107 protein-coding genes and 2 tRNA genes (1 of these 109 only partly in view) are annotated in these 112,834 nt (G+C 63.4%); 63 read left to right on the forward strand and 46 right to left on the reverse strand.

The genetic code is table 11. From position 1 onward, the window contains the following. The 4 genes from LB547_RS01560 to LB547_RS01575 all read left to right on the forward strand — a co-directional run. Positions 1-161, forward strand: the 3' end of a protein-coding gene (locus LB547_RS01560) for a prolyl oligopeptidase family serine peptidase (RefSeq protein ID WP_140762721.1). 1,900 nt of this gene lie to the left of the window's left edge; 161 of the gene's 2,061 nt are visible here — the last part of the coding sequence; the start codon falls outside the window, past its left edge; it ends in the stop codon at positions 159-161. A gap of 67 nt (positions 162-228) precedes the next feature. Then, on the forward strand, positions 229-369 hold the full coding sequence (locus tag LB547_RS01565) for a capsid protein (RefSeq protein WP_140762723.1): 141 nt from the start codon (positions 229-231) through the stop codon (positions 367-369). 49 nt (positions 370-418) lie between these two features. Beyond that, a complete protein-coding gene (locus LB547_RS01570; RefSeq protein ID WP_140559631.1) occupies positions 419-1,798 on the forward strand; it encodes an aspartate aminotransferase family protein in 1,380 nt (459 codons plus the stop codon). A gap of 122 nt (positions 1,799-1,920) precedes the next feature. Continuing rightward, on the forward strand, positions 1,921-2,565 hold the full coding sequence (locus tag LB547_RS01575) for a cytochrome c oxidase assembly factor Coa1 family protein (RefSeq protein ID WP_140555061.1): 645 nt from the start codon (positions 1,921-1,923) through the stop codon (positions 2,563-2,565). Positions 2,566-2,836: 271 nt separating this feature from the next. On the opposite strand, the gene mmsB is transcribed toward LB547_RS01575, so the two are convergent. Together mmsB and LB547_RS01585 are read right to left on the reverse strand one after the other, a co-directional pair. Next, complete coding sequence (gene mmsB / locus LB547_RS01580; RefSeq protein WP_140623285.1) at positions 2,837-3,721, reverse strand: 3-hydroxyisobutyrate dehydrogenase; 885 nt, start codon at positions 3,719-3,721, stop codon at positions 2,837-2,839. 26 nt (positions 3,722-3,747) lie between these two features. Continuing rightward, a complete protein-coding gene (locus tag LB547_RS01585; RefSeq protein WP_140762726.1) occupies positions 3,748-4,914 on the reverse strand; it encodes an isobutyryl-CoA dehydrogenase in 1,167 nt (388 codons plus the stop codon). Positions 4,915-5,058: 144 nt separating this feature from the next. Here LB547_RS01585 and LB547_RS01590 point away from each other — a divergent pair, with 144 nt between their 5' ends. Further along, on the forward strand, positions 5,059-5,673 hold the full coding sequence (locus LB547_RS01590) for a dimethylsulfonioproprionate lyase family protein (protein WP_140762728.1): 615 nt from the start codon (positions 5,059-5,061) through the stop codon (positions 5,671-5,673). Positions 5,674-5,676: 3 nt separating this feature from the next. Further along, positions 5,677-7,152: a cobyric acid synthase gene (locus LB547_RS01595; protein ID WP_140685870.1), complete on the forward strand. Its 1,476-nt coding sequence runs from the start codon at positions 5,677-5,679 to the stop codon at positions 7,150-7,152. Here LB547_RS01595 and LB547_RS01600 read toward each other — a convergent pair whose 3' ends face one another. From LB547_RS01600 to LB547_RS01615, 4 genes are all read right to left on the reverse strand, one after another. After that, a complete protein-coding gene (locus LB547_RS01600; protein ID WP_140675723.1) occupies positions 7,153-7,569 on the reverse strand; it encodes a VOC family protein in 417 nt (138 codons plus the stop codon). A gap of 85 nt (positions 7,570-7,654) precedes the next feature. Continuing rightward, the gene (locus tag LB547_RS01605) at positions 7,655-8,494 is read right to left on the reverse strand and encodes a helix-turn-helix domain-containing protein (RefSeq protein ID WP_140762730.1); all 840 of its coding nucleotides are present in this window, start codon (positions 8,492-8,494) and stop codon (positions 7,655-7,657) included. A gap of 84 nt (positions 8,495-8,578) precedes the next feature. Further along, positions 8,579-8,746: a hypothetical protein gene (locus LB547_RS01610; protein WP_181169595.1), complete on the reverse strand. Its 168-nt coding sequence runs from the start codon at positions 8,744-8,746 to the stop codon at positions 8,579-8,581. 56 nt (positions 8,747-8,802) lie between these two features. Beyond that, entirely contained in the window at positions 8,803-9,588 is a 786-nt protein-coding gene (locus tag LB547_RS01615) for a TSUP family transporter (protein ID WP_140517245.1), read from the reverse strand. Positions 9,589-9,773: 185 nt separating this feature from the next. Here LB547_RS01615 and LB547_RS01620 point away from each other — a divergent pair, with 185 nt between their 5' ends. After that, positions 9,774-10,205 carry a TerB family tellurite resistance protein gene (locus LB547_RS01620; RefSeq protein ID WP_140495687.1) on the forward strand — a complete coding sequence of 144 codons (432 nt, stop codon included), beginning with the start codon at positions 9,774-9,776 and terminating at the stop codon, positions 10,203-10,205. 95 nt (positions 10,206-10,300) lie between these two features. Here LB547_RS01620 and LB547_RS01625 read toward each other — a convergent pair whose 3' ends face one another. The 5 genes from LB547_RS01625 to LB547_RS01645 form a co-directional block, all read right to left on the reverse strand. After that, positions 10,301-11,923 carry an ABC transporter ATP-binding protein gene (locus tag LB547_RS01625; protein WP_140762732.1) on the reverse strand — a complete coding sequence of 541 codons (1,623 nt, stop codon included), beginning with the start codon at positions 11,921-11,923 and terminating at the stop codon, positions 10,301-10,303. Continuing rightward, the gene (locus tag LB547_RS01630; RefSeq protein ID WP_140762734.1) at positions 11,920-12,789 is read right to left on the reverse strand and encodes an ABC transporter permease; all 870 of its coding nucleotides are present in this window, start codon (positions 12,787-12,789) and stop codon (positions 11,920-11,922) included. Before LB547_RS01630 ends, LB547_RS01625 begins: the two co-directional genes overlap by 4 nt. Then, a complete protein-coding gene (locus LB547_RS01635; RefSeq protein WP_140762737.1) occupies positions 12,786-13,733 on the reverse strand; it encodes an ABC transporter permease in 948 nt (315 codons plus the stop codon). The genes LB547_RS01630 and LB547_RS01635 overlap by 4 nt, the downstream gene beginning before the upstream one ends. Positions 13,734-14,034: 301 nt before the next feature. After that, complete coding sequence (locus tag LB547_RS01640; protein WP_140762740.1) at positions 14,035-15,513, reverse strand: ABC transporter substrate-binding protein; 1,479 nt, start codon at positions 15,511-15,513, stop codon at positions 14,035-14,037. A gap of 158 nt (positions 15,514-15,671) precedes the next feature. Continuing rightward, complete coding sequence (locus tag LB547_RS01645; protein ID WP_140762743.1) at positions 15,672-16,946, reverse strand: acetylornithine deacetylase/succinyl-diaminopimelate desuccinylase family protein; 1,275 nt, start codon at positions 16,944-16,946, stop codon at positions 15,672-15,674. A gap of 217 nt (positions 16,947-17,163) precedes the next feature. Here LB547_RS01645 and LB547_RS01650 point away from each other — a divergent pair, with 217 nt between their 5' ends. Continuing rightward, positions 17,164-17,592, forward strand: a complete 429-nt coding sequence (locus tag LB547_RS01650; protein WP_140665267.1) for a L,D-transpeptidase — start codon at positions 17,164-17,166, stop codon at positions 17,590-17,592. A 46-nt stretch (positions 17,593-17,638) separates the two neighbouring features. Here the strand turns inward: LB547_RS01650 and LB547_RS01655 are convergent, their stop codons facing one another. The 6 genes from LB547_RS01655 to LB547_RS01680 form a co-directional block, all read right to left on the reverse strand. Beyond that, positions 17,639-18,580: a lipid A biosynthesis lauroyl acyltransferase gene (locus LB547_RS01655; RefSeq protein ID WP_181175294.1), complete on the reverse strand. Its 942-nt coding sequence runs from the start codon at positions 18,578-18,580 to the stop codon at positions 17,639-17,641. A 39-nt stretch (positions 18,581-18,619) separates the two neighbouring features. Further along, positions 18,620-19,648 carry a zinc-binding dehydrogenase gene (locus tag LB547_RS01660; RefSeq protein ID WP_140521074.1) on the reverse strand — a complete coding sequence of 343 codons (1,029 nt, stop codon included), beginning with the start codon at positions 19,646-19,648 and terminating at the stop codon, positions 18,620-18,622. Between the two features lie 37 nt (positions 19,649-19,685). Continuing rightward, the gene (locus LB547_RS01665) at positions 19,686-20,957 is read right to left on the reverse strand and encodes a beta-ketoacyl-ACP synthase (RefSeq protein WP_140762746.1); all 1,272 of its coding nucleotides are present in this window, start codon (positions 20,955-20,957) and stop codon (positions 19,686-19,688) included. 41 nt (positions 20,958-20,998) lie between these two features. Beyond that, complete coding sequence (locus tag LB547_RS01670; RefSeq protein ID WP_140495697.1) at positions 20,999-22,186, reverse strand: beta-ketoacyl-ACP synthase; 1,188 nt, start codon at positions 22,184-22,186, stop codon at positions 20,999-21,001. Between the two features lie 17 nt (positions 22,187-22,203). Continuing rightward, positions 22,204-22,485, reverse strand: a complete 282-nt coding sequence (locus LB547_RS01675) for an acyl carrier protein (protein ID WP_010909964.1) — start codon at positions 22,483-22,485, stop codon at positions 22,204-22,206. Positions 22,486-22,788: 303 nt separating this feature from the next. Then, on the reverse strand, positions 22,789-23,337 hold the full coding sequence (locus LB547_RS01680) for a histidine phosphatase family protein (RefSeq protein ID WP_140517227.1): 549 nt from the start codon (positions 23,335-23,337) through the stop codon (positions 22,789-22,791). 263 nt (positions 23,338-23,600) lie between these two features. On the opposite strand from LB547_RS01680, the gene LB547_RS01685 reads away from it, so the two are divergent. From LB547_RS01685 to LB547_RS01695, 3 genes are all read left to right on the forward strand, one after another. Further along, positions 23,601-24,551, forward strand: coding sequence for an AEC family transporter (locus tag LB547_RS01685; protein ID WP_140521072.1), 951 nt, complete (start codon positions 23,601-23,603; stop codon positions 24,549-24,551). Between the two features lie 227 nt (positions 24,552-24,778). Further along, positions 24,779-26,236: an NAD-dependent succinate-semialdehyde dehydrogenase gene (locus LB547_RS01690; RefSeq protein ID WP_140555081.1), complete on the forward strand. Its 1,458-nt coding sequence runs from the start codon at positions 24,779-24,781 to the stop codon at positions 26,234-26,236. A gap of 85 nt (positions 26,237-26,321) precedes the next feature. Then, complete coding sequence (locus LB547_RS01695; protein ID WP_140762749.1) at positions 26,322-27,344, forward strand: aldose epimerase family protein; 1,023 nt, start codon at positions 26,322-26,324, stop codon at positions 27,342-27,344. Positions 27,345-27,347: 3 nt separating this feature from the next. Here the strand turns inward: LB547_RS01695 and LB547_RS01700 are convergent, their stop codons facing one another. Continuing rightward, a complete protein-coding gene (locus tag LB547_RS01700; protein WP_140495702.1) occupies positions 27,348-28,268 on the reverse strand; it encodes a sugar kinase in 921 nt (306 codons plus the stop codon). Positions 28,269-28,419: 151 nt separating this feature from the next. On the opposite strand from LB547_RS01700, the gene LB547_RS01705 reads away from it, so the two are divergent. After that, positions 28,420-28,869 carry a FixH family protein gene (locus LB547_RS01705; RefSeq protein WP_140495703.1) on the forward strand — a complete coding sequence of 150 codons (450 nt, stop codon included), beginning with the start codon at positions 28,420-28,422 and terminating at the stop codon, positions 28,867-28,869. 7 nt (positions 28,870-28,876) lie between these two features. After that, positions 28,877-30,076, forward strand: a complete 1,200-nt coding sequence (locus LB547_RS01710; RefSeq protein ID WP_140517218.1) for a cytochrome-c peroxidase — start codon at positions 28,877-28,879, stop codon at positions 30,074-30,076. 1 nt (position 30,077) lies between these two features. On the opposite strand, the gene LB547_RS01715 is transcribed toward LB547_RS01710, so the two are convergent. Next, positions 30,078-30,530, reverse strand: coding sequence for an Lrp/AsnC family transcriptional regulator (locus tag LB547_RS01715; RefSeq protein ID WP_140517216.1), 453 nt, complete (start codon positions 30,528-30,530; stop codon positions 30,078-30,080). Between the two features lie 165 nt (positions 30,531-30,695). Here LB547_RS01715 and putA point away from each other — a divergent pair, with 165 nt between their 5' ends. Further along, complete coding sequence (gene putA, locus LB547_RS01720; protein WP_140762752.1) at positions 30,696-34,307, forward strand: bifunctional proline dehydrogenase/L-glutamate gamma-semialdehyde dehydrogenase PutA; 3,612 nt, start codon at positions 30,696-30,698, stop codon at positions 34,305-34,307. Positions 34,308-34,335: 28 nt separating this feature from the next. Here putA and LB547_RS01725 read toward each other — a convergent pair whose 3' ends face one another. The 3 genes from LB547_RS01725 to LB547_RS01735 all read right to left on the reverse strand — a co-directional run bounded on the left by LB547_RS01725 (position 34,336) and on the right by LB547_RS01735 (position 37,393). After that, on the reverse strand, positions 34,336-34,650 hold the full coding sequence (locus LB547_RS01725; protein ID WP_023763446.1) for an antibiotic biosynthesis monooxygenase family protein: 315 nt from the start codon (positions 34,648-34,650) through the stop codon (positions 34,336-34,338). Positions 34,651-34,757: 107 nt separating this feature from the next. Continuing rightward, on the reverse strand, positions 34,758-35,201 hold the full coding sequence (locus tag LB547_RS01730; RefSeq protein ID WP_140559647.1) for a hypothetical protein: 444 nt from the start codon (positions 35,199-35,201) through the stop codon (positions 34,758-34,760). A 2-nt stretch (positions 35,202-35,203) separates the two neighbouring features. Continuing rightward, positions 35,204-37,393, reverse strand: coding sequence for a TonB-dependent hemoglobin/transferrin/lactoferrin family receptor (locus LB547_RS01735; protein WP_140762755.1), 2,190 nt, complete (start codon positions 37,391-37,393; stop codon positions 35,204-35,206). Positions 37,394-37,595: 202 nt separating this feature from the next. Here LB547_RS01735 and hemP point away from each other — a divergent pair, with 202 nt between their 5' ends. From hemP to LB547_RS01760, 5 genes are read left to right on the forward strand one after another with little or no spacing between them, the layout of a single operon-like run. Further along, the gene (gene hemP, locus LB547_RS01740) at positions 37,596-37,802 is read left to right on the forward strand and encodes a hemin uptake protein HemP (protein WP_140555090.1); all 207 of its coding nucleotides are present in this window, start codon (positions 37,596-37,598) and stop codon (positions 37,800-37,802) included. Positions 37,803-37,820: 18 nt separating this feature from the next. Then, the gene (locus LB547_RS01745; protein ID WP_140517206.1) at positions 37,821-38,882 is read left to right on the forward strand and encodes a hemin-degrading factor; all 1,062 of its coding nucleotides are present in this window, start codon (positions 37,821-37,823) and stop codon (positions 38,880-38,882) included. Between the two features lie 10 nt (positions 38,883-38,892). Next, positions 38,893-39,801 carry a heme/hemin ABC transporter substrate-binding protein gene (locus LB547_RS01750; RefSeq protein WP_140564118.1) on the forward strand — a complete coding sequence of 303 codons (909 nt, stop codon included), beginning with the start codon at positions 38,893-38,895 and terminating at the stop codon, positions 39,799-39,801. Positions 39,802-39,806: 5 nt separating this feature from the next. Beyond that, complete coding sequence (locus tag LB547_RS01755) at positions 39,807-40,907, forward strand: FecCD family ABC transporter permease (RefSeq protein WP_140685881.1); 1,101 nt, start codon at positions 39,807-39,809, stop codon at positions 40,905-40,907. Between the two features lie 9 nt (positions 40,908-40,916). After that, positions 40,917-41,705, forward strand: coding sequence for a heme ABC transporter ATP-binding protein (locus tag LB547_RS01760; RefSeq protein WP_140762758.1), 789 nt, complete (start codon positions 40,917-40,919; stop codon positions 41,703-41,705). Between the two features lie 60 nt (positions 41,706-41,765). Here LB547_RS01760 and rirA read toward each other — a convergent pair whose 3' ends face one another. After that, on the reverse strand, positions 41,766-42,227 hold the full coding sequence (gene rirA / locus LB547_RS01765) for an iron-responsive transcriptional regulator RirA (RefSeq protein ID WP_140495713.1): 462 nt from the start codon (positions 42,225-42,227) through the stop codon (positions 41,766-41,768). A gap of 397 nt (positions 42,228-42,624) precedes the next feature. Here rirA and LB547_RS01770 point away from each other — a divergent pair, with 397 nt between their 5' ends. From LB547_RS01770 to LB547_RS01780, 3 genes are all read left to right on the forward strand, one after another. Beyond that, positions 42,625-43,920: a DUF445 domain-containing protein gene (locus LB547_RS01770; protein ID WP_140762761.1), complete on the forward strand. Its 1,296-nt coding sequence runs from the start codon at positions 42,625-42,627 to the stop codon at positions 43,918-43,920. 69 nt (positions 43,921-43,989) lie between these two features. Then, positions 43,990-44,418, forward strand: coding sequence for a phasin family protein (locus tag LB547_RS01775; RefSeq protein WP_140495715.1), 429 nt, complete (start codon positions 43,990-43,992; stop codon positions 44,416-44,418). Between the two features lie 246 nt (positions 44,419-44,664). After that, positions 44,665-45,162 carry a MaoC family dehydratase gene (locus LB547_RS01780; protein ID WP_140555100.1) on the forward strand — a complete coding sequence of 166 codons (498 nt, stop codon included), beginning with the start codon at positions 44,665-44,667 and terminating at the stop codon, positions 45,160-45,162. Between the two features lie 35 nt (positions 45,163-45,197). On the opposite strand, the gene LB547_RS01785 is transcribed toward LB547_RS01780, so the two are convergent. Further along, positions 45,198-46,643, reverse strand: a complete 1,446-nt coding sequence (locus LB547_RS01785) for an MFS transporter (RefSeq protein ID WP_140623312.1) — start codon at positions 46,641-46,643, stop codon at positions 45,198-45,200. Between the two features lie 136 nt (positions 46,644-46,779). On the opposite strand from LB547_RS01785, the gene LB547_RS01790 reads away from it, so the two are divergent. After that, complete coding sequence (locus tag LB547_RS01790; RefSeq protein ID WP_140762764.1) at positions 46,780-47,670, forward strand: LysR family transcriptional regulator; 891 nt, start codon at positions 46,780-46,782, stop codon at positions 47,668-47,670. Between the two features lie 23 nt (positions 47,671-47,693). On the opposite strand, the gene LB547_RS01795 is transcribed toward LB547_RS01790, so the two are convergent. Beyond that, positions 47,694-49,094 carry a PLP-dependent aminotransferase family protein gene (locus LB547_RS01795; RefSeq protein ID WP_140762767.1) on the reverse strand — a complete coding sequence of 467 codons (1,401 nt, stop codon included), beginning with the start codon at positions 49,092-49,094 and terminating at the stop codon, positions 47,694-47,696. Positions 49,095-49,202: 108 nt separating this feature from the next. On the opposite strand from LB547_RS01795, the gene LB547_RS01800 reads away from it, so the two are divergent. Continuing rightward, positions 49,203-50,102, forward strand: a complete 900-nt coding sequence (locus LB547_RS01800) for a DMT family transporter (RefSeq protein WP_140521057.1) — start codon at positions 49,203-49,205, stop codon at positions 50,100-50,102. Here the strand turns inward: LB547_RS01800 and LB547_RS01805 are convergent. From LB547_RS01805 to LB547_RS01815, 3 genes are all read right to left on the reverse strand, one after another. Continuing rightward, positions 50,099-51,139, reverse strand: coding sequence for a zinc-dependent alcohol dehydrogenase family protein (locus LB547_RS01805; RefSeq protein WP_140495721.1), 1,041 nt, complete (start codon positions 51,137-51,139; stop codon positions 50,099-50,101). The genes LB547_RS01800 and LB547_RS01805 overlap by 4 nt on opposite strands. 133 nt (positions 51,140-51,272) lie before the next feature. Continuing rightward, positions 51,273-51,923 (reverse strand): maleylacetoacetate isomerase, encoded by a 651-nt coding sequence (gene maiA, locus LB547_RS01810; RefSeq protein WP_140517184.1) that lies wholly within the window; start codon positions 51,921-51,923, stop codon positions 51,273-51,275. A 4-nt stretch (positions 51,924-51,927) separates the two neighbouring features. Continuing rightward, a complete protein-coding gene (locus LB547_RS01815; RefSeq protein ID WP_140517182.1) occupies positions 51,928-52,626 on the reverse strand; it encodes a fumarylacetoacetate hydrolase family protein in 699 nt (232 codons plus the stop codon). Between the two features lie 226 nt (positions 52,627-52,852). On the opposite strand from LB547_RS01815, the gene LB547_RS01820 reads away from it, so the two are divergent. Further along, on the forward strand, positions 52,853-53,536 hold the full coding sequence (locus LB547_RS01820; protein WP_140762770.1) for a response regulator: 684 nt from the start codon (positions 52,853-52,855) through the stop codon (positions 53,534-53,536). A 9-nt stretch (positions 53,537-53,545) separates the two neighbouring features. Here the strand turns inward: LB547_RS01820 and LB547_RS01825 are convergent, their stop codons facing one another. Further along, positions 53,546-54,886 (reverse strand): hybrid sensor histidine kinase/response regulator, encoded by a 1,341-nt coding sequence (locus LB547_RS01825; protein ID WP_140495725.1) that lies wholly within the window; start codon positions 54,884-54,886, stop codon positions 53,546-53,548. An 8-nt stretch (positions 54,887-54,894) separates the two neighbouring features. Continuing rightward, on the reverse strand, positions 54,895-56,031 hold the full coding sequence (locus LB547_RS01830) for an FIST signal transduction protein (protein WP_140656516.1): 1,137 nt from the start codon (positions 56,029-56,031) through the stop codon (positions 54,895-54,897). 305 nt (positions 56,032-56,336) lie between these two features. Here LB547_RS01830 and LB547_RS01835 point away from each other — a divergent pair, with 305 nt between their 5' ends. The 5 genes from LB547_RS01835 (at position 56,337) to LB547_RS01855 (ending at position 63,007) form a co-directional block, all read left to right on the forward strand. After that, positions 56,337-56,825 carry a (2Fe-2S)-binding protein gene (locus tag LB547_RS01835; RefSeq protein WP_140495727.1) on the forward strand — a complete coding sequence of 163 codons (489 nt, stop codon included), beginning with the start codon at positions 56,337-56,339 and terminating at the stop codon, positions 56,823-56,825. 89 nt (positions 56,826-56,914) lie between these two features. Continuing rightward, positions 56,915-59,263: a xanthine dehydrogenase family protein molybdopterin-binding subunit gene (locus LB547_RS01840; RefSeq protein ID WP_140762772.1), complete on the forward strand. Its 2,349-nt coding sequence runs from the start codon at positions 56,915-56,917 to the stop codon at positions 59,261-59,263. A gap of 112 nt (positions 59,264-59,375) precedes the next feature. Further along, entirely contained in the window at positions 59,376-60,173 is a 798-nt protein-coding gene (locus tag LB547_RS01845; RefSeq protein WP_140521051.1) for an FAD binding domain-containing protein, read from the forward strand. A 192-nt stretch (positions 60,174-60,365) separates the two neighbouring features. Next, complete coding sequence (locus tag LB547_RS01850; RefSeq protein ID WP_140762775.1) at positions 60,366-61,388, forward strand: acyltransferase family protein; 1,023 nt, start codon at positions 60,366-60,368, stop codon at positions 61,386-61,388. Positions 61,389-61,627: 239 nt separating this feature from the next. Continuing rightward, positions 61,628-63,007 carry an OFA family MFS transporter gene (locus LB547_RS01855; protein WP_140495731.1) on the forward strand — a complete coding sequence of 460 codons (1,380 nt, stop codon included), beginning with the start codon at positions 61,628-61,630 and terminating at the stop codon, positions 63,005-63,007. A gap of 155 nt (positions 63,008-63,162) precedes the next feature. On the opposite strand, the gene LB547_RS01860 is transcribed toward LB547_RS01855, so the two are convergent. Beyond that, positions 63,163-63,657, reverse strand: a complete 495-nt coding sequence (locus tag LB547_RS01860; RefSeq protein WP_140495733.1) for a GNAT family N-acetyltransferase — start codon at positions 63,655-63,657, stop codon at positions 63,163-63,165. Continuing rightward, on the reverse strand, positions 63,654-64,412 hold the full coding sequence (locus tag LB547_RS01865; RefSeq protein ID WP_140762778.1) for a copper homeostasis protein CutC: 759 nt from the start codon (positions 64,410-64,412) through the stop codon (positions 63,654-63,656). Before LB547_RS01865 ends, LB547_RS01860 begins: the two co-directional genes overlap by 4 nt. A 199-nt stretch (positions 64,413-64,611) precedes the next feature. Between LB547_RS01865 and LB547_RS01870 the strand changes: the two genes are divergently transcribed. Together LB547_RS01870 and LB547_RS01875 are read left to right on the forward strand one after the other, a co-directional pair. Continuing rightward, a complete protein-coding gene (locus LB547_RS01870) occupies positions 64,612-65,040 on the forward strand; it encodes an SRPBCC family protein (protein ID WP_140495735.1) in 429 nt (142 codons plus the stop codon). Positions 65,041-65,160: 120 nt separating this feature from the next. Continuing rightward, entirely contained in the window at positions 65,161-65,616 is a 456-nt protein-coding gene (locus LB547_RS01875; protein WP_140762781.1) for a carboxymuconolactone decarboxylase family protein, read from the forward strand. A 69-nt stretch (positions 65,617-65,685) separates the two neighbouring features. On the opposite strand, the gene LB547_RS01880 is transcribed toward LB547_RS01875, so the two are convergent. The 4 genes from LB547_RS01880 to LB547_RS01895 form a co-directional block, all read right to left on the reverse strand. Further along, the gene (locus LB547_RS01880) at positions 65,686-66,132 is read right to left on the reverse strand and encodes a hypothetical protein (protein ID WP_140495737.1); all 447 of its coding nucleotides are present in this window, start codon (positions 66,130-66,132) and stop codon (positions 65,686-65,688) included. Between the two features lie 229 nt (positions 66,133-66,361). Next, the gene (locus LB547_RS01885; protein ID WP_140495738.1) at positions 66,362-66,793 is read right to left on the reverse strand and encodes a cupin domain-containing protein; all 432 of its coding nucleotides are present in this window, start codon (positions 66,791-66,793) and stop codon (positions 66,362-66,364) included. A gap of 107 nt (positions 66,794-66,900) precedes the next feature. Then, positions 66,901-67,251 (reverse strand): RidA family protein, encoded by a 351-nt coding sequence (locus tag LB547_RS01890; protein WP_140517162.1) that lies wholly within the window; start codon positions 67,249-67,251, stop codon positions 66,901-66,903. A gap of 70 nt (positions 67,252-67,321) precedes the next feature. Next, on the reverse strand, positions 67,322-68,668 hold the full coding sequence (locus LB547_RS01895; protein ID WP_224655884.1) for an NAD(P)/FAD-dependent oxidoreductase: 1,347 nt from the start codon (positions 68,666-68,668) through the stop codon (positions 67,322-67,324). 214 nt (positions 68,669-68,882) lie between these two features. On the opposite strand from LB547_RS01895, the gene LB547_RS01900 reads away from it, so the two are divergent. Both LB547_RS01900 and LB547_RS01905 read left to right on the forward strand, forming a co-directional pair. Further along, on the forward strand, positions 68,883-69,884 hold the full coding sequence (locus tag LB547_RS01900; RefSeq protein ID WP_181175287.1) for an ornithine cyclodeaminase family protein: 1,002 nt from the start codon (positions 68,883-68,885) through the stop codon (positions 69,882-69,884). Between the two features lie 142 nt (positions 69,885-70,026). After that, a complete protein-coding gene (locus tag LB547_RS01905; protein ID WP_224519170.1) occupies positions 70,027-71,031 on the forward strand; it encodes an aminotransferase class V-fold PLP-dependent enzyme in 1,005 nt (334 codons plus the stop codon). 6 nt (positions 71,032-71,037) lie between these two features. Here LB547_RS01905 and LB547_RS01910 read toward each other — a convergent pair whose 3' ends face one another. Then, positions 71,038-72,042, reverse strand: coding sequence for a LysR substrate-binding domain-containing protein (locus LB547_RS01910; RefSeq protein ID WP_140495740.1), 1,005 nt, complete (start codon positions 72,040-72,042; stop codon positions 71,038-71,040). Positions 72,043-72,195: 153 nt separating this feature from the next. Further along, the gene (locus LB547_RS01915) at positions 72,196-73,491 is read right to left on the reverse strand and encodes an amidase (RefSeq protein WP_181178014.1); all 1,296 of its coding nucleotides are present in this window, start codon (positions 73,489-73,491) and stop codon (positions 72,196-72,198) included. A 557-nt stretch (positions 73,492-74,048) separates the two neighbouring features. Between LB547_RS01915 and LB547_RS01920 the strand changes: the two genes are divergently transcribed. The 3 genes from LB547_RS01920 to LB547_RS01930 all read left to right on the forward strand — a co-directional run bounded on the left by LB547_RS01920 (position 74,049) and on the right by LB547_RS01930 (position 76,319). Further along, a complete protein-coding gene (locus LB547_RS01920; RefSeq protein WP_140495742.1) occupies positions 74,049-74,834 on the forward strand; it encodes a transporter substrate-binding domain-containing protein in 786 nt (261 codons plus the stop codon). Between the two features lie 74 nt (positions 74,835-74,908). Continuing rightward, entirely contained in the window at positions 74,909-75,631 is a 723-nt protein-coding gene (locus LB547_RS01925; protein ID WP_140495743.1) for an ABC transporter permease, read from the forward strand. A 1-nt stretch (position 75,632) separates the two neighbouring features. Continuing rightward, positions 75,633-76,319 carry an ABC transporter permease gene (locus LB547_RS01930; RefSeq protein WP_140495744.1) on the forward strand — a complete coding sequence of 229 codons (687 nt, stop codon included), beginning with the start codon at positions 75,633-75,635 and terminating at the stop codon, positions 76,317-76,319. A 449-nt stretch (positions 76,320-76,768) separates the two neighbouring features. Here the strand turns inward: LB547_RS01930 and LB547_RS01935 are convergent. After that, positions 76,769-76,843: transfer RNA gene (locus LB547_RS01935), tRNA-Asn, on the reverse strand. Between the two features lie 220 nt (positions 76,844-77,063). On the opposite strand from LB547_RS01935, the gene LB547_RS01940 reads away from it, so the two are divergent. Then, a complete protein-coding gene (locus tag LB547_RS01940; protein WP_140495745.1) occupies positions 77,064-77,324 on the forward strand; it encodes a hypothetical protein in 261 nt (86 codons plus the stop codon). Between the two features lie 55 nt (positions 77,325-77,379). Here the strand turns inward: LB547_RS01940 and LB547_RS01945 are convergent, their stop codons facing one another. Further along, positions 77,380-77,631: a hypothetical protein gene (locus LB547_RS01945; protein ID WP_140495746.1), complete on the reverse strand. Its 252-nt coding sequence runs from the start codon at positions 77,629-77,631 to the stop codon at positions 77,380-77,382. 221 nt (positions 77,632-77,852) lie between these two features. Between LB547_RS01945 and LB547_RS01950 the strand changes: the two genes are divergently transcribed. The 4 genes from LB547_RS01950 (at position 77,853) to LB547_RS01965 (ending at position 81,332) form a co-directional block, all read left to right on the forward strand. Continuing rightward, positions 77,853-77,926, forward strand: a tRNA-Cys gene (locus LB547_RS01950). Positions 77,927-78,016: 90 nt separating this feature from the next. After that, positions 78,017-78,685, forward strand: a complete 669-nt coding sequence (locus LB547_RS01955) for a protein-L-isoaspartate O-methyltransferase family protein (RefSeq protein ID WP_140495747.1) — start codon at positions 78,017-78,019, stop codon at positions 78,683-78,685. Between the two features lie 178 nt (positions 78,686-78,863). After that, positions 78,864-80,243 carry a TolC family outer membrane protein gene (locus tag LB547_RS01960; protein WP_140521260.1) on the forward strand — a complete coding sequence of 460 codons (1,380 nt, stop codon included), beginning with the start codon at positions 78,864-78,866 and terminating at the stop codon, positions 80,241-80,243. Positions 80,244-80,501: 258 nt separating this feature from the next. Next, positions 80,502-81,332, forward strand: a complete 831-nt coding sequence (locus tag LB547_RS01965) for a PopZ family protein (protein WP_140521041.1) — start codon at positions 80,502-80,504, stop codon at positions 81,330-81,332. Between the two features lie 192 nt (positions 81,333-81,524). Here the strand turns inward: LB547_RS01965 and LB547_RS01970 are convergent, their stop codons facing one another. Next, positions 81,525-83,069 (reverse strand): FAD-dependent oxidoreductase, encoded by a 1,545-nt coding sequence (locus LB547_RS01970; protein WP_140517150.1) that lies wholly within the window; start codon positions 83,067-83,069, stop codon positions 81,525-81,527. Positions 83,070-83,112: 43 nt separating this feature from the next. Between LB547_RS01970 and LB547_RS01975 the strand changes: the two genes are divergently transcribed. The 5 genes from LB547_RS01975 (at position 83,113) to LB547_RS01995 (ending at position 91,109) form a co-directional block, all read left to right on the forward strand. After that, positions 83,113-83,610 (forward strand): MarR family winged helix-turn-helix transcriptional regulator, encoded by a 498-nt coding sequence (locus LB547_RS01975; RefSeq protein ID WP_140517148.1) that lies wholly within the window; start codon positions 83,113-83,115, stop codon positions 83,608-83,610. Positions 83,611-83,869: 259 nt separating this feature from the next. Further along, positions 83,870-86,653: a valine--tRNA ligase gene (locus tag LB547_RS01980; protein ID WP_140762787.1), complete on the forward strand. Its 2,784-nt coding sequence runs from the start codon at positions 83,870-83,872 to the stop codon at positions 86,651-86,653. Positions 86,654-87,012: 359 nt separating this feature from the next. Further along, positions 87,013-88,242, forward strand: coding sequence for an OmpP1/FadL family transporter (locus LB547_RS01985; protein WP_140495753.1), 1,230 nt, complete (start codon positions 87,013-87,015; stop codon positions 88,240-88,242). A 307-nt stretch (positions 88,243-88,549) separates the two neighbouring features. Continuing rightward, the gene (gene ilvD / locus LB547_RS01990; RefSeq protein WP_140495754.1) at positions 88,550-90,274 is read left to right on the forward strand and encodes a dihydroxy-acid dehydratase; all 1,725 of its coding nucleotides are present in this window, start codon (positions 88,550-88,552) and stop codon (positions 90,272-90,274) included. Continuing rightward, positions 90,261-91,109 carry a tetratricopeptide repeat protein gene (locus LB547_RS01995; protein ID WP_140495755.1) on the forward strand — a complete coding sequence of 283 codons (849 nt, stop codon included), beginning with the start codon at positions 90,261-90,263 and terminating at the stop codon, positions 91,107-91,109. Before ilvD ends, LB547_RS01995 begins: the two co-directional genes overlap by 14 nt. 36 nt (positions 91,110-91,145) lie before the next feature. On the opposite strand, the gene LB547_RS02000 is transcribed toward LB547_RS01995, so the two are convergent. From LB547_RS02000 to erpA, 4 genes are all read right to left on the reverse strand, one after another. Then, positions 91,146-91,463, reverse strand: a complete 318-nt coding sequence (locus tag LB547_RS02000; protein ID WP_140517140.1) for a hypothetical protein — start codon at positions 91,461-91,463, stop codon at positions 91,146-91,148. 64 nt (positions 91,464-91,527) lie between these two features. Continuing rightward, a complete protein-coding gene (xth, locus tag LB547_RS02005; RefSeq protein ID WP_140495757.1) occupies positions 91,528-92,322 on the reverse strand; it encodes an exodeoxyribonuclease III in 795 nt (264 codons plus the stop codon). 7 nt (positions 92,323-92,329) lie between these two features. Further along, a complete protein-coding gene (locus tag LB547_RS02010) occupies positions 92,330-92,722 on the reverse strand; it encodes a VOC family protein (protein ID WP_140495758.1) in 393 nt (130 codons plus the stop codon). Positions 92,723-92,727: 5 nt separating this feature from the next. Next, positions 92,728-93,075, reverse strand: a complete 348-nt coding sequence (gene erpA, locus LB547_RS02015; RefSeq protein ID WP_140517138.1) for an iron-sulfur cluster insertion protein ErpA — start codon at positions 93,073-93,075, stop codon at positions 92,728-92,730. A gap of 126 nt (positions 93,076-93,201) precedes the next feature. Between erpA and LB547_RS02020 the strand changes: the two genes are divergently transcribed. The 14 genes from LB547_RS02020 (at position 93,202) to LB547_RS02085 (ending at position 110,112) form a co-directional block, all read left to right on the forward strand. Then, the gene (locus tag LB547_RS02020; protein ID WP_140762790.1) at positions 93,202-94,416 is read left to right on the forward strand and encodes a deoxyguanosinetriphosphate triphosphohydrolase; all 1,215 of its coding nucleotides are present in this window, start codon (positions 93,202-93,204) and stop codon (positions 94,414-94,416) included. Between the two features lie 62 nt (positions 94,417-94,478). After that, the gene (gene argS, locus LB547_RS02025; RefSeq protein WP_140762793.1) at positions 94,479-96,236 is read left to right on the forward strand and encodes an arginine--tRNA ligase; all 1,758 of its coding nucleotides are present in this window, start codon (positions 94,479-94,481) and stop codon (positions 96,234-96,236) included. Between the two features lie 103 nt (positions 96,237-96,339). Beyond that, positions 96,340-99,708: an SPOR domain-containing protein gene (locus tag LB547_RS02030; RefSeq protein WP_140762796.1), complete on the forward strand. Its 3,369-nt coding sequence runs from the start codon at positions 96,340-96,342 to the stop codon at positions 99,706-99,708. Between the two features lie 125 nt (positions 99,709-99,833). Further along, positions 99,834-100,853, forward strand: coding sequence for a beta-N-acetylhexosaminidase (gene nagZ, locus LB547_RS02035; RefSeq protein WP_140762799.1), 1,020 nt, complete (start codon positions 99,834-99,836; stop codon positions 100,851-100,853). Positions 100,854-100,913: 60 nt separating this feature from the next. Continuing rightward, on the forward strand, positions 100,914-101,717 hold the full coding sequence (locus LB547_RS02040) for a segregation and condensation protein A (RefSeq protein ID WP_140564220.1): 804 nt from the start codon (positions 100,914-100,916) through the stop codon (positions 101,715-101,717). Beyond that, the gene (gene scpB / locus LB547_RS02045; RefSeq protein WP_140521034.1) at positions 101,714-102,493 is read left to right on the forward strand and encodes an SMC-Scp complex subunit ScpB; all 780 of its coding nucleotides are present in this window, start codon (positions 101,714-101,716) and stop codon (positions 102,491-102,493) included. Before LB547_RS02040 ends, scpB begins: the two co-directional genes overlap by 4 nt. A gap of 179 nt (positions 102,494-102,672) precedes the next feature. Then, positions 102,673-102,894 (forward strand): twin-arginine translocase TatA/TatE family subunit, encoded by a 222-nt coding sequence (locus LB547_RS02050; protein WP_015317533.1) that lies wholly within the window; start codon positions 102,673-102,675, stop codon positions 102,892-102,894. An 86-nt stretch (positions 102,895-102,980) separates the two neighbouring features. Further along, positions 102,981-103,715, forward strand: a complete 735-nt coding sequence (gene tatB, locus LB547_RS02055; RefSeq protein WP_140738579.1) for a Sec-independent protein translocase protein TatB — start codon at positions 102,981-102,983, stop codon at positions 103,713-103,715. Further along, the gene (tatC, locus tag LB547_RS02060) at positions 103,712-104,575 is read left to right on the forward strand and encodes a twin-arginine translocase subunit TatC (RefSeq protein ID WP_140495766.1); all 864 of its coding nucleotides are present in this window, start codon (positions 103,712-103,714) and stop codon (positions 104,573-104,575) included. Before tatB ends, tatC begins: the two co-directional genes overlap by 4 nt. A gap of 375 nt (positions 104,576-104,950) precedes the next feature. Further along, positions 104,951-106,255, forward strand: coding sequence for a serine--tRNA ligase (gene serS, locus LB547_RS02065; RefSeq protein WP_140738576.1), 1,305 nt, complete (start codon positions 104,951-104,953; stop codon positions 106,253-106,255). After that, positions 106,255-107,013 carry a 5'/3'-nucleotidase SurE gene (gene surE, locus LB547_RS02070; RefSeq protein WP_140517122.1) on the forward strand — a complete coding sequence of 253 codons (759 nt, stop codon included), beginning with the start codon at positions 106,255-106,257 and terminating at the stop codon, positions 107,011-107,013. The genes serS and surE overlap by 1 nt, the downstream gene beginning before the upstream one ends. Further along, positions 107,010-107,663, forward strand: coding sequence for a protein-L-isoaspartate(D-aspartate) O-methyltransferase (locus LB547_RS02075; RefSeq protein ID WP_140495769.1), 654 nt, complete (start codon positions 107,010-107,012; stop codon positions 107,661-107,663). Before surE ends, LB547_RS02075 begins: the two co-directional genes overlap by 4 nt. Before the next feature lie 177 nt (positions 107,664-107,840). Continuing rightward, positions 107,841-109,370 (forward strand): LysM peptidoglycan-binding domain-containing M23 family metallopeptidase, encoded by a 1,530-nt coding sequence (locus LB547_RS02080; protein WP_140665125.1) that lies wholly within the window; start codon positions 107,841-107,843, stop codon positions 109,368-109,370. A 436-nt stretch (positions 109,371-109,806) separates the two neighbouring features. Next, positions 109,807-110,112: a hypothetical protein gene (locus tag LB547_RS02085; protein WP_140521031.1), complete on the forward strand. Its 306-nt coding sequence runs from the start codon at positions 109,807-109,809 to the stop codon at positions 110,110-110,112. Positions 110,113-110,196: 84 nt separating this feature from the next. Here LB547_RS02085 and LB547_RS02090 read toward each other — a convergent pair whose 3' ends face one another. After that, on the reverse strand, positions 110,197-111,072 hold the full coding sequence (locus LB547_RS02090) for an ATP-binding protein (protein ID WP_140762802.1): 876 nt from the start codon (positions 111,070-111,072) through the stop codon (positions 110,197-110,199). 287 nt (positions 111,073-111,359) lie between these two features. Between LB547_RS02090 and yajC the strand changes: the two genes are divergently transcribed. Continuing rightward, the gene (yajC, locus tag LB547_RS02095; protein ID WP_140495773.1) at positions 111,360-111,698 is read left to right on the forward strand and encodes a preprotein translocase subunit YajC; all 339 of its coding nucleotides are present in this window, start codon (positions 111,360-111,362) and stop codon (positions 111,696-111,698) included. 52 nt (positions 111,699-111,750) lie between these two features. Next, complete coding sequence (locus LB547_RS02100; RefSeq protein WP_140521029.1) at positions 111,751-112,818, forward strand: SecDF P1 head subdomain-containing protein; 1,068 nt, start codon at positions 111,751-111,753, stop codon at positions 112,816-112,818. The last annotated feature ends 16 nt before the right edge of the window (positions 112,819-112,834 follow it).

Below are 112,834 nucleotides of genomic sequence, written 5' to 3' on the forward strand. Positions count from 1 at the left end.
GCAAGATGGCCGCCCGCCTGCAGGAGGCCGGCCACGCCGGGACGCTCTTCTTCGAAGAGACCGAGGGCGGCCATGGCGGCCGCGGCGACCGCCGGCCGCAGGCGGCACAGGCCGCGATGAAGTACGTTTTCCTGCAGAGGACGCTGGGCGGGAAGGGCTGAACCGAAAGCCTTCGGACCGGAGCGAAGGGTGGTTCACCTCGAACCTTCTTTGCTCTAAGGTGCCTTCATGGCTCCCGTGGTGACATTGGCCGGCCTTTTCGGGGTTCGGGCATTTGGGGGCGCGGTGACGCCGTCGCTGCGCACGTTGCGCGCCGAGCTTTTGCGGCTTTGCGCCCGCATAGGCTATTCGCCACCCGCCGTCCTCTGAAGAATCCGCCCCGGCGCAGCCGGATTGGTTCCAGAGGAAGATCAGATCCATGACCTATCAGAATTATTCGCTGAAGCAGCTTCAGCAGATCGACGCCGCGCATCATCTGCATCCGTTCACCGACCATAGGGAATTGCGCGAGGCCGGATCGCGCATCATCACCCACGCCAACGGTCCCTTCATCTACGATTCCGAAGGGACGGAACTGCTCGACGGCATGGCGGGGCTGTGGTGCGTCAATATCGGCTATGGCCGCGACGAACTCGCCGAGGCTGCCTATGCGCAGATGAAGGAGCTGCCTTACTACAATTCCTTCTTCAAATGCTCGACGCCGACGCCTGTGCTTCTGTCGAAGAAGCTGGCGGAGATCGCGCCGAAGAATGTCAACCAGGTGTTCTATGGCTCGTCCGGCTCGGAAGCCAACGACACTGCGCTCAGGCTCGTGCGCCACTATTGGGTGCTCGAAGGCAAGCCGCAGAAGAACCGCGTCATCTCGCGCAAGATGGCCTATCACGGCTCGACCATCGCCGGCACGTCGCTCGGCGGCATGGACGCCATGCACAAGCAGCTCAACGGGGAGGTGCCCAACATCGTCCATGTGATGACGCCGTACGCCTATGAGCTGTCGCTGCCGGGCGAGAGCGATCATGATTTCGGCCTGCGCGCGGCAAAGGCGGTCGAGGACGCCATCCTCGAAGCCGGCGCCGACAAGGTCGCCGCCTTCATTGGCGAGCCGGTGATGGGAGCTGGCGGCGTGAAGATACCGCCGGCAAGCTATTGGCCCGAGGTACAGCGCATCTGCCGCAAATACGATGTGCTGCTGATGCTGGACGAGGTCATCACCGGCTATGGCCGCACGGGCGAATGGTTTGCCGCGCAGACGCTTGGCATCCAGGCCGACACCATCACCACCGCCAAGGCGCTGACGTCGGGCTACCAGCCGCTGTCGGCGCTGCTGGTCGGCGATCGCATTGCCTCGACGCTGATCGAGAAGGGCGGCGAGTTCAATCACGGTTATACCTATTCCGGCCACCCCGTGGCTTGCGCCGTGGCGCTGAAGAACCTGGAGATCATGGAGCGGGAGGGTCTGGTCGACCGCGTCAGGAGCGACACTGGGCCCTATTTCGCCAAGGCGCTGCAAGAGCGCATCGCCGGGCACGAGCTGGTCGGCGAGGTGCGTTCGATCGGGCTGATGGGTGCGATCGAGATCGTCAAGGACAAGGCGACCAAGGAGCGGTTCCTGCCGGCTGGAAGTGCCGCGGTTACCGTGCGCGACCATGCGATCGCCAACGGCATGATGCTGCGCGCCACCGGCGACACAATGATCCTGTCACCGCCGCTGATCTGGACCCGCGATACGATCGATATGGCCTGCGAGCGTATCGGCAAGGCGCTCGACCTGGCGCAAGCGGATCTGCGCAAACGGTAAAAGAAATGGCCGGGCGTTCGTGATCGAGACGCCCGGCCGCTGGCCCCAGACAGACTGAGGGTTCCGGTCGCCGGCGCTATCGGTTACAACCCGCCAAGGCAGTTTTGCCGACGGGGAACGCGATGGCCGGACAACCGCTCAACCAGCCCGCCGAAATCCCGGCTGAGCTCGATCGCTGGAATTGGGGCGCCTTCTTCCTCAACTGGATCTGGGGCATCGGCAACTCCACCTTCATCGCCCTGCTGGCGCTGATCCCGATCGTCAACATCGTCATGATCTTCGTGCTCGGCGCGCGCGGCAGCCGCTGGGCATGGCGGAACCGGGTGTGGCGCGATGCCGAGCAGTTCCGCAGAACGCAGCGCAACTGGGCGATCGCCGGTCTTGCCGTCTGGGTGCTTAGTATCGGGGGCTGCGCGACGATGGTCGGCGGCATCCCTTTCATGATCAAAGGCAGTGACGCCTATCACATGACCATGGAGGTCGTTCGCGCCGATACCCGGGTGAAAGCTGCTATCGGCGACGACGTGATCGCCAATTTCTGGGTCGGCGGCCATCTCAACGTCAACGCAGATGGGACGGGTGACGCGCAGTTCAGCATTCCCATCCACGGCGCCAAGGGAAAGGGCACGGTGTTTTCGCATCTTGTTCGCAATGCAGGCACGTGGAGCACGCACCTGCTCGTGGTCCGGGTCGAGGGCGCCGATGCGCCGATCGTGCTGACCAATGAAGATCACGTGCCGATCCCGAACGCGGCAATCGGAATATGAGGGATGTCGGATCCTGGAACGCAAAAACCGCGCCCCACCGGGAACGCGGCTTTGCCAGATACGCTTGGCGTTTCGCTACGCAAACACTTGGCGAAACTTACGGGCTCCGGTACGCGAGACCTGATCCGGAGCGCCGGGCGGACGCGATATCCGCCTCGCAGTCCGTTTTATAGGGACATCGTTACCGCGGAGTTATCGAGAGCTTAAGCAAACCTAAATTTTGCGGTTCTCCGGCGAGGCGTACGAAAGAAAAACGAGCTTTATCAATCGCTTATTGATTGGCGCCGCGCAGAAAATTTATGATCCCGGAAAAATCGGCGCCGGCATTCCCTTGCGCGTTGAACAGGCCGTAGAGCTGTGTCGCTTCGGCGCCAAGCGGTGTCACCGCGCCCGCGGCTTGTGCGGCTTCCTGCGACAGCTTCAAATCCTTCAGCATGAGCGCGGCGGCGAAGCCGGGCTTGTAGTCGCGGTTGGCGGGCGAGGTCGGCACCGGGCCGGGCACCGGGCAATAGGTGGTCAGCGACCAGCACTGGCCTGAAGAGGTCGAGGCAACGTCGAACAGGGCCTGGTGCGCCAGGCCGAGCTTTTCGGCCAGCACGAAGGCCTCGGCGACGCCGATCATCGAAATGCCGAGAATCATGTTGTTGCAGATCTTGGCCGCCTGGCCGGCGCCGTCGCCGCCGCAATGGACGATGCGCCCGGCCATGGGCTTCAGGATCGGCTCGGCGGCGGCGAAGGCGTCGTCCGAGCCGCCGGCCATGAAAGTCAGCGTGCCGGCGGCGGCACCGCCGGTGCCGCCCGAGACCGGCGCATCAACCGACAGCAGGCCGTGCTTTGCGGCGATGGCATGCGCCTTGCGCGCCGATTCGACGTCGATGGTCGAGGAATCGATGAAAAGCGCGCCCCTATTTGCCTTGGACGCGATCTCTTCGTAGACCGACAGGACATGCTTGCCGGCGGGTAGCATGGTGATGACGACGTCCGCGTCCCTCACTGCTGCGGCGGCATCGGCCATGATGACCACACCATGCTCGCGTGCAACGGTCAGGTTTTCGGGCATGAGGTCGAAGCCATTCACCGTGTGGCCTGCCTTGACCAGGTTTGCCGCCATTGGATTGCCCATATTCCCAAGGCCGATGAAGGCGATTGTGGTCATTGTGTCTCTCCCGGAGTTTGCACGCTTCAGCGACCGATCAACGCGCGGGCGATGATGACGCGCATGATCTCGTTGGTGCCTTCGAGGATCTGATGCACACGCAGGTCGCGCACCAGTTTCTCGATGCCGTAATCGTGCAGGTAACCGTAGCCGCCGAGCAGCTGCAGCGCATCGTTGGCGACGTTGAAACCGGTGTCGGTGACGAAGCGCTTGGCCATTGCCGACCATTTCGAGGCATCCGGTGCCTTGCGGTCGAGCTTGGAAGCGGCGGCATAAAGAAAGATGCGCGCCGCCTGCAACTCGGTTTCCATATCGGCCAGCCGGAACTGCAGCGCCTGGAACTGGTTGATCCTGGAGCCGAATGCCTTGCGCTCGGCGGTGTAGGACAGCGCCTTGTCGAGCGCCGACTGGGCCCCGCCAAGCGAACAGGCGGCAATGTTCAGCCGGCCGCCATCGAGCCCGGCCATGGCGATGCCGAAGCCGGCGCCTTCGCCTGACAAAAGGTTTTCGGCCGGCACCTTGCAATCCTCGAAAATGACCTGGCGGGTCGACTGCATATGCCAGCCCATCTTGTGCTCATTGGCGCCGAAGGAGAGTCCCGGCGCATCTTTCGGCACGACGATGGTGGAAATGCCTTTCGGTCCCTCGGCGCCGGTGCGCACCATGACGGCATAGATATCGCTGTCGCCGGCGCCGGAAATGAACTGCTTGGCGCCGTTCAGCACGTAGTCGCCGCCGCTCTTCACCGCCCGCGTCTTCAGGGCAGCGGCGTCCGAGCCGGAACCCGGCTCGGTCAGGCAATAGCTCGCCAGCCATTCCATGGAGGTGAGCTTCGGCAGGAAGCGCCGGCGCTGGCCGTCGTCGCCGAAACGGTCGATCATCGAGGCCACCATATTGTGGATCGAGATGAAGGAGGAAAAGGCAGGGTCGGCGTGGGACAGCGCTTCGAAGATCAGCACGGCGTCGAGCCGGCCAAGGGCGGAGCCGCCGACATCGTCCCTGACACAGATGCCGCCGAGGCCCAGCGGGCCGGTCTCGCGGATCACGTCGGCGGGGAAATGCTTGTTGCGGTCCCAGTCTAGCGCGTTCGGCGCGACGCGATCGGCGGCGAAGGCCTGAGCCATCTCCTGGATGGCACGCTGGTCCTCGTTGAGTTCGAACTGACTGGTGCTCGCATCGACCGCGGCGTCCATGGCGTGCTCCCTATATGCTGGCCAGCTGGCTCGCTGGCCTGTCGTTTTTGGCTTTGCGCGCGCACCAATCTAGACCAATGATGCCGCCGCGCAACCCGAGCCGCCGCGGAGCGGCTGTGCGTCAATGCATGTCCGGAGCAAGATGTGACGACAAAATTCGATGAGCTGCTAGAGCGGTTCCACGCCTATCTCGCTTCCGTGGATGACTTCCTGGTGCAGGATGCAGTGGCGCGCATAGGGTGGGATATGCCCGCCCGCGAGCTTGAACCGCACCCACTCGGCTGCCTGCGCCATCTCGATCGCGCCGCCGAATTGACGCCGGCGCGGACCAAGCAGCTGGTGCAATTTCTGGCGCAGGAGCGCGGCGAATTGCGCTGGGGCCAGACCTACGGCGAGTCGGATTTCGGCAAGGCGTTCATCGACAATTATGGCTGGCTCGAAGTATTCGGCACCCGCGGCCACTTCGCCAACGACGAGGTCGCCGCCGGCGTGCTGATCCTTGGGCCTGGTATCGTCTATCCCGACCACCATCATGTCGCCGAGGAGATCTATATCCCGCTGACCAGCGGCACCGAGTGGCGAATGGGCGAGGACAGCTTTCACAAGAGAGAGGCCGGCGAGGTCATCCACCACGCTTCTAAGGTCAATCACGCCATGCGCACCGGCAAGGAGCCGTTGCTGGCGCTCTATATCTGGCGCGGCGGGCCGCTGGCGCAGAAATCCACGATCACCGGGACCGCGACGCAGGGCAGGGGCTGAGCCATGGCTAAAGCCATTATGCTGCAAGGCACGGGTTCGGATGTCGGCAAGACCGTGCTGGTCGCCGGGCTGTGCCGCGCCGCGAAAAAGCGTGGGCTGAAGGTGCGTCCGTTCAAGCCGCAGAACATGTCGAACAATGCCGCCGTTGCCGATATTCCCGGCGACAACAGGGCTGGCGGCGGCGAGATCGGCCGCGCGCAATGGCTGCAGGCGATCGCCTGCGGCGTGCAGCCATCGGTTCACATGAACCCCGTGCTGCTCAAGCCGCAGACCGATGTCGGTGCGCAGGTCATCGTGCAAGGCAAGGTGTTCGGCGAGGCGCGGGCGCGCGACTACCAGGCGCTGAAGGGCCGGCTGATGGACGCGGTGCTGGACTCCTGGGGCAAGGTCGGCGAGGGCGCCGATCTCGTCATCGTCGAGGGCGCGGGCTCACCGGCCGAGATCAATCTCAGAAGCCGCGACATCGCCAATATGGGCTTTGCGACGCGTGCCGACGTGCCTGTCGTGCTGGTCGGCGACATCGACCGCGGCGGCGTCATCGCCTCGGTCGCGGGCACGCATCTGATCCTGCCGGAGGAAGACCGGCGCATGATCGTCGGCTACCTCATCAACAAGTTCCGCGGCGACGTCTCGCTGTTCGACGACGGCATCAAGGCGATCGAAGGGTTCACCGGCTGGCGCTGCTTCGGCGTCGTGCCGTGGCTGAAGGCGGCAGCGCGGCTGCCCTCGGAGGATTCGGTGGTGCTGGAACGGCTTGCCTCCGGGGAGTCGCGTGCGCTGAAGGTGGCGGTGCCGATGCTTGACCGCATCGCCAATTTCGACGATCTCGACCCGCTCAAGGCCGAGCCGCAGGTGGAAGTGGTATTCGTGCAGCCTGGAAAGCCGTTGCCGCAGGATGCGGGACTGGTGGTCATTCCCGGCTCGAAGTCGACGATCGGGGATCTGCTGAAATTTCGCGAAAATGGCTGGGACCGTGATCTTCTCGCCCATCGCAGGCGCGGCGGCCATGTCGTCGGCATTTGCGGCGGCTTCCAGATGCTTGGCCGCATCGTGCGCGATCCCGACGGCATCGAGGGCAGCGTCACCGAAGCGGAAGGGCTTGGCCTGCTCGACATCGAAACAGTGATGGAACCGGAAAAGACGGTGCGCAACGTCAGCGCCCGCTCGGTGCCGTTCGACCTGCCGCTCGAAGGCTACGAGATCCATCTCGGCCGCACCACCGGCCCGGACATGCTGCGGCCGTCGGCGATCATCAATGGCGCCGAGGACGGTGCGGTCTCGGCGGATGGCAAGGTGGTCGGAACCTATATGCACGGGCTGTTTGGCGCCGACGCCTTTCGAGGGAGGTTCCTCGAAAGCCTCGGCGTCAAGGGCGGCGGCATCGACTATCGCGCCGAGGTCGAGAGGGCTCTCGACGAGGTCGCGGCCCAGTTGGAGAGCCATCTTGACTGCGACGCGATCTTTTCGCTGGCGCGGTAGCTAGCTGCTCTTTTCTCCCGCCTTCGGCCAATAGGTGCCGAAGGACCAGACATTGCCCTCCGGGTCGCGGCAGATGAACTCGCGACTGCCATAGTCGCGGTCGGTCAATTCCTGGAGGATCGTGGCGCCTGCCTTCTTCGCCTTGGCGTAGGCGGCGTCTGCGTCGTCGACGGTGATGTAGATTGACTTGCCGCCGCCTGTGCCGGGTTCGCCAACCATTTTGCCGTAGTCGTCGTCGCGCGCGCTGCCGAGCATGATCATCGAGGAGCCGAAGACCAGTTCGGCATGGTGCACGACATCGCCTTCGCCGTAGCGAGCACGGATGCTGAAGCCGAAGGCTTCGCACAGCCAGCGGATCATTTTTGCGGCGTTCCTGTAACGCAAGGCGGGGTAGAGGCGGGGGGCTTCAGCGGGCATGGCAACTTCCTTCATTCGAGCTCATCGATGAACCCAGTCTGAGCGACAGCCGTTCCGGCGTCTTGAAGAAATGTTACCCGGGACTTCAGGCCTGTGCCGAACCCTCGATCGCGGTCGGTGTCTCGCCGGCAAGGTCGCGGAACTCACGCACCAGATGCGCCTGGTCGGCATAGCCGCAATCGGCCGCGATGTCGGCCCAATCGCAGGCTTGCTGCCTCGACAGGCCAAGCGCGCGGTTGAAGCGGACGATGCGCGACAGCGTTTTCGGGCCGATGCCGGTCGCGTCCGCGAATTTCCCCGCCAGATGCTTGCGGCTCCAGCCCAGCCTGTCGGCCAGTGACGAGACGCGCACGCGGCCGCCGGAGGCGAGGATCCTGTCATAGGCCCAGGCAACCCCGGCCTGCGTTTCCGGCGCATCGGCCAGCCGGGCGGCGACGAACATCTCGACAAGGGCAAAACGTTTGCTCCGGTCCGCCGCGTTGCCAAGCCGCTCGCGCAAGGCGACGCCTTCGATGCCGAGCACATCGTCCAGGCTGACCATGCGGTCGGTCAACCCGCTCATCGGCTGGCCAAAGAATCGGCGTGCGCCAAGCGGGGTGAAATTGACCTGGACGCAGCAGGCGCCGCCGAAGGATTCGATCATCACGGGTCCGGCATAGAGGCCGGCGGCGAAACTGGCGAAGCGATCATTGTCGCCGGGCGGCTTGCCAAGGCCGATGGCGAAAGGTTCGGCGAAGCTGATGACCAGAGGCACGGTAAGGGAGGCATATTCGACATTGCGGTAATGGCCGGGCGCCGTTTCGCGATAACCGCAAATGTCTGACACAATGCCCGCGAGGGCAGGGCTGGGAAGGCGCCGCCGCATCTCGAACCGCCCGGGGACTGACCGGTCCTGTTCCTCCTGACATGGCATCTCGATTGGCATCGACAGGACTCTAGCAGAGCCCGGACCCGAATCAAAAGCGCCCCGCTTTTGGCCGGGCGCTCCGAATTGCCTGAGATTTGAATGTCAGGCGCCGCGCATCAGGCAGCCGCCGGCACGCACGAGGTAAGCAATGGGCACGGTCCACACCGACGCGAGTGGATGAACGAAAGAGGCCGAGGGCGGCGAGAATGCCGATGAGGCGATGACAAGGGAGATGATGAAAACAATCTCGGTAGGTGCGCTGAGATTCATGTGCGGGTCCTCTCCTCGACATGATTCGAACAGCGGCATTCCATCAGGCGCGCGGGTCACACACCAATCAGGACGCGCAGCGGGTTCGCCGGGTCGGCCAGGAGCTTCGCCGCCAGAGCGACGCAGACGATGACAAGCAGCGGCTTGATCAGCCTGGCGCCGATGCGCATGGCCAGGCTGGCGCCGAGGCGGGCGCCGAGGAACTGGGCGACGCCCATCATCAGGCCGATCTTCCAGGAGATGACACCGACCGCGGCGAAGACGACGAAGCCGCCGATGTTGGAGGCGAAGTTGAGCAGCTTGGTGTGGGCCGTCGCCTTGAGTACGCCGTAGCCGGCAAGCGCGACGAAGGCCAGCATGTAGAAGGACCCGGCACCCGGCCCGAACAGGCCGTCGTAAAAGCCGATGGCCGGCACCAGCGTTATCCCGAACAGGAAGGGCGTCATACGTTCGGCGCGGTCAACGTCGGTCATGTTGGGCTTCAGGGCGAAATAGAGCGCGATGGCGATCAGCACCAGCGGCAGAAGCGCCCGCAGCAGATCGCCGGGCACGACCGTTGCCAGCAAGGCGCCGACGGCACCGCCGGCAAGCGCCAGCAGCGCAGAAGGCAGTTGCCGGCGAAGGTCGACATGGCCTTTCGCGGCATAGTGGATGGTCGCAGATCCCGAGCCGAACATGCCCTGCAGCTTGTTGGTTCCCAGCGCCTCGACCGGCGAGAAGCCGGCCAGCAGCAGTGCGGGAATAGTGATCAGCCCACCGCCGCCGGCAATCGAGTCGACAAAGCCCGCGGCAAAACCGGCGAAGGCGAGCATGGCGACGGATTCTAAGGTGAAGTCGATCATCAGGGAGAAATCAAGCCAGAGATGCTCCGGCTTCGATCACGAACACCCCGTTTGCGCAAGACCGATTTCACGCTACTTCTATCCAAGCGCGTCGCGCCTGGATTTCGCGTTGTGCTGTCATTATCCCAAAACCGCTGCGCTTTTTTGGGCTACATGGATTAGAGGAATCGGCAAAGGGGCTCCCGATGGCATTCGAACTGCTCGACCAGATACGCTCGATCTTCGATGGCGACCCCGGGGTGCGCAAGGTGGCGGACGACCCCGTGTTGTCGGCGGAACTTCTGATGCTGTTCCGCATGATCCTGGCTGACGGAACGGTCAGCGAGAGCGAGATGGTTGCCTTCCGGCGCATCTGCAAGGATGCCTTCGGCATTCCGGAAACCAGCATCGACGCCGTCATCGAATATCTCAACGAATTCGGCTACGAAACCAATGGCTCACAGGCCATCGCGCTGTTCCGCGACCTCGATGTCGAGCGGCGCAAGCAACTGGCGCAGCATATGGCCGAGATCGCCAAGGCGGACGCGCAATTGGCCGAGACCGAGGTGCGCCTGCTGCGCCGCACGCTCGACCTGCTCGACATCAGCCCGGTCGACGTGGTGAAATCTGAGCAGTAGGTTGATGGGATCCCAGCCGGGCCGGCTGTCTACGGCAGCCTCCGGCATTTGCGGCCTTTCACTCACACGGCGGATTCGCTTCGCGAACCGATCGCTCACCCCTGCTCCTGCATACGGCGTGCAATTGCCCTGTGCAGGTCCGGCGCTGCGGCGACAAGCGCCTTGGCCGCCTCGGATTGCGGGTGATCCAGCACCTCGCTCGTCCGGCCACGCTCGACGATCTGGCCGTCATGCATGACCAGCACTTCGTCCGTTATGGCGCGGGCGACGGTGAGTTCGTGGGTGATGAAGAGATAGGCGATGCCGAGTTTCTGGTTGAGCTCGGCGAACAGGTCGAGGATCTGAGCGCGGATCGAAACATCGAGCGCCGAAACCGGCTCGTCGGCGACGACCAGTTTTGGGCGGGTGATGATGGCGCGGGCGATCGACAGGCGCTGGCGCTGGCCGCCGGAAAATTCGTGCGGATACTTTTCCATGTCGTGCTGGTCGAGGCCGACCTCGTGCAGCGCCTGCGCCACCATCTCGCGGCGCTCGGCGCGCCCCGGTTTCCTGTCCAGCACGTGCAGCGGCTCGGCGACCAGTTTCTCGACCTTCTGGCGCGGATCGAACGAGCCATAGGGGTCCTGGAACACCACCTGCATGTCGCGCCGCGCCGGCTTCAGGTCCGCCTCGCTCTTGCCGGTGAGGGGCTCGCCGCGAAAGCGGATGGTCCCCGAACTCGGCCGGTCCAGCGCCAGGATCATGCGCGCCAAGGTGGACTTGCCGCAGCCGGAGCGGCCGACCAGCGCCACCGATTGGCCCGGCGCCATCGACAGCGACACGCCGTCGACGGCGCGGATATCAGGCGCGCGCCGGAACAGCGAGGTGCGCCGGCCTGGATAGTCGCGCGTCACGCCCTCCACCTCGAGCAAGGGCCGGGCTGCCGAGGCGCCATGCGGCCGGGCGCGGGCCGGCACGTGCATCGAGGCCAGCGCCAACTGGCGGGTATAGGGGTGGAGCTGTTCAGAGAGCGTGCGGGCCGTATCGCCGGCTTCCATGACTTCGCCCCGACGAAGAATGGTGATGCGATCCGCCATCTCGGTGACCACGGCGAGGTCATGCGAGATCAGGAGCAGGCCCATGCCGCTCTCCGCGACAAGGTCGCGCAAGAGGGTGAGGATTTGCGCCTGCAGCACCACGTCGAGCGCCGTGGTCGGCTCGTCGGCGATCAGCAGCTTCGGCTTCAGCGCGCAGGCCATGGCAATGACGACGCGCTGGCGCTGGCCGCCGGACAGTTCGTGCGGATAGCGCGACAGCGGGAATTTTGCCGACGGCAAGCCAACCCGGTCGAGCGTTTTTCGCGCCCGCTCTTCCGCCTCGGCGCGGCTCGCCTTGGCATGCCAGCGTATACCTTCGGCGACCTGCTCGCCGATGGTCTTGAGCGGGTTCAGCGCGGTCATCGGCTCCTGGAACACCATGCCGATATCGTCGCCGCGCAGGGCGCACATCTGATCCTCGCTTGCCGCGAGGATGTCGATGCCGTCGAAGGTGATGCGCCCGCTGGCACGCGCGGCATATGGCAAGAGCCGCATGACGCTCAGAGCCGTCATCGATTTGCCGGAGCCGGATTCGCCGACCAGCCCCATTACCTCGCCGGGCGCGATGGAGAACTCGATGCTCCGGAGGATCGGCGTGTCGCCGATCGCCAGCGACAGATTGTCGATTTCCAGCAGGCTCATCGTTGCCGCCGCGATTTCGGATCGAGGATGTCGGCGATGCCGTCGCCCAAAAGGTTCAGCCCAAGCACGGTGATCACGATCGCCATGCCGGGAAAGATCGCCATCCAGGGCGCCACCACCATGCGGGTCTGGGCGTCGAACAGCATGCGGCCCCAGCTCGGCATTGGCGGTTGGGCGCCAAGGCCCAGATAGGAAAGCCCGGCCTCGGCCAATATGCCGAGCGCGAACTGGATAGTGCCTTGCACCAGGAGCAAGGTGGCGATGTTGGGCAGCACATGTTCGATGGTGATCAGCGCCTTGCCCTTGCCCGCGGCGCGGGCGGCGAGGATGAATTCGCGCGGCCAGATCGCCAAGGCGCCGGCGCGGGCGACGCGAGCAAAGACAGGGATGTTGAAGATGCCGATGGCGATGATGGCATTAACGGCGCCGGGGCCGAAGATGGCGGTGATCATGATGGCCGACAAAAGCGCAGGGAAGGCGAAGACCAGATCGTTAATGCGCATCAGCGCCTCGTCGATGAGGCCGCCGCGCGCCGCCGCAAAAGCACCGAGCGGCACGCCGACGCCCATGCCGATGCCCACCGCGACCAGCGCCACGGCGATCGAATTGCGGGCGCCGACCATGATCATCGACAGGATGTCACGGCCGAAATGGTCGGTGCCGAACCAGTGCATCCAGGACGGCGCCAGGGTCTTGTCGGATATGACCAGCCGGGTCACGTCGTAGGGCGTCCAGACATAGGAGAGGATCGCCACCGCCGCCACGAACAATGTGACGGCGAAGCCGGCAAGAAACGAGCGGTTACCGAACGCCTTGACGAGGATGCCGCCCAGCGTCTCTTCGGGGATGTCGGGATGCAACATCATTGCCGGCTTCTGAGCCGCGGATCGACGACGGCATAAGAGAGGTCGACGACGAGGTTGACGGCGATGACCGCGGCGACCAGCAGCATGACGACGCTTTCCACGACGATCAGGTCACGCTGGGTGATCGCCTGGAACACCAGCCGGCCGAGGCCGGGCAGGTAGAAGACGTTCTCGATGATGATGGTGCCGGCGAGCAGGAAGGCGAATTGCAGGCCAAGAATGGTCAGCACCGGGATCATGGCGTTGCGCAGCGCGTGCCGCCACAAGACCACGCGGTAAGGCAGGCCCTTGGCGCGGGCGGTGCGGATATAGTCCTCGTTCAGCACCTCGATCAGCGCCGAACGGGTAACGCGTGCCAGGATCGCGGCCTGCGGCAGCGCGAGCGCCACAGCCGGCAGCAGCAGCGATTTCAGCGCCGGCCAGGCACCAGCCCCCCAGCCAGGAAAGCCGCCGGCCGGAACCAGCCGCAACCAGACGGCGAAGAGATAGATCAGCATCAGCGCGAACCAGAAATTGGGAATGGCGACGCCGAGCTGCGCGGCGCCCATCGCCGCTGTGTCACCCATCCGCCCGCGATGGTTCGCTGAAAACAGGCCGACCGGGATGGCGATGAGGGTGGATAGGGCGAGCGCAATCAGCGCCAGCGGCAGTGAGACGACGAGACGCTCGCGCACGAGATCGATGACCGGCACCGAATAGGTGTAGGAGCGGCCGAAATCCAGGCTGAGCAGGCCGCCGGCCCAGTGCAGGTAGCGCCAGGGCAAGGGCGCGTCGAGGCCCATCTGGTTGCGCAGCAGCTCGACCTGGTCGGCGCTGGCATTCATGCCCAGCATCAGCCGCGCCGGGTCGCCGGGCAGGATCTCCAGCACCGCGAAGACGACCATGGAGGCCAGCGCCAACGTGGCGGCGGCGATCGCGAGACGCCTGAGGAGGTAGGCGGTCATCGCTTGATCGGCCAACAGTCGAAATCGGCGCCGCCCCTCATCGCCCTGCCGGGCACTTCTCCCCCTATAGTGACGGGGAGAAGGACGCCTTCGCAAAGGATTTCGCCAATCTTCAGCGTTGCAGAAAGGGTGCCGAGGTTGCGGCCAGCCCCCTTCTCCCCGTCACTATAGGGGGAGAAGTGCCCGGCAGGGCGATGAGGGGCGGCGCAAACCTGAAGCGATCGTCCTGCGGCTCGGGTCAGGCAGCTTGGCAGGGCAGAGGGGGGTGCGGAGCGCAAGCGTCGCCTCTTGGCCAACGGCTTCACTCGTTCCACTTCACCTTGGTGAGATCATTGGCCTGGATCGGCGCGTTTTCCCACAGGCCCTGCAGCTTGGCGTCCCAGACGCCGACCTTGGGCAGTTCGTAGAGGAAGCCGACCACGGCGTCGTCGGCCAAGATCTTCTGTGCCTGCCCCAGCAATTCCTTGCGCTTGGCTTCGTCGGAGGTGACGTCCAGATCGGCGATCACCTTGTCGAAGGCCGGATTGTCGTAGTTGAAGTAATAATCCTTACGCGCATAGATACCGATGTCGTTGGGCTCGGTATGGGAGACGATGGTCAGGTCGTAGTCCTTCTGGGTGAACACCTGGTCCAGCCACTGCGCCCATTCGACCGGAATGATCTCGAGGTTGATGCCGACGTCACGGAGCTGCGAGGCAATGATCTCGCCGCCGAGCCTGGCATAGGTGGGCGGCGGAAGCTTCAGCGTCGCCTTGAAACCGTTCTCCAGGCCTGCTTCCTTCAAGAGTTCCTTGGCCTTGGCGACATCGTGCGGATAGCGGCCGGTGAGGTCGACGTAGTCCTTGTTGGCCGGCGACATATGCGAGCCGATCGGCAGGCCGAGGCCGGCCGAGGCACCGTCGATGATCGCCTTGCGATCGAGCGCGTAGGAGATCGCCTGCCTGACCAGCAATTTGTCGAAGGGCGGCTTCTTGTTGTTGATCGACAGGATGGTTTCGCCTTCGGTCGAACCGATCACCACCTTGAAACGCGGATCGTCCTTGACCTGCGCGAGACTGTCGGGATCGAAGAATGGGAACGCCTGGATATCGCCGGAAAGCAATGCCGGTACGCTAGCAGCGGCATCGGGCACGATGCGGAACTCGACTTTGTCGAGGTAAGCCGGCGTGCCCCAATAGCTGTCGGATTTCACCAGCGTGATCGAGGATCCCTTGGCCCAGCTCTGGAATTTGAACGGGCCGGTCCCGACCGGCTTTTCCTTGTTGGCGTCAGCGGATTTCGGCGAGACGATGACAGCATCGCCCCAGCCCATATTGTAGAGGAAGGATCCCTGCGGGTTCTTCAACGTCACCTTGACCGTTGCCGGGTCGACCACGTCGACCATATCGATGGCTGCGAACAGGGCTTTTTGCGCATTGACCGAATTGTCGGCGCGGGCGCGGTCGAGCGAGAATTTCACGTCGTCGGCGCTGAAGCCGGCGCCATCGTGGAATTTCACGCCGGTGTGCAGCTTGAAGGTGTAGGTCTTGCCGTCGTCGGAGATGGTCCAGCTTTCAGCCAAATCCGGCAGGACCTCGCCATTTGGCCCGATGCGGGTCAAGCCTTCGAACACGTTGGCGTAGAGAACCTCGTCGATTGCCGCGGCCGCGCCGGCGGTCGGATCGAGATGTGGCGGTTCGAGCGGGATGCCGATGACCAGATCGGTTCGCGCCGCCAGCGCGGGAGTGCCGACGGCCAGCGCCAGGACGGCCGCGGCCAGGATGGTTTTCCACAATTTCATCGTGCTACTCCCCGTGTGGTCAAACATGCGCTCAAACCGGGCGAATAGAAGCGTGATTTCGCACGGGAGTAAATTGCGTTTCGTGCCGCGCGGCGGCGTAGCCGGGAATGTTTTTCTCCGGACGGCCGCGTCGACCGTTGGCTCTTGCCCGTGCGGCGCTATCGGGCGCCGCGCAGCAGCACGTTGAGCCCGAACGCCATCACCTTGGCCGATTCCACCATATCCGAGATGCCGACCCATTCGTCAGGCCGGTGGGCGAGATCGAGAATGCCCGGGCCATAGGCGATGCAATCATAGACATGGCCGATGCGGGCAATGTGCTTCTGGTCGTAGGTGCCCGGTGAAATGACGTAGTCGGGCTCGCGATCGAAGATCGCGTGGACGCCTTGCGCGATTGCCTTGACGACCGGAGCGTCGCGTTCGGTCATCAGCGGCAGCACCTCCATCAGGTCACGGATCTCGTAGTCGAACTTTTGCCGATCGCGCTTCAGCCGCTCGAGAATGCCGATCACCTCGCCCTTGACCGTGGCGAGATCCTCTTCGAGCAGGAAGCGGCGGTCGATGGTCAGCCGGCAGGAATCGGGCACGTTGGGCGAGGGCAGGCCGGGCCGGAAATCCTCGGTCTGGCCGCCATGGATGGAGTTGATGTTCATGGTCGAACGCTTCGCCCCTTCGGGCACGACCGGCATGCGCGTCATCTTGCGGTCGAGCGCGGGGAACAATTCGTCCTCGAAGGCCTGCAGCACGGCGCCCATATGGCGCACCGCATTGTCGCCGAGGAACGGCATCGAGCCATGCGCGATTTCGCCCTTGGTCTCGATCTCGGCCCACCAGACGCCGCGATGGCCAAGGCAGATGCGGTCCTTGTTCAACGGTTCGGGAATGATGACGTGGTCGACCCTGGGTTTCGAGAAATAGCCGAGCCTCGCCAGATGCGCGACACCGCCGAAGCCGCCGGATTCCTCGTCGACCGTGCCTGATATCTCGATAGCACCGGGAAAATCGGGAAATACCTCCATGAAGGCTTCGGCCGCGATGATCGAGGAAGCCAGGCCGCCCTTCATGTCGCAGGCGCCGCGGCCGTAGACCTTGCCGTCCCTGACGATGCCGGCGAAGGGATCGACGGTCCAGCCGTCGCCGGCCTCGACGACATCGATATGCGAGTTGAAATGGACGCAGGCGCCAGGCGAGCGCCCATCGAAGCGAGCGACGACGTTGACGCGCGGGTAGCGGTCGGTGTCGCCGGGCGTGCCCTCGGCACGGATGAACTCGGTTTCGAAGCCGCTCTTCTTCAGCCGCGCGGCAAGAAATTCGGCGCATGGCCGGTACGCTTCGCCGGGCGGGTTGATGGTGGGAAAGCGGATCAGCTCGGCGGTCAGCGCGACGAGATCGTCACGCCGGTCATCGATCGCTTGGAAGAGTCGCTCGTTCATGGCCCGAGTTGAGCAGCGATCGGCGTCGTTTTGCAAGTCCGCTGGCAATTAGGCCGTTGCGGCGTGTCGTTACGGCAACTCTTGCGGGAATTCGTTCAAATTCGCTGCTTTGGATTGGCGAATTGGTCAAGGGTATATGTTATGCCGTTCACCTGTCATTAAAGAGATGAAAAACGACGTGAAGGCAGGCAAGGGGCAATCAAAGGGGTTTGATCGCATGAAAAAGACAGTTCTCATGGCAGCAGCACTTGTCACGATGCTGTTCGGTGCTTCGGTGCAGAGCTGGGCAGCCAGCCTCATTGCAAATATAGACGTGTCGTCGCAGACGATGACGGTCAGGTACGGCCAGGAGGTCTACCGGTGGAGCGTGTCCACGGCTCGGTCCGGCTACTTCACGCCGCGCGGCACCTACCGGCCGCAGCGAACGGCCCGGATGTGGTATTCGCGCAAATACGACATGTCGCCGATGCCTTATTCCGTGTTCTTCCACGGCGGCTATGCCATCCACGGAACGGGCGCGGTGAGGCAGCTCGGCCGACCGGCGTCGCATGGCTGCGTGCGGCTGCATACGGCCAATGCGGCGGCTTTCTACTCGATGGTGCGAGAAGTCGGCTTCGGCAACACGCGCATCGTCGTGAGGAACTGACTGCTAAGCCGGCCACTGTGTCGGAGGCGCATCGGACGGCTCCAGACTACGCGCTTCGGGTCTTTGCCTTGCGTCGCTTGCGGCTGATGTCCCATCTCTTGTGGAACCACATCCACTGGCCGGGATCCTCGCGCACCCAGCGCTCGACCACGTCGTTGAGAAGCTGGGTGGTGGCGCGCACGTCGACACTGCCATCGGCGGTGCGGGGCAATGTCAGCTTCTCTTCTATCTCGAGCCTGAAGCGATTGCCCGGCAGCCTGACGCAGCGCGCCGGGTAGACGTCGCAATCATAATGACGGGCAAGTGTGCCGAGCACGCGATTGCTCTGGCAGGGGCGGCCGAAGAATGTCGTTTCCAGGCCGCCCGTGAACTTCTGGTCGACAAGGACCCCGATATTGCCGCCGTTTTCCAATACCGAGGCGAGCGCGAACGAGGCGCCCGCCATCGAGGGCAGCAACGATCCCATGGTCGCGCGGCGCGTCGAGAGGATGTAGTCAGCCAGGTACGGATTGTTGGGCGGGCGAAACAGCGCGGTGATATTCATGCCGAAAGTAGCCGCCGCCACCGGCAGCAATTCAAAATTGCCGAGATGTCCGGTGAAGACGATGTGCGGCTTCTTTTCGGCCGCGATCTCGACGAAATGGTCTACTCCCCTGACCTCGACACGGCCGGGACTGGTGGCGGCTGGATCGTAGTCGAACAAGGCGTCGAGAAAGATGTATTCGGCGGCCAGACGCGCCATGTTGCCCCACATGTCGGAGGCGATGACCTGGATCTCGGCTTCGCTCTTGTGCGGATAGGCCTTGCGCAGATTGTCGACGGCCACATTATGGCGTCCGACCCATGGACCGATGCGGCGGGCGACGCGGTCGGCGAAATTCAGCGCGCTGTCGGGCGGCAGCAGGCGCAGCACCGAGATGATGATCATCGCAATGCGCGCGACCAGCCAGTGCTCGAACCGGCGCAATTGCCGGCCGTAGCGGAACATCAGGTCGCGGCGAAGCTTCTTCAACACAGAAGTCAGGGCCTAGACGACGCGTAGGATGATCTTGCCAAAGACGTCGCGGCCTTCCATGCGCTTCAGCGCGGCGTCGATGTCGTCGAAGCCGACTTCGGTATCGATGACGGGTGCGACCTGTCCCGCCGCCATCTTCTGCATGGCGTTAGCCATGTTCTCCATGCGGCAGCCGAAGGAGCCGAGCAGCTTCAACTGCTGCTGGAAGAGCTGCATCAGATTGACCTGCGCCGACACGCCGGACGTCGAGCCGCAGGTGACGAGTCGGCCACCGCGCTTCAGGCACAGCATCGAGCCGGCAAAAGTGTCGGCGCCGACATGTTCGAAGACGACGTCGACGCCCTTCTTCTTGGTCAGCTTGCGCACGACGCCCTCGAACCGGTCGTCACGGTAGTTGATGACATGATCGGCGCCGAGCGCCTTGGCCTTGTCTATCTTGTCGTTCGAGCCGACCGTGGTGATGACCGTGCAGCCCATCCGCTTCGCCAGCTGGATGGCGGCCGAGCCGATGCCGGATCCGCCGGCATGGACTAGGATCGTCTCGCCGGGCTCGAGCCTGGCATTGTCGAACAGCATGTGTTCGACGGTGCCGAAAGTGACGGGGGCGACAGCCGCGCCGATCTCGCTCACGCCTGGAGGGACGGGGACCAGCAGGCGCGCCGGCAGGTTGATCTTCTCCTGCGCGAAGCCGTCGAGGTGGAAGCCATGAACGCCCGAGACGTGTTCGCAAAGATTGTCGCGGCCTTCGCGGCAGGCACGGCAAAGGCCGCAGGTGCGCGCGCCGTAGATCGAGACCAACTGTCCCGGCAGCAGGCCGGAAACGCCGGGACCGACGGTCTCGACCTCGCCGGAGGCTTCCGCGCCGACGACCAGCGGCAGCTTGCGCTTGGCGAAAGCCATGCCGCGCCAGCCCCAGACGTCAATGTGGTTCAGCGCCACTGCCTTGATGCGCAGCGTCACCTCGCCGAGCGCGGGCGGCGGCGGGGGCGGCAGGTCCACCGTTTCAAGACGGCGGTCCTCGATAAGTTGCAGTGCGCGCATGGAGCCTGTCGGTTCTGTTCTAGCGGAAGTGGCTCGCTTAGACCGGTTCCCGCGCCATGACAAGGCAAGTGTTCTGGCCGCCAAAGCCGAAGGAGTTCGAAAGCACGGTGCCAACCTGCGCATTGCGCTTCTTGTTGGGCACGACATCGAGCACGATCGCCGGATCGGGATTGTCGTAGTTGATGGTCGGCGGAATGACGCCTTCGCGCATTGTCATCAGGGAAAATGCCGCTTCCACCGCGCCGGCGGCGGACAGCGTATGGCCGATCATCGACTTGTTGGACGAGATCGGCATCGAGCCGATCCGTTCGCCGAACACCGTCGACAGCGACAGGTGCTCCATCTTGTCATTTTCCGGCGTCGAGGTGCCGTGCGCGTTGACATAGTCGATCTCGTCCTCGCCCAGGCCGGCATCGGCGAGGGCGGCGCGCACCGCCGCGATCGCCGGCGAACCATCCGGCTTGGAGCGGGTGCGGTGGAAATCGTCCGCCTTTTCGCCGCAGCCGCGCAGAATGCCCAGAACGCTCGCTCCACGGGCGAGCGCTGCCTCCAGCGATTCCAGCACCAGAGCGCCGGAACCTTCGGCCAGCACGAAGCCGTCGCGGTCCTTGGAGAAGGGCTTGGAAGCCTTTTCCGGGATGTCGTTGTGGGTCGAAAGCGCCGACAGCAGCGAAAAACGGATCAGCGCCTCGGCGGTCGCCGAGCCGTCCGCGCCGATCGACAGCGCCCGGTCGCATTCGCCTCTGCGGATTGCCTCGACCCCAAGCTGGATGGCCGTGGCGCCGGAGGCGCAAGCGGTCGACAGCGTGATCGGCAGGCCGCGCGTGCCGAAACGGTCGGCGAGCCGGTCGGCGATCGACCCGAACTGCGTGGTCTCGAAAGTATCGAGCTCCTTCAGGCCGCGCGCCACCCGAAGCAGCCTTTCGGCACCGCCGTCGTGCTTGTCGGAATTATAGAGCGCGAACCGCTCATGCCAGTCGAGTTCGACCGGCGGCGAGGCCAGAAACAGCGGTCCGCCGAAGTCGCTGGAATTGAGGCCGGCTTCGGCAACGGCTTCCTGCGCGGCCGTCTCCGCCAGTTCGTATGTGAGGGGGCTGGCGCCCTTCGAGCTCGACGCAAGGAAATCGACCATGCCGGAAATGCGGGTGTTGAGGTGGTCGACAGGGAAGCGGGTGATCGGGTGGATGCCCGATCTGCCCGAGGTCAGCGCCGTCCAGTTGTCTGATTTGCCGGCTCCAAGGGAAGTAACCACGCCGATGCCTGTGACGGCAACGATCGGCCTGCCCATGTGATCTCTGAGATTGGCCATCCGGAAGCCCTAACCTTTGTCGTTGTATGTGGCTGGCCGCTCTATGCGGCGTTGACCAGCGCCATGCCCTCGAATTGGTGGTAGCCGATCGCCGTTGCAAGGACGCTTCTTGGAATGCCTTCGAACGGTTTCTCGGCAGCGGCATCGAAAACGGGGTAGGCGGCCTTACGGTCGACGGCGAGCGCCGCCAGCGCCACGGCGAAGGGAAACTGCGCTTCCTTCATGTGGCCGGTCAGCGTCGCGAAGCCACGCGCCGCGATCGCGGGATTGGCGTCGAATGCCGACTTCTCGGCGGAGGTAGCCGCGTGAGCGCCTGAGGCGCCAGACATGGTCAGCAAGCCGCCATTCGGCACGGCGGTCTTCTTGAGCAGCGCGGCGATCTCGGAATCGAGCTCGCCCTGCCGCCGCCTGGCACGGCCGGAGACGACCGGGCCGAGCTCGGCATAGATCTTGCGCCCCCGGCTTGCCGCGTGTTCGCGCTGCTCCAGCACCAGGAAAGCGCCGCCGGATCCCGACACCACGCCGCCACCTTCGGCGCCTTGCCGCTGCCAGACGGGCTTCCAGGCGCCGCGATGCAGGTAGCCGGCAAGCTCATAGCCGAGCAACATATCGGAATGTTCGGTCTGGAAGGCGCCGCCCACCAGTATATGCGTCGACTGGCCGGAACGAATGCGCGCGGCAGCCGTCTCGACGGCGGCTACGCCGGCGCCTTCCTCGCCCATGAAGGTCCTGGACGATCCCGTCACCTTGTGGACGATGGAGATGTTGCCGGCGAGCAGATTGGAAAGCTGTGCCAGGAACAGGGTGGGGCGCAGTTCGGTGGTGAGCTTCTCGTTGAGCAGCACGTCACGGTCGTTGCGGCTTTCCGAGGCGGCCAGGATGGCGGCATCGACCGCTTCGTCGCGCTCGCCGCCGCCGGCGGCCACGACCATGTCCATGGTCGTGCAGAGCTCGTCATTGCCCTTGATGCCGGCATCGTCCAGCGCAAGACCCGCGGCATAGGTGCCGAGCCTCTGCCAGGTTTCCATCTGGCGCTGGTCGCCGCGCTTGGCGATCTGCAGGTTCCAGTCGATCTCCGGCAGCGGATGGACGGTGTAGGGCGCGAAACGCTCGGCTTCGAGCACCGGCTTCTGATCCGGCTGAGTGAGCTTGCGCCAGTGTTCATCCGGGCCCTCTCCCAACGAGGAGACAAGGCCAATGCCGGTGATGACGACGTCGCGGGGGCTCATGGATGATCGGGTACGGATCAGGCGGTCTTGGCGGCGACCAGTGCGTCGATCTTGGCGCACAGGTTCTTCATGACAAAGTAATCGTCCGTCGAGGCCTTGCCGTCATTGACTTCCTGGGTCCACTTTTCCAGCGGCACCTTGATGCCGAATTCCTTGTCGATGGCGAAGACGATGTCGAGGAAATCGAGGCTGTCGATGCCGAGATCGTCGATCGTGTGGCTCTCGGGCGTGATGGTGTCGATATCGATCTCGCTGGTGTCGGCAATGATCTTGGCGACTTTGTCGAACGTGGTGGACAAGGGCTTTTCCTTCGGTTGCGGGCGGAATCTGTCCGCATCTTGTTTGGGCGCTGTCTAATCGGTTTTTCCCGGCAGGAAAAGGCCTGATACGCCGGGCGCAGATGGGTAGCGTGCCCAAGAAACGCAAGACGGGCCGCCGGTCAACCCGGCGCCCCCTCCATGGCTGGCGACCGCGGATGATGTTGGCCTCATTGTCGCGGCCCTAGCGCGGCATCTTTTTTGGGTGGTATTTTGGCAACATTACCTCTGTCGCAAGTCCTCATCGACGCGTGGCTGCTCGCGGATGCGCCGGTCGGCCCCGATTTAGAACGTAACCCGGCCGAGCACACGCAGACCGTCGCCCTGCGGCTCGACGACAACGGCTTCGCCCTCGCGCGGCGAGACGCCGGTCAACGCAGCGATATTTTCCAGATGAGTGACCATGACCAGGTTGTCAGAGCCGGAATAGGCGCGGATTTCCTTCATGATCGCGGCGATCTGGGCCGCCTTTTGCGCCGCGTCGCCCTTCAGCAGGTCGAGCGGCGCGAAAGGCTCCGGCTCGGTCTCGAAGGCGATGCGCGCGGTGTCGAGGCAGCGGCAATAGCGGCTGGACAGCACGCGCTCGATCGGCGCGGCGCGGGCGGCAAGCAAGGCGCCGATCTTGCTCGACTGCTGCTTGCCGCGTGCGGACAGATTGACCTGGGTGGCGCAGCTGTCGATATCAAAATTGGCGGGATCGGTGGTGCCGGTGACCATGGCATGGCGCAAAAGCACGACATGGCCGCCATCGCGCAGCAGCGCCCAGCCGGCATCCGTCGCATGCGCTGCAGCCGGAACGCCAAACAGGAACAACGCCAAGGCAAATCGGATCATCGTAATCCTTCCAGAAGCCGGGTACCGGCCACCCGCATATAGGGATCGGAAAGCAGGTACAAAGACAAGCGAAAGGCCTGCGGTCTCCGCGGTCTCACTTCTCCTTCGTCATCCGCTGCTTCACCAGATCGGTCTTCCGGTCGTGAGCGGGATGGGAAAAGTCCAGCCGTCTTCGGCGATGCCCCGCTTGGCAGAACAAATTCGGGGTCGAAGAAATTCGGGCGCGATTGCACCGCGACCTTGGCTCGCCTATCCCTGGAAAAATGTCTCCGCTTACCGAAACCGTCCTTTTCGTCTTCAGCCTCGTGGCGCTCGGCTACCTCGCCGGGTTCACCGGTTATATGAAGCCGGCGAGCGGCGAGGGGATATCCGATTTCGCGGTCAGCGTTGCGATGCCGCTGCTGTTGTTCCAGACGATGGTGAATGCCGATTTCCACGGGGTGGCACCGTGGTCGCTATGGGGGGCCTATTTCGCGGCGGTGGCAATCACCTGGGCCGCCGGCCATGTCGTTACCACGCGGATATTCGGACGCGACGCACGCGCGGGTGTCGTCGGCGGGGTGTCGTCGGCCTATTCCAATGTTGTCCTGCTCGGCGCGCCGTTCATTCTCGGCATATTCGGGCGGGATGGATTCGAGGTGCTGTCGCTTCTGGTTTCCGTGCATCTGCCTGTCATGATGATGGCTTCGATCGTGCTGTTCGAGATGTTCGGCCGCGGCGGCGGCGAGCATGTGCATCCCGTGCGCGTCGTCCGGAATTTCCTGAGGCGGCTGTTCATCAATCCGCTGATCATCGGCATTCTTTTGGGTCTCGCATGGCGCTTCAGCGGCATCCCGCTGCCCGAACTGGTCATGCGGCTGGTGGACGCGCTGGCCGGCACCGCCGGGCCGGTGGCGCTGTTCGCCATGGGGCTCAGCCTGCGCCGCTTCGGCATATCAGGCAATGTCCGCCCGGCGCTGGCGCTATCAACGCTGAAGCTGTTCCTGATGCCGGCGCTGGTTCTGATCTTCGTCTGGTTGCTCGGCCTGCCGCCCTTGACCGCCAAGGTAGCGGTCGTGGTGGCGGCGCTGCCATCCGGCATCAATTCCTATCTCATTGCCGTGCAGTTCAACACAGGCCAGGCGCTGGCTTCGAACCAGATGACCATCGCGACCGCGAGCGCGGTCGTCACCACTGCTTTCTGGCTCGCGGTGAGCGTGCACGTGTTCGGCTGACATGAATAAGACCGGGGTCTGAGCCGCTCGGCGTGAATCCGGTGACGCGATGTCTCAGCGGTGAAATCAAACCTCGGCTCTCGCCTTGCACTGGCATAACCCCTATATGCCATCTTGCGATTGCTTGCGGGGCTTTCCCTAGGATAAGAGCAATGGCCCCAGCGCCGATGCGCTAATCGAAGACATCCAGATAGCGGCCCGTCAGTGCGCCGAACGGAGGCTAGACCATGCTTCAGAAAACCAGCCATTTCATGCGCCAGGCCAATCTCATCAACGGCGAATGGGTGCAGGCCGACAGCGGCCAGACGGTCGACGTCACCAATCCGGCAACCGGCCTCAAGATCGGCACCGTGCCCAAGGCAGGCAAGGTCGAGACCCGCCGCGCCATCGAAGCCGCCGACGAAGCTTTCAAGACCTGGCGCAAGACCACCGCGCTCGAGCGCTCGAAGCTGCTGCGCAAGCTGCACGATGCCATGATGGACAATCAGGACGTTCTGGCGGAGCTCCTGACCATTGAACAGGGCAAGTCGCTGTTCGAATCGAAGGGCGAGATCGGCTCGGCCGCCTCCTACATCCTGTGGTTCGCCGAGGAGGGCCGCCGCACCTATGGCGATGTCGTGCCGTCGCCATGGGCGGACCGCCGCATCCTGGTCACCAAGGAACCGGTCGGCGTCATCGCCGCCATCACGCCGTGGAATTTCCCGTCCTCGATGCTGGCCCGCAAGCTCGGCCCGGCACTCGCCGCGGGTTGCACCGCCGTGGTCAAGCCCGCCTCGCAGACGCCTTACTCCGGTCTCGCCTGGGGCGCGCTGGCCGAGGAAGTCGGCTTCCCCAAGGGCGTAATCAACATCCTGACCGGTGCGGCCGGCGAAATTGGCGATGAGATCTGCGCCAATCCGCTGGTCAAGAAGATCACTTTTACCGGCTCGACCGAGGTCGGCAAGATCCTGATCCAGAAGTCGTCCGTCACCGTGAAGAAGGTGTCGATGGAGCTCGGCGGCAATGCGCCGTTCATCGTCTTCGACGACGCCGACATCGACCGCGCCGTCGCCGGTGCGATCACGGCCAAGTACCGCAATTCGGGCCAGACCTGCGTCTGTACTAACCGCTTCCTTGTCCAGGCCGGCGTCTATGACCGGTTCGTCGAGAAACTGGCGGCCGCCAGCGACAAGCTGAAGGTCGGCTCCGGGCTGGAGGAGGGCGTGCAGCAGGGACCGCTGATCGACGAGAAAGCGGTGGAGAAGGTCGAGGAACTGATCGCCGACGCGACTTCGAAGGGCGGCAAGATCGTCGCCGGCGGCAAGCGCCATGCGCTCGGCGGCTCGTTCTTCCAGCCGACCGTCATCGCCGATGCGACGCCCAAGATGCGCTTCATGAAGGAAGAGATATTCGGGCCGGTGGCGCCCGTCTTCAGGTTCGAGACAGAGGAAGAAGCGATTGCGCTTGCCAATGACACCGAATTCGGCCTCGCCTGCTATTTCTACACCGGCGATCTCGGCCGCGCCTTCCGCGTCATGGAAGGGCTGAAATATGGCATGGTCGGCGTCAATGAAGGCCTGATCACCACGCCGGAAGCACCGTTCGGCGGCGTCAAGGAGTCCGGGCTCGGCAAGGAAGGCGGACATCAGGGTATCGAGGATTACCTCGACACCAAATATGTCTGCATCGGCGGCCTCGGCCTCTGATAGACTGTCGCCGGGACAGGCAGGCCTGTGATCTGCCTGTCCCGGCTACGAAACGGGCCGTCTGGATCAACTGACGTTTGCGGGCATGGCAATGAAGGACGGCGAGGTTTTCGGCACCACCCAGGCGGGCGAACCGGTTCGCCGCTTCACGATCAGAGGCGGCGGGCTTAGCGCCAATATCCTCGGGCTCGGCGCGATCATCCAGGACCTGCGCCTAGCCGGCCACGACGCGCCTCTCGTGCTCGGCTATGACAATCTATCATCCTATGAAACCGACACGGCTTTCTTCGGCGCGGTCGTCGGCCGCTATGCCAACCGCATCCGCGACGGCCGTTTCACCATCGCCGGCAAGCGCTACCAGACCGAGCGCAATTTTCTCGACAAGCACACGCTGCATGGAGGCTCGCAAGGCTTTTTCCATCGGCCGTGGACGGTTTCGCTGCACGGGCGGGACTTCGTCACGCTGACGCTGCACGATCCCGACGGCACGATGGGCTTTCCCGGGGCACTCGACGTCACCTGCACCTACCGGCTGAAGATCCCCGGTACGCTCAGCGTTGAAATATCAGCGACGTGCGAGGAGCCGACGCTGTGCAATCTCACGCAGCATTCCTACTTCAACCTCGATGATGGCGGGACGGGCGACATCCTCGATCACCTGATGATGCTCAATGCCGGCGCCTATCTGCCGGTGGATGGCGAAATGATTCCGACGGGCACGGTGAAGCCTGTCGACGGCACGCCCTTCGATTTCCGCCAGGCGCGGCCGCTGCGCATGGAGACCGAAGGCGAGCAGCTTGCCTACGACCAGAATTTCTGCCTCGCCTCGGCGCGTGGGCCGCTCAAGCTGGCGGCGTGGGTGCAAGGAGCGAACTCCGGCGTCGAGATGGAACTGTGGACCACGGAGCCCGGCGTCCAGCTCTATACCGGCCAGTATGTGACGCCGCGCACGGGGCTGGAAGGGCGAAACCACAAAGCTTTCTGCGGTTTCTGCCTGGAGCCGCAAATATGGCCGGACGCGCCGAACCGGCCGTATTTCCCGCAGGCGACGCTGTGGCCGGGTGCGATCTACCATCACGTGACGGAATATCGGTTCCGGCTGCCCTGACCCTCAATCCGTTTCGAATGCCGCACGCAACGTCTCGAATGGCGCCAATGCGCCGCGAACCTGCACCACGCTGGCCGCGACACGGTGCGCGCGCTTTGTAGCCTCCGCAGGGGTGTGTCCGGCGAGACGCGCGGCGAGATAGCCGCCGTTGAAGGAATCGCCCGCGCCCGTGGTGTCGACGGGCGTGGCCACATGGATCGCCTGAACGTCCCGCAGCGTCCCGTTCTCGACGATCAGCGCCGGCTGTTCCCCGTTCTTGACCACGACTTCGCCGACCAGTTGCCCGAGCCGCCCAGCCGTTGCCTGTGGCGCTTCATCGCCGAACAGCATCTGCTCGTCCGGGAAAGTCGGCAATGCGATGTCGGTGACGGCGAGCGCCTCCAGGATCGCGGCTTGCGCCTCCTCGCGATCGCGCCACAGCCGTGGCCGGTAGTTGGGATCGAAGGCGATCAGCGACCCCGCGGATCGCGCCTCGGCCACGGCCGATAGCAACGTGGCGCGCGCAGCGGAGTCCAGAATTCCCAAAGTGATTCCGGAAAAGTAGACAAGCGCCTGCTTTTCAAGGCTTTTTGCCAACGCAGCCGGATTGGAGGCAAGCTGCCTGGCAGCCGCATCGCCGCGCCAATAGGTGAAGGAGCGTTCCGCGCCGGTCAGCGTGATGGCATAGAGGCCGGGCCGCGCCCCCGGGATAACAGGGCTTTCGCCAATGCCGATGCCATTGTCCGCGAAGAAGCCGATCTGGTCTTGCGAGAAAGGATCGTCTCCGAAAGCCGAGACGTAGGTCGCTGGCCTTCCACTCAGCGCATGCAGGGCCCACAGCGTGTTGAACGTATCGCCGGCAAATCCCATGCGCCAGTTCGAACCTGTTTGGCCCGAAAGCTCGATCATGCATTCGCCGATCGAGGCGACACCTTTGCCGATCATGATCCATCCCCTGTTACGATGCTGCTGTAGCTTTTTGGAGAGTAGAGCGCCATGCTTGGCAAGGGCGGTTTTTTCCGTCACCTGCGATTCCAACAGGTTTGGCGGGATGCGATCGGTGCGGCAAAACGTTATCCCCTGAAGAGGAACCGGCTTGGCTTCGATATGGCGTTATCTTTTGGCGGGTCTTGGTCTGGCAGCCTTGCTGGCTGGCATCCTGGCAGTGGTCTATCTGACCGCACCGCGAACCGCGCAGGTTGCCGGCCCGGATATCTCCCGAACCAAAAAGACCGAGAACGGATTGTTCATGGCGAGCTTCGCGCCGGAACGCGGCGTCGTCCGTCAAGGCGAACTGGAAGCCTGGCTGTTGACGTTGAAGACGATAGCCGGGACGCCGGTGGAAGGGGCCGCGATCGCGGTATCGGGAGGCATGCCGCAGCACCGCCACGGCCTGCCGACCAGCCCGCAAGCGACGGACTATCTCGGCGACGGGCGCTATCGCATCGAAGGCGTGAAATTCACCATGAGCGGCTGGTGGCAGCTGCATTTTGCCATCTCCGCGACGGCTGGGTCGGATACGGTCGTCTTCAACGTCGTGCTGTGAGCCGCAGATGAGGCGTCTTGCGCGCTTTTTCGTCTTGATGGCGATGGCCGTCCTTGCCGGCTGCGGCAAGCCGGACTTTTCCGATGCCGAGAAGAAGACCATCGCCTCGCTGGCGCTGTCGAGGCTGCCGGCGCTGAAACCCGACACCACCAACCGGTTCGCCGATGTCCCGGCCGCCGCTGCCCTTGGCTCGACGCTGTTCTTTGACGCCAGCATGAGCCGCGACGGCACGGTGTCCTGCTCGACCTGCCACAAGATCGACAGGCAGTTTCAGGACGGCCTGCCGCAGGCGGTTGGCGTCGGCCGCACGAACCGGCGTACCATGCCGCTCGCCGGCATCGCGCGCGATCCCTGGTTTTTCTGGGACGGACGGCGCGACAGCCTGTGGGCGCAGGCGCTGACGCCGCTGGAGAACCCCCTGGAGCAGGCGGGAAACCGCGCCGCCTATGCGCATTACATCAAGGCGCGCTTCGGCGACCGCTATGAGCGCATCTTCGGCCCGCTGCCCGATCTGTCCGACATACCAGCCAATGCCAGTCCGCTCGGCAGCGATGCCGAGAAGGCTGCATGGCGCGCCATGAGCGACCAGCAGCGTGACGCGATAAACGGGGTGTTCGCCAACATCGGCAAAGCAATCGCTGCCTTCGAACGCTCGATCGAGCCGCCGCAGGCCCGCTTCGACCGGTTCGCGCTGGACCTGGCGACCGGCGCCGAGCCGAAAGGCGACGCCGCCTTCTCCCGGGAGGAAATCCTCGGCCTGAAACTGTTCATCGGCAAGGCCAATTGCGTGACCTGCCACAATGGGCCGCGCTTCACCGACAATGGGTTCCACAACACCGGCGTGCCGCCGGTCAACGGGCTGCCGCCGGATCGCGGCCGCGTCGACGCGGTACGCCAAGTTCAAGCCGACCCGTTCAACTGCTTCGGCGCCTATCGCGATGGCGATGTCGGCGCCTGCGGCGAATTGCGGTTCATGGTCAAGGATGCGCCGGAATTGGTGCGCGCCTACAAGACGCCTTCGCTTCGCGGCGCGGCGACGCGGCCGCCCTACATGCACGCCGGTCAGTTTGCGTCGCTCGACGAGGTGGTGGCGCATTATGCCAAGGCTGCCCCCAGTGTGGAGGGGACATCCGAAATTCATCCGCTGGCGCTGTCGGACCGCGAGCGCGCGGCGCTGGTGGCGTTTTTGAAGACCTTGGCGGAATGAACTATCGATCCTTCACAGTCTCCATCGCCACGAAGGTCGAGGTCTGGGCGACATGGGGCAGGGCGGAGATGCGCTCGCCCAGCACGCGGCGATAGGCGGCGATGTCGCGGGTGCGGACCTTCAGCAGATAATCGAAGCTCGACGCCATCATGTGGCACTGTTCGATCTCCGGAACGGCTTGGACAGAGCGGTTGAAAGCGTCCAGCGCGGCGGACCGGGTGTCGGACAGTTTCACCTGGACGAAGGCGACATGGCCTTCGCCCATGCGCTCGCGATCGATAATCGCCTGGTAGCCCCTGATATAGCCGTCCTTCTCCAGCCGCTTCACCCGCGCCTGCACCGGCGTCTTGGACAGGCCGACCTTGGCGGCGAGCTCCGACATGGAAAGCCTGCCGTCGCTTGCCAGCGCCGACAGGATGTTCCTGTCGATGCGGTCCAATTGGTCTTCCCTCATCGAAAAATGCAGCCTTCTTCGGGTAGTTTGCGGTGATATGATAGATCGATCGAACTGCAATGTCGATTTCTTCAGACCGCCTGAAAATCGGGACTTGTGCTAGCTTGCGCCATTCGGTCCGGTGACCGCCGGCCCGCTCCCTTGTGCTTGCCAGTAGGACCCGCCATGCCAGCGCTCGACGCCATCCGCCAGCAAATCCGCGCCAACTATCTGCCCGACGAGGATCAGGCCGTGAAGCGGCTGGCCGAGGCGAGCGGCCTCTCGGCGGAGGACCGCCGGGCGATCTCTGCTCGTGCCGCCGATCTGGTGCGGGCGGTGCGCGGCTCGTCCGATCCGCGGCTGATGGAGGTTTTCCTGTCCGCCTATGGCCTCTCCACCAAGGAAGGCGTGGCGCTGATGTGCCTGGCCGAGGCGCTGCTGCGCGTGCCCGATACCGAGACGATGGACGACCTGATCGCCGACAAGATCGCGCCGCACGACTGGTCGGCGCATTCGGGCGGCTCGAGCTCCATCTTCGTCAATGCCTCGACCTGGGCGCTGATGCTGACCGGCCGCGTGCTCGACGAAGGCGAGGGCGGCATCGAAGGCACGCTGCGCGCCATGGTGCGCCGGCTGGGCGAGCCCGTCATCCGCAAGGCGGTGGCGGCGGCGATGCGCGAGATGGGCGAGCAGTTTGTGCTCGGCCGCACCATCGCCGAAGCGGTGAAGCGCGGCCGGCCGATGACACAGAAGGGTTATCTCTATTCCTTCGACATGCTGGGCGAGGCAGCCCGCACCGAGGCCGATGCGCTGCGTTACCACAAGGCCTACGCCGACGCCATCTCGTCACTCGATGCCGGTTCAAACGGGCCTGATATCCGCCACAACCACGGCATCTCGGTGAAGCTCTCGGCGCTGCATCCGCGCTACGAGGAAGCGCAGAAGGAAGAGATGCTGCCTGTCATGGCCGAGCGGCTCCTTTCGCTGGCGCTCGCGGCGCGCCATTCGCGCATGGGCCTCAATATCGATGCCGAGGAGGCCGATCGCCTCGACCTCTCGCTCGACGTCATCGAGCGCGTGCTTGCCGAGCCGGAGCTTGCAGGCTGGAACGGCTTTGGCGTCGTCGTCCAGGCCTATGGTCCGCGCGCTGCCTTCGTCATCGACTGGCTCTATGCGCTTGCCACGAAATACGATCGCACCATCATGGTGCGGCTGGTCAAGGGTGCCTATTGGGATACCGAGATCAAGCGGGCGCAGACGCTGGGGCTCGCCGGCTACCCCGTCTTCACCCGCAAGGTCAACACCGACGTTTCTTATCTCGCTTGCGCGAGAAAGCTTTTGTCGATGACCGATCGCATCTATCCGCAATTCGCCACCCACAATGCCCACACTGTCGCCGCCATCCTGTCGATGACGAAGAACCGTGAGAGCTTCGAGTTCCAGCGCCTGCACGGGATGGGCGAGGCGTTGCACGAGACGGTGCGTAAGGCCGAAGGCACGCGCTGCCGCATCTACGCGCCTGTCGGCGCGCATTCCGACCTGCTCGCCTATCTGGTGCGCCGGCTGCTGGAGAACGGCGCCAATTCATCTTTCGTCCACCAACTCACCGACGAGGATGTCGAGCCCGAAGACATCGCGCGCGACCCGCTAGAAGCGGTCGAGAGCCAAGGCCCCGCCGCCAATCCCGCGATCCCCCGGCCTGCCGTCATCTTCGGTGCAAGCCGCCGCAACTCGAAAGGGTTCGACATCACCGATCCGGTGACGTTGGCAGCGATCGACAAGGAGAGGACAGCCTTCGCGGGCCCTAACCGCTGGCACGCCAAGCCTATCACGCGCGCGGCCGGCTATGGCGAGCAACGCCCGGTCGTCAATCCCGCCAGGCCTTCGGAAGTGGTGGGCATGGTCAGCGAAGCCACCGCCAAGCAGGCGGCAACCGCCGTGCGCATCGCCGTCGAAGCGCAGCCAGCCTGGGCAAAGCGTCCGGTTGCCGAGCGCGCGGCCATCCTCAATCGCGCCGCCGATCTCTACGAGGCCAATGCCATCGAATTCTTCGCGCTGGCCACGCGCGAGGCCGGCAAATCGCTGGCCGACGGTGTCGCCGAAGTGCGCGAAGCCGTGGATTTCCTGCGCTACTACGCCACCGAGGCGAGGAATGCCGAGGCGGGCACCGAGGCGCGCGGCGTCATTGTCTGCATCTCGCCGTGGAATTTCCCCCTCGCCATCTTCACCGGCCAGATCGCGGCAGCGCTCGTCACCGGCAATTCGGTGATTGCAAAGCCCGCCGAGCAGACGCCGCTGATCGCCTTCCGGGCCGTCGAAATGCTGCGCGAGGCCGGCGTGCCGGAAGACGTTATCCAGCTTCTGCCGGGCGACGGCCCGTCGGTCGGCGGACCGCTGACATCAGATCCGCGCATTGCCGGCGTCTGCTTCACCGGCTCGACCGACGTCGCCAAGCTGATCGAGAAGCAACTGGCCGAGACAGCCGCGCCCGATGCCATGCTGATCGCCGAGACGGGCGGGCTGAATGCCATGATCGTCGATTCCACCGCGCTGCCCGAGCAGGCGGTGCGCGATATCCTCGCCTCCGCCTTCCAGAGTGCGGGCCAGCGCTGTTCGGCGCTGCGCGTCCTCTATGTGCAGAAGGATGTCGAGAAGAAGATGCTGGAGATGCTGAAGGGCGCCATGGAGGCGCTCAAGGTCGGCGATCCCTGGGCTATCTCGACGGATGTCGGTCCCGTCATCGACGACGAGGCGCAGGGTTCGATCCGCGATTACTGCACGACGATGGGTTTGCAGGGACGGCTGATCGCCAAGCTCGAAGCACCCAGGGATGGCCGCTTCGTCGCGCCGCATGTGTTTCGGGTCAAGGGTATCGAGGAGATGGAGCGCGAAGTGTTCGGGCCGGTGCTCCATGTCGCCAGTTTCGACGCCGATGAGATCGATGCGGTGATCGCCGCCATCAACCGCAAGGGCTACGGCCTGACGTTCGGTCTGCACACCCGCATCGAGGGTCGCGTCCAGCATTTCGTCGACGGGATCCATGCCGGCAACATCTATGTCAACCGCAACCAGATCGGCGCGGTCGTCGGCTCGCAGCCGTTCGGCGGCGAGGGGCTGTCCGGCACCGGGCCCAAAGCCGGCGGACCGCATTATCTCCGGCGCTTTCGCAAGGGACCGGAGGCAGGCACGCCTGTTGGCGACGGCCACAAGGTGACGGCGACCGAACTCGCCGACAATCTGCCCGATCCCGCGCTTGGCGGCTGGTCGACGCGGCCGGACCGCATCGCCATCCTGCGCAAGCACCTGCGAGGCAAAGGTGCCGCGGCGATCGGTGCCGCCGCCGCAATCGATTTCGGCCAGGTCGACCTGCCCGGGCCGACCGGCGAGGCCAATACACTGTCATTGGCGCCGCGCGGCCGGGTGCTGTGCTTGGGACCGGACGGCGACACGCTGCTTGCGCAGACGATCCAGGCGCTCGCCGCCGGCAACGCGGTGCTGGCGGTGGCGCCAGGCGCGCCGGCGGCGCTTTCGGCGCTGACCGGCAAGGGCCTGCCGCTGGCGGCGATCGACGGCCGCCCCGATCCGGTTGAGGCGCGTTCGTTACGCGTCGACGTCGTCGCCTTCTCGGGGACGCCGGAGGCGGCGCGCATCGTGCGCAAGGTGATCGCCGAACGCTCAGGGCCGATCGTGCCGCTGGTCAGCGAAGTGCTCAACCCCGCGGCCTATGCGCATGAGCGGGCCGTCTGCGTCGACACGACCGCGGCGGGCGGCAATGCCAGCCTGCTTGCTGCCACTTAAGGACGCCTTTCCGGCGGGCGAGGTCGTTTCAGGCGCCCTCGACGACCGAAAAACCCTCGAACTGGGGATGGCCGAGATAATGGACCTTCGTCGTGCCGACATTCCTGTGGGCCGCGCGAAAATTCTCCGACTTGGTCCAGGCGACGAAATCGTCGTGGCTTGCCCAGACCGTGTGTGAGGCAAACAGCGTATAGCCTTCGGTCTCGTTGACTGGGCCGCGCAGCAGATGGAACTCCCGGAAGCCCTTCATTTCCGCAAGGCTGGAATCACGGTTTTTCCACACGGCCTCGAAATCGGCTTCCGAGCCGTTCTGCACCTTGAAGCGGTTCATGGCGATGTACATGAAGTTCCTTTCGATTTCCTGGACTGAGACGGGTGGTTCCCGATTGGTACGTTCAGAAAGGCCTGCTTGCGTGCCGCAGGCATGCCGCACGCAGCCCCACGCCGTGCTCAGACCCCGAAGGCGATGCCGGTCTTGGCATCTGTCTTGAGTTTTCGCATGCAGGTGTTCGGCTCGACGCCGGTGCCGACGCATTCGGTCGCGCTGTTGATCAGCACGCGGCTGACCTTGGCGCAGTTGGTGCCAGCGAGATCGAAGCGCGTCACCTTCGTCTTGCCGGCCGGCAGGTCCTTGAAATCGAGCACGGTCAGGCGGTCGACGACGCCGGCGTCGTTGAACAGGGCGATCTCGAACGCCGCCCTGGAAAGGTCGGCGCCGAGATTGTTGGTGACCACGAAGGTCAGGCGGCAGCCCTTTTCGGAGGGTTGCGCGCCATTGAGTTCGAGGGCAAGAGCAGGCGCCGGCGCGGACTCTTGTGCCCACGCCGGAACCGCTGCAAGCGACATCGCCAGCGCCGAGGTCAGCAGACGAAGGGATGCCGTCAAGTTCGTCATCATCATCCTCCAAATCGCATCGTTGCCGCCAGCTTCAGCGTTATGCCCGGTTCATAGACCGCGACCGTGGTGCTACCGTTCAACGGATTGGCGTATTTGACATCGAACAGATTGTCGGCGCGGAAATCAACCTTCAGACTGTCGGTCGCCTGGTAGCTGGCGAAAGCGTTGACCAGCGTATAGTCCTCGGCGATCGGGTTACCCTTGGGCTTGCCATTGTACTGCACCTCGCCGCCGACAGTGAGTTTGTCCTCGAGGAAGCGCAGGCCGAGCTGCGCGGTGACCTGCGCGGACGGTATCGTGGCAAGGTCCGCCCGATCGCCTTCGTAGGATATGGTGTGACCATTGATGATGGAGGCGGAAAGTCCGGCGTAGCCCCATGCTGCATCATAAACGCCTTCCATCTCGAAGCCGTTGATCTTTGCCTTGGCGAAGTTCTGGTACTGGAAGCAGATCGGAATGCCCGGCCCCAAGGGGCAGCCACTGGTCGGATCAAAGGCCGACAGCGTAACGCCGTCAATATAATCGTCGACGTCGTTGTTGAAATAGGCTGCCTTCAGCCGAAACGCGTCGCCGGACTCGAGAACGTCGTTCTGCTTGTAATTGACACCGAATTCGACGGTCTTACCGGTTTCGGGCTTTAAATTGGGATTGGGCAGGAACGGGAAGCTGACACCCGCCGGATGGTTGCCGCTGATCAGGGTTTCGGTCAGCGAAGGCGACCGGTAGCCCTCCGCGTAGGTGCCGTAGAATTGCAGGCCGGCAAGGCCGGCGCTTTCGAAAGGCGAGACGCCGACGGTGACGCGCGGCGACAGGCGGTCGCCCGACGTTTCGTGCGTGTCGTCCTCGAGGCTGTAATTGTCATAGCGCAGCCCGGCAATGACTTCGAGCCAATCCCAGCTGAGCTTGTCCTGGACGTAGGCGCCAGAAACGTTGCGCTTGCCGGAAGGCGTGTAGAAGCTGTCGCCGCCTGCCGTGCCGCCAGTCTCGACGTCGTCATTCACCCAGTCGCCGCCATAGGTCAGTTCATGCGCGAGGCCGCCTGTCTCGAATCGCGACGTGTTCCAGATGTCGATGGCGGCTGTGCCGACATCGAAGGTCGACGTCGAACCTGCCGGCAACATCACGGGAAGGCCGGTGACGGGATCGAAGCGGCGCTGCGGAACATGGCCGGTCAGGTCGAGATTGGTCTTGTTGTAGGAGGTGTTGACGTGGAGGTCGAGCCAGCTCCTGTCTTCGTCCGTGACATTGTAGCGAGCCGTGAAGGTGTTCGATTTCAGGTCGACGTCATTGACCGGCATGCCGCCGCTGATCTCGTTCCAGCCGTCGCTCGAACCGACCCAGCCGAGCTTCAGTTCGCTATTGTCGCTCGGGCGGATCGTGGTCTTTAGCAATCCGCTCAATACGTCGAAGCCGGTGCCCTTGACGGTGTCGCCGTCGCCATCCTTGTAGTCGTCATAGTTGCGGTAGACGATATTGCCCAGCGCATCCAAATTGTCGTTAAAGCGATAGGCGCCGGATGCGCTGGTGGTCCAGCCCTTGCCGTTGCTCTCGTACCGTCCGGTGACGGAACCAGCCCATGTCTCGTCCGGCTTGAGGATGTCCTGGGCGTCCTTGGTGTCGAAGAAGACCACGCCGCCTATCGCGCCCGAGCCATAGGTGTTGGCGACCGGACCACGGATGACGTCGACGGATTTGATAAGCTCGGGGTCAACGTAGAAGGTCGATTGGGTGCCATGGTCGGAACGCTGGAAGTTCTGCCGCGCGCCGTCGACGATGATCGCGACGCGGCCGAAATCCTGCAGGCCGCGGATATTGACGCTGGTGCTGACGCGCCTGGCATCGGCCTGCGCCGCGACGCCGGGCACGCCGAACAGCATTTCGTTCGGCGTCGTCGCCATGCGGCGATCGAGCTGTTCCTGGTCGATATGGCTGGCCGAGGCCAGCAATCGGATGGCCGTTTCTCCGGTGCGGCTGATGACCAGAACCTTGTCGAGCAGCGTTGCGCCCGCTGGCGCCGGCTTTTCCCCCTCAGCCTGCTTCGATTGATCGGCCTGCTCTCCCGCCGCCTGTGCTGATTGCTGAGCGTTGGCAGGTGGCACGAACAAGGCAATCGCCGCCACGCCCGCCAGCAAAGCCGCTGCACCGTTCGGCCCCGACCAGCCGCGCCGTTCCCAAATCGCTAACCCCATGTGCCCCAACTCCAAAGTTTCCAGGTTCGATGCGGGCTGGCCTGGGGCTGGCTGGCATTTGTGATCGTATTCGCGTCTTAAATCTTGACTAATTTAATCCGGTATTGCACTGACTAGTAAACATGATTATTCAAGTCAAGAATGAATCGGATTACGCAAAACGCCTAGCCAGACGCCCGGCACAGGAAAGGAACCGATCCACATGAACACGCACAATCCCAACGACTTCCGCTATCGCATCCGCCGTTCCGACGATGCCTCCGCCCGCTTCGACGGCGTTCCGCTGGCGGTGCGGACGCTGTCGAGCAACACGCTGTTCCAAGGTGAGCACGAGATCGGCATCGAGCATCACGGCGCGCTCTACCGGCTCAAGATCACCCGTCAGGGCAAGCTCATCCTCAACAAGTAAGCGTAAGGCAGCAGGACAATGGACCAGCGCGTAAAACCCACCCCGCACGAAATCCGGCGGGCGCGGACGGATAATCCGAAAACGCGCGAGCGCGATCTGGCCGCACAGCTTGGCATTTCGGAGGCTGAGTTGGTGGCCGCGCATTGCGGCGACGGTGTCGTTCGCGTCGAGCCACGCGTCAACGATCTTCTGACCGGCCTCGAAGCCGTCGGCGAGGTGATGGCGCTCACCCGCAACGAAAGCGCCGTGCATGAAAAGATCGGCGCCTACGACAAGGTCGTCACCGGCAATCACAATGCCATGGTGCTGGGCGAGAACATCGACCTGCGCATTTTCCCGAAAATATGGGCGCACGGCTTTGCCGTGGAAAAACGCGACGGCGACGACATCCGCCGCAGCCTGCAATTCTTCGACGCGGCGGGCGAGGCGGTGCACAAGGTGCATCTGCGGCCGGGGTCAAACCTCTATGCCTATCAGAAACTGGTCGCTTCGCTGGAATCGCCGAACCAGGAGCCACTGGTCGCCATTTCGGGGCCAGCCGCCGAGAACGAAGGCGAGGCGGTGACAACGACCGCGAATCTCGACGATCTGCGCGATCGCTGGAGCCGGCTGACCGACGTGCATCAGTTCTTCGGCATGCTGAAGACGTTGAAGCTCAGCCGCCGCCAGGCGGTGCGCATGGTGGGCCAGGACTATGCATGGCTGCTCGACAATGATGCGGTGAGAGCCATGTTCAATCGTGCCGCCGAGGGCGAGATGCCGATCATGTGCTTTGTGGGAAACCGCGGCTGTATCCAAATCCATTCCGGTCCGGTCAAGTCGATCAAGCCAATGGGGCCATGGATCAATGTGCTGGACGAGACCTTCCATCTGCACCTGCGCACCGACCACATTCATGAGGTCTGGGCCGTGCGCAAGCCGACCAAGGACGGCCATGTTACGTCGCTGGAGGTCTACGACGCCGGCGGCAACATGATCATCCAGTTCTTCGGCAAGCGCCATGAAGGAGAGGGTGAGCGCGACGACTGGCGCTTCCTGGCCGAGAACCTGCCGCGCATTCCAAGCCCGACCGCAGCCTGAGGAAACGATGATGGGTCTTCTCACCGGATTGACGGTTGTGCGCGGATCGATGCTTGGCCCGATGCTCGGTCTTTCCCTTGCCTTCGGCGCACCGCAGCCGGCCAACGCCGGCGACGGTGTCTCCGTCTTCGCCGATCCCACCAGGATCGCGTCCATCGGCGGCTCGATCACCGAGATCGTCTATGCGCTCGGCGAGGAAAAGCATCTTGTGGCGCGCGATTCCACCAGCCGCTATCCGAAAGCAGCTCTCGACCTGCCAGATGTCGGCTACATGCGCCAGCTGTCGCCGGAGGGTGTGCTGTCGGTCAACCCTTCGGGCATGCTGGCGCTGCACGGCAGCGGCCCCAAGGAGGCGCTCGACGTGCTGAAGAAGACGAGCATCCCCTTCATCGAAGTGCCTGACCGGTACGACCGTGAAGGCATCCTCGAAAAGGTCCGCGTGGTCGGCAAGGCGCTCGGCGCCGACGCCAAGGCCGAAGCGCTGGCCAGGGAGATCGATGCCAAGCTGCAGACGGCGGAAAAGCAGACGGCCTCGATCAAGAAGCGCAAGCGCGTGCTGTTCGTGCTGTCGATGCAGGGCGGCAAGATCATGGCGGCCGGCAGCGATACCGCGGCCAACGGCATCATCAAGCTGGCCGGCGGCGTCAACGCGATCGAAGGCTTCTCCGGCTACAAGCAACTGTCAGACGAGGCTGTTGTCACCGCCAGGCCGGACGCGATCCTGATGATGAGCAATGCCGGGCCGCCGGTATCGGACGATGAACTGTTCGGCAACGCGTCGATCGCCTCGACGCCGGCCGGAACCGCGCGCAAGCTGATCCGCATCGACGGCGGCTATCTGCTCGGCTTCGGACCACGCACGGCCGACGCCGTCCACGACCTCGCCGCCGCGCTCTATGGCACGCAGATTACGGACTGAGCGGCATGGTCGACCAGTCGATCGCCGGGCCGGCGGAGAGGAAGATGGCCAGCGACGGTGACCGTTCCGGGCGCGCCCGTCTGGTCATCGCGCTCGCCTGCGTCGTGCTTGCGGCAGCGGTATTGCTGTCGCTGACCTCCGGCGCCTCGGATGCCTCCGCCGTCAAGGTCGTCGGCGACTGGCTGTTCGGCGCAGCGCCTGGCGACGTGGCGATGAGCGCGCGAGATCGCCTCATCGTCTATGACATAAGGCTGCCGCGCGTCGTGCTCGGCGTGCTGATCGGGGCTGCGCTCGCGGTCTCCGGCGCGGTCATGCAGGGGCTGTTCCGCAATCCGCTTGCCGACCCCGGCCTTATCGGTGTTTCGGCGGGCTCCAGCCTCGGCGCGGTGGCCGTCATCGTGCTCGGCACGACCGTGCTGTCGCCGGTGACCGCCTCGTTCGGCGCGCTGACCCTTCCTCTGGCGGCCTTCGGCGGCGGGTTGTCGGTGACGTTGCTGCTCTACAGGGTCGCGACGCGACAGGGCCGCACATCCGTCGCCACCATGCTGCTTGCCGGCCTGGCGCTGGCCGCACTTGCCATGGCGCTGACCGGTATCCTGATCTTCATGGCCGACGACCGGCAACTGCGCGACCTGACCTTCTGGCAACTCGGCTCGCTGGCCGGTGCGACATGGCAGAAGATCGGCTCTGTCGGCCCGGTCATCGTGCTTTCGCTGGCGGCGATGCCGTTCCTGGCTCGCGGCCTTAATGCGCTGGCGCTGGGCGAGGCGACCGCCGGCCATCTCGGCATTCCGGTGCAGCGGCTTAAGTACACGGCCATCGTCGGCGTCTCGGCGGCGGTCGGCGCCTCCGTCGCCGTCAGCGGCGGCATCGGTTTCATCGGCATCGTGGTGCCGCATCTGCTGCGCCTGCTGATCGGCCCCGACAATCGCTATCTGCTGCCGGCCTCGGCGCTGCTCGGCGCCTCGCTGCTGCTTTTGGCCGACGCGGTCGCGCGCACCATCGTGGCGCCCGCCGAACTGCCGATCGGCATCGTCACGGCGATCGCCGGGGCGCCGTTCTTCCTCTGGATCCTGCTGCGCAAGCGCGGCGTCATCGACCTGTAGGGGTGTTTCATGATCGAAGCGCGCGATGTTTCGGTGGCGATCGGCAGGAAAGGCATTGTCGCCGGCGTCGATTTCGAGGTCAGGCCGGGTGAGATTTCGGCCATTGTCGGCCCCAATGGGTCCGGCAAGACGACCTTCCTCAAGGCGCTGTCGGGGGAACTCGCGCATACCGGCCGGATTGCCATCAACGGCCGCGAGCTCTCGACGATAACGCCAGTCGAGGCGGCGACGCTGCGCGCGGTGCTGCCGCAGGCGACGACCTTGTCGTTTCCCTTTACCGTGCGCGAGATTGTCAGGCTCGGCCTTGTCGGAGGCCGCTCGGGTGTGCTGCCGGGCGAGGACGAACGCCTGCCGGAACGGGCGCTGGCGCGTGTCGACCTCGACGGTTTCGCCGGCCGCTTCTATCAGGAGCTTTCCGGCGGCGAGCAGCAGCGCGTTCAACTCGCCCGCGTGCTGTGCCAGGTCTGGGCGCCGGTGCTCGACGGCAAGCCGCGCTATCTGTTCCTGGACGAGCCGGTGTCCAGCCTCGACATCAAGCACCAGCTGATCATCATGAACATTGCTCGCGACTTCGCCAGAAGGGGCGGCGGCGTGGTTGCCATCCTGCACGACCTCAACCTGACGGCGATGTATGCCGACCGGATTTTCGTCATGCACCGCGGCCGGCTTGCCGCCACCGGTTCGCCGCAGGATGTGCTGAGCGACGATCTGATCGAAAGGGTATTCGGTTGCCGCTTAAGGGTTGGAGTCCTGCCAGCCGGCAATATGCCGTTCGTGCTGCCTCAATCAGCGGCCTAGATTCTGGCAGCGGCCTAGATTCTGGACGTTCGCCGCAGGTCCAGCCTGCGGCAAACCGGATCAGGCCGCCGGTGCGCGGCGCTCCAGCAGGTCAATGCCGAGCAGGTTGCGCACGTTCGGACGCGCCGCCACGAGATCGGCGATCGTATAGCGGGCAAGGACCGCGAAGAAGGCGTTGAGCGCCTCGCGCAACGCGGAATTCAGCGCGCAACTGTCGACCAGAGGGCATTCCGCGGCGTCGTTCTCGAAGCACTCGGCCATGGCGAAGCTTTCCTCCGTCACGCGCACGACGTCGAACAGGTTGATCGATTCCGCGGCACGGCCAAGCCTGACGCCGCCATTGCGGCCACGCACCGTCTCGACAAGGCCATTCTCGACCAGTGGCTGGAGGATCTTGAACAGGAAAAGCTCCGACACCGAATAGGCGGCGGCGATCTCGGGGATGCGGCTCAGCCGATCGGTATTGGCCGCGCAATACATCAGGATGCGCATGGCGTAATTGGTCTGGCGGGTAAGTCGCATCTTGTCCTCACAAAGCGCCGGCGAGCTGCGATCACGCCAGATTTTGAACTTTGCTGGTGCGGCTTTGCTCCGAGCTTTCGGATTCGCCACACTGGCCTCGGCGGAATATGGCCTATACCTTGGAATAATTCCAGACTAGCTTCGCCTAATAGCTGAATATTCCCGTCAACTTTGTGTGCGCAAGGCGGCAAGACGCGGGCCGAATCGGCTGTCACGCGCATTTTCTCGGCGAAACACCAGAGCGGTCCAGTGATCGGCAGAATGGCCGACCGCCCTAACTCTTTGTTTTCACGCAATTCCCTGGGGAAAGCGCTAGGCGCTTTTCCAGGGAACAGCGTTACACACCTTTCCTGGAATGCTCTAAATAGATCAGAGATCGACGAGGAGCGGCTCTGACATGTCACAATCAGCCACGGCCCTGGCTTCCGGCGGATATGATGCCGACGCGCATGCCAAGATTGTAATGCTGCGGCGGACCAAATTCGTCGCCACGGCGGCACTTGCGCTTTGCGTCGCCGTGTTCGCCCTGGCCAAGTCCTTCGAGAGCACCTATCCCTGGCTCGGCTTCGTCGCCGCTTTTGCCGAGGCGGCGACCATTGGCGGCCTGGCCGACTGGTATGCGGTGGTCGCGCTGTTCAAGCGGCCTCTCGGTCTGCCGATCCCGCACACCGCGATCATTCCCGAGAACCAGAACCGTATCGCCGATAATCTCGGCCGTTTCATCGAAGCCAATTTCCTTGCCCCCGAGCCGGTGCGCGAAAAGTTGGCCGAGGTCGATTTCTCGGCGCTCGTAGCCGACTGGCTGGCCGATTCCGAACGTGCCGCGGGCCTGTCGCGTTTCGTCGTGCGCCTGGTTCCGCAGACGCTTGCCGCCGTCGAGCAATCGGGGCTGCGCGGCTTCGTCACCAGCCGGATGCTGGAGCAGATCGAAAAAGTGCCGCTGGCGCCGTTGGCGGCCGAATTGCTCTCGGCCCTGACCGACGATCGCCGTCACCAGAGGCTGTTCGATGAGTTCATCAAGGTGATCGGCCAGTTCCTCAACGATGAACAGGCGCTGACGACCATGCGCGAAAAGATCCGCGAGGAACTGCCGTCGCTGTTCAACCTGTTCAGGGCCGACGCCTATCTCCTGAAGAAGATCGTTGCCTCGGCCGGTTCGCTGCTCGACGAGATGAGAGCCGATCCCGACCACCCGATGCGCACCGAATTCGACCGTTTCGCGCAAGCCTTCGTCGAGCGGCTGAGAACGTCGAAGCAATATGCAAGGCGCGCCGAGAAGCTGAAGCGCGATTTCCTCGCCAGGCCGGAAGTCAAGGCGCTGGCCGGCGACATGTGGGAAAGCCTCAGGCTGTTCATCGAGCAGGATGCCAAGGCGCCGCGATCGATGATCCGCGCGCATCTTGCCAACATGTTCGTCGAGGTCGGCCGGCATCTGGCCGGAGACGCCAAGATCAGGGCCGACATGAACCAGGGATTCGTGGTGGCGCTGTCCTCTTTCGTCGAGAGCCAGAAGAGCGGCGTATCGAAATTCATCGCAGACCAGGTCAAGCGCTGGGACCTGGCGCAGCTGACGCGGCTGATCGAGATGAATATCGGCCGGGACCTGCAATATATCCGCTTCAACGGCATGATCATCGGCGGTCTGGCCGGCATCGCGCTTTACACCGCGGAGCGGCTGTTTCTCGTCAATTGACGGGCGCACGCCATGCTCTATTCTCATGGGCGGGCATCAGCAGTCGCGGCAACAGGGGAGCAGATGAGCATGGCCAAACAACCGGATTCCGATTCCTTCACGGACATGTTCGGCCGGTTCGGCCGTGACCTGAAACTGCCCAATGTCGATGTCGAGGCGATCCTCGCGCACCACCGCAAGAACCTTGAAGCACTGGAGAAATCGGCGCGGGCAAGTGCCGCCGGCGCGTCGTCGCTGTTCTCCAGGCAACGCGAGATGCTGCAGGACACGCTGCGCGAAATTGCCGACATGACGCAAGGCTACAGAGCGCCCGGCACGCCGCAGGACCTGATGGCCAAACAGACTGAGTTCGCCAGGAAATCCTTCGAGACTACGTTGAAGAATGCCAGCGAAGTGGCCGAGCTGGTCAGGAAATCCGGCACCGAATCGGTCGACATCCTGCGCATGCGCATCAAAGAGGCGATGGAGGAAATCCGCGCCGGCTACGAGAAGAAGTAGCTTGCGTGACAAAGACCGGTTGCCTGCCAACCCTGCGCCAGGCGAAGTTTGTTCGGATGCTCTTCATCGGCCGCTATGCCTTTACACCATGGGTACCCTCAAATGCCAAGGCCGGGCGAACACGGCTTGACGTAGAGTGATGCCAGGATTCGCATCGATCCCAAGGGGACCGAATCATGCAGGGCGAATTGACAGAGGCCGCCGGTTCGTGGTCCGGAAGCGTTGGAAGCTATCGGGAAAACAGGAATGACCGAAAAACGGCCTAAGACGCCGCCGACCTACGAGCAGTTGAGGACGATGTCCGGGCAGGAGCTTGGCGTCTCGGAATGGACGACAGTCGACCAGAACCGTATCAACCAGTTCGCCGAATGCACCGGCGATCATCAATGGATCCATGTCGACCCCGAACGGGCGCGGCGGCAAAGCCCGTTCCGCACGACGATCGCCCATGGCTATCTGACGCTGTCGATCATCGGCGCGCTGGCGCTCGGCATGGGAATCGTGCCCGAGAACACGCAGGCCGCCTTCAACTACGGCTTCGACAAGGTGCGTTTCCTGGCGCCGGTCAAGGTGGGCGCACGCATCCGGCTGCGCACCACGCTGCTGTCCATGGAGGACAGGGGGCCGGGCCAATACCTGATGAAGGCCGCCAACACCGTCGAGATCGAGGGCGAGGAAAAGCCGGCGCTGACGGCCGAGACGCTGGTCATGCTCTATGAGCGCCGCAAGCGGGCAGGGGCCTGAGCGGCATTCGCCCAAGCCCCCTGAATTGATCTTCGTCAGGCATTCTCCGCCCGCCGGCTCGGCAAAAGGCTGAGCGCCAGCGCCGCCACCGCCAGTGCCGTTGCCGTCTGGAAGGTCACCTGCATTCCGCTGGCCGCCGCCGCTGACGTCAGCATGCCTTGGCCGCCGGCTTCACGTCCTCCGGCCGATGCGGCGGCGAATATGGCGCCCATGACGGAGGCGCCCGTAATGAGGCCAAGGTTGCGCGAGAGATTGAGCAGGCCGGAGATGACGCCGCGTTGACCGGCGCCGACGCTGCGCATGACGGCGGCGTTGTTCGCTGTCTGGAACAGGGCATAACCGAAGCAGGTCACGGTGATGGGGACGACATAGCTGGCGATGCCGAGTGTCGTTATCGCCAGGGACAGGAGGAACGTGCCCGTGGCAAGGCCGAGCAGGCCCGCGACCATCATCCTTTTGGCTCCGAAGCGATCGGCAAGGCGTCCGGCGAGCAACGCCGACAGCGCCGAAACCAGCGGGCCTGTCGAGAGCACCAGTCCGACGTTTGCCGCGTCCAGTCCGAGCCCGCGCGAGAGATAGAACGGCGCAACCACCAAGGTAGCCATCATCACGGTGGCGACGATCAGATTCATGGCCAGGCTGGCGCTCAGCGAGAGATCACGGAAGGCGGAAAGCTCGACCAATGGGTTTTTCGCCATACTTTGCGCCGTGGCGAACAGGAAGATGCCGATGCCAGCCGCGACCAGCAGGCCGATGTTGATGAGCCCGAAACTGCCTCTACCCAGCGTCATCGCCAGCGCGTAGGCCGCCAATGTCAGGGCCAGCAGGCCCGTGCCCAAACCATCGAAGCCGGCTTGACCGGTCCACGCCGTCCGGTTGCCGGCAGGCAAAGCACGCCAGGCCATTGCAAAGGTCAGGATGCCGAGCGGCACGTTGACCAGGAAAATCGAACGCCAGCCGAGAGCGGCGATCAGCAGGCCGCCTATGGAAGGGCCGAGCGTGGTGCCGATGGCCGACATGGCGCCGAGCAGGCCCATGGCGCTGCCGGTCCTGGCCTTGCTCACCGTCTCGGCGACAACGGCCAATGTCAGCGCCATCATCAGCGCCGCGCCAAGCCCTTGCACCGCCCGCGCCGCGATCAGCAGCCACAAAGCCGGCGAGAGGCCGCAGAGCACCGACGCCGATGTGAACAGCGCGATGCCGAAAAGCAGCAGCGGCCGCCGGCCGAGCATGTCGGCGAGGCGCCCGGCACTGACGATCAGGATGGTGATGGCGAGCAGATAGGCAATCACGACCCATTGCACCTGTTGGAACGAGGCATCGAATGCCTGCATCAGCGAGGGAAGGCCGACGCCGGCGATGCTGGTGCCGAGCGACGACAGCAGCGTGGCCAGCGACAGGCTCGCCAGCGCCCATCCAGCCGATGGGATTTTCTGTGCGACCGATGCGTGCTCGTTGCGATGTTGCTCAGTGACTGCCACGGCGATCTCCCTTTGTCGGCTTCGGGTAGAAGCTTCGAAGATCTAATCGTTTGCAGGATGTGGCGGAACGCGCAGCATTTGCATTCTATTCGTGCGTTGCACGCCACATCAGCGGATTTCGTGCTAGGATCGAACCATGTCGCCGCCCGATCTCAACCTGCTCGTCGCCCTCGATGTCCTGCTGGACGAAGGCAGCGTGGCGCGTGCGGCGACGCGATTACGGCTCAGCCCCTCGGCGATGAGCCGCACGCTGGCGCGCCTGCGCGCGGCGACGGGAGATCCGCTGCTGGTGCGGGCCGGTCGCGGCCTTGTTCCAACACCACGCGCGCAGGAACTGCGCCAGCAGGTCGGTCGTGTGGTTCAGGATGCGGAAACGCTGCTGCGCCCGGCGAGGCTGCTTGATCTGCCGGGCCTGGAGAGGACCTTCACGCTGCGCACCAATGAAAGCTTCGTCGAGGAGTTCGGGCCGCGCCTGATCGCCCGGATCCAGGCCGATGCGCCGGGCGTGCGGCTGCGTTTCGCGCCGAAGTCGGACAAGGACATGGCGTCACTGCGCGAAGCGGCGATCGACCTGGAAGTAGGCGTGGCCGGCGAGACCGGGCCGGAGGTGCGCATCCAGGCGCTTTTTCGCGACCGTTTCGTCTGCGCGGTGCGCAGCGGCCATCCGCTCGGCCAGGGCGCGATGACGCCGGAACGCTATGCGGCTGGCCGCCACATCAATGTTTCGCGGCGGGGCCGCGAAAGGGGGCCGATCGACGAGGCCTTGAGTCGGCTCGGATTGCAACGAATGGTCGTGTGCATGGCTTCCGGTTTTTCGGCCGCGCTCGCGATGGCGCGCGCCTCGGAGCTGATCGCCAGCGTGCCCGAGCGGCATACGCAAGGCGCGCGCGTCGGCATGCAGACTTTTTCCCTGCCGGTCGACATTCCGGCGGTCACCATTTCCATGCTCTGGCATCCGCGGCTCGATGCCGATCCGGCGCAGCGCTGGCTGCGGAGTTGTGTGCGCGACATTTGCGTGAAGTCCTGATCGCGCAAGCCGCGCCGCAGCCGTCAGCGCGGCATGGCTGCCTCCAGCACCTTGAAAATCCGCTCGTCTTCGCATTGTGCAACGTTGAAGCGCAGGAATCGGCTGGCTGATCGCGACAGGCTGAACGCGTTCCCGGGCGCCAGCACGACATTGGCCGCAAGCGCGCGGCGGGCAATCTCGGCTGCGTCCACTGCATCCGGCAGGCTGCACCAGAGGAACAGACCGGCGGGCTGCTCGATCCAGGGCGTGATCCCGATCGCCTTCAGCCGAGCGCCTGTCTCGATCATGGCGCGTGAGAGCCGGGCGCGCAGCAGGTCCATGTGCTTGCGATAGCTGCCATCCCTGAGCAGGGTCAGCACCAATTCGGCCGCGAGCCGCCCGCCGCCGAAGGTGGTGGCGATCTTGAGGTCGGCCAGCCCTTCCATCCAGTCACGGGGCGCGGCGATGAAGCCGCAGCGTATCGAGGCCGAAAGCGTCTTGGAGAAACTGCCGATATGGACGACACGCTCGAGACCGTCGAAAGCCGCGAGCCTTGGGGCAGGAGCGTGTTCGAAATCGGCGAAGATGTCGTCCTCGACGATGGTCAGGTCCGATTGATCGGCGAGCTTGAGCAGCCGGCGCGCGGTGACCGGCGACAGGATCGCGCCGGTCGGGTTGTGGATGGCGGAGTTGGTGATGTAGAGGCGCGGCCGATGCTCGGCCAGCGCCTGCGCGAACAAGTCGATATCCGGTCCCGATGGCGTATAGGGGACGCTGACGACCTTGGCCTGATGGGCACGCAACAGTGCGTGGAAATTGAAATAGCAGGGATCGTCCACCAGCACTGTATCGCCGGGTTCGAGCAGGAACCGGCACAGGAGGTCGATGGCCTGCGTGCCCGATTCCGTCAGCATGATCTGTTCGGGGGAAGCCTCGATGCCATGCGTGGCCATGCGCCGCGCCAGCAATTGGCGCAGCGGCGGCAGCCCGAGCGGCGTGCCGTAGTCGGCAAGGGCCACATCATCGGCGCGCGCCACGGTGCGCAGCGCGCGACGTAGCGCTGCCTGCGGCATCCACGAGGCGGGCAGCCAGCCGCAGCCGGGCTTCAGCATCTCATCGCCCGCTTCCAGCGACTGCCGCGAAACCCAGAGCGGATCGACGGCGCGATCGAGTCGGGGGCCGATCTCGGCGAGCGACAGCGGCGCCAGCGATCCGGCGGCATAAAAGCCGGAGCCTGGCCGGGAACGGATCGCGCCTTCCGCCGCCAGGCGTTCATAGGCCTCGACCACTGTCGATTTGGAAACCTGCATGGATTTGGCGAAGGCGCGGATAGAGGGCAATCGGGCGCCGGGCGTGAGGCTGCGCGCGGCAATTCGCTGGCGGATGGTGGCCATGACGCCTTCGACAAGGGTTCCGCTGTTGTCGAATCTCGCTGATACGTTCATCTGTACCTTCCGGCAAACCATTACAGTTTTGTTGAATTGTACTGCATTGTCTCTGGTGACGCCATGGGTATGGGCCCGATAGAGGGCGCAACGGATGGAGTGCCTGCAATGGACAAGACGACGAGCGGCTGGGTGAGCGGATTCATCGGCGTGTTGATTTTCAGCGGCTCCTTGCCGGCAACGCGCGTGGCGGTGATGGATCTCGATCCGACATTCCTGACGTCGGCGCGCGCGGTGATAGCAGCTTTGCTTGGCCTCGCGCTGCTGCTCGTCTTCCGCGAGAAGCGCCCGGAACGTCATGACCTGATGTCGCTTGTCATCGTCGCGTTGGGTGTGGTGGTCGGCTTTCCCTTGCTGACAGCCTTGGCGCTGAAGCATGTCACCTCTGCTCATTCCATCATCTTCGTCGGCTTGCTGCCGCTGGCGACCGCGATCTTCGGCGTGCTGCGCGGGGGCGAGAGGCCGAGACCGGCCTTCTGGCTGTTCTCATGCCTCGGCAGCGCGTTGGTGGGTGGGTTTGCCCTTGCGCAAGGCATGACGGCCTCACCCGTTGGCGACGCACTGATGCTTGCCGCCATCATCGTGTGCGGCCTGGGCTACGCAGAAGGCGCCGCGCTGTCGCGCAGGCTGGGCGGCTGGCAGGTGATCTGCTGGGCGCTGGTGCTGTCACTGCCGGTCATGCTGGTGCTGACCGTGGTCACCCTGCCACCGTCCTTCGCCACGGTCGGGACCAATGCATGGATCGGGCTTGCCTATGTCTCGCTGTTCAGCATGCTGATCGGCTTCGTGTTCTGGTATCGCGGCCTCGCGCAAGGCGGCATCGCCGCCGTGGGGCAGTTGCAACTGCTGCAGCCCTTCTTTGGCCTCGCCCTGGCGGCGTCCCTGCTGCATGAACAGGTCAGCCCCCTGATGGTCGTCATCACGCTCGGCGTGGTGCTGTGCGTATTCGGCGCCAAAAAGTTTGCCAGGCGGGATTTGCCACGGCCCGCAACCGGCGCCGCTGGCTAAAACTTCGTCACCACACCGATGCCGATGCCTTCGAAGCCGCCCATCGCCATCAGGGCGGCGGGCGCTTCCTCAAGGCTGATCTTCTTTCCGACCAGAAGCTCGGGTTTCAGCTTGCCGGTGCGGATCATCTCCATCATCGCGGGGTAGCGGTAGGCCTGCATGCCGTGGCTGCCGAGGATTTCGAGTTCGAACGCGATCACCTTGTCCATCGGCACCTGCGGGCGGGCGTGATCGCCCAGCATCAGGCCGACCTGCACATGGCGCCCGCGCCGGCGCAGATTGGCGATCGAATTGAACGAGGTCGTGGGATGACCGAGTGCATCCATGGACATATGCACGCCGCCATTGGTGATCTGCTTGACCGCCTTGACGACGTTCGGGGTCGTCGCCGCGTTGATGGTCGCCACCGCGCCGATCTTCCTGGCGAAGTCCAGCTTCTCTTCGGTGAGGTCGATGGCGATGACATTGGCACCCATGGCGCTGGCGATCATGATCGCCGACAGGCCGACACCGCCGCAGCCATGCACCGCCACCCATTCGCCCGGCGTCACCCGGCCCTGATCGACGATGGCGCGGAACGAGGTGACGAAGCGGCAGCCGAGGCTGGCGGCAGTGGCGAATTCCATTTCGTCGGGCAGGCGCACGAGGTTGGTGTCGGCGTGCTCGATGGCGACATATTCGGCGAACGAGCCCCAGGCGTTGAAGCCCGGCTGGGACTGGTGCTCGCAGACCTGGTGATTGCCGGACGTGCATTCGAAACAATGGCCGCAGCCGACGGCGAACGGGACGGTGACGCGCTCGCCAGCCTTCCAGCGGGTCACCTGCTTGCCGGCGGCTACCACGACGCCGGCCAGCTCGTGACCGGGGACATGCGGCAAGCGGATATCGGCGTCATGGCCCATCCAGCCGTGCCAATCGCTGCGGCACAGGCCTGTCGCCTCGACCTTGATGACGACGCCGTCCGGCGCCGGCTTCGGATCGGGAACGGTCTGGATCGTCGGCGCCTCGCCGAATTTTTCGAAGACGACGGCTTTCATCGGCAACTCCACCTTGCGCGCACTTCGGGAAACGATAGCCGATTCCCTGGCCGGTCAAGCGGAAATCGATTCCGCCAGACAAGCCGGCCGTTTGGGCATACGCCGATGGCGACGCTGCGCGTCGCCGAAAAGGTTACTCGGCATCGATCTGGTTTTGCGGCGCGGCGTTCTGAAAGGCCGGCAGGGCCATGCAAGCGGCGTTGATGCGCGAGATCGTCGGGTAGGGCGCCATATCGACGCCGAAACGGGCATTGCTGGTGACTTGTGCCGCCAGGCAGATATCGGCCAGCCCCGGCGTGTCGCCGTGGCAGAAGGTGCCGGTCTCGGGCGAAGCCATCAACAGGTCTTCGAGTGGCTTGAAACCCTCTTTGACCCAGTGCCGGAACCACTTGGCGACATCCTCGTCGCCGGCGCCGAACAGGGTTCGCAGCGCGGTCAGGATACGCAGATTGTTCACCGGATGGATATCGCAGGCAATCATCTGCGCCAGCATCCTGACACGGGCGCGCCCAACTGCGTCCTTCGGCAGCAGAGGCGGTTCGGGCGTCGTCTCGTCGAGAAATTCGATGATCGCCAGCGATTGCGTCAGCAGGGTGCCGTCGCCCAGGATCAGCGCCGGCACCAGGCCCTGCGGGTTGACCGCGAGATAGGCCGGTTCGAGATGCTCGCCATGGCGCAGGTGATGCGGCACGTAGTCATAGGTCAGCCCCTTCATCTCCAGCGCAATCCGCACCCTGTAGGAGGTGGAGGAGCGGTAGTAGTTGTGAAGGACGATGTCGCTCATGCACTCACCGATTTGGCTGGCCGATGGTCACTTCGATCGTGCCGATGCCGTCGACGCCGCCGGTCATCGTCTCCCCAGGGTTGACCGCGCCGACGCCGGCCGGCGTGCCGGTGAAGATGAGGTCGCCTGGCTGCAATTCCATGCCTTCGCTGCAGATCGAGACGATGTCGGAGATCGGCCAGATCAACTCGGCGAGGTCGGCGTCCTGCCGGACCTTGCCGTCGACGGCCAGCCAGATACGGCCTTGGCTCGGATGGCCGGATTTTTGCGCGGGAACCAGAGGACCGCACGGCGCGGAGCGGTCGAAAGCCTTCGACCAGTCCCAGGGCCGCGCCGCTTTCTTGGCTTCGTCCTGGAGATCGCGGCGGGTGAGGTCGATGCCGACGGCATAGCCCCAGACATGATCCAGCGCCTGGGCGCGCGGGATGCGGAAGCCCGGCTTGCCGATCGCGGCCACCAGTTCGATCTCATGGTGCAGGTTGGTCGTCAGCGGCGGGTAGGGGATCGTGGCGCCGGAGTCGGCCACCGCATCGGCGGGCTTGGTGAAGAAGAAGGGTGGATCGCGCTCGTCATTGCCGAACTCCCTGATATGCGCGGCGTAGTTGCGCCCGACGCAAAAGATGCGGCGCACCGCAAATCGTTCGTTCGAGCCGGCCACCGCGACCGAGGGCGTTGGCGGAGCGGGGAGGACAAAGGCGGTCATGGTCTGTCTCTGCTGTTGGATGTCGGGGTCGCGGGCACCTTCGGCCGAATTAAGGGGTCGGGCAAGGCGTCGCTTTTCATAAAGCATTGGCTTGCCGGCCCGTATAAGGAATCCGGAGTTTCCATCACTTTCGCGGCGATGCATCCTCCGTTGGGATAGACTATTTGCCAATAAGTCGGCCATGGTCGCGGGATTATGCTGCGGCCGGCAAACCGAAACGAGCCACATGACAGCAGCCACTGACAGCGCCCGGTTCCTGATCATCGACGATCATCCGCTGTTTCGCGAGGCGCTGCACAGCGCCGTGCAGATGGCCTATCCCGAGGTCGACACGGTGGAGGCGCGCTCGATCGCCGAGGCACTCGACCTGCTGGCCGGGACAAAGCCGTTCGACCTTGCCCTGCTCGATCTCAGCATGCCCGGGGTGCACGGCTTCGAGGGGTTGCTGCAGCTTCGGACCCGCTATCCGCGCCTGCCCGTGGTCATCGTGTCCGGTTACGAGGAGCCCAAGATCATCTCCGAGGCGCTGTCCTACGGTGCTGCCGGCTTCATCCCGAAATCGGCGCGCAAGAGCGATCTGGCCAACGCTATACGCTCGGTTATGGAAGGCGCCATCTATGTTCCGGAAAGTTATGAGGGCCGCCCGCCCGACGCCGACAGCACCGACCGCGCCGACATGGTGCAGCGCCTTTCGACATTGACGCCGCAGCAGTTGCGCGTGTTGCAGATGCTGCGCCAGGGCCTGCTCAACAAGCAGATCGCCTATGAGCTGCAAGTGGGCGAGACCACGGTCAAGGCGCACGTTTCGGAGATCCTGCGCAAGCTCAACGTCTACAGCCGCACGCAAGCGGTGATCGAGGTTTCGAAGCTTGATAATGCGGAGCTTTTCAGGGATCAGGCGGGGTTTTGAGGGGCAGGTCTAAGCCAGCAGATGTGCCAGCAGCGCCCTTAGTTGCGCGGGCTTGAGCGGCTTGCGCATCAACTCGATGCCGCCGGCCCGCGCCGCCTTGGCGACGGCTTCGGAACTGTCGGCGGTGACGATCAGCGCCGGCACCGCGCGGCCGAGATAGCGGCGGACCTTCGATATGGTGGCGGTGCCGAGATCGCCGCCGTCGAGATGCTGGTCGGCTATGACGATGTCGGGCACCCAGTCCGTGTCGCCGAGCATGTCGAGCGCGTCGTCGGTCGAGGTCGCGGCGCGCACCAGGCATTGCCAGCGTTCGAGCAACGAGGTCATCGCCTGCAGCACCTCGACATCGTTCTCGACCAGCAGAACCTTGGTGCCGAACAAGCCATAGCCGCGCGGCCGCTCCAGGCTTGCAGCGCTGGCGACGGCGTCCGCCGTGGCACCGATGCCGACGGGGACATCGATGTGAAAAATCGTGCCGCGACCGACCTTCGAGGAAAACGTCACGGGATGGCCGAGCGCGCCGGCGATGCGCCGCACGATGGCCAGCCCAAGGCCGAGGCCGCCGCCGGCGAGTTCGGCATTGGCAGGCATGATGCCGCGATGAAATTCCTCGAACACCGCCTCGCGCTGGTCGTCGGGAATGCCGCAGCCGGTGTCGGCGACATCGATGCGGATGGCATCGCCGCGGTGCCTGGTGCCGACAAGGACACCGCCCGAGCGGGTGTAGCCCAGCGCATTGGAGAGGATGTTCTGCAGGATGCGGCGCAGCAGCGTGCGATCGGAGCGAACCACGGCGTTGACGGCGCGGAATTTCAGCGACAGGCCTTTCAGTTCGGCCACAGGCTGGAAATCCGACCGCAGCGACGAGAACAGCGCCTCCAGGCTGACGTCGCCAATGTCGGGCTGGACCACACCCGCATCGAGCTTGGAGATGTCGAGCAGCGTGCGCAGCAGGTCCTCCATCGTCTCCAGCGAGCGCTCGACCTGCCGTACCAGTTTCCGGCCCTCGTCGCTGGTCTGCACTTCGGCAAGGGCGGAGACGGACAGATGCGCCGCATTCAACGGCTGCAGCACGTCGTGGCTGGCCGCCGCGAGAAAGCGGGTCTTGGACAGGTTCGCCTGCTCGGCATTTTCCTTGGCGGCGCTGAGGTCGATGTTCGATTGTTCCAGCCGCCGCAAGGTCGAGTGCAGTTCCTCGGTGCGGGCGCGTACCCTGCTTTCCAGTGAGATCGCGGTCTGGAACAGCGAGAAGGCGTTGCCTTGCTGGTCCATCGAGCGCTCGACGCGGCTGACCAGCGCAGCGTTGATCTTCTTCAGCCTGTCGGGATCGTCTATGTCCTTGAGGGGCACGGCAGCGCTCACTCGGCGGCCGGGCGCTCGCCGAAGGCGATGCCGGTGAAGGTCTGGTTGAGATGCATCGACCGGTATTGTTCGCCATAGGTGCCGAAGCCGATGACGTTGTTGACCCGGTAGAGTTCGGAAATCTCGCGAAAGACCTGGCGGTTGCGCGCATCCAGCCGGCGCAGGACACAGTCGAAGCCGATGATCATGTCGATGCCGCCAAGCCTCGCCTCGACGTCGAGCAGAGCCGCGCGGGTCGATTCCACCATGTCCTTGGGTTGGGCGATCGACAGCACGACACCATCGTCGATGGCGCAGAAGAACGACAGCGAGCCGTCCGCATGCATCTTCTGGATGGAGCGGCAGTAATATTCACCGCCTACCTTCACCACCACCGGATGCGAGGCGAAGCTCAGCGGTGTCAGCGTCTGCGCGACGATGCCGACCGAAGCGGCATATTCCTCGGCCGCATTGGTGGCATTGAACTCGCGCACGATGCGGTGATCGGGATCGGACGCGGTGACCACCAGCTTTTCGTCGGTGGGAACGAAATTGTCGGTCTTGAAGACATGGAAAGGGATTTCCGTGGCGACCAGCACGATGATGGCGCTGTCGGAGGTGACCTTGCCGTTGGAGATCAGGCTCGTCGTCTCGAATTTCAGGTCGTCACCGGCGGAACCGCCGAGCAGCGGAATGTCGTCGAGGCCCCAATGGATGGCTGAACTCACAGCTTCCTCGGCATAGGACAGTCCGTCGATGAAACAGAGCGCGAAGGTGTTCCCAGCCCGCTCGCCGCCGATGCGCCCATGCAGCGTGCGTCGCAGATCCTCGACATCACCAGTGACCCTGTCCAAGCCCGATGACGACAGGTTGTCGACCGTGGTGCTGACCGCGGTAAACGACGCCGAAGGGAGCAGCATGGCGAGGATATGGCCCTCCTCGAGGCCCTGCGGCGTGATTTCGCCGGCGGTCGAGCAGCCGGCGTAGTGTAGCGCCGGCGCATGGGCCGCGATTGCGCGCGAAAGGGCGCCGGCCTCGACAAGGCGCTGGGAAAAGAACAACAGGGCGAAGCCGGCCTCGATGGCGGCCGCCTCCGCCGCCACCGCGCGTGCGAAGACGTCCGGGTCGGGCTCGTCCGTGGTCAGCGCCGACAAACCGCATGCGTAGCGCGTCCGTGAAACGGTCAGCGACGTTCTCCCGCATTTCCTCCGACGCTGCCTGTGCACGGCTGTTTATGTGCTTCTTGCGCGCCAACGTCGAAAGCCATTGTTGCCGCCAATCGGCATTTTGGCAATGGGGCGAGGGCAATGCGTGTTTCGCCCTGCCATGGCCGAAAGTACAATGATCCGGCTTTGCGCTGCGCTGTTTTTTACGGCTTGTGCGGTGTACGAATAACGCATGGCCGAAGCCAACACCGCGTCGGCAGCGTGATGACCAAGGTGATACCCAGGGAGGATTCATGTCGGACGTTTCGTTGATGGTGAACGGAAAACAGGTCCGCGGTGCGGCCGAGGACCGGACGCTGCTGGTTCACTTCTTGCGGGAGAATCTCGGTCTCACCGGTACCCATGTCGGTTGCGACACCTCGCAATGCGGCGCCTGCGTCGTCCATGTCGACGGCAAGGCGGTGAAATCCTGCACGATGCTCGCGGTGCAGGCGTCCGGATCGAGCGTGGTGACGATCGAGGGGCTTGCCAATGGTGCCGACCTGCATCCCGTGCAGACGGCGTTCAAGGAGCATCACGGACTGCAATGCGGCTTCTGCACGCCGGGCATGATCATGACGGCGACCGACATGATCAAGCGCCACCCCGAAGGCCTCGACGAAGCGACGGTGCGCGCAGAGCTCGAGGGCAACATCTGTCGCTGCACCGGCTACCACAACATCGTCAAGGCGATCCTCGCCGCATCGGAGGGGATGAGCGGCAAGGTCAGGCAAGCGGCGTGAGAAAAGTTGAGTAGTGAGTAGTCGGTACGAACCGGCGCCGATCTCCACCACTCACTACTTCCTACTCACTATTTCGGGAGGAATTTCTGATGGGCATTGAAGGTGTTGGCGCTAGCGTGGCGCGCAAAGAAGACAAGCGGTTCATCACCGGCGCCGGTCGCTATGTCGACGACATGGTGGTGCCCGGCATGAAGCATGCGGCCTTCGTGCGCAGCCCGCACGCGCATGCCCAGATCGTGAAGATCGACGTCGACAAGGCTCAAGCCATGCCGGGCGTCATCGGCGTGCTGACCGGCAAGGAGCTGAAGGCCGATGGTATCGGCAATCTCATCTGCGGCTGGATGATCCATTCCAAGGACGGCTCCCCGATGAAGATGGGAGCCTGGTCTCCGCTGGCGTTCGACAAGGTTCGCTATGTCGGCGATGCAGTCGTCGTCGTGGTCGCCGACACCAAGGGGCAGGCGCGCGACGCCGCCGAAGCGGTCGAGATCACCTACAATGAACTCGAGGCGGTGGTGGATGCGACGAAGGCGCTCGAAAAGGGCGCTCCGCAACTCCATCCGGAAGCCGAAAACAATCTGATCTTCGACTGGGAGATCGGCGACGCCAAGGCGACCGACGCGGCGATCAAGGCGGCTTCCCACGTCACCCGCATGAAAATCGTCAACAACCGGCTGGTGCCCAACGCCATGGAGCCGCGGGCAGCGCTGGGCCACTACGACAGGGCAGAAGACCACTATACCTGCTGGACGACCTCGCAAAACCCGCATGTCGCCCGGCTGGTGATGAGCGCCTTCTACAACATCGCGCCGGAAAACAAATTGCGCGTCATCGCGCCCGATGTCGGCGGCGGTTTCGGCTCCAAGATCTATATCTATCCCGAAGAGATCGTCTGCCTGTGGGCGTCCAAGAAAACCGGCGTGCCGGTGAAATGGGTGGCCGACCGCACCGAGAGCTTCCTCTCCGATGCGCATGGCCGCGATCATGTCTCGACAGTGGAAATGGCCTTCGACAAGAACAACAGGATCACCGGTCTCAAGGTCGACACGTTGGCCAATCTCGGCGCCTACATGTCGCTGTTCTCGTCCTGCGTGCCGACCTATCTCTACGCGACGCTGCTGTCGGGCCAGTACGATATCCCGGCGATCCACGCCAATGTCCGCACGGTCTACACCAACACGGCACCGGTCGATGCCTATAGGGGGGCAGGGCGGCCCGAAGCCACCTATCTCATCGAGCGCACGATGGAGACCGCGGCGCGGGAACTCGGCGTCTCGCCGGCGGAGCTTCGGCGGACCAACTTCATCACCACGTTTCCGCACCAGACGCCGGTCATCATGAACTATGACGCCGGCGACTATGGCGCCTCGCTCGACGCGGCGATGGAGGCCGCCGACTATGCCGGCTTTGCCGGACGCAAGGCGGAGGCCGCCAGGAACGGCAAGCTGCGCGGCATCGGCATGAGCTGCTACATCGAAGCATGCGGCCTGGCGCCGTCGGCCGCGGTGGGCTCGCTCGGCGCCGGCGTCGGCCTTTGGGAATCGGCCGAGGTGCGCGTCAATGCCGCCGGCACCATCGAGGTGCTGACCGGCTCGCACAGCCATGGCCAGGGCCATGAGACGACCTTCGCGCAACTGGTCAACGAACGGTTTGGGGTGCCGATCGACAGCGTCTCGATCGTCCATGGCGACACTGACAAGGTGCAGATGGGTATGGGTACCTACGGCTCGCGCTCGGGCGCGGTCGGAATGTCGGCGATTGCCAAGGCGCTGGACAAGGTCGAGGCCAAGGCCAAGAAGATCGCGGCGCACCTGCTCGAGGCCGACGAGGGCGACATCGTCATCGAGAACGGCACGCTGAAGGTCGCCGGCACCGACAAAAACGTGCCGTGGTTCCAGATGGCGCTGGCGGCCTATACCGCTCATAATTTGCCCGGTGGCATGGAGCCGGGATTGAAGGAGACGGCGTTTTACGACCCGTCCAATTTCACCTTTCCGGCCGGCTGCTACATCTGCGAGGTCGAGATCGATCCGGAGACCGGAACGACCGAGATTATCCAGTTCGTCGCGGCCGACGATTTCGGCAACATCATCAACCCGATGATCGTCGAGGGCCAGGTGCATGGCGGCATCGCGCAGGGCATCGGCCAGGCACTGCTCGAAGGCGCCCACTATGATGCCGACGGCCAGCTTCTGACAGCGAGCTACATGGACTATACCATGCCGCGTGCGGATGACCTGCCTTCGTTCAAGGTCTCGACCTCGAACACGCCGTGTCCGGGCAATCCGCTCGGCATCAAGGGCTGCGGCGAGGCCGGCGCTATCGGCTCGCCGCCGGCGGTGATCAACGCCATCACCGACGCCATAGGAATCTCTGACATCGCCATGCCGGCTTCGCCGTCTACGGTGTGGGCCGCGATCCGTGCGGCGAAGCATTGAAAAGCGAATAGCGAATAGGGAGTAGCGAGTAGGGGAAAAGCGTGATGCGAAGGGAAGGTCCTATTCGCTACTCGCTATTCCCTATTCGCTCTTTCCCAAAGGGAGAGAGACAATGTACGCAGTCAATTACCACCGCGCCGCCTCAGTCGCCGATGCCGCGAAGCTCGTCACGGGCGGCGACGCCAAGTTGCTGTCGGGCGGCATGACCCTGATCCCGGCCATGAAGACGCGGCTGGCGGCCCCCTCCGATGTCGTCGACCTGTCGCGGATCAAGGAGTTGCAAGGGGTGACAGTGTCCGGCAGGACGGTCACGATCGGCGCCGCCACCACGCATTTCGATGTTGCCAGCGACGACAGGTTGAAACAGGCCTGCCCGGCGCTCGCGCATCTGGCATCGCTGATCGGCGATCCGGCAGTGCGCTATAGGGGCACGATCGGCGGCTCGATCGCCAACAACGACCCTGCGGCCGATTATCCAGCGGCCATGCTGGCGCTAAATGCCACCATCATTACCAACACGCGCCAGATCGCGGCCGACAAGTTCTTCACAGGCCTGTTCGAGACGGCGCTGGAGGACGGCGAAATCCTCACGGCCGTCACCTTCACCGCACCGGCAAAGGCAGCCTATAAAAAATTCCGCAATCCGGCCTCCCGCTACGCCATTGTCGGCGTGTTCGTGGCCAAGGGTGAGGACGGCGTCAGGGTGGCCGTGACCGGGGCCGGCGACGATGGCGTCTTCCGCTCGAAGGAGATCGAGGCCGCGCTCGCGAAGGACTTCGTGGCTTCGGCGCTCGACGGCGTCAAGGTGCCGGCGACCAAGCTGATGAGCGATATCCACGCTTCCGCCGACTACCGTGCCAATCTGGTCGCGGTCATGGCTAAGCGCGCGGTGGCCGCCGCCAACGCCTGATTCCTTCCTGCTCCTGTCAGGCAGGAGAGGGACTTCTCGCCCCTTTTCCGCAGATGGGCGCATTGTGGCAATCTCGCACTTGCACAAAGCGATATTGCACTGCACTATGCCGGCGATCAAACGCGAGCCGGGTTCGGAGTGTTCATCACGACCTGCGACCCTATTCGCATGTTTCAATGCGAAGGGAGCGGCATGACCGACATCTCCGCGACGCATGTTGTGCCGCCAAGATCCGTCGCCGACAGATCCGCCAGGACAAGACTGGCCTATCTCGACGGCTGGCGCGGACTTTCGATCGCGCTGGTGCTCATTGGCCATTTCTTTCCCGTTGCAGGGATCAATCTCGGCGTACTGGGCGTCGAATTCTTCTTCGTGCTCAGCGGCCGGCTGATGGCCGAGATCCTGTTCGTCGAGCGCTACCCGCTGAAGAAATTCTTCAAGCGCCGCTTCTCCCGCATCTATCCCGCGCTGCTGGTGTTCGTGATCGTTTCGATGATTGCGCTGTCGGGCACGTTCGTCGCCTTCAAATGGAAGGCGGCGCTGACGGCGCTGACATTCACCTACAACTATGCCGGAATTCTCGTGAACCGCGCCGGCGCGCTCGACCACATCTGGTCGCTCTGTGTCGAAGAGCATGCCTACATCATCCTGGCAGCGATCAGCGCACTTGTCGCAAGCCGTAGCCGCGTCATCCCGCTGCTCCTGGTGCTGGCGGTGCTGGCCATGGCAAACGGTGCGGTTTCGTACTGGTTCCTGCACATGGACTACGAGACCACATACTGGCGCACCGACGTGCATATTGCGTCGATCCTGCTGTCGGCCGCCATCTGCCTGCTGAAGACCGACGGCAAGCTGCCGGCCCTGTTGAAGGGCCCTTATGTGGCGGTGGCGGCGGCCATCTCGGCGGTGCTTCTGTTCATGGACCCGGTACCAACCCCGATCCACTATCTGGTCGCCGTGCCGCTCCTGGCGCTTGCCGTCAACGCTCTCGATTTCAGCACGAGATTGTTTTCTGGACTGCTGTCGTCCTGGCCTATGGCGACGTTGGGTCTATGGTCCTATTCGCTCTATCTGTGGCAGCAGCCATTCTACAAATTCGTCTATGAGCGAGGCAGCGACCCATGGCTGATGCTGGCTGGGGTCTTTGCCTGCGCGCTCTGCAGCTATTATGTCATCGAGCGGCCGTCGCGTGAGTGGCTGAACCGCAACTGGTGAGTGACGCCGCAGTGTCCCTCCCTTGCGTTGCCTAGCGGCCAAGGTCAGCCTCGCTCGATGCCGCCTGTCCGGCAGCTTGTTTGGTAAGTTCGTCCTAATATAGCCAGGGGTGACCTGGCGATCTGCTTGCCGGATAGCCCAATGTCCTTAGACATTGGTATTATGGCAGTTATTCCTTGTTGTCCCGCCCCGTGCTCCGCCTAGTTTATTCGAATCGGAGCATTGCATGGGAGGATGGAATGGCAACGACCAGGGAAAACGCTGGCGGCTGGCTCGACCGCTCGCGCACGATCGCCGAGCCCGGTTTCAGCAGATGGATGGTGCCGCCGGCGGCGTTGTGCATTCATCTTTGCATCGGTCAGGCCTACGCGTTCAGCGTCTTTAACCTGCCGATGTCGAAACTGATCGGTATCACCGATTCGGCGCCCGACGACTGGAAGCTGACCGGACTCGGCTGGATTTTTTCGATCGCGATCCTGTTTCTTGGCCTCGCGGCAGCCTTCGGCGGCGGTTGGCTGGATCGCGTCGGCCCGCGCAAGGCGATGGTCGCGGCCGCCTGCTGTTTCGGCGGCGGTTTCATCGTGTCGGCGCTCGGCGTCACCTTGCATCAACTGTGGATCATCTATCTCGGCTACGGCGTCCTGGGCGGCATCGGCCTCGGGCTCGGTTACATCTCGCCGGTCAAGACGCTGATCACCTGGTTTCCCGACCGGCCGGGCATGGCGACCGGCATGGCGATCATGGGGTTTGGCGGCGGAGCCTTCATCGCTTCGCCGCTTTCGGTCTATCTGCTGAAGCTGTTTTCGACCCCGCAGCATATCGGTGTCGCCGAAACCTTCATCGTGCTGGGCATTGTCTACTTCATCTTCATGCTGATCGGCGCTGTCATCGTCAGGGTGCCGCCCGATGGCTGGCGTCCGGCCGGCTGGACGCCGCCGACGACACAAAACACGATGGTGACAACCGCCAACGTCCATCTCGACGACGCGTTGAAGACACCGCAGTTCTGGCTGTTGTGGGGCGTGCTGTGCCTCAACGTGACGGCCGGCATCGGCGTCCTCGGCCAAGCCTCCGCCATGAGCCAGGAGATGTTCCCGGGACGCATCACGCCGGCCGCCGCCGCCGGCTTCGTCGGCCTGCTATCGATCTTCAACATGCTCGGCCGCTTCTTCTGGGCGTCGACCAGCGACTATATCGGCCGCAAGACGACCTACGCGGTCTTCTTCGTGCTGGGCGTGATCCTTTATGCAGTGGTGCCGTGGACGGGCCAGTCGGGCAACGTGTTCCTGTTCGTGCTGTTCTATGGCGTCATCTTGAGCATGTATGGCGGCGGCTTTTCCACCATTCCGGCCTATCTGCGCGATGTCTTCGGCGTGCGGTATGTCGGTGCCATCCATGGCCGCCTGCTGACGGCGTGGTCAGTGGCGGGCGTGCTGGGGCCGGTCCTGGTCAACTACATCAGGCAGTACCAGATCGATGCAGGAGTAGCGAAGGCCGATGCCTACACGGTCACCATGTACATCATGGCCGGCCTGCTCGTCGTCGGTTTCCTGCTCAACCTGATGATGCGGCCGGTGGATGCACGGTTCCACATGAAGGCCGAACCGGCTGCAGCGTAAGGAGAGTGATCATGGCGCAAGACAACAGCAATTCTGTCAAATTGGTCCTTGCCTGGCTGCTGGTCGGCATCCCGCTGTTGTGGGGGTTCTGGACGACGCTGGTCAGTGCAGCGGCGTTGTTCCAGTAGTGGCAGAGACCTGGAAAGGAGCAGCGCTCAGGCGATGATCCGCCTGACGTAGTAGCGCACCGCCTTCTTGCCGCCATGGATCACCGCGTCGCCGACCTCGGTGAAGCCGAGCGCTGCATGGAAGGCGTCCGAAGCCGGGTTGGGCGGGTCGGCATTGACCTCGCATGTGACCAGTGCATGGCCGGCGCGCGTGGCGTGCTCGAACAGGTCTTGGTAGAGCAGGCGGGCATGGCCGCGGCCACGAGCTTGCGCCGCCACCACGACGCGATCGACATAGACGAAGCGCTCGTAGCGTTCGCGAAACCAGAGAAAATTCGGACTGTCGTACCGAGCCCCTTGATCGAAGGTCATGATGAAGGCTTCGAGCGCGCCGATGCGGCGCGCATAGAACGCCTCGCCAAGCAGGAAAGACAGGCGCTCGGGCTCAAGCCACGACAATTCGGCGGCATGCTCGTTGTTGAGCGCGAGTATGGCCGCTTCGTCGCTTTGCCTGACACGGCTGATCGGGGAGAGGGCGGTCATGCCTTGGCCGCCGCGATCGTCGCTGCCACAAGCGGCGTATCGGTGAGCGTATTGCGATACTCGCGGTAGAGATCGGAGCCGCCCATGCCGACCTTGGGATTGCGGTAGCGCATGGCGCTGGGCACGTCCTTAAGGACGGCGAAATGCATTTCGGACAGTCCGGTCCTTTGCCGCACCTCGGCAATGTTGCCGAGATCGAGCCCGCCGCAGCCGAGAATGACGATGCGGTCGCCCCCCTGTCGCACCAGGTCCGCCAACAGCGACAGGCCCTCCATCGCCGTGTCGCGTTGGCCGCTGGTCAGCACGCGGCCGACCTTGCAACGGATCAGCGCTTCCAAAGCCTCGGCCGGGTCGCGCGTCATGTCGAAAGCGCGGTGACACGTGACGTTAAGGCCGCCGGCGGCCTCCGTCAGTTCGCTCATGCGGCGCTCGTCGATGGTGCCTTCGGCGGTGAGGCAGCCGAACACCACGCCGGGCACGCCGAGGTCGCGCAGGGCGGCTACGTCGGCCAGCATCGAACGGTACTCGGTTTCGCTGTAGAGAAAATCGCCGCCACGCGGCCGCACCATGACATGGAACGGCACAATCGCCTGGTCGAGCGCGGCGCGCACGGTTCCCAAGCTCGGCGTGATGCCGCCTTCGACGAGGCTGGCGCACAGTTCGACCCTGTCGGCGCCGCCGGCCTGTGCGGCCAGAAGGCCATCAATGCCCTCGACACAGATTTCGATCAGCGGCGGGCGGGCTTCTTCAGTCAAGGTGTGATCCTGTCCATGATGTTGTGAGAAGCCCGTAGCACCCGCGCGGCGGGCGCGAAAGCAGGAACGGCACGGCGCATTGGACCAGGGGGCATTTCCCTGCTTGACAGTCTTATAACTACATGGTTATGAGTTAACCCATAGCCATCGAGTTATTGATCGCGAGCGGTGGCTCGACGACGACTAAGAGGAGCACGGCATGACACAGACCAAATCGATCGTCGTTGAACGACTGATTCCGCATTCGGCGGAGAAGATCTGGCGTGCGCTGACGGTGCCCGAACTCGTCGCAGAATGGCTCATGCAGAATGACTTCGCGCCGCAAGAGGGGCACCGCTTCACCTTCCGCGCTTCACCGGTACCGGGCTGGTCCGGGGTGACGAACTGCGTCGTGCTGAAAGTCGAGGCGCCACGCCTGCTTGCCTATAGCTGGGGCGACGGAAGCGAATCCGACAGCGGACTGAAAACCGTGGTGACCTGGTCGCTCACGCCTGAGGGCGCGGCGACCCGGGTGCGGATGGAGCACTCGGGGTTCCGGCCGGCCGATGAGCGTGGATATGTCGGCATGGGAAGCGGCTGGCCGCGTATTCTTGAGCGACTTGAGCAGGTGGCTGCGAAGCAAGGCTGAGCCGACTCTCCTCGACCAACCGGTCGCCATGGCCGGCGAACCACAACAAGTCTCCCGGATGCGCCGCTTCCGGGCATGGCAAACCGCGCCATGTTCAAAGGTTTCAAACGGAGAAAGACCATGGAAGCCAGGCTCAAGAACCCCGTGATGCTCATCCCCGGCGCCCTGCAGGCGCTGCTGGCGCTGGACAAGTCGACCGAGGCGGCCGATTTGCCCTATGTGACGCGCAAGCTCGTCCATCTGCGCGCCAGCCAGATCAATGGCTGCTCGGTTTGCGTCGACATGCATGCGCGCGAACTCAAGAAGGCTGGCGAGAAGGACGAACGCATCTTTGCCTTGTCGGCCTGGCGGGAGACGCCGTACTTCACCGATGCCGAACGCGCCGCGCTTGCCCTTGCCGAAGCCGGCACAAGGCTGGCCGACAGAACGAATGCCGTGACGGACGAGGTATGGGACGAGGCCGCCCGGCACTATGACGAAAAGGCGCTTGCCGGGCTCGTCATCCAGATCGCCGTGATCAACGCCTTCAACCGGCTGAACGCCACGACACGCCAAATGGTCGGCGCCTGGGGCTAAGGCCGCGCGAAGGCGAGCCGTGCCACGGTGCAATGGCGGCTGGACTCGCGGTGCACCAAACCTGCTTGCCTAGCCCGGCCGGGTCGCGGCCGGCGGCAATTCGAACAGTTTGGCGCCATTTTCCTCGCCGCGTTCGACATAGCCGATGGTGCGAAACCATTTTGCGATTTCCGGTCCCGTGAGCCAACTGCGGGAGTGAATAGGGAGATTGCCGGCGAGCGCCTGGATCTGCCTGATATGCCGCCTGCAGAAACGCACGGTCGCGGCCCTGAAAAAGCCCTCGCGCGCCGCGAACAGCGTGTCCGCGGCGTCGCCATGCTCGTGCCAGGCGACGATTGCTACGGTCCCGTCGCTGTCGACAAGGGCATGGGCGCGGCCCTCCTTCAGGTTCATCATCAGATTGTCGTAGGCGACCTTGCTGTCCTTGCCCGCGGCGATGTATTCGTCGGACATCCGCTTGGACAAATGGCGAAACACGTCTTCCAGATCGCCGACCGTCGCTGTTCGTGCTCTCATTTCTGCTCCTTGAGCCCCGGCAGGGAGTTTGCTCCAGGAAAAGGCATTCACCAAGCAAAGGGATTTCGCGAAAAACCCAACGGGGGGAATCCGGTTCCGCCGGTAAGGCGGGCAACCGGCGTAGCATCGTCAGCCCGGTCGTGCGGAACCGGATGTGAAGAGCTGGGCCAACGCTTAACGCGGCGCGCTCCCGTGGCGAGACAGTTCGAGGAGCCGGAGCAGCGGTGGCTTACTGGCGCAAAACCGTGTTCTTGGTGCCTTCCTCGACCTGGTCGATCACCAGCAGCTTGACCGGGCCTTCACCGATATTGGTGGCCTGATGCCACTGCCCGATCATCTCGATGATGAAATCGCCAGTCTTGTAGGTGTTGCTGTTGCCGGTCTCGACATTGGTGACCTTCAACGTGCCGGCCTCGACATAGGCGTAGCGCGGGAACGGATGCTTGTGCACCGGCAAGGTCGCGCCCGGCGCTATGTCGTAGGTCGACACCAGCACCTGCACGTTCTTCTGCGGCAGCGTGATCGGCTGGCCGGAAGCGGTGGTCGTGCGCGAGGCGAGGGGTGTCACGACGACGGGTGTGCCGCTGCTGTCCAGCGCATGAGCGCCGGTCGCGAACGCCGCAGCCGCCAGCAGCAATGCCGATGCCAGGACTTTTCGCATGATTCCTCCCCAAACCGCCGCATCTATCGCGCCGCGAAGGCCGGTGCGCAAGCATGTCCCTGACGAATCTGATTGGACTCGCTGGCCTGGACGTGGCGGGCGACGTGTCAAATCGCTGCGGTAAGCTGGATCTCGACACGGATCTCGGGCAAGGCGAAGCTCGCCCCGACCGTGGCGCGTGCCGGGGGCTCCACGCCGTCGAGCCATGTGACCCAAGCCTTGTTCATCGCGTCGAAGTCTTCGACATCCCTCAACCAGATCTGCGCGAACAGCAGCTTCGATCTATCCGAACCGACGCTCGCCAGAAGGCGATCCGCCTTTTCCAATATCTCCTTCGTCTGGTCAGACGTGCCGGTTTTCTTGTCATCGGCCGTCAAGCCCGAGAGATAGGCCGTGCCGTTGTGAACGACGATACGGCTAAGCCGTTCGTTCTTGTCGAATCGTTCGATGTTCCCCATGGCGGAGGCCCCTGGTTGCGTTGGTCAAAAGCAGGCCGCCGTACGCAATCCAGCGGTCTGCTGAGCGGGATCAGACGTGCGCGACAGCGGAGCGCTGGGCGTGGGCCTGGAAGAAGCGTTGCGGACGAAACGTTTCCATTTCGTCATGGATTTTGCCGCGCACGACTTCGTCGGCGACCACCTTGCCCAATTGCGGGCCGATGGTCACACCACTGTGCGTTACGGCCATGTAGTGGCCGACGATATCCGGCATGGCGCCGGCACAGGTGTAGCCGTCCTCCGGGAACGGCCGGACCGTCGTGCGAATGGCTTCCACACCTGCGTCGCGGAGCGAAGACAGGACCTTGGTCGCCGCATCCAGGAGCGTCGCCGCCTCGTTCCCGGCAGGGCTGAGCACCTCCGGCTTCTCCAGGGTCATGTCCACCGAGACCTTATGGATCATGATGCGGCCCGCTCCGTCGGGACGGATATCCAGATCGTCGGCATGCAGCTGGCTGCGGAGCGTCAAGGCCACCGGCGGGGTGAAGGCGAGCACGCCTATGGTCGAGGAAAGTGGAATACCCTGGGCATCGCCGAGCCTCTCACTAGACCAGCCGCCGGTGCAGCTCACGACGGCATCCGCAGGGTGTCGGTCTCCGTTCGCCGTCCGAACTGCCCGTACGCGCCCGCTTTCGGTCTCGATCTCGGTCACGCGGGAACCGAGTCTGACCTGTGCTCCCCAGCGCTCCTTCGCCGCCCGCAAAAGCCAGGCCGAGTAGAGCACCGGATCGACCCAGCCTTCTTCCGGATAGTAGGAGATTGGACAATCGCCGAAGGCAGAGACATCGATATCGGGCTCCATCTCGGCGACGCGCTTCTTCTCGATCCACTCGACGCCGTAGCCCCATTCCTTCATCTGCCTGAAGTTCTCGAAATAATCGTCCATCGACTCCGGCACTGTTCGCCAATCGAAACTGCCGGTCTGGGTGAACCAGGGAGCGACGCCGAAGTCGCGCTTGAGTTCAAGATGGGCGCGCATTCCCGAGACGTTCAGATCGAAATACGGCCGGGGCTGCTTGGTCGTCGCATTTGTCCAGGCAAAGCTTACCGCCGACGTGCCGCCTGCTATCCGTCCGGCCTCCAGCACGACGACGCTTGCTCCCGCCTTGGCGCATTCATAGGCGGCGGAACTGCCGACGATACCGGAACCAATGACCACGACACGCATAAAGATGACCTCCAAAAATTCCCGGGCTAATGACGTCATCCGATACGAGTAATCTCTGAAAGACGAATCGATGCAAATGCCGCTATATCGTTGAGAGATGTTGCTGGAGTTCTTGACAGTACTGCTGACGCCGCTCTTCTTAATTCGATCGGCGCCTGCGATGTGTTTGCAACCCCGCACAACATCCTCGGATGCCTGAAAACATTGCAATGGGTGCCAACTGCGGTCAATTGAACTGGTCGCTGCCGTTCATGGCCAAAAGTTATGAACCAATGTCCCAGCCATCTGCGGCTGCCCAGGTCGGCCCATTAGCCCGCACGGGCAACTTCTCGTGCGAAGTTATCAAATTCGGGCGCAACCGTTTGCGAGAGCAATGCTACGCTTATCGGCGCATCGGGGATCGCGGAATGGAAGAGACTGCACGGTGAGTGGCGAGCCGGAATTCCTCCTGATCGACAAGAACGCGATCCGGGACATTTTGAGCCTATCCCTGGCTCTTGAAGCGACCGAGGCCGCACTGCGCAAAACATCGAGCGGCATGGCGCGCCAGCAGATCAGGCGCACACTTGAGCTGCCGGGTGCGGCCGGGAGTTGTCTGTCGCTTATGTATGCTGCGCTGGATGACCGGCCGCTGTTCGGGGGGAAGGTGCTTTCCGTGTTTCCTGACAATTTCGCGCATGGGTTCGCGTCTCATCGCGGCGGTGTCTTCCTGTTCGACAAGGATCATGGACGGCCTGTAGCCTTGATCGACGGGGGAGAGCTTACGGCTTGGCGGACCGCGGCGGCCAGTGCTGTCGCGACGAGGGCACTTTCGCGCGAAGACAGCACCACGCTGACACTGTTCGGATATGGCGAGCAAGCGCGCCGGCATGTCGCGGCTATTGCGGACGTCCGGCCGATCCATGCGATCCATGTTTGGGGTCGCGACTTTGCAAAGGCGCAGCACTTCGCCGAGGAGCAGTCAGCCGCCGGATTCCAGGCGAAGGCACATCGCGACCCTGGCGAGGCCGTTCGCGAGGCCGACATCATCTGCACCACGACATCTTCCGAAAAGCCGGTGCTGTGCGGCGAATGGCTTCCGCCTGGTGTCCATATCAATGCGGTCGGGGCGAGCGTCGCTTCATGCCGCGAGCTCGACCTCGACTGTGTGCGCAGAGCGCAGATCTGGGTCGACTACCTGCCTATGGCGCTGACGGCCGCGGGAGAACTGATCGAGGCGATTGAAACCGGCGTGATCGGCGTCGATCATATCCGTGGCGAGGTCGGCGACGTGCTGGCAGGTGCGAAACCCGGCCGCACTGGCGACGATCAGATCACGCTTTTCCGGTCTCTCGGCGTTCCCGCGCAAGACATCGAGCTTGCCAATCTTGTCTATATCTCCGCCCGCAACGCCGGACTCGGCACCTCAATTGATTTCAGGTTGTGATGCCATGCTGAGCTGCCAACGAGATCTCTTCTCCATTCCCCGCGAGACAGCTTATCTGGATGTCGCATACATGTCTCCGATCCCGACCGCCGCCGTCGCGGCCGGCGAGGCCGGCGTCAGGGTGAAAGCCGAACCCTGGAAAATGACCATCGCCTCTTATTACGACGAGGTGGAAGAGGCGCGGCAGCTCGCCGCATCAATGGTGGGCGCCGATGCCGATGAGATCGCCATTGTGGCCGCCACCAGCTATGGCATGGCTATCGCAGCCGCCAACGTTTTGGTTGCGGCAGGTTCGGCCATCCTTCTGATGGAGAACGAACACACCTCGCACAGATATGTCTGGTATGACCTCGCGCAACGCGCCGGCGCCTGCGTTGATATCGTCCCGCAACCAGCCGACGGCGACTGGACCAGCGCGATCGTATCGGCAATCCAAGACTCGAGCCGTCCCATCGCGGTCGTTGCGGGGACGCTGGTGCATTGGTTCGAGGGCGTGGCGATCGACCTGGAGGCGGTGGCCGCCGCCACACGGGCAGCGGGCGCCAGTCTTGTCGTTGACGGAACCCAGTGGGTTGGCGCGATACCCTTCGATGTCCGGCGCGTCCGACCGGACTTTCTCGTCTTTGCCACCTACAAGTTCCTTCTGGGGCCATATCGCCTCGCATTCCTTTACGCCGACCGGCGTTGGCACACAGAGGGGCGCACTCTGGAGCATCATTCATGGAACCGGATGGGCGGGGACAAATCGGACTTCTACAAGGTGGCCGTGGCCGAGTTTCTTCCCGGCGCGCGGCGGTTCGACATGGGGGAACGCTCCGATTTCGCGGTCCTGCCCATCGCAATCGCCGCAATGAAGCTCATCCGCGGCTGGACCGTCGGGCGCGTGTTTGAGCGCCTGCGTCACCTTAATGAGCTTGTCTGGGCGCAGGCGGAAAGCAGAGGGCTGCCGGTCGCGCGTCCGCGACACCCAACGCCCCATATCGCGATCCTCGACATAGGGGGCCGTCTCGCGCCGAATGCGGCACAAGAGCTGAAGCGGGCTGACGTGCACGTCACGCTGCGCGGCACGAAGATGCGCGTGTCGCCGCATGTCTACAATGACGAAGCCGATATCGGCCGCCTGTTCGAATGCCTGCCGCTCCGCTAGAGGCTTTCAGCGGTGAATGAAAACAGTTCTGTCGGCCTGGCGGCGAGGACCCAGGGCGGTGATTCCTGCCTCTACGCCGTTCATAAAGCTTCGCGTCGTCTGGATAAGATGCTCGGTGAAGGCGTCCGCCGCCGTCGATGCAATGACACCCCAAGGCCGGTAGACGCTGAGGTTCAGATCGAGACGTGGCCGGAAATCCCTGATCTCGATCGGCAGGTCGCGTGCCAGCCACGCCGAAAGCCTGTCGACGACGCTCACGCCCGCCCCGGACGCGACAAGGGCGATGCACGCACTGGACAGACTGGCCTCTATCTTCAACAGACGTCCCACTCCGCGTTCTTCGCACAAGGCATCGAGCTGCTGCCGCATCGGATCAGCGGAGCCCATCGAGATGAAGTCGAGACCGTCGAGATCTTCTGCCTGCACCACGTCGAGCTCGGCCAGACGGTGACCCGCCGGCATGACGCAAACCGGTGGGGTCGCTGTCAGCGCTCGCCTGACGATTGAAGAATTCTCGTCCGATGCCGTTACGCCTATTCCGATGTCGAGCTGATTGCGGCTCGCCCGCTGCACCACCGTGGCGGAGCTGCGGATATCCAGGGAAATCGACACGGATGGATGCTGTTTTGAGAAGCTCGTGATGATGGATGGCAGCAGCGTGGACCCGAAGGCCGGGAGCGCGCAGATATTCAACCTGCCACTTCGTAGCTCGCGTATCTCCCTCGCGGCGCGCGAGATGCCGCGCGCGGACTCGAAAACGCGCTTCACCTCGGCATAGAGCATGTGCGCTTCAGGAGTGGGGATCAGCCGCTGCCGGCTTTTCCTGAACAGCTGGAAATCCGCCTTCTCGCTGAGTTGCTGGAGCATCTTGCTGACAGCCGGCTGCGTGATGTCAAGTGCGTCGGCCGCCTTGGTGGTCGTTCCATGCAGCATGACCGAAGCGAAGACCTCGATCTCGCGAGGCGTAAACTCTGCCTCCTTCGTGACGGTGTCCTTTTCGCCAAATTTCATGCCCGCTTACCTTGCCAGGCAGCTGGATCGCTGTGCCGAAACAGCGAGCTGCGAACGCCAAGATTAATGGGAAGGGTCGGATGTTCCAAGAGGCGCGCGAAGGAAGTTTATTCCTGGAGGTTATGAACTTTCAGCGATTTGGCGGAACTGATTTCAGTTGCTTGTCAACATTTCGGCGAGATCGAGCAAACCGGCGTCCTGACCCGGACCTGCGGCCAGTTGCACCGACACCGGAAGCCCGTCAGGAACCGGCAAAGGAATAGCCAACGCCGGCATGCCAAGCATATTTGCCCAGCGGCGGAAGCGGCCGCCGGCCAGTCCCCACGGCACCATTTCCCCATTCACCTCGGTAAGTTCGTCGGAAAGCCGCGGCGCCGATCCAGGCGCCGTAGGAATGGCAAAAGCGTCCAGGCCCGCGATTTTCTCCAGAAACCGGCCTCGCACGCCGTTACGGATTTCGATGGCGCTATCATAGGCGCCGGCATGGATGCGAATGCCGCCCTGCAGGAATGAGTGAACCGCGTCGCCGACCATGTCCGGCTTCTGCTCGATTGCATTGCGGTAGATTCGCGCGAACTCACATTGGAGGATTGTCAGTCCCGCGGCAACGAACGCCTCCCTGTCGTCGAAGGTGATCTCGACCGTGCGCACTTCAGGACGATCGAGCATGGTAGCCAACGCGATATCGACTGACGTGTCGACGTGAGCGCCAAGCAGTTCGGGGCAGATGCCGATCGTGATGCCCGTTGTCGTTTTGCTGCCCCCGCTTGCCGACGGGGCGAGCCGTTTTCCGGCAAGCGCCTCGGTCACCAGGCGAACGTCCCTGACCGAGCGTGCAAGAACGCCGACGCAGTCCAGCGAAGGCGCTATGCTCATGACGCCCTGTACGGCGATCAGATCATTCGTCGGCTTGTAACCGAACAAGCCGGTTGCAGCAGCCGGGGATCGGTTTGACCCGCCGCTGTCCGTGCCAACCGCTGCCAGGCAAAAACCGGCCGCGACCGCTGCGGCCGACCCGCTGCTCGTGCCACCTGTCCCACGGTCCGGATCAAGCGGGTTGGCGACCTTGCCGAACCAAGGGTTGTCATGACCGCCGACGCACAGTTCGTGCAGGTTCGTCTTGCCGATGATGATGGCGCCGGCCGCCTGAAGATTGGCAATGCATGTTGCCGTTTCCGTCGCGACGTGGTCCCGAAACAACCGGGAGCCAGCCGTTGTCGGCCAATCCTCGACATCGATAACGTCTTTGACCGCGATCGGCACGCCATGCAGCGGACCGCGCCTGTGACCGGATCTGATTTCGCGCGTGGCCTGAAGCGCGGCGTCCAGGGCATCAGCTTCGGCCACGAATATCATCGCCTTGATGTGTTCATTCAGTTCCTGGATGCGATCGAGGCAACCCTCCATGATTTCCACGGGCGACAGGCCGGCAGCGATCTTTTCGCTCATCTCCTCGATGGACCGGCAAGGGCTGCTATTCATGTGACGACCTTAGAGCGAACGGGCCGCGGGCCGACTGCATTGCGGCCGGCCATCCCGGAACCGGCCGACGATGCCACATCAGAAATTTGGTGAACAGTCGCGAGCTTATTCCCGTGGACGCGGGACTATCGCTGAAAACTCATAGTCGCGATCAATGGCGGCGTCGTGAACCGTTCAATTCAGCCCTGTCCTCGCACGCGCGAATCAACGAGCGGCGATCGTTTGCCGGTCGCCGGACTGCGTCACTCGAAGGGGCTATCGCTGTCATAACTATTGGTGATGAACCGCACGGCAGGGGGCATTAGATCGAGATCATTTGAACTGTTAGCGTTTTCAAACACCGCCCTGAAAGAAGGTCGACTGAGCCGAATGGCCAAGTTCGCATCGCCGACATCCGAACCAGTCCACGATGCTCGATGCTGCCGGCTGGCCACGGGCCGACGTCGAAAGATCGGCAGATGCCCGGCTACCAGCATCATCATTGCGGAAGATACAAATCCACATAAACAAAAAGGGGAACAATCATGAAAAAGCTTGCACTCGCCTTGTCACTGATCGTGGCGGTATTTGGCGCCGCCAATTCATCGTCGGCGGCCGACGATGTCATCCGTTTCGGTGTCGCCGCGGAGCCATACCCGCCTTTCTCCGTCAAGGATGCCAGCGGCACCTGGCAGGGCTGGGAAATCGACCTGATGAATGCCGTTTGCAAAGAGATGAAGGCGAAATGTGAGATCGTCGATATCGCCTGGGACGGCATCATTCCCGCGCTGTTGGCCAAGAAGTTCGACGTCATCTGGAGCTCGATGTCGATCACGGACAAGCGCAAGGAGGTGATCGATTTCACCGACAAGTACTACTATTCGCCCAACGTGCTTGTCGGCGCCAAGGCGGATACGCGGCAGTTCGACGTGACCAAGCCGGAGACATTCAAGGGGATTGCGGTCGCGGCACAGAGTGCCAGCCTGCAGGCGACCTACATGCAGGATAAGTTCAACGGCATTGCCGAAGTGAAGATCTATCCAACACTCGATGACGAAATCGCGGACATCCAGGCCGGACGCGTGGATCTCATGGCTGCGGCAGGCATCCAGATCCAGGATTTCTTGAAGAAGCCGGAGGGCCAAGCTTATGAAATCAAGGTGACGCTGCCGCATGAGAAAATGTTTGGATACGGCGACGGCGGCGGCCTGCGCAAGGAAGACACCGCTCTGAGGGACCGCCTCAATGCAGCACTCAAGGCGGTGCGCGCCAGCGGCGAGTACGAGACGATCACCAAGCGCTATTTCGATTTCAACATTTACGGCGATTGATCATCTGGTTCAGGCCCGGGGGACGGCCGGCCCGGGGCGGCCGTCGCCATCTTCATTGAACTGGAACGCGCTGTATGAACTCGACCGTGTCTTGGGCAACCCTGCTCAGCTTCGGGGACAAGGGCTGGGGCGACGAATTGCTTCTTGGCGCTTGCCTGAGCCTTGGAATTTCGATCAGCGCCTATCTCGTGGGCCTGACCCTCGGCCTCATGGGTGCGGTGGCCAAGATCTCGAAGAACCGCGTGGCGGTCTCCGCAGCCGTTGCCTATACGACAATCATCCGGTCCGTACCGGACATTCTCATCATATTCCTCGTCTACTATACCGCGACGGACGCGTTGCGCTGGGCCGTGAGCCTGGCGGGATTGACTTCCGAATTCCAGGTCAATGGGTTTGTCGCCGCGACCCTGTCGCTTGGGATCGTTCAAGGCGGCTACAGCACGGAGGTCCTGCGCGGCGCGATCGTGGCCATCCCGCGAGGTCAGGTCGAGGCAGCCCATGCACTCGGTCTGACACGGCGCCAGACCTTCTTCCTGGTCACCGTGCCGCAAATGGTCCCCCTGGCCTTGCCGGGGCTTGGCAATTTGTGGCTGGTCGTCTTGAAGGAAAGCTCACTGGTCAGCCTGATCGGTTTTACCGAGCTCGTTCTCGCCGGCAAGATGGCTGCCGGCGCGACGCGCGATTACTTCATGTTCTATTGCGCGATCGCGTTCGTGTTCCTCGCCATGTCCGGCATATCGGCGATGCTTTTCCATGCCCTCGAAACAGCCACCGTCCGTGGCGGGAGGCGGGGCTAGCGTGACTGAGTTTGGAGCCTACCTTGCCAATCAGCTTCTGGCCGGCGTCCAGGTCACCATAATCCTGTTCCTCGGCTGTGCGGTGGTCGGCAATTTGCTTGCCATCCCGGTTGCACTGGCCCGGCTATCCAACAGCAAATGGCTGCGATATCCAGCGGTTGCGTTTATCCTCGCGTTCCGGGGGACCCCGCTCCTGGTCCAGCTTTACCTCTGCTACTTCGGTATCGGCCAAATTCTCTCGGGGATCCCCTCGATCCGCTACAGCCCGCTCTGGCCCATTTTGCGAGGCGCGGACTTCTATGCGTTTTTTACCCTTTCCCTGAACACCGCGGCCTACTGTGGCGAGATTTGGAGAGGGGCGATACAGGCCATTCCAGAAGGGCAGCGTGAGGCCGGCCAATCGCTTGGCCTGTCGAAAACACGGATCATGATTTCCGTCCTTCTCCCGCAGGCTTTCAGGTTGGCTTTGCCGGCGATCGGCGGCCAGAATATCCTGCTTTTGAAGGGGACCGCACTGGCGTCGACGATCACGGTGTTCGAACTCATGGGTGCGGCGAACCTCGTTCGCGCGCAGACATTTCGGGTCTACGAGCCTCTGTTCGCCGCCGCGCTAGGATATTTCCTGCTGGCGGCATTGATCACTATCGGCTTTGGTTTCTTCGAGAGACGGCTTGCTCGACGACATTGAGCGGAACGGATCGGCATATCGAGCCGCTGCGTGGAAGGCGACGTGATCTTCAGGCCACGCCGAATTCGCCATAGGATCGCGCCGCTTCGATGACCTCGCCAAATCCCATTTGCCAGCAGCGGCTATTTCGTCGCGGAACTGATCCCACGCTGTCGGGGCAGTTGGCGCGCTTGACCGCGTCGGACAAAAAACTTCTCGGCCTCTGCATGAACCGCAGGGTATTTCTTTAGCGCCTCCTGGTAAGTGGCACCAAGCGGGCACGAGGTGTTCTCGCGTGCCCAAAATGGTCCAAAGTTCTCCAGGGATTTTGCGCCTGTAGCCCCATCCGGCCTTGCCGCGCTTCTGAATGTGGTTCACGCCGATCGTCATAGCCCAGTGTACCCCGCAGTGTACCTCTGGGAGGCGGAAACCCTTGCAGTGCTTGGGTTTAAAGACATTTCTGGATTAAGTGGCTCCCCGGGCCGGATTCGAACCAGCGACCAACCGGTTAACAGCCGGTTGCTCTACCACTGAGCTACCGGGGAACAGAGGCTCTCATGCGAGTGGCGCAGCCTATAGCAAACCCTTTTCGGCTTTGCAAAGAACCATTTCGCATTTTTCCGAGACTTTTTCGCTCAGGCGTTTCTCGCAATCGGCGGCGTTCGTCCTCATATTAGCCGTCTTGCGAGGGCGCGGAACCGAATGCGCGGTCGCGGCTTTCGTCAAGTGACATCCTCAAACCACCAGACGGACCAGCCATTCGAGATGACGGCAGCAGAAGAAAACCAGGCACCGGCGCGAAAGATATCGGTCTTCGGGCGCAAGTTCACCATGCCGCGTTCGCGCGGCCTCAGGATTGCAATCGGCGTGCTTTTGACGATTGGCGGCATTCTGGGGTTCTTGCCGATTCTCGGTTTCTGGATGGTGCCGCTCGGACTTTTGGTGCTCTCCTACGAATTCGCCATGGTGCGCCGCCATCGGCGCCGGTTCGTCGTCTGGTGGGAACGGCGGCGCCGGCCGGATTGATCGGCCACGCCGGGGACCTTGCCCGGCTTCGTCGCGGCGGCCTTTGGGGCCCGAATCAAATCGCAGCGCTATCCTGCGTTCCAGTGCTCGCCTCCTCCGGGGCGTCCTGCTGGCCTGCTCTCAGATCCTCGCTGATTTCCTTCAGGACGGCGGAAGCCGAGGCAAGGCGCGCGCGGTCGCGCGGTGAAAGCCGGCCGGTGCCTTCTATCTTGAGGCAATCCATGGCGTAGCGCACCAGCTCCTCGCACCCCAGCAGCGGCGAGCTGTCCGCGTTGTTGGTCGACTCGTCCGGTTTGGCCAGCTGCATGGCGCAGTCCTCCTCGGCCTCAACGCAGCCCGGTGCGCGGAGTTTCTCCCGATCCTCCGCCATGCTTAACGGCTTGCTAACGCAGCTCGAACCGCCCCGTCTCGCATTTAGGGCGGGGTGCGAGGACTGGCGCAGGCGAAACCGTCGCGAATGCATTGTCGCCGCTTGACGGCTTTTTCGCCGCAACCTATTGGAACCGAGTGGAACGCCGGGAGTAACGAGGCCTCGTGGCGGAGTGGTTACGCAGAGGACTGCAAATCCTTGCACCCCGGTTCGATTCCGGGCGAGGCCTCCAATCTCCGGGCTCCCGCGCGTCAGCGCAGGGAGCTCGCCGTTCCCGTCTAAATGAACCGCGATGTGGCGCGGCAAGCGGATTGGTTGGGACATGAGCGCTGATTTCTCCGAGCTTCGCGTCAAGATGGTCGATGGCCAGATCCGCACCACCGACGTGACCAGCACGCCGCTGCTCGACGCCATGCTTTCCGTGCCCCGCGAGCTTTTCGTCGACGAACGCCAGCGCAATCTCGCCTACATCGACGAAGACATCCGCATCGCGGACGGCCCCGGCGGCGCGCGATATCTGATGGAGCCTTCGCCGTTGGCCAAGCTGATGCAACTGGCCGAGATCAGTCAGGCTGATTCGGTCCTCGATGTCGGCTGCGGCACCGGCTATGCCTCGGCCATCCTGTCGCGACTGGCGGGCTCCGTGGTGGCGCTTGAAAGTGATTCGGCGCTGGCCGAAACCGCAAAGTCGGTGCTCTCATCGCTGGGCTGCGGCAATGTGACCGTGGTCCAGGGCCCGCTGCCGCAGGGATATGCCGCCAAGGCGCCCTACGATGTCGTCTTCGTCGGCGGCAGCGTCGGCAAAGTGCCGGCGGCGCTGCTCGACCAGCTCGCCGAAGGCGGCCGCCTCGTCGCGGTCGAAGGGCAGGGCAATTCCGGCGTGGCGCGGCTTTTTTTCAAAGCAGGGGGGGTTGTAACCGGTAGACGGGCATTTAATGCGGCAATTAAGCCACTACCCGGGTTCGAACGTGAGCATGCTTTCGAATTCTGAATGATTTGGCCTTGCAGCAGAGGCTTTGTCATGGTCGCTTGCATTTGAACAATCGTTGCTGATCCCAATGGGGGCACTTTGGGCCGAGCGACAGGGAACATTCTGACACGCCGCTCCGGTTCTCTAAGGAGAAGCCGGTGCGGCGTGGTTCCCATGGAAAACGAATGAGGGTTTAATGGTGCCGTCTCTACGCAAGTCACTTTTCACCGCCGTCCTCGTTTCGGCGACCGCGCTTTCCCCGCTGGCCGCCTCGGCCGAAACCATCTCCGGCGCGCTTGCAAAGGCCTATCAATACAATTCCTCGCTGAATGCCTCCCGAGCCGGCGTACGCGTCACCGACGAGAGCGTGGCCATCGCCAAGTCCGGCTGGCGCCCGACCATCACCGGGACGGCCGACACGAATTATGTGAATACCCGTGCCAGCGGCGCCAACGTCAAGACGGGGTCGGCCAGTGTGGGCATCGTCATAAACCAGAACCTGTTCGACGGCTTCCAGACGAGAAACAATGTGGCGGCAGCCGAATCGCGGGTCAAGGCATCCGTCGAAAGCCTGCGCAACACCGAGGAGAACACGCTGTTGAGCGCGGCCACGGCCTATATGGACGTGATTCGCGACCGGCAGATCGCGGTGCTGACGGAGCAGAATCTGCAGTTCCTGACCGAGCAGGCGCGCGCCGCGCGCTCACGGTTCGAGGTCGGCGAAGGCACGCGCACCGACGTTGCGCAGGCCGATGCGTCGCGCGCTTCCGCCGTGGCGTCGCTCAGCGCCGCCCGCGCGCAGGCGCTGGCAAGTGCGGCGAGCTATCACCAGATCGTCGGTGACGAGCCGGGCAAGCTCAGGCCTGCCTCGCCATTGGCCAGGCTGCTGCCGCCGAGCCTCGATTCGGCGATAGCCATCGCCTCGGCCGAGCATCCGGCGATCCTCGCCACCCAGCATCTGGTCGATGCGGCCGCGTTTTCGGTGAAGTCGTCCGAGGGCGCATTGCTGCCGCAGCTTTCCGCATCGGCCGGCATTTCGGAGGATTATCTGCATCGCAATCCCGACCTCCAGGGGAGCAACGGCGGTTCGACCTCGGCCAACATCGGTGCGACACTGACGATCCCGATCTATTCGGGCGGCCGCACCTCGGCGGTCGTGCGACAGAACAAGGAATCGCTTGGCGAGGCCCGCATCCAGGTCGACGTCAGCCGCGACCAGGTGCGCCAGGCCGTCGCCTCGGCGTGGTCGCAATACACCGCCGCGCAGCAGAGCGTCGCTGCCAACAGGCAGGTGATCGACGCCGCTCAACTGGCGCTGAACGGTGTCATCGAGGAACGCAATGTCGGCCAGCGCACCACGCTGGATGTGCTCAACGCGCAGGCCACCGTCATCACCGCCAAGATCAACCAGGCAAATTCCGAGCACGACGTTGTGGTGGCGAGTTATGCCATCCTGTCGGCGATCGGCCGCCTCTCGGCCGAGCGCCTTGCGCTGCAGGCGACGAAGTACAGGCCTGAAGAGCACTACAATGCCGTCAAGGACAAGTGGATCGGCCTGCGCACGCCGGATGGCCGCTAAACTCCACAGATTCGAGTAGTTCTCTCGAAGCGGCCCGGCGTTCGATCGAAACGCGGGGCCGCTTCATTGTTTGCGCAACTGCGCCGGCAACTCGTCACATGCTTTTCGACGAATTGCGCTAATCTGTTGAAATCCCACATGTCCCCAGAATGGGGATTCTCGTACGGCGCTCCGTCGGTTACGCTGTCGCCATGATTCGAATCCGGCTTTTACCGGAGCGGAAGTCTGTAACAGGTCACAAGGGCGGCGGATGTGACGATGGCAACGGCAAGCAGCGCACAGCGCGAACCTTCCATGGAAGAGATACTGGCTTCCATCAGGAGGATCATCGAGGACAGCGACAGCGGCCGCAAGCAGCCGGACGATGCCGATGACTTGCGGCAGGATCTGAAGCCGGCGGCGGGCGCTGCTCCCGACGTCGATGCGCTCCGCGCCGAATTGCATGCCGCTCCCGAGGTCAGGAAGCCGGTCACGCTGGCGGAGGTGCAGGCACAGACATCGGCGGCCGAACCAACGGTCGCGCGCATGGAAGCGCCGGAGCGAACCGATCCCGTGGCACCAAGGGCGTCGATGACGCTTGCCGAGGTGAGCGCCCGGATCGCCGCCGAGCCGCTGCCCGCCGAAAGGACCGACAGGCCCGCGACGCCCGAGGCCGGTGCGGCAAGCGATGCCATCGTCGCCGATTGGCGCCGCGAGATCGCAGCGGTCGGCGAGCAGGCGAAGGCGATACCAGGCATTCGCAAGCCGGTTGTTCAGCCCGAAGCGCCGGTGGACGAGCCGATGCCGGAGCCGGCGTTCGAGCGGACCCCTTCGATCGCCGCCCCGGCGAGCACCGACGAGGCGCGCAAGGCGGCGGATGAAACGCCTGCGGCCCGTCCGGCAATCCTTTCCGAGCATACGGGCCGGCAGGTCGCCGCGGCCTTTGGCGAACTCTCCGACGCCTTTGCCAGCCGCAGCAAGAAGACATTCGACGAGATGGCCGAGGAGATGCTGCGGCCGATGCTGCAGGACTGGCTGGACAACAACCTGCCAACGCTGGTCGAGCGCCTGGTGCGCGAGGAGATCGAGCGCGTGGCGCGCGGCGCGTAATGATTTTCCCGGGTCGCCTTAGGTGGCTAGTTGGACACCGCTGCGCCTTCACCCTGGCGCAGCACGGTAATCTCAGGATCGGCACGTCGAAGGAGGCGGTGGCCGCAATAATAGCTCCGATGATGGCGATTGCCACGACCACGCCGCTCCACGCTTCATATAGGCCCGACCCAAGCATAGAGCCCGCCAACCTCATTGTTCGAACATATCTCGGCAGTCTTTCGGGTCTTCTCCGGGTTGGACTAGGCCCATGCGGGCCAAATAGGTTTCGAGCTTCGCGGTTCGGTCTGCATCAAGAATCGCCATCACACCGATATATCCGTCCGGCCGGATCAGCACACACTCGCCCGGTGCCAGTGCATAAGCATCGCGAAGGTGTCCCCAGGCATCGATGACATCGCCTTGCGGGCCGATGTGGTGGACATGCAGCCCCTTGAGTGGCCCAACCGTCTCTCTCCCGGCTTGATGAACAAGCAGTGTCCAATGCGGCCCTTGCAGCAATTGGAACAGTCGCCATGGTTGCCCCGCCGCGCCCCTGATTTGGGCATCCGGCGCGCGGTCCCCCGCGTGCGGGCCGCTGCTGCGTTCGGCCATTTCCCTGGAGAGCGGCGATTCCGGATAGGCGATATCGAGCTGGCGCACCTCGCGGCCGCGGTGCATTCCACCCTGTTTCTGGGTGTCGAGCAGCCGGGTCGAAAGGCCGAGAACCGATTCTGCGACCGGACGTCGTTCCTGCTCATAGGTGTCGAGCAGGCAATCATCCGCGCCGTCGAGGACGGCGGCAAGTTTCCAGCCCAGATTATAGGCATCCTGCACGCTGGTGTTCAGGCCCTGGCCGCCGGTTGGCGGATGGATATGAGCTGCATCGCCAACGAGGAATACCCGATCGACCCGGTAGCGATCGGCAAGCCGGGCGTTCATCAGGTAGGCCGACGCCCAGGCGACCGAATCCACCCGCACGTCGCCGCGGCCGGTCCGCTCATTAATCAAGCGCCCCAGCTGTTCTGCTGAGAGGTCCACTTCGCCGTCCAGCAGAATGGGTGCCTGAATCTGGAAGAGATCGGTTCCGGCGAGCGGGCAAATCGCGACCATTCGCTCCATGTCACCGTCGTTGAACTGGTGCCACGCATCGCGGTCCAGCCCGGTCAACAGCACATCCGCCACGACCGCACGCACGCCCAGCGTCTTGCCGGGGAAATTCAAGCCGAGCGCGCCGCGCACGAAGCTGTGCCCGCCGTCCGCCCCGACAAGATAGCGTGCGCGAACGGTTTGCTCGCCATTCGGCCCCGCAAGACGTGCCATGACACCGTTCTCACCTTGCTCGAACCCAACCAACTCACATCCGTACTCGACCCTATGGCCTAGTTCTGCCAGCCGCTCTCGCATGATCCGCTCGGTGAGGAATTGCGGAATCATTAGCGCGATGGCGTAAGGCTCTGCCGGCGTCGGATCGGGGCGCTCGCCGGTGTCCTTTTCGATATAGCTGCCGTCATCGCCATACACGCGCATCGGCGGATAGACGCCGCCTGCGGCAACGACCCTGTCGAGAATGCCAAGATCTTCGAAAATCTCCTGTGTCCTCGGCTGGATGCCCTTGCCGCGCGAGCCACGGAAGGGTTCGCTCATCTTCTCAATGAGCTGGAAGGATATACCGCGCCGTGCAAGCTCGATCCCCAGCGTCAGGCCAGCCGCTCCCGCGCCGCAGATGAGCACATCTGCCGCAAAACCGTTTGTCATGTCGATCTCCTTGTGTGTAAAATGCACATAATGGAGAGTCGGAGTGCTGTCAATGAAAAGCGTGAAAAATACACATATTGGGAGTCATCAGATTCGTGAACTCCACGGAGCGCTGATCGAGATTGCCAGCCTTATGAACCGGCCTCAGCGCGATGAGCAGATGGTAAAGGAGGCCGGAATTGCGCTCGACCGCGCACTGTTTCCTCTGCTGGTCGGGATAGAGCGGCTTGGGCCGATAGGGATAGTGGACCTCGCCGACCGGGCTGGCCGCGATTACACCACTGTCAGCCGTCAGGTGGCGAAGCTCGAAAGCCTTGGCCTGGCCGTGCGCCGGCAGAGCGAGACAGACCGCCGCGTGAATGAGGCTGTCGTCACGCCAAAGGGCAAGGCGATGACGGACAAGATCGACGCAGCACGAGAGAGAAACGCTCGCGCCGTTTTCGAAAGCTGGGACGCACACGACATCGACGAACTCGTGCGGCTCATGCGCAAGTTCGCCGAAGCTTTGAAAGAAAAACCAGAGGACTCCAGCGCGTCCTGAGACGTCGCACTATTCCTCGTTTCGTACGACCCGAGCTGGCATTTGGGATTGGGCGGCGTAGGCGTGCAATGCCTCTCCGGCTGGAGCCGGTGACAGTGCCGACGCCACCAGGGATTGTCGCATACGGGACAGACACTATCTGAACGGTGATCCTCTTTCTGTTGTGCCGGTTGCCGAGGCGGCCCCTACGGTTGACTCGGTCAAAGCCTTCCGATTTACACCGGACCAGCAAAAATCCGACAGCGCGGACCATTTTCCCATGCTTGAAAAGACCTACGACGCCAAAACCGTCGAACCGAAGATTGCCAAGGTGTGGGAAGAGGCCGACGCGTTTCGCGCCGGCGCCGGCGCCGAGGAGGGGGCCGAGGCCTTCACCATCGTCATCCCGCCGCCCAACGTCACCGGCTCGCTGCATATGGGCCACGCGCTCAACAACACGTTGCAGGATATTCTTGTTCGCTTCGAGCGCATGCGCGGCAAGAACGTGCTGTGGCAGCCGGGCATGGACCATGCCGGCATCGCCACGCAGATGGTGGTCGAGCGGCAGTTGATGGAAAAGCAGATCCATCGCCGCGACCTCACCCGTGAACAGTTCATCGAGAAAGTGTGGGAGTGGAAAGCCGAATCCGGGGGCGCGATCCTCAACCAGCTGAAGCGGCTCGGCGCCTCGGCCGACTGGTCGCGCGAACGCTTCACCATGGACGAAGGCCTGTCCAAGGCCGTGCTCGAAGTGTTCGTCACGCTCTACAAGGAAGGCCTGATCTACAAGGACAAGCGCCTTGTGAACTGGGATCCCAAGCTGCTCACCGCGATCTCCGATCTCGAGGTCGAGCAGCAGGAGGTCAACGGCAATCTCTGGCACTTCCGCTATCCCGTCGAAGGCGTGGCTTTCGATCCGGAAAACCCGAAGACCTTCATCATCGTGGCGACGACGCGCCCCGAGACGATGCTGGGCGATACGGCCGTCGCCGTGCATCCGGACGACGAGCGCTTCCGGCACCTGGTCGGCAAGAATGTCGTCCTGCCGATCGTCGGCCGCAAGATTCCCGTGGTGGCGGATGAGTATTCCGACCCCGAGAAGGGCTCTGGCGCGGTCAAGATAACGCCGGCGCATGACTTCAACGACTTCGAGGTCGGCAAGCGCCACAAGCTGCCGGCGATCAATATCCTCACCGTCGAGGCGGCGGTAAACCTCAGGGACAACGAGGATTTCCTCGCCGGGCTCGAGGTGACGCCGGAGCGCCAAGCCGTCTGGGATGAGCTCAACGGCCTTGACCGCTTTGTCGCGCGCAAGAGGATCGTCGAATTGATGGAAGAAGGCGGCTTCCTCGACAAGGTGGAGCCGCATCGCCACGCCGTGCCGCATGGTGATCGCGGCGGCGTGCCGATCGAGCCGTTCCTGACCGAGCAGTGGTATGCAAACGCCGCCGAACTGGCCAAGCCGGCGATCGCCTCGGTGCGCGAGGGGCGTACCAAGATCATACCCGCGAATTGGGAAAAGACGTACTTCCAGTGGATGGAGAACATTGAACCCTGGTGCATCTCGCGCCAGCTTTGGTGGGGCCACCAGATTCCGGCATGGTATGGGCCGGACGGGCGCGTCTTCGTCGAGAAGACGGAGGAAGAGGCGCTGAGTGCCGCGATCGAATATTATCTGGCGCTCGAAGGACCCTGGAAGGCCTGGGTCGAGGACAAGCTCGAGAATTTCCAGCCGGGCGAAATCCTGACCCGTGACGAGGACGTGCTCGATACCTGGTTTTCCTCGGCGCTGTGGCCGTTCTCGACGCTGGGCTGGCCGGATGAGACGCCGGAGCTGAAAACCTACTACCAGACCGACGTGCTGGTGACCGGCTTCGACCTGATCTTCTTCTGGGTCGCGCGCATGATGATGATGGGCCTGCACTTCATGGACGAGGAGCCGTTCCACACCGTCTACATGCACGCGCTGGTGCGCGACAAGAACGGGCAGAAGATGTCGAAGTCGAAAGGCAATGTCGTCGACCCGCTCGACCTCATCGACGAATATGGCGCCGACGCGCTGCGCTTCACGCTGACGGTGATGGCGGCGCAGGGGCGTGACGTGAAGCTCGACCCGGCGCGCATTGCCGGCTACCGCAATTTCGGCACCAAGCTTTGGAACGCGACGCGCTTCGCCGAGATGAACGAAGTCGCGCGCAACGACGATTTCTGGCTGAACGACGCCAAGCTGGCGGTCAACCGCTGGATCCTGACCGAGCTGACGCGCGCCGCGCGAGAGGTCACGGACGGCATCACCTCATATCGCTTCAACGAGGCGGCGGGGGCGGCCTACCGCTTCGTCTGGAACCTGTTCTGCGACTGGTATCTGGAGCTGCTGAAGCCGGTGTTCATGGGCACGGACGAGGCGGCCAAGACCGAAAGCCGCGCCTGCGTCGCCTTCGTGCTCGACGAAATCTACAAGCTCCTGCATCCGATGATGCCGTTCATGACCGAGGAACTTTGGGCGCAGACCGCGGGCGAGGGCAAGGAGCGCGCTTCGCTGCTTTGCCATGCCGCGTGGCCGTCGCCGGATTTCGAGGACGCTGAAGCGGCCGCCGACATCAACTGGCTGGTTGATCTCGTCTCCGGCATTCGTTCCGTGCGTTCGGAAATGAACGTGCCGCCGGCAGCCATCGCGCCGCTGATGGTGATCGGAGCCAACACGCTTACCCGCGAACGGCTGGGGCGCCACGCCGCCGCGATCAAGCGGCTGGCGCGCGTCGGCGACATCTCGCAGGTTGACGCCGCACCCAAGGGCTCGGCGCAGATCGTGCTCAACGAGGCAACGGTCTGCCTGCCGCTCGGCAGCCTGATCGATCTCGCCGCCGAGGCCGCGCGCTTGCAGAAAGAACTGGCCAAGGTGACCGAGGAGATCGCACGCCTGCACAAGAAGCTGTCGAACGAAAGATTCGTCGCCAGCGCGCCGGCCGAGATCGTGGAAGCCGAGCGTGAAAAGCTGGCCGAATACCGCGAGGCGCAGGGCAAGCTTTCGGTGGCGCTGGCCAGGGTTCGCGAAGCGGGTTGAGGGCAGATTCGGGAGACTTTAGGGCCCTCTAAAATGGGGTGGCTTTTTGCCTCGAAACCGGCATTCCGCAGCGTTAATGTTGACGTAAACGGAAGTTTTCGCCCCATTGTTGCCATAATGTAACAATGGGGCATTCGACTGCTCAAAACTGATTATTTTTGGCCTTTTTGGCCGATTTTCTCCCGTTTTTCTGAGTGAGACACGCCCGGCGAACCGTTTTTCTGCCTCGCTGCGCTGGTCTGCATTTTGTCCGGAATGCGTCCGGTGGACATGTACATGTACGCCCCAAGAATTCGTTGTTGCACCGTTAACCCGAATTGGTTCTAGCTGGATGCACTGACTATTCGGGGAGGACATCCATGAACAATCTGCGTTTGAAAGCACTGCTGGGGGCAGGGTGCTTTTCGCTGGCTTTGCTGGGGACGGCAATGAGCTCGGCACATGCCGGCGGCCTGGAACGTGGCGGCTACGATATCGACCTGCTGTTTGATCCGGCGCCGTTCGCGACGGACGCGGAAGCGACCTATGTGATGCCGGACCGTAAGTACGAGAATGCGCGTGGTCCCGGCGGAGCCAATCTCGGCCTTGGTACCTCGGCCGACGGAGCCGAGGGCTATTGGGTACCGCGCATAGGAATGAAGGCCCAGGTTGTGCAGGGCGTCGACTGCATGGTCGATTATTCGCAGCCTTGGGGCGCGCATACCGCACCAGGTATGTGGAACGGAGCGCTTTCTAACGTCGAGACTGATATCAAGAGCAACAATTACGCCGGCACCTGTTCCTACAAGTTTGATGCTGGCAAGGGCCAGCTCCGCTTTATCGGCGGGTTGTTCTATCAGGACATTTCAGGCTTCAAGGAAAGCTTGGTCGGTTTTACTCCCCTCGGACAACCGCTGCTTGGTCGTGTCGATCTGGAGGCTAACGGTTGGGGCTGGCGCGCCGGCGTTGCCTACGAAATCCCTGATATCGCGCTCCGCGCCAGCTTGGTCTACAATTCGAAGGTCAAGCTAGACAACATTTCGGGCACACTCACCTTACCAGCTATTCTTGGAGGTTCTCGGCCGATCTATGGCGCAGAGGAGTCGATGCCCGATTCGCTGGAACTGAAACTGCAGTCCGGTATTGCGCCTGACTGGCTGGCCTTCGGCTCAATCAAGTGGGTCAACTGGAGCGTGCTGCAGAGCGTTCCGATCTGTCCAACAATTGCGCCTGGGGCGGCTTGCTTCACGAACGGCCCGGGTCAGGTGACGTCGCTCGACCTGATGTATCGTGACGGCTGGACCGTTTCAGGTGGTATCGGCCACAAGTTCAATGATCAATGGAGTGCCGCCGGTCAATTGACCTGGGATCGTGGCACCTCGCATGGCTATGGTGCGCAGACCGATACGTGGACCCTGGGCGGCGGCGTCGCCTATACGCCGCAGCCCAACATCGAAGTGCGGCTCGCTGGAGCGGTCGGCGTTTTGACCAGCGGCCACTCGGGGACATTGGCTGGTGAGAACGGCTATGTTGCAGGCGAGGATGCCAGCTATGATTTCGGGAATGATCTGATCACGGCGATCTCTGGTGGTGTGAAGATCAAGTTCTAAGTCTCTGTAAAATCAAATGAAAGGCCGGGCAATGCCCGGCCTTTTTCGTTCCGGGGCTGTGGCCGAGCCTGTCGGCCCCAGGGCTGCGTTGCAGATAAACCGCACCAGCTCCGCCTCGTGTCGTTGTGATGTTTTGGCAACACTTTCTGAACAACCCCTGCGCTAGAAGTCAGGCCGACGAAATTGCCCATTTCCCGCCATAAACCCGGCGCACCTCGATCTTGTCTCGGGACACGCGCCAAAAGGCTCGGCGATGGGAGCAGGCCGCACCGCCCTCTTGCGAGGAAGATGTGGGGCAAGGAAGAGTATGGACGCCAAAGTCATCTCCAAGGCTAAGCTCCCCAGCCGCTATGTGACCGTCGGTCCGGCGCGTGCGCCGCATCGCTCCTATCTCTATGCCATGGGCCTGTCGGCGGCCGAGATCGCACAGCCGCTGGTCGGCGTCGCCTCCTGCTGGAACGAAGCGGCGCCCTGCAACATTTCGCTGATGCGCCAGGCGCAAGTGGTCAAGAAGGGCGTCGCGGCCGCCAACGGCACGCCGCGCGAATTCTGCACCATCACCGTCACCGACGGCATCGCCATGGGCCACCAGGGCATGAAGTCGTCGCTGGTGTCGCGCGAGGTCATCGCCGATTCGGTCGAGCTCACCATGCGCGGCCATTGCTACGACGCGCTGGTCGGGCTCGCCGGCTGCGACAAGTCGCTGCCCGGCATGATGATGGCCATGGTGCGGCTCAACGTGCCGTCGATCTTCATCTATGGCGGCTCAATCCTGCCCGGCAGCTACCGCGGCCGCCAGATCACCGTGCAGGATGTGTTCGAAGCGGTCGGCCAGCACTCGGTCGGCACGATCGGCGATGCCGAACTGCTTGAAATCGAGCAGGCCGCCTGTCCCTCGGCCGGCTCCTGCGGCGCCCAGTTCACCGCCAACACGATGGCGACCGTGGCCGAGGCGATCGGTCTGGCACTGCCCTATTCCTGCGGCGCGCCGGCGCCTTATGAAATGCGCGATCGTTTCAACTTCGCCTCCGGCGAAAAGATCATGGAACTGATCGCCAGGAACATCCGGCCGCGCGACATCGTCACGCTGAAAGCACTGGAGAACGCGGCGACGGTGGTTTCGGCCACCGGCGGCTCGACCAATGCGGCGCTGCATTTGCCGGCCATAGCGCATGAGGCCGGCATCAAGTTCGACCTGTTCGATGTCGCCCGGATTTTCGAGAAGACGCCATACATCGCCGACCTCAAGCCCGGCGGCAAATATGTCGCCAAGGACATGTTCGAGGCCGGCGGCATTCCGCTGTTGATGAAGACGCTGCTCGACCACGGCTACCTGCATGGCGATTGCCTGACGGTCACTGGCCGCACTTTGGCCGAAAATATGGAGCATATTGCCTGGAATGAACACCAGGATGTGGTCCGCCCGGCCGACAGACCTATTACCCAAACCGGCGGTGTCGTGGGCTTGAAGGGAAACCTTGCCCCCGAAGGCGCGATCGTGAAGGTCGCGGGCATGACGGAGTTGAAGTTCTCCGGCCCGGCGCGCTGCTTCGATTCGGAAGAGGAATGTTTCGAAGCGGTGACGCATCGCAACTACCGGGAAGGCGAAGTTCTCGTCATCCGCTACGAAGGGCCGCGCGGCGGACCGGGCATGCGCGAGATGCTGTCGACGACGGCGGCACTCTACGGCCAGGGCATGGGTGGCAAGGTGGCGCTGATCACAGACGGCCGTTTCTCGGGCGCGACGCGCGGCTTCTGCATCGGCCATGTCGGGCCGGAGGCAGCCGTTGGCGGTCCGATCGGCCTCATCCGGGACGGCGATGTGATCTCTATAGATGCCGTGAACGGCACGATCGATGTGGCGTTGTCCGATAGGGAACTGGCTGCGAGGGCAAAGAGTTGGAAGGCGCGCACGACCGACTATCAGTCCGGCGCGATATGGAAATACGCACAGACGGTAGGTTCCGCCCGCGACGGCGCAGTCACCCATCCGGGCGGTGCGAAAGAAACACACTGCTATGCGGACATCTGAGTTGTTGAAGTCAACACCAGAGTTGTTGAGGTCGTCTGTCCTTCCGGCACTGGTCGCGTTAGCGATCTTTGGCGCCGTCGGCCAGGCCATGGCCTTCGACGACAAGGTGTTCGACGACAAGACCGGCGTGAAGCCGCAGTCGAGCCCCTGGGCGGTGTTCCAGTTCGGTTTCTCCGCCTACAAGAACGGCCACAAGGAACAGGCCGCGGAGGCCTATAAATACGCCGCCGAGAACGGCCAGATCGGCGCTACCTGGAAGCTTGCCCGCATGTATGCCGAGGGTGACGGCGTGGCGCGCGACGATTACGAGGCGTTCAAGTTCTTCTCGGAGATCGTCGATCAGGACGTCGAGCCCGGCTCACCGGAAGAAAGCTACGTTTCCGACGCGCTGGTGGCGCTGGGCGACTATTTGCGCAAGGGCATTCCCGGCAGCCCGGTGACCGAGAACGAAGTGGCGGCCCAGGAATATTACATGCGCGCCGCCGCCAACTACCGCAACCCGAATGCCCAGTTCGAGATGGGGCAGATGTTCCTGAAGGGCGAGGGCGGCGTGAAGGCCAGCGTCAAGCAGGCCGGGCGCTGGTTCCAGCTCGCCGCCGAAAAAGGCCATGCCGGCGCGCAGGCGACGCTTGGCCATCTGTTGTTCCAGAGCGGCAAGATCGTGCGCGGCCTGGCGATGATGACGGCAGCACTCGAACGTGCGGCGCCCGCCGACCAGCCCTGGATCCGCGGCATGCAGGAGGAGGCCTTTGCCGCCGCCGGCGAAGCCGACCGCCGCACAGCGATCTCGCTCGCTGACGACATCCTGACCAAGGGCAACAGCGCCGATCAGTAAGGATGATCTCCCCACGAGGAGATCGCTAATCCGACATTAATTCTCGGTCGGCTCCGCCGGCACCATGCTGGGAGCCGGCGCCGAGATCGGCGTCATCCGCCGGTGCGGCGCCAGCGTGTCTTGCGGGCAGCTGTCCCCGACTTTCGTCCATGAGGTGTTGTTGAGCACCATTTCGCAGCGGGCGAGGTGGCTCTTGTCGGCGATCGTCAGACAGGCGACCTGGCCGACCGGGTAGGATTTTCCATTGGCAAGACATTCCTCGGCGGCGAAAGCCGCCGCAGGGACGGCGACAGCGAATGCCAGGCCGATCGGACAAAGGACAAGTCGTATGGTCATGGGAACCCCAGCCGCCATGATGATCTCCCATCATGCGCCTGATTGTGGCGATACGAGGTCCAGCGCGGGCTCGGGGTCTCCCTCAGGCCGGCAGCAAATCGAGATCGATGGCCACCGGCACGTGGTCGGACGGTTTTTCCCAGGCGCGCACATGCTTTTCGATCGAGGCCGATGAAAACCGGTTGGCGGCCTCCGGCGACAGCAGCAGGTGGTCGATGCGGATGCCGTTGTTCTTCTGCCAGGCGCCGGCCTGGTAGTCCCAGAAGGTGAAGGTGTCGCCCGCATCGGTGACCGAACGCACTGCTTCGGTGAAGCCGAGATTCTTCAGCCTGCGGAACGCCTGCCGCGTCTGCGGCTGGAACAGCGCATCATTCAGCCAGTTCTCCGGGAACTTCGCGTCGACAGGTTCGGGAATGACGTTGTAGTCACCGGCCAGCACCAGGGCTTCCTCCAGCCTCAGCCGCTCCTCGGCCCAGCGCTCCAGCCGTGCCATCCAGGACAGCTTGTAGGAGAATTTCCTCTCGTCATCGATCGGATTGCCGTTCGGCAGATAGAGCGAGGCGACACGCAGCGCGCCCTTGTCGGTCGAGAACACACCTTCGATGAAGCGCGCGTGCTCGTCGGCGTCGTCGCCGGGCAGACCTCTGATGACCTCGTCGAAGCGCAATTTCGACAGCAGGGCGACGCCATTGAAACCCTTCTGGCCGTGGGTTTCCACATTGTAGCCAAGCGCCTCGATCTCGGCGCGCGGGAACTGCTCGTCGACCGTCTTGATCTCCTGCAGGCAGACGATGTCGGGGGCGCTTTCGGTCAGCCAATGGGTGAGATTGCCGATGCGGGCGCGAATGCCGTTGATGTTCCAGGTGACGATCTTCATGGCGGCCTCAATGTTCTTCCGGGGCAAGACGTTCGACCAGGCCGATCGTATTGCCTGCGGGATCCTTTAGAAAGGCCATCCACTCGCTTTCCCCCGCCGGACCGAACTGGCCCTCGGTGTCGCGATGAACAAGCGTTGGAGGCGCGGTGAAGGGAACGCCCGCAGCTTTCGCGCCGGCGTGGAAATCCTCGAGACCTGATATGTCGAGATAGACGGTTCCGGCCGGAATGCCGTCGGTGAACAGCAGCCGCACGCTGCCGGCCATGATAAAGGCGATGCCCGGCGGATCGTAACGCACATGCACGCTCATCCCGAGCACGTCGCACCAGAAGGCCAGGGTCGCGTCGAGGTCTCGCCCGGCCGAGAGCGCGACCTGACGAACCGCGCCAATGGCAGGCATTGTTCCTAAATGGAGAAGCTTGTGCCGCAGCCGCAGGAGGCGACCGCATTCGGGTTGCGGATCTGGAACGACTGGCCCATCAGGTCGTCGACGAAATCAATCACCGACCCGCCCATATAGACCAGCGACAGATCATCGATCAGAACCGTGGCGCCGTCCTTCTCGATGGCGACATCGTCGTCGTTGCGCGCGTCGACCAGATCGAACTTGTAGGAAAAGCCGGAGCAGCCGCCGCCTTCGACGGAAACGCGCAACGCCGTCTTGCCGGCCTCGTCCGACACAATCTTGGCGATCCGCCTTGCGGCGGCATCGGTCATCTCGACATTCATGGCGGTCTTGGCATCCGCGCCCATGGGCGTCACCTTGCTTTCGGTTTCACATGATAGGTATGAAGCGCGAAGGGCCAAGTCAACCGGCCAAGTCAACCGGCCATAGTCTGGCGGCCAAAGTCAGGCGGCCAAAGTCAGGCGGCATCGACCATGACCAACGAGTTGGGCGACATCGGATTCGGCTATAGGCCCCGCGCGATTTATGCCAGCGATCCGGCGCGCTCGCGCGGGCGCCTGTTCGAAGAGGTCGAAAGCCCGACCCGTACGCCGTTCCAGCGCGACCGCGACCGCATCATCCATTCCACCGCGTTCCGCCGGCTGAAACACAAGACGCAGGTCTTCATCGCCCATGAAGGCGATCATTACCGCACCCGGCTGACCCATTCGATCGAGGTGGCGCAGATCGCACGCGCTCTGGCGCGGGCGCTGCGCGGCGACGAGGATCTGGGCGAAGCGGTGGCGCTGGTGCATGATTTCGGCCACACGCCCTTCGGCCACACCGGCGAGGACGCCCTCAACGAGAAGATGGCTGATTGGGGCGGCTTCGACCACAACGCGCAATCGCTGCGCATCGTGACAAGGCTGGAAGCGCGCTATGCCGAGTTTGACGGACTGAACCTGACCTGGGAAACGTTGGAAGGCCTGGTCAAGCACAATGGTCCGCTGACCGATGCCAACGGCAAGGGCCTGAAGGGTCCGGTGCCGCAGGCGATCCGCGACTATTCGGAACTGCACGACCTCGAGCTCGACCGGTTCGCCGGCATAGAGGCGCAGTGTGCTGCGATCGCCGACGATATCGCCTACAACACGCACGACATCGACGACGGCCTGAGGGCGGGGCTGCTGACGCTGGACATGCTGAAGGCCGTCTCGCTGCCGGGGACCATCCTGGAGGGGGTGCGCGCGCGCTATCCCAATCTCGACGAGGTGCGCACCGGCCACGAGCTGATGCGGCGCCAGATCACCGCCATGGTCGAGGACGTGATCAGGTCGACCACCGCCAACCTGGAACGCACCGGGCCGCGGAGCGCCGATGCGGTGAGGGCGGCGGGCGAGACGATGGTGACCTTTTCCGCCGAAATGGCCGTCGCAGAGAAAGAGCTGAAGGCCTTTCTCTACAAGCACCTCTACCGACACAAGGAAGTCATGCGCGTGCGCGCCGATGCGGAGCGGATCGTCAGGGACCTGTTCGACGTCTATTTCGCCGACCCGCGCGCTATGCCGGACGGCTGGCGCGAGGGGCTCGACCGGGCCGAGGATCGCATCAAGGCGCGCAGCGTGGCCGACTTCCTGGCGGGGATGACCGACACCTACGCGCTGAAGGAACACCGGCGTTTGTTTGACGATACGCCGGATTTGAGCTAGGGCGGGCTCGATTTTGCCGGCCAACAAGCCGGATTCCCTGCAAAGCCGCCAGAGTCATACCCATGAACATCTTCGCCGACTTCACCGCGCGAATCATAAAAGCCGTCGAGACGCTTGATCTGAAAGACAATGACGGCGTTTCGCCCGACCTGTCGCGCATCGCCGTCGAGCCGCCGCGCGATGCCAGCCATGGCGACCTCGCGACCAATGCGGCGATGGTGCTGGCCAAGCCCACCGGCCAGAGCCCGCGGGCGCTGGCTGAGCGCCTGGCGCTCGCGCTGCGGGACGACAAGGATATCGCGGCCGCCGAGGTTGCTGGCCCGGGCTTCGTCAATTTGCGGCTCAAGGACGGTTTCTGGCAGGCACATCTCACGACGCTTCTGGGCGAGGGCCGCAATTACGGCCGCTCCAGCATCGGCGGCGGCAGGAAGGCCAATGTCGAATATGTATCGGCCAACCCGACGGGGCCAATGCATGTCGGCCATTGCCGTGGCGCCGTCGTTGGCGATGCGCTTGCCAATCTGATGGCCTTTGCCGGTTACGACGTGACCAAGGAATATGTCATCAACGACGCCGGCTCGCAGATCGACGTTCTCGGCCGCTCGGTGATGCTGCGTTATCGCGAGGCGCTTGGCGACGAGGTCGGCGAGATTCCGGCCGGGCTCTATCCAGGCGACTATCTGGTCCCGGTCGGGCAGGCGCTGGCCAAGGAGTTCGGCCGGTCCTTGCTGCAGATGCCGGACGAAGAGGCGCTCGCCATCGTCAAGGACCGCACCATCGACGCGATGATGGCGATGATCCGCGAGGATCTGGCGCTGCTCAACGTGCATCATGACGTGTTCTTCTCCGAGCGCACGCTGCACGCCGACAATGCCAGGAAGATCCGCTCGGCGATCAACGACCTGACGCTGAAGGGCCATATCTACAAGGGCAAGCTGCCGCCGCCCAAGGGCGAGAGGCCGGACGACTGGGAAGATCGCGAACAGACCCTGTTCCGTTCGACGGCGGTCGGCGACGACATGGACCGGGCGCTGGTCAAGTCGGATGGTTCGTTCACCTATTTCGCCGCCGACGTCGCCTATCTCAAGGACAAGGTCGATCGCGGCTTCGTCGAACTGATCTACGTGCTCGGCGCCGATCATGGCGGCTACGTCAAGCGGCTGGAAGCGCTGGCGCGGGCGATCGCCGGCGACGAGGTGAAGCTCACGGTTCTTCTGTGCAACCTGGTAAAGCTGTTTCGCGATGGCGAGCCGGTGCGCATGTCCAAGCGGTCCGGCGATTTCGTGACGCTGCGCGAGGTTGTGGAGGAAGTCGGCCGCGACCCCATCCGCTTCATGATGCTCTATCGCAAGAACGATGCGCCGCTCGATTTCGACTTCGCCAAGGTGACCGAGCAGTCCAAGGACAATCCGGTGTTCTATGTGCAGTACGCTTCGGCGCGCTGCCATTCGGTATTCCGGCAGGCGAGCGAGCAGTTGGGAGAGGCCAATTTCGATCGCAACAGTCTGGCGGCTGCCGTGGCGTTGCTGACCGACGAAGGCGAGATCGGCCTGATCAGGAAACTCGCTGAATATCCACGGTTGATCGAGTCGGCGGCACTTGCGCTCGAGCCGCATCGGCTGGCATTCTACCTCTACGATCTGGCCTCAAGCTTCCACGGGCACTGGAACCGCGGCACCGATAATCCGGACTTACGTTTTGTTAAGGTTAACAACCGACAATTGACGCATGCCAGACTAGGGCTGGTGCAGGCTGTTTCGGATGTCTTGACGTCCGGCCTGACGCTGATCGGCGCCGCGGCGCCCACCGAAATGCGTTAGGTTTGACTAAAAAACCTGTCACCTTTTGCCCACATTGCGCTGGTAAGGGCCAACCCTGCGCGACGTCCATGGCGTCCGAATGAGTGCGAGTTCGGGAACAATAATGGCAGACAGAACCCAGCTGAGAATAGCCGACAACAACGACATCGCCAACGATGATCCGTTCGCGGAACTGACCAGGATCATGGGGTTCGACCCGCGCCAGCCGGTCAAGCCACAGGCGCCCGCCCAACCGAAAGCCGCCGCTGATCAGCAGGCGCAGGAGGTCGATTTCGACATCGATCTCGAAAAGGAGTTGATGGGCGACTTCGACTTTGCCGAAGGCAACGCCGCGACGGTCGCCGATGTTGATGAGCCGGCGTTCGACGCCGCCGCTACCGACGGCATGGATGACGAACTCGCCATGGCGTTCGACGACATGCAGCTCGACGATGAGCATGGTGCCGACGACGCTGTTGCCGAGGCCGCGCCAACCGTCGATGCCGCTTTCGATACGGATTTCGACGATGCGGTAGCCAGCTCTCTCGATGGCGTTTCGCCGCTCGATGACGATCTGCCCATGGCGGACGAGCTTGCGGCATCGCTCGATCAGGACTTCCGGCTTGATGACGCGACCGATGCGGCCGAGCCCGCCTTGGCCGCCGAAGTGGCGGAGCCTGTCGCGGAGCCTACCGTCGACCATGAATTCGACGATGGTTTTGCCCTTTCGCTCGAAGACGAACTGATGCTCGATGGTCACGTGGCGGAGCAGCAGCCTGAAGCGGCCGCGGCTCCGGTCGAGCCTCCCGTCGAGGCGGCGCTGAACGCGAACCATGCGGTTTCCGAAGAGGATTTTGGCGATCGCTTTGATGACGCCACGGCTTTCGACGACGGGCTGGCGGATATCGATTTCGATCTGGCTGCCGATCACTCGGTCGCGACCGATGCGCCCGTGGCTGCGGAGACGGATGCGCTTGACGCGCATGACGTGACCGCCGAGACGGCAGATGCGCACGAAATGGAGGACGTGTTCGCCGAGGCGACGGATGCGGAAGGCGAGGCGGCAGACCTGGCCGCCGATGAGCCGCTGGACGATGCTTTCGAGCAGGATTTCAACGACGCGCTTGCCGAAGCGACGGACGAGCCGGCCGCTGAGCCTGTGGCTGCCCCCGTTCATCCGGCCGCCCCGGCTATGGCCGAACCGGTGCATGCCGCCGCCGACGAGCGTAGCCTTGAAGACGAGTTGAACGCGCTGTTGGGCGCCATGAGCGCGCGCCCGGCGCCGGTGGCCAAGGAGGAGGTCGCGGTTCAGCAGCCTGTCGCCGCGACCGCGAAACCCGACGAAGAACCGACGGCCGGTGACCTCGACTGGAACCTGGACGAACCTGCGGCGACGCAGCAGCATCAGGCGGTCTCGACCGCTGACGTCGATCTTGACGATCTCATGCTCGATGAGCTTCAGGACCAGAACCTCGGCGCGCATGCCACTGTCTCTGAAGACGATGATTTCGAAGCGGAACTCGCCGCAAGCATCGACCTGGCTGAAGGAATCGACCGGGATGAAGACCTCGCCGCGGATTCCGCCGCGCCGGAAACTTTCCGCGACGATCCCCTCGATTGGCTGACGACGCAGTCCACTCCGCCCGAGCCGGCCCGCTCGTGGAGCCGGGTTACGCCGGTCCCGCAGCCGCAACAGGCGAGTTTTACCGCCCAGCCGATGGCTTCGGCGGCCCCCATGGCGGCGCCGGCTGCCGCGATCCCGACCTATCGTGCGGCCGAGCCTGCCGCTTATGCGGCGCCGGCCGCCGCGCAGCGCGAGCAGTCCGCGTTCGATGACGAGATGCCTGACGTCGAGACCGTCGATGTGCCGGAGCGCGTCGTGGCGCTTCAGGATGATCTCGACATTCCGGAATTGCACTTCGAAGAGGACGAGCCGGCCGCGCCCGGCTACGACGATCTCGACGCCGAATTCTCCAATCTGCTGACCGAGATGAATACAGTGGATGTCGCTGCGGCTCCCGCAAACGCCAGCGCGCCCTATGCCGACGACTCCTACAATCCCGGCTTCAAGTCGGGATACGATGCCTTTGAACAGGGCTATGAGGCTCTCAAGCCGGGCTATGAGACGCTCAAGCCGGGCTATGAGGGGCTCAAGCCGGGCTATCAGCCCGAGGCGCGCACCTACGCGGCACGGCCAGCGGAAATGTCTGCCCGCGCGACAGCGCCGGCGGGTTATGCCGACGCCACCAATGGCTTCGACGTCGACGACTTGCCCGGCAGCCAGCCGGTTTCACAGGCCGACGATTTTGCCGTCGACGAGCTCGACTACGATCCCGAGCTGGACGAGGCGATGTCGGTTCCTGGTCTCGCCGAACGCGAGGCCGGCGGGTCGCCGCGCAGGCGCGGCCTGCTCATCGCCGCCATTGTCGGTGCAGTCGTTGTCACCGGAGGCCTCGGCGCCTTCGCGCTGTCTCCGGGCGGCCAGGGCAGCGGTGACGCCCCGGTCCTGGTCAAGGCGGACAATGCACCGATCAAGGTCAAGCCGGAAAACCCGGGCGGCGCCGTGGTGCCGAACCAGGACAACAAGGTCTATGACGCGGTCGCCAAGGGCGCCAAGCCCGCCGAGCCGGTCCAGCAGAAGCTCGTCACCAATGTCGAGGAACCGGTCGATGTGGCGGCGAAAGATCCGGCTCGCGCCGTCGATCTCTCGCCCGACCAGACCGCAGCCGACGCGACCGACGGCGACGGCGGCGATGCTCCAACCGCCGTTGCGGCGCCAGCCGATAACGCCGCGCCCGCAGCCAAGTCCGAGGACCGCATCGCGCAGGTCCTCCAGGATGCCGACAAGGGAACGAATCCCGACGTCGTCGCCGTGGCGCCGCGCAAGGTTAGGACCATGGTGGTCAAATCGGACGGGTCGCTGGTGCCGCGTGAGGATCCGGCGCCCGCCGCACCGAAAGTGGCTGCCGTGGAGCCGGTCGATCCGGCGCCGCAACATGTCGCGCCGTCGGCTCAGGCTGATGCTGACCAGACCGGCACGGTGGCGCCGGACGCCGCGCAGGCGGCCGATGAGCCAGCCCTGAAACCGGTGGCCGAGCCCAAGGCGGAAGCCAAGGCCCAGTCGGCCAACACGCCGGCCAAGGTCCCGGTCGCGCCGCAGCGCCCGTCCGACCAGCCGGTCGACGTGGTCGGCGAGGTCAAGCCCGATCAAGTTGCCTCCATCAGTCCCGCGGCGCCCTCGACCGGCGGCGGTTCGTGGTCGATGCAGATCGCCTCGCAGCCGACGGTCGAAAGCGCGCAGTCGACCTATCAGGATCTGCAGCGTCGCTATGGTGGCGTGCTTTCCGGCCGCACCGCCAACATCGTCAAGGCGGAGATCGCCGGCAAGGGGACTTTCTACCGCGTCCGCGTGCCCGCGCAGTCGCGCAACGATGCTATCAATCTGTGCACCAGCTACAAGGCTGCCGGCGGCAACTGCTTCGTGTCGAGGTAGTCATTCACCTCCCGTGTCGGAGGAGAGCAGTTTGAAAACCGGCGCGGCCTCAACGCCGCGCCGTTTTCTTTTTGCACTTTTCGACGTGATTCCCTTTGGCCGCGGAAGATTCTAGACTCGTCGGCATGACCGAATCAAAATCCATGATCCTCGGCTGTGCCGGGAAATCGCTCACCCGCGAAGAAATCAGTTTCTATCGCAATGAATGCCCGTGGGCCTTCATCCTGTTTGCCCGCAACATCAGCGAGACCGAGCAGATCCGCGATCTGGTCGCCGAGATGCGCGACTGCATCGGACGGCCGGACGCGCTGGTGTTCATCGACCAGGAGGGCGGCAGAGTGCAGCGGCTGCGGCCGCCTCTGGCGCCGAACTATCCAGCCGGCGGCGCGCTCGGTGCGCTGTGGCGCGACGACCATGACGCCGGAGCCCGCGCCGCCTGGCTGATGGCGCGGTTGCACGCTTTCGACCTTCTGCGCTACGGCATCACGGCGGATTGCCTGCCGGTGCTCGACGTGCCGATCGAAGGGGCGAGCGACGTCATCGGCGCGCGCGCCTATGGCAAGGAGCCGCGCCCGGTCATCGAACTCGGTCGCGCCGCGGCGGAAGGCCTGATGTCTGGCGGCGTGCTGCCGGTCATGAAGCATATTCCCGGCCATGGCCGGGCTTTCGCGGACACGCATTTCGAACTGCCTGTCGTCGACGCTTCGATAGGCGAGCTGCAGCGGCACGATTTTGCGCCGTTCAGGGAACTCAACCACCTGCCGATGGCCATGACCGCGCATGTCGTCTACAGCGCGATCGATCCGAAAAACCCGGCAACCACCTCCGGCAAGGTCATCGACGAGATCATTCGCCGCGAGATCGGCTTCGATGGGCTGCTGATGAGCGACGACACCTCGATGAAGGCACTTTCTGGGGATTTCCCGACAAAGGCGGCCTCGATCCTTGCGGCCGGCTGCGATCTGGTCCTTCACTGCAACGGCGTTTTCGAGGAGATGGCGGGCATCGCATCGCGAACCAAAGGGCTTGAGGGCAAGTCGCTTGAGCGCGCAAACCGGGCAATGACCTATATAGAAAAACGCGACGCGGCTGAAGAAACCGAGATACGCGCCGAATTCGCCACCTATTTCGATGCGGTGGCCTGACAGAGGGAAGAACGGGACGTGGCGGAAGCATTGGAAAGCAAGGCCGGGAAGGCCGCACCGATGGACCGCCTGTGGGCCGAAAGCGATGATACCCGGCTGACCGGCGATCCGTCGCTGGTCGTCGACGTCGCAGGATTCGAAGGCCCGCTCGATCTTCTGCTGCATCTTGCCCGCAACCAGAAGGTCGATCTCGCGCGCATTTCCATCCTGGCGCTGGCCGAGCAGTATTTGGCCTTCGTCGAGACGGCGAGGGCACTGAGACTTGAGCTCGCCGCGGACTATCTGGTGATGGCGGCGTGGCTCGCCTTCCTCAAATCGAAGCTTTTGATCCCGAAGCAGCCGGGCGAGGAAGGCGAAAGCGGCGAGGAACTGGCGGCGGTGCTGCAATTCCGGCTCAAGCGGCTGGAAGCCATGCGCGATGCATCGGCGCGGCTGGTCAACCGGAACCGGCTCGGCCGCGACGTGTTCGCGCGCGGCATGCCGGAAATGGTCATCATCGAGAAGCGCAATGCCTATTCGGCGTCGCTCTACGATCTGCTCACCGCCTATGCCCAGCAGCGCCAGAAGCAGGCAATCACCAATGTCACGATCGCCAGGCGCGGCGTCTGGTCGCTCAAGGACGCCCGCGATATCCTGACAAGGCTGATCGGCTCGCTGCAGGACTGGACGGCGCTCGACAGTTTTCTCGTCCGATATCTGTCCAGCCCGGAAGAGCGGCGCACCGCGATCGCCAGCTCGTTCGCGGCGACACTGGAACTCGTGCGCGAGGGCAAGATGGATGTGCGGCAGGACGAGGTGTTCGCGCCGATCTATCTGCGCGACCACCGCGCACCGGCAATCAAGGCAGTCGAGGTGGCATCATGAGCGAACGCGCCAACGCTTCGGTTGTCCCGTTCAAGATGGACAACGAACCGGAGGAGGGCGAGATCGACCAGGCTTCGGTTCAGAATCCGGCCCAGAATCCGGCGCAGAATCCCGCCGAGCGGCTGCATATGGCGGAGGCGGTGCGCATGGCCGAGGCGATCGTTTTCGCCAGTGCCGAGCCCGTCAGCGAAAAGCAGTTGGCCGCGCGCCTTCCCGATGGCATCAACATCGCGCTCGCGATGGCCGAGCTGCAGCAGATCTATGCGCGGCGCGGCGTCAACCTGGTGCGGGTCGGCGATGCCTGGGCGTTTCGCACCGCCGGCGATCTCGCCTTCCTGATGAGCCGCGACACCGTCCAGCAGCGCAAGCTGTCGCGCGCGGCGCTCGAAGTGCTGGCGATCATCGCCTATCACCAGCCGGTGACGCGCGCCGAGATCGAGGACATCAGAGGCGTCGAAACCTCGAAGGGCACGCTGGATACGCTCTTGGAGACGGAATGGGTACGCATGCGCGGCAGGCGCAAAACGCCCGGCCGTCCCGTGACCTATGGCACCACCGAAACCTTCCTCGACCATTTCGCGCTCGAGGAAATCCGCGATCTCCCCGGCATGGAGGAGTTGAAGGGTGCCGGCCTGCTTTCGGGCCGCATGCCTTCGAATTTCTCCATTCCGCAGCCGCCGGCGGACCCGGATGTACTGACCGAGGACGAGGATCCGCTGACGGATATCGATCTCGAGGAACTCGGCCTGCTGACGCCGCGCGTCACGGAAGATTGACCGCAAGCCTCTGTTCCTGGAGGCTTTCCCGGGCTAGATGCGCCGATTGGTAGCGGACCGCATTGCGGAAAATGCGTGACATCCGACACCCTTTCATAAACTCTGTCGCGGTTGTGTTTGAATCCCAACGCGAAAACGCATAGATCATCGCCAGGGAAACCATTCGAGAGAGAGTTGCTATGGGTTCATTTTCGATTTGGCACTGGATGATCGTGCTGGTCATCGTGCTTCTGGTGTTCGGCCGCGGCAAGATACCCGAGCTGATGGGCGACATGGCCAAGGGTATCAAGAGCTTCAAGAAGGGCATGGCCGACGACGACGTTGCCGACGACAAGCGTACCGTCGAACATCGCGCCGACGAAACCGTTTCGGCAGCGAAGGAAAAGGCCAGCAAGAGCTGAGCCAAGGGTTGTTGCTTTTGTGTGTGTCGTTGTCCCAGAACCGCTTCGCACTTTTGGGCGGCATGCATTAGTCGGAACGGATAGCCATGTTTGAAGTCGGCTGGACCGAAATGCTGGTGATCGCGATCGTTATGATCGTGGTCGTCGGGCCGAAGGATTTGCCCAACATGCTGCGCACCTTCGGCCGCACGACGGCGAAGCTGCGTGCCATGGCGGCCGATTTCCAGAAGCAGTTCAACGAGGCGCTGAAGGAAGCGGAGCTCGACGACGTCAAGAAATCGGTCGACGAGCTAAGGGGGCTCAGCCCGGTTGCCGAGATCAGGAAACAGCTCAATCCGTTCGAGCAGGCGGCCGCCGATGTGCGTTCCGGCGTCGACGCGGCGATGAAGCCGAAGCCGGCCGTCGATACGGCAGCGCCCGCCGGCTCGGTATCGCAGGCGGCCGAACCGTTGAAGAACGGCGCGACCACCATGCCGGGGGCCAATGAACCCGATACCGCGCCGGCCGCGCCGATCTTCCCAGTCATGACCGATGAATCGGTGGTGGCGTCCTCAGCGCCGACAGAGCTGGCGCCAAAGACACCTGCGGCAGGGAAAGCGGCCAAGCCCGCCAAGGCTTCGGCGAGCGGCGCGAAAGCTTCCACGCCTGCGAAAGCGGCGACCGCCAAACCCGCGCCAGCACCCAAAGCGCCGGCGAAGCCCGTGGCGGCGTCAAAGGCTGCCAAACCGGCAGCAGCCAAGGCGGCGACGACCAAGGCCGAGGCGAAACCGGCTCCAGCGAAGAAGTCAGTGGCCAAAAAGACGGCGGGAGCCGCCAAGTGAGCGTTTCGGACAAGGAAAAGGACGAGATCGAGAAATCCTCGGCGCCGCTGATGGAGCATCTCATCGAGTTGCGCCGCCGGCTGATCTGGTCGCTCGGCGGCTTCTTCGCCGCGTTCCTGGTCTGCTTTTTCTTCGCCAAGAAGCTGTTCAACCTACTTGTCGTGCCATTCAAATGGGCGACGCAATGGGCGGGGCTCGACCCGCACAAGGTCGAGCTGATCTATACCGCACCGCAGGAATTCTTCTTCACGCAGGTCAAGCTCGCCATGTTCGGCGGCATGGTGATCGCCTTTCCGCTGATCGCCACGCAGATCTACAAGTTCATCGCGCCCGGCCTCTACAAGAACGAACGCAACGCCTTCCTGCCGTTCCTGATCGCGTCGCCAATCCTGTTCCTGATGGGCGCCTCGCTGGTCTATTTCTTCTTCACGCCGATGGTGATGTGGTTTTTCCTCGCCATGCAGCAGTCGGGCACCAACGACCAGGTGCAGATTTCGCTGCTGCCGAAGGTGTCGGAATATCTCAGCCTGATCATGACGCTGATCTTCTCCTTCGGCCTGGTATTCCAACTGCCGGTGGTGACCAGCCTGATGACGCGCGTCGGCATGCTGTCATCCAAGGCGCTGGCCGAGAAGCGCAAATGGGCGATCGTCATCGCCTTCGTCGTCGCGGCGGTGCTGACGCCGCCCGACCCGATGAGCCAGATCGGCCTCGCCATCCCGACCATCCTGCTCTACGAGGTCGCCATCTGGTCGGCGCGGATGATTGAACGCAGCCAGGAGCGCGAGCGCCTGGCGCGGGAGAAGCAGCAATCCGAGGAAGAGGTGGCGGAAAAGCCGGCAGACGCATCCTCCACATAGGGCAGGCGCGTCGCCCCTGCGGGCTGCCGGCCTCGGAATCGGTGCGCGGCCCGGTGCCGATAGGAATTTTTTCTTGACTTGGTGCCCGCCGCTATGGTACATATTCGGTTATGGTGCTGATTTGCGCCAACGACCTGCCGCCGAGGCGGGTTTTTTATTTCTGGACTGTCGCGCTATCCCTCACCACTCGAAAGCGGGCTCGCGGCCCCTGCCGTCAGCAAGCCCGATCTTGCATCGATCAGAGATGCGGTTTACCCCCTCTGGCCTGAAACGCATCGCGAAACCGACGATGCGTTTCAGGCTATATTCTTGAGCATATCGTAGCGCAAACCGCCGCGCGCTTTGGCGGCAAGCTACCGCAGGAGCTTTCAGACCATGCTTGACATCAAATGGATTCGCGACAACCCGAAGGCCCTTGTCGAGGCGCTGGTCAAGCGCTCCTGGTCGGTCGAGGAAGCGCAGTCCACCGTCGATGACCTGATCGCCAGGGACGAGGCGCGGCGCGAACATGTTACCGAGCTGCAGACCAAGCAGGAACGCCGCAACGCCGCCTCGAAAGAGATCGGCAATGCCATGCGTTCGGGCGATGCCGCCCTTGCCGAAAAACTGAAAGCCGAAGTCGGCGAGATAAAAACCTTCATCCAGAACGGCGAGGCGCGCGAGCGCGAGCTCGACAAGGCGCTGAACGACGCGCTGGCGGTGTTGCCCAACGTGCCGTTCGACGATGTGCCGGTCGGCAAGGACGAACATGACAACGTGGTCAAGCATATCGTCGGCAAGGTGCCTACCCGCCCGAACTGGGTGAAGGAGCATTTCGAGATCGGTGAAGCGCTCGGCATGATGGATTTCGAGCGCGCCGCGAAACTTTCCGGCTCGCGCTTCACCGTGCTGAAGAGCGGGCTGGCGCGGATGGAACGCGCCATCGGCCAGTTCATGCTCGACCTGCACACGACCGAGCATGGCTATGAGGAAGTCATCCCGCCGCTGATGGTCAAGGACGATGTTCTTTTCGGCACCAACCAGCTGCCGAAATTCGAGGAGGATCTGTTCTTCACCCCGCATGGGGACGGCAGGCTTGGCCTCATCCCCACCGCCGAAGTGCCGCTGACCAACCTCGTGCGCGAGGAGATCACCGCGCATGAGAAACTGCCGCTGCGCTATACGGCGCTGACGCCGTGCTTCCGCTCGGAGGCCGGCTCGGCAGGGCGCGACACGCGCGGCATGCTGCGCCAGCACCAATTCTACAAGGTCGAGTTGGTGTCGATCACCGATCAGGAGTCGTCGCTCGCCGAGCATGAGCGGATGACCGAGTGTGCCGAGGAAGTGCTGAAGCGGCTCGAATTGCCGTTCCGCACCATGGTGCTGTGCACCGGCGACATGGGTTTTGGCGCGCGAAAAACCTATGACATCGAGGTGTGGCTGCCCGGCCAGAACGCCTATCGCGAGATCTCGTCCTGCTCTGTCTGCGGCGATTTCCAGGCCAGGCGCATGGACGCTCGCTACAAGGACAAGGACGGCAAGGGCAACCGCTTCGTCCATACGCTGAACGGCTCGGGCACCGCTGTCGGGCGCGCACTTATCGCCGTCATCGAAAACTACCAGAACGAGGATGGCAGCGTAACCATTCCTGAAGTGCTGCGGCCTTACATGGGCGGGCTGGAAAAGATCGAATCGAAATAATGCGTATTCTCCTGACCAATGACGACGGCATTCATGCCGAGGGCCTGGCGTCGCTCGAGCGCGTCGCGCGCACATTGTCCGACGATGTCTGGGTGGTGGCGCCGGAGCAGGACCAGTCCGGCTATGCGCACTCGCTGTCGATCTCGGAGCCGCTGCGGCTGAGGAAAATCGGCGAGAAGCACTTTGCCGTGCGCGGCACGCCGACCGACTGCGTCATCATGGGCGTGAAGAAGATCCTGCCCGGCGCGCCCGACCTGATCCTGTCGGGCATCAATTCCGGCGCCAACATCGCTGACGACGTCACCTATTCGGGAACCGTCGCCGGCGCGATGGAGGGCGCGTTGCTCGGCATACGCTCGATCGCGCTCAGCCAGGGCTACAGCACTGTCGGCGAGGACCGCGTCGTTCCCTACGAGACCACCGAGGCGCTGGCGCCGGCGCTGCTCAAGAAACTCGTCGCGACGCCGCTGCCGGACGGCGTGCTGCTCAACGTCAATTTTCCGAACTGCCTGCCTGAAGAGGTCGCCGGCACGGTGGTCACCTCGCAGGGCAAGCTCGTACACAGCCTGTGGGTCGAGGAACGCCGCGACGGGCGCGGGCTGCCGTACTACTGGCTGCGCTTCGGCCGCGAGCCGGTCGAGGGCAAGCAAGGCACCGACCTTTTTGCCCTGCGCAATCGCCTGGTATCGGTGACGCCGTTGCAACTCGACCTCACAGCGCATGAGATACGTGACCAGCTGAGCAAGGCCCTTGCATGAACCTGCCAATCGATGACCGAGAAGGATTTGCCGCCTTCCTGCTGCGCCTGCGCGGCAGGGGGACCGTGCCGAAAGCGCTGATCGCGGCTTTCGAGGCGACGCCGCGGCGCGGCTTCCTGGCCGCCCAGTTCCATTCCATCGCCTGGTCGGACCGCATGCTGCCGATCGAATGCGGCGAAGCGATCGAGGGCGCGGACATGCAGGCGGCGGTGATCGCCGCACTCGCCATCGAAGTCGGGAATCGCGTGCTCGAGATCGGTACCGGCTCCGGTTATACGGCAGCGGTGATGTCGCGCCTGTCAGGCCGGGTTGTCACCATCGACCGCTACAAGACGCTGGTCGAACAGGCGCGGCAGCGCTTCGAGGCGCTCGGCATCGGCAACGTCATCGCGCGCCAGGTGGATGGTTCCTCCGGTTTGGCCGCAGAAGGCCCGTTCGACCGGATCGTCGCCTGGGCCGCCTTCGACAGCCTGCCGCGTTTCCTGCTCGACCAGTTGTCGAGCGGCGGCATCGTGATCGCGCCGATCGGACCGGAGGAGGGCGAGCAGGTGCTGGCCAAGCTCACCAAGGTCGGCAGCCGTTTCGAGCGCGAGGATATCGGCCTCGTGCGCCTGCAGCCGGTATTGCGCAGCCTGGCGGCCGTTATCTAGGGATTGTCCATGTCAGCCGGCCTGCAACGGCGGCTGCGCGTGCCTCTATATGGGCAGTCTGGGCGGCCTCAAATATTTTAAGAAATTTTGCGTCTGATTCTAAGGGGTTAACCGACCAGTAACATTAACGCGCTTTAATCCTGTCCAGTTGGTGCAGAGTTTGTGCGGGTTAGTGCGATGCAACTCAGTGTTTTGAAGGCAAACAGTCGCAATTTGGCGCGGGGCTGCGCTGTTCTCATGATCGCGGGTGCCGCGGCTGGGTGCAGCTCGCAAGTGTCGCGGTTCAACGGCGTCGACGACGTCTTCACCTCCTCGACAAACAATCAGCGCGCCATCATCAACAAGCAGGATGCCGTGCAGCAGCCCTATCCGGGGGATGTCGCGGCCGCGCCGCTCGATGGCAGCCACACGCAGTCGGTCAGCCGCTCCAGCCTCGAACCGGTGTCGACGCGGCCGCTGCCGCCACCGGTCGCCCAGGCGCAGCCCGCTCCCGCGCTGGCACCCGCCGCCAATCCGGTGCGTGTTGCATCGGCGCCCGCTCTGGTGCGCCCGGCACCGCATGTCGACCGGACGGCGACCGGCACGGTTGCTCCCGCGGCCAAGCCCTTCAAGGATGCCCAGCCCGACGCCAAGGCAGCCGGCACGGCGCATGCCACCGAAATCGTCGTCAGGGACGGTGAAACGATCTCCGGGCTGGCGCAGCACTACAAGGTGCCGGCCGACGTGATCATGAAGGTCAACGCGCTGAGCGCGACCAAGGGGCTGAAGACCGGCCAGAAGATCATCATTCCGGCCTACGCCTATTCCAGCAAGGCCGAGCCCAGGGTTGCCGACGCCAAGCCAGCCAACGGCAAGCGCGACTTGCCGGCCACCGCGCCGGAAAAGGTCGCCGTGCTGCCGCAGCAGCCGAAGCTCAAGGAGGGCAAGCCGGCCGCGCAGGTCGATGCTTCGGCCGCGGCGAACAAGCCCAAGGACAACAAGCCCGCGCCGCAAATTGCCGCCGCCGCGCCCAAGGCCGGCGCCGGTGCCTATACGGTGCAGTCGGGCGATACGCTTTCCTCGATCGCCAGGAAGACCGGTGTCGGCGTTGTCGCCATCAAGCAGGCAAACGGCATGCAGGACGGCTTGCTGAAGATCGGCCAGACGCTGAAGGTGCCGGCCGGCGGAACGGCCACGGTGGCCGCCGCAAAGCCTGCGGCGGTAGACCCGGTGACGACAGCCACGACGCAGCCGACGGCCAAGACGACGCCGTCGCAAACGCTGGCTTCCTACACGCCGCCGAAGAAAGACGCCAAGGTCATCCAGCAGGCCGAGGATGACGACGCTGTGGCGCCGGACGCCACCGGCATAGGCAAGATGCGCTGGCCGGTGCGCGGCCGCGTCATTTCCGGCTTCGGTTCCGGCAAGGACGGCGTCGACATCGCCGTGCCGGCAGGCACGCCGGTCAAGGCGGCCGAGAATGGCGTCGTCATCTATGCCGGCGACGGCCTCAAGGAATTCGGCAATACGGTGCTGGTGCGGCACGAGAATGGCCTGGTCACCGTCTACGGTCACGCCAGCTCGATCGAGGTCCAGCGCGGCCAGAAGGTCAAGCGCGGCCAGGAGATCGCGCTGTCGGGCATGAGCGGCACGACGGACTCGCCGAAGCTGCATTTCGAAGTGCGCAAGAACTCGGCCCCGGTCGATCCCTCCGGCTATCTCGAATAGTCGGGGCTATTTCGAATAGAATAAAAAAAGCGATTTGCGGGCCGCCTGACCTCCAGTCCGGCCCGCCGGCTCAGCCCGCCCCGCAAGGAGCGGGCTTTTTCAGTTGGTTGCTGGATGCACGTCGTTGTTTTCATGCATGTCTAACCAGGATCAAATTTTGAGTGACATGCTGAACCAAAGAGCAGCCCTCAACCGCGCTAATGGCGCGGGGACACATCACGCCAAATAGCTTTTGGGAGTCTAGACGTTTGCCATTGGCGGGCGCCTGAGCAGCGCCCGGAACCGTCGTGCGCACCACGTCTCCGGTGCCGCAGTCGCTCCCTTGGCGGGGATCGGCGCAAGAGCCGTATTGCGACTCGCGTTATCGAAAATGGTTTATCTGCATTTTAACTAATGTAGAGGAAAGTCATTCTCGACGCTCTGCAAGGAGAGTGGAATGATTGAATCTGTCGAAGAGGATGAACTTCCGTCCGCCAGCCCAACGCATCGCTGGCAATCGCATGTACGAGCAACTGCTTTAATCGTTGCGCCGGTCATTTCGATCGCAAGTGCCGCTTTGGCCGGCTATTTCTCCTATGCGGTGATCAATACCAAGCCGCCCACAGACATGTCCGAGCTGGCCATTTCCATCCTGAAATCAGGTGATGCTTCACCAGAAATGCAGGCCTGGGCGACCGATACACTCGGGATACAAACCGATATTCCCATGGTTCTGGGAAGCATAAAGCCTGTGCGGGAATGAACACGATATAGAAACCGGCGTCCCCGGACGGGTCGGCCACGAAACTTTTGTGGCCGGCTCCTGCCGTCACTCGGTGAGCCGCGCCTAATCCTTCAACGGCTTGCCGAGCCGGCCTGCGAGGTCCTGCGTGAACTGCCAGGCGACGCGGCCCGAGCGGCTGCCGCGTGTCGTCGCCCATTCCAGCGCCTCGGCGCGCAACTGCCCGGGGTCGATGTCGAGCCCATGATGGCTGGCGTAGCCGTTGACCATTTCGAGATATTCGTCCTGCGAACATTTGTGGAAGCCGAGCCACAAGCCGAAGCGATCGGAGAGCGAAACCTTCTCCTCGACCGCCTCGGACGGATTGATGGCGGTGGAGCGCTCATTGTCGATCATGTCTCGCGGCAGAAGATGGCGGCGGTTCGACGTGGCGTAGAAAATGACATTGGCCGGGCGGCCTTCGACGCCGCCTTCGAGTGCTGCCTTCAACGATTTGTAGGAGGTATCGTCATGGTCGAAGGAGAGGTCGTCGCAAAACAGGATGAAGCGGTAAGGCGCGGCTTTCAGCAGCGTCATCAGCTTCGGCAGCGTATCGATGTCCTCGCGATGGATCTCTATCAGCTTGAGCGGGCGGTCGAGTTTCGGCGAGGCGTTGATTGCTGCATGCACGGCCTTGACCAGCGACGATTTGCCCATGCCGCGCGCGCCCCACAAAAGCACGTTGTTGGCGGCATAGCCGAAGGCGAAGCGTTCTGTGTTGTCGACGAGGATGTCGCGCACACGGTCGACGCCGCGGATCAGGCCGATGTCGACGCGGTTCACCTTGCGCACCGGCTCCAGGTAACCCGGATCCGCCTGCCAGACGAAGCAATCGGCTCCGCCAAGGTCGGTTTCGGGCACAGGCGGCGGGGCGAGGCGGCTGACCGCCTCGATCAGGCGGTCGAGTTTCTGGTTCAATGCGTCGATGCTGGTATCGGTCATCTCAGGTCTTTTGCTCTGGTTCCGCGAGGGAAGGTGTGGCCGGGTTCGATCCCGACGGTTTCGAAACTCGCTGCAACCGTTTGTTACAGCGCGATCTTTTGCGAAAACCCGCTCGCGCTTTTCGCGGTCATGCTCTAACACGGGTGAACAGGCCGGAAAAGCAGCCGATTTGCCCGGCCACGCAGTTGCATTGGCAACTTTACCGACTATATTCCGGCCAAATTTCGCGGGGCTGCCAAATCCACTGAACCGTTTGGCGGCTGTTTTCAAAATTCAGGAGTACCTCGATGTTCGTGACACCGGCATATGCCCAAGGCATTGGGGCTTCTCCCGACATGTTCATCAGCATTTTGCCGTTCGTCCTGATCTTCGTGATCATGTATTTTCTCATCATCCGGCCGCAGCGCACGCAGCTGAAGAAGCGCGGCGAGATGCTGGCGGCCGTGCGCCGCGGCGACACGGTCGTCACCGGCGGCGGCTTCGTCGGCAAGGTGACCAAGGTGATCGACGACCATGAGCTCGAGATCGACCTCGGTGGCGGCACGAAGGTGACGGCGTTGCGCTCGACGATCGCCGACGTGCGCGTCAAGGGCGAGCCGGTAGCGAACCAGAACGCCAAGAAATAACCAAATTCCAGGCGGAGCGATCCGCGGACGGGGCCCTGACAAGCGACGGCATATGTCTCATTTTTGGCGCCTGAAGATGATGCTGACGTGGCTTGCCGTAGCCACGATGACCGTCTTCGACACGTCCAACCTTTTCGCCGCCAGTCCGCATGCCATGCGGCCCGAGCGGCCTGCCGACAGTCCGGCAGTCGTTCGAGCAGGGCAAGACGGTTCGCATCTCCTGCTCCATCTGGTGGTGGCGGATGTGATCGACGGCCGGCTGAAGATTGCGCGTGGCGATGTCCGGGCGCTTCTGATGGAGGCCAGGATCGGCTACACGGGGCTTGCTGTGTCGGGCAGGACCTTGCAGGTGCGCATCACGAATCCGGCTCAGCTTGAGGCGGCAAAGACAGCGCTCAAGACGGTAACGGATGTTGCCCCGGACAGCCGCGTTCAGGAAATGACGCTGGATTCCAAAGCCGGCTTGCTCAAATTCACGCTGACGGATGCGGGTTTGAAGTATCAGACCTCTAACGCGATTTCTCAGTCGATTAAGGTCATCAAAAATCGTCTCCAAGATCTGCGTGTCGCCGGCACGGTGGCCCAACCAGCGGACCAAGACGGCATACTTGTTCAGACGTCAGACATCGCCGATCGGCAAACGCTGGAAAAAATTCTCACCCGGCCTGGTCGCCTGAGCTTCCATTTGGTTGACCTTTCGATGCCGGTGAACGATGCGATCAGCGGTTCCCCGCCTGTTGGCTCGCTGGTGGTGTATACGCAGGACGATCCGCCGGTTCCTTACCTGGTCGAGAATCGGGTCATCCTCTCGGATAAGGACGTGCTCGACGCCCGCCCAACTTACAGTGGGCAGCAAAATGACGAACCGGTTGTCGTGTTCCGGTTTGGCGCCAAAGGCGCGGCACGGTTCAAACAGGTTACAACGCAAAATGTGGGCAAGCCATTGGCTGTGATCCTGGATGACCACGTGATTTCAGCACCTGTCATTCGCGAGCCCATCGATGGTGGTTACGGTCAAGTCTCGGGCAATTTCACGGTCCGGGAAGCCAACACCATCGCCATGCTGTTGCGAACCGGCCCATTGCCGGCAAGATTGACAATCGCTGAAGAAGCACGATAGGGCCGGCCGTGCTCAG

The sequence above is a fragment of the Mesorhizobium sp. B264B1B genome (assembly GCF_020165765.1).
GTDB lineage: Bacteria > Pseudomonadota > Alphaproteobacteria > Rhizobiales > Rhizobiaceae > Mesorhizobium.

What these genes read in the sequence shown, in the direction of transcription:
- LB547_RS01565 (WP_140762723.1), top strand. Translation starts at nt 229, where the DNA reads ATGGCTCCCGTGGTGACATTGGCCGGCCTTTTCGGGGTTCGGGCATTT.
- LB547_RS01570 (WP_140559631.1), top strand. Translation starts at nt 419, where the DNA reads ATGACCTATCAGAATTATTCGCTGAAGCAGCTTCAGCAGATCGACGCC.
- LB547_RS01575 (WP_140555061.1), top strand. Translation starts at nt 1,921, where the DNA reads ATGGCCGGACAACCGCTCAACCAGCCCGCCGAAATCCCGGCTGAGCTC.
- mmsB (WP_140623285.1), bottom strand. Translation starts at nt 3,721, where the DNA reads ATGACCACAATCGCCTTCATCGGCCTTGGGAATATGGGCAATCCAATG.
- LB547_RS01585 (WP_140762726.1), bottom strand. Translation starts at nt 4,914, where the DNA reads ATGGACGCCGCGGTCGATGCGAGCACCAGTCAGTTCGAACTCAACGAG.
- LB547_RS01595 (WP_140685870.1), top strand. Translation starts at nt 5,677, where the DNA reads ATGGCTAAAGCCATTATGCTGCAAGGCACGGGTTCGGATGTCGGCAAG.
- LB547_RS01600 (WP_140675723.1), bottom strand. Translation starts at nt 7,569, where the DNA reads ATGCCCGCTGAAGCCCCCCGCCTCTACCCCGCCTTGCGTTACAGGAAC.
- LB547_RS01605 (WP_140762730.1), bottom strand. Translation starts at nt 8,494, where the DNA reads ATGCCAATCGAGATGCCATGTCAGGAGGAACAGGACCGGTCAGTCCCC.
- LB547_RS01610 (WP_181169595.1), bottom strand. Translation starts at nt 8,746, where the DNA reads ATGAATCTCAGCGCACCTACCGAGATTGTTTTCATCATCTCCCTTGTC.
- LB547_RS01615 (WP_140517245.1), bottom strand. Translation starts at nt 9,588, where the DNA reads ATGATCGACTTCACCTTAGAATCCGTCGCCATGCTCGCCTTCGCCGGT.
- LB547_RS01620 (WP_140495687.1), top strand. Translation starts at nt 9,774, where the DNA reads ATGGCATTCGAACTGCTCGACCAGATACGCTCGATCTTCGATGGCGAC.
- LB547_RS01625 (WP_140762732.1), bottom strand. Translation starts at nt 11,923, where the DNA reads ATGAGCCTGCTGGAAATCGACAATCTGTCGCTGGCGATCGGCGACACG.
- LB547_RS01630 (WP_140762734.1), bottom strand. Translation starts at nt 12,789, where the DNA reads ATGATGTTGCATCCCGACATCCCCGAAGAGACGCTGGGCGGCATCCTC.
- LB547_RS01635 (WP_140762737.1), bottom strand. Translation starts at nt 13,733, where the DNA reads ATGACCGCCTACCTCCTCAGGCGTCTCGCGATCGCCGCCGCCACGTTG.
- LB547_RS01640 (WP_140762740.1), bottom strand. Translation starts at nt 15,513, where the DNA reads ATGAAATTGTGGAAAACCATCCTGGCCGCGGCCGTCCTGGCGCTGGCC.
- LB547_RS01645 (WP_140762743.1), bottom strand. Translation starts at nt 16,946, where the DNA reads ATGAACGAGCGACTCTTCCAAGCGATCGATGACCGGCGTGACGATCTC.
- LB547_RS01650 (WP_140665267.1), top strand. Translation starts at nt 17,164, where the DNA reads ATGAAAAAGACAGTTCTCATGGCAGCAGCACTTGTCACGATGCTGTTC.
- LB547_RS01655 (WP_181175294.1), bottom strand. Translation starts at nt 18,580, where the DNA reads ATGTTCCGCTACGGCCGGCAATTGCGCCGGTTCGAGCACTGGCTGGTC.
- LB547_RS01660 (WP_140521074.1), bottom strand. Translation starts at nt 19,648, where the DNA reads ATGCGCGCACTGCAACTTATCGAGGACCGCCGTCTTGAAACGGTGGAC.
- LB547_RS01665 (WP_140762746.1), bottom strand. Translation starts at nt 20,957, where the DNA reads ATGGCCAATCTCAGAGATCACATGGGCAGGCCGATCGTTGCCGTCACA.
- LB547_RS01670 (WP_140495697.1), bottom strand. Translation starts at nt 22,186, where the DNA reads ATGAGCCCCCGCGACGTCGTCATCACCGGCATTGGCCTTGTCTCCTCG.
- LB547_RS01680 (WP_140517227.1), bottom strand. Translation starts at nt 23,337, where the DNA reads ATGATCCGATTTGCCTTGGCGTTGTTCCTGTTTGGCGTTCCGGCTGCA.
- LB547_RS01685 (WP_140521072.1), top strand. Translation starts at nt 23,601, where the DNA reads ATGTCTCCGCTTACCGAAACCGTCCTTTTCGTCTTCAGCCTCGTGGCG.
- LB547_RS01690 (WP_140555081.1), top strand. Translation starts at nt 24,779, where the DNA reads ATGCTTCAGAAAACCAGCCATTTCATGCGCCAGGCCAATCTCATCAAC.
- LB547_RS01695 (WP_140762749.1), top strand. Translation starts at nt 26,322, where the DNA reads ATGGCAATGAAGGACGGCGAGGTTTTCGGCACCACCCAGGCGGGCGAA.
- LB547_RS01700 (WP_140495702.1), bottom strand. Translation starts at nt 28,268, where the DNA reads ATGATCGGCAAAGGTGTCGCCTCGATCGGCGAATGCATGATCGAGCTT.
- LB547_RS01710 (WP_140517218.1), top strand. Translation starts at nt 28,877, where the DNA reads ATGAGGCGTCTTGCGCGCTTTTTCGTCTTGATGGCGATGGCCGTCCTT.
- LB547_RS01715 (WP_140517216.1), bottom strand. Translation starts at nt 30,530, where the DNA reads ATGAGGGAAGACCAATTGGACCGCATCGACAGGAACATCCTGTCGGCG.
- putA (WP_140762752.1), top strand. Translation starts at nt 30,696, where the DNA reads ATGCCAGCGCTCGACGCCATCCGCCAGCAAATCCGCGCCAACTATCTG.
- LB547_RS01725 (WP_023763446.1), bottom strand. Translation starts at nt 34,650, where the DNA reads ATGTACATCGCCATGAACCGCTTCAAGGTGCAGAACGGCTCGGAAGCC.
- LB547_RS01730 (WP_140559647.1), bottom strand. Translation starts at nt 35,201, where the DNA reads ATGACGAACTTGACGGCATCCCTTCGTCTGCTGACCTCGGCGCTGGCG.
- LB547_RS01735 (WP_140762755.1), bottom strand. Translation starts at nt 37,393, where the DNA reads ATGGGGTTAGCGATTTGGGAACGGCGCGGCTGGTCGGGGCCGAACGGT.
- hemP (WP_140555090.1), top strand. Translation starts at nt 37,596, where the DNA reads ATGAACACGCACAATCCCAACGACTTCCGCTATCGCATCCGCCGTTCC.
- LB547_RS01745 (WP_140517206.1), top strand. Translation starts at nt 37,821, where the DNA reads ATGGACCAGCGCGTAAAACCCACCCCGCACGAAATCCGGCGGGCGCGG.
- LB547_RS01750 (WP_140564118.1), top strand. Translation starts at nt 38,893, where the DNA reads ATGGGTCTTCTCACCGGATTGACGGTTGTGCGCGGATCGATGCTTGGC.
- LB547_RS01755 (WP_140685881.1), top strand. Translation starts at nt 39,807, where the DNA reads ATGGTCGACCAGTCGATCGCCGGGCCGGCGGAGAGGAAGATGGCCAGC.
- LB547_RS01760 (WP_140762758.1), top strand. Translation starts at nt 40,917, where the DNA reads ATGATCGAAGCGCGCGATGTTTCGGTGGCGATCGGCAGGAAAGGCATT.
- rirA (WP_140495713.1), bottom strand. Translation starts at nt 42,227, where the DNA reads ATGCGACTTACCCGCCAGACCAATTACGCCATGCGCATCCTGATGTAT.
- LB547_RS01770 (WP_140762761.1), top strand. Translation starts at nt 42,625, where the DNA reads ATGTCACAATCAGCCACGGCCCTGGCTTCCGGCGGATATGATGCCGAC.
- LB547_RS01775 (WP_140495715.1), top strand. Translation starts at nt 43,990, where the DNA reads ATGGCCAAACAACCGGATTCCGATTCCTTCACGGACATGTTCGGCCGG.
- LB547_RS01780 (WP_140555100.1), top strand. Translation starts at nt 44,665, where the DNA reads ATGACCGAAAAACGGCCTAAGACGCCGCCGACCTACGAGCAGTTGAGG.
- LB547_RS01790 (WP_140762764.1), top strand. Translation starts at nt 46,780, where the DNA reads ATGTCGCCGCCCGATCTCAACCTGCTCGTCGCCCTCGATGTCCTGCTG.
- LB547_RS01795 (WP_140762767.1), bottom strand. Translation starts at nt 49,094, where the DNA reads ATGAACGTATCAGCGAGATTCGACAACAGCGGAACCCTTGTCGAAGGC.
- LB547_RS01800 (WP_140521057.1), top strand. Translation starts at nt 49,203, where the DNA reads ATGGACAAGACGACGAGCGGCTGGGTGAGCGGATTCATCGGCGTGTTG.
- LB547_RS01805 (WP_140495721.1), bottom strand. Translation starts at nt 51,139, where the DNA reads ATGAAAGCCGTCGTCTTCGAAAAATTCGGCGAGGCGCCGACGATCCAG.
- maiA (WP_140517184.1), bottom strand. Translation starts at nt 51,923, where the DNA reads ATGAGCGACATCGTCCTTCACAACTACTACCGCTCCTCCACCTCCTAC.
- LB547_RS01815 (WP_140517182.1), bottom strand. Translation starts at nt 52,626, where the DNA reads ATGACCGCCTTTGTCCTCCCCGCTCCGCCAACGCCCTCGGTCGCGGTG.
- LB547_RS01820 (WP_140762770.1), top strand. Translation starts at nt 52,853, where the DNA reads ATGACAGCAGCCACTGACAGCGCCCGGTTCCTGATCATCGACGATCAT.
- LB547_RS01835 (WP_140495727.1), top strand. Translation starts at nt 56,337, where the DNA reads ATGTCGGACGTTTCGTTGATGGTGAACGGAAAACAGGTCCGCGGTGCG.
- LB547_RS01840 (WP_140762772.1), top strand. Translation starts at nt 56,915, where the DNA reads ATGGGCATTGAAGGTGTTGGCGCTAGCGTGGCGCGCAAAGAAGACAAG.
- LB547_RS01845 (WP_140521051.1), top strand. Translation starts at nt 59,376, where the DNA reads ATGTACGCAGTCAATTACCACCGCGCCGCCTCAGTCGCCGATGCCGCG.
- LB547_RS01850 (WP_140762775.1), top strand. Translation starts at nt 60,366, where the DNA reads ATGACCGACATCTCCGCGACGCATGTTGTGCCGCCAAGATCCGTCGCC.
- LB547_RS01855 (WP_140495731.1), top strand. Translation starts at nt 61,628, where the DNA reads ATGGCAACGACCAGGGAAAACGCTGGCGGCTGGCTCGACCGCTCGCGC.
- LB547_RS01860 (WP_140495733.1), bottom strand. Translation starts at nt 63,657, where the DNA reads ATGACCGCCCTCTCCCCGATCAGCCGTGTCAGGCAAAGCGACGAAGCG.
- LB547_RS01870 (WP_140495735.1), top strand. Translation starts at nt 64,612, where the DNA reads ATGACACAGACCAAATCGATCGTCGTTGAACGACTGATTCCGCATTCG.
- LB547_RS01875 (WP_140762781.1), top strand. Translation starts at nt 65,161, where the DNA reads ATGGAAGCCAGGCTCAAGAACCCCGTGATGCTCATCCCCGGCGCCCTG.
- LB547_RS01880 (WP_140495737.1), bottom strand. Translation starts at nt 66,132, where the DNA reads ATGAGAGCACGAACAGCGACGGTCGGCGATCTGGAAGACGTGTTTCGC.
- LB547_RS01885 (WP_140495738.1), bottom strand. Translation starts at nt 66,793, where the DNA reads ATGCGAAAAGTCCTGGCATCGGCATTGCTGCTGGCGGCTGCGGCGTTC.
- LB547_RS01890 (WP_140517162.1), bottom strand. Translation starts at nt 67,251, where the DNA reads ATGGGGAACATCGAACGATTCGACAAGAACGAACGGCTTAGCCGTATC.
- LB547_RS01905 (WP_224519170.1), top strand. Translation starts at nt 70,027, where the DNA reads ATGACCATCGCCTCTTATTACGACGAGGTGGAAGAGGCGCGGCAGCTC.
- LB547_RS01910 (WP_140495740.1), bottom strand. Translation starts at nt 72,042, where the DNA reads ATGAAATTTGGCGAAAAGGACACCGTCACGAAGGAGGCAGAGTTTACG.
- LB547_RS01915 (WP_181178014.1), bottom strand. Translation starts at nt 73,491, where the DNA reads ATGAGCGAAAAGATCGCTGCCGGCCTGTCGCCCGTGGAAATCATGGAG.
- LB547_RS01920 (WP_140495742.1), top strand. Translation starts at nt 74,049, where the DNA reads ATGAAAAAGCTTGCACTCGCCTTGTCACTGATCGTGGCGGTATTTGGC.
- LB547_RS01925 (WP_140495743.1), top strand. Translation starts at nt 74,909, where the DNA reads ATGAACTCGACCGTGTCTTGGGCAACCCTGCTCAGCTTCGGGGACAAG.
- LB547_RS01940 (WP_140495745.1), top strand. Translation starts at nt 77,064, where the DNA reads ATGACGGCAGCAGAAGAAAACCAGGCACCGGCGCGAAAGATATCGGTC.
- LB547_RS01945 (WP_140495746.1), bottom strand. Translation starts at nt 77,631, where the DNA reads ATGCAGCTGGCCAAACCGGACGAGTCGACCAACAACGCGGACAGCTCG.
- LB547_RS01955 (WP_140495747.1), top strand. Translation starts at nt 78,017, where the DNA reads ATGAGCGCTGATTTCTCCGAGCTTCGCGTCAAGATGGTCGATGGCCAG.
- LB547_RS01965 (WP_140521041.1), top strand. Translation starts at nt 80,502, where the DNA reads ATGGCAACGGCAAGCAGCGCACAGCGCGAACCTTCCATGGAAGAGATA.
- LB547_RS01970 (WP_140517150.1), bottom strand. Translation starts at nt 83,069, where the DNA reads ATGACAAACGGTTTTGCGGCAGATGTGCTCATCTGCGGCGCGGGAGCG.
- LB547_RS01980 (WP_140762787.1), top strand. Translation starts at nt 83,870, where the DNA reads ATGCTTGAAAAGACCTACGACGCCAAAACCGTCGAACCGAAGATTGCC.
- LB547_RS01985 (WP_140495753.1), top strand. Translation starts at nt 87,013, where the DNA reads ATGAACAATCTGCGTTTGAAAGCACTGCTGGGGGCAGGGTGCTTTTCG.
- ilvD (WP_140495754.1), top strand. Translation starts at nt 88,550, where the DNA reads ATGGACGCCAAAGTCATCTCCAAGGCTAAGCTCCCCAGCCGCTATGTG.
- LB547_RS01995 (WP_140495755.1), top strand. Translation starts at nt 90,261, where the DNA reads ATGCGGACATCTGAGTTGTTGAAGTCAACACCAGAGTTGTTGAGGTCG.
- LB547_RS02000 (WP_140517140.1), bottom strand. Translation starts at nt 91,463, where the DNA reads ATGGCGGCTGGGGTTCCCATGACCATACGACTTGTCCTTTGTCCGATC.
- xth (WP_140495757.1), bottom strand. Translation starts at nt 92,322, where the DNA reads ATGAAGATCGTCACCTGGAACATCAACGGCATTCGCGCCCGCATCGGC.
- LB547_RS02010 (WP_140495758.1), bottom strand. Translation starts at nt 92,722, where the DNA reads ATGCCTGCCATTGGCGCGGTTCGTCAGGTCGCGCTCTCGGCCGGGCGA.
- erpA (WP_140517138.1), bottom strand. Translation starts at nt 93,075, where the DNA reads ATGGGCGCGGATGCCAAGACCGCCATGAATGTCGAGATGACCGATGCC.
- LB547_RS02020 (WP_140762790.1), top strand. Translation starts at nt 93,202, where the DNA reads ATGACCAACGAGTTGGGCGACATCGGATTCGGCTATAGGCCCCGCGCG.
- argS (WP_140762793.1), top strand. Translation starts at nt 94,479, where the DNA reads ATGAACATCTTCGCCGACTTCACCGCGCGAATCATAAAAGCCGTCGAG.
- LB547_RS02030 (WP_140762796.1), top strand. Translation starts at nt 96,340, where the DNA reads ATGGCAGACAGAACCCAGCTGAGAATAGCCGACAACAACGACATCGCC.
- nagZ (WP_140762799.1), top strand. Translation starts at nt 99,834, where the DNA reads ATGACCGAATCAAAATCCATGATCCTCGGCTGTGCCGGGAAATCGCTC.
- LB547_RS02040 (WP_140564220.1), top strand. Translation starts at nt 100,914, where the DNA reads ATGGACCGCCTGTGGGCCGAAAGCGATGATACCCGGCTGACCGGCGAT.
- scpB (WP_140521034.1), top strand. Translation starts at nt 101,714, where the DNA reads ATGAGCGAACGCGCCAACGCTTCGGTTGTCCCGTTCAAGATGGACAAC.
- LB547_RS02050 (WP_015317533.1), top strand. Translation starts at nt 102,673, where the DNA reads ATGGGTTCATTTTCGATTTGGCACTGGATGATCGTGCTGGTCATCGTG.
- tatB (WP_140738579.1), top strand. Translation starts at nt 102,981, where the DNA reads ATGTTTGAAGTCGGCTGGACCGAAATGCTGGTGATCGCGATCGTTATG.
- serS (WP_140738576.1), top strand. Translation starts at nt 104,951, where the DNA reads ATGCTTGACATCAAATGGATTCGCGACAACCCGAAGGCCCTTGTCGAG.
- surE (WP_140517122.1), top strand. Translation starts at nt 106,255, where the DNA reads ATGCGTATTCTCCTGACCAATGACGACGGCATTCATGCCGAGGGCCTG.
- LB547_RS02075 (WP_140495769.1), top strand. Translation starts at nt 107,010, where the DNA reads ATGAACCTGCCAATCGATGACCGAGAAGGATTTGCCGCCTTCCTGCTG.
- LB547_RS02080 (WP_140665125.1), top strand. Translation starts at nt 107,841, where the DNA reads ATGCAACTCAGTGTTTTGAAGGCAAACAGTCGCAATTTGGCGCGGGGC.
- LB547_RS02085 (WP_140521031.1), top strand. Translation starts at nt 109,807, where the DNA reads ATGATTGAATCTGTCGAAGAGGATGAACTTCCGTCCGCCAGCCCAACG.
- LB547_RS02090 (WP_140762802.1), bottom strand. Translation starts at nt 111,072, where the DNA reads ATGACCGATACCAGCATCGACGCATTGAACCAGAAACTCGACCGCCTG.
- yajC (WP_140495773.1), top strand. Translation starts at nt 111,360, where the DNA reads ATGTTCGTGACACCGGCATATGCCCAAGGCATTGGGGCTTCTCCCGAC.
- LB547_RS02100 (WP_140521029.1), top strand. Translation starts at nt 111,751, where the DNA reads ATGTCTCATTTTTGGCGCCTGAAGATGATGCTGACGTGGCTTGCCGTA.